This window comes from uncultured Albimonas sp. (assembly GCF_963977235.1).
Taxonomy (GTDB): domain Bacteria; phylum Pseudomonadota; class Alphaproteobacteria; order Rhodobacterales; family Rhodobacteraceae; genus Albimonas.
Genome location: NZ_CAXBOD010000001.1, coordinates 1 through 112,230 on the forward strand (window position 1 = coordinate 1; position 112,230 = coordinate 112,230).

General features: G+C 70.9%; 102 protein-coding genes and 1 pseudogene (1 of these 103 only partly in view). 62 read left to right on the plus strand and 41 right to left on the minus strand.

Going from position 1 to position 112,230, the window contains the following annotated elements:
* Positions 1-261: 261 nt before the first annotated feature.
* Positions 262-1,593: an ATP-binding protein gene (locus AAC134_RS00005; RefSeq protein WP_339946980.1), complete on the minus strand. Its 1,332-nt coding sequence runs from the start codon at positions 1,591-1,593 to the stop codon at positions 262-264.
* A gap of 61 nt (positions 1,594-1,654) precedes the next feature.
* On the opposite strand from AAC134_RS00005, the gene AAC134_RS00010 reads away from it, so the two are divergent.
* From AAC134_RS00010 to AAC134_RS00030, 5 genes are all read left to right on the plus strand, one after another.
* Positions 1,655-2,629 (plus strand): MBL fold metallo-hydrolase, encoded by a 975-nt coding sequence (locus tag AAC134_RS00010; protein WP_339946981.1) that lies wholly within the window; start codon positions 1,655-1,657, stop codon positions 2,627-2,629.
* A gap of 195 nt (positions 2,630-2,824) precedes the next feature.
* Entirely contained in the window at positions 2,825-4,369 is a 1,545-nt protein-coding gene (gpmI, locus tag AAC134_RS00015) for a 2,3-bisphosphoglycerate-independent phosphoglycerate mutase (protein WP_339946982.1), read from the plus strand.
* A complete protein-coding gene (locus AAC134_RS00020; RefSeq protein ID WP_339946983.1) occupies positions 4,369-5,526 on the plus strand; it encodes a hypothetical protein in 1,158 nt (385 codons plus the stop codon). Before gpmI ends, AAC134_RS00020 begins: the two co-directional genes overlap by 1 nt.
* A complete protein-coding gene (locus tag AAC134_RS00025; RefSeq protein ID WP_339946984.1) occupies positions 5,523-6,872 on the plus strand; it encodes a S41 family peptidase in 1,350 nt (449 codons plus the stop codon). Before AAC134_RS00020 ends, AAC134_RS00025 begins: the two co-directional genes overlap by 4 nt.
* A gap of 14 nt (positions 6,873-6,886) precedes the next feature.
* Complete coding sequence (locus AAC134_RS00030; RefSeq protein WP_339946985.1) at positions 6,887-7,396, plus strand: RNA pyrophosphohydrolase; 510 nt, start codon at positions 6,887-6,889, stop codon at positions 7,394-7,396.
* A 133-nt stretch (positions 7,397-7,529) separates the two neighbouring features.
* On the opposite strand, the gene AAC134_RS00035 is transcribed toward AAC134_RS00030, so the two are convergent.
* Positions 7,530-8,165 (minus strand): glutathione S-transferase family protein, encoded by a 636-nt coding sequence (locus AAC134_RS00035; protein WP_339946986.1) that lies wholly within the window; start codon positions 8,163-8,165, stop codon positions 7,530-7,532.
* Between the two features lie 258 nt (positions 8,166-8,423).
* Between AAC134_RS00035 and AAC134_RS00040 the strand changes: the two genes are divergently transcribed.
* Both AAC134_RS00040 and AAC134_RS00045 read left to right on the plus strand, forming a co-directional pair.
* A complete protein-coding gene (locus AAC134_RS00040; RefSeq protein WP_339946987.1) occupies positions 8,424-8,861 on the plus strand; it encodes a DUF805 domain-containing protein in 438 nt (145 codons plus the stop codon).
* A 113-nt stretch (positions 8,862-8,974) separates the two neighbouring features.
* Positions 8,975-9,148, plus strand: coding sequence for a hypothetical protein (locus tag AAC134_RS00045; RefSeq protein ID WP_339946988.1), 174 nt, complete (start codon positions 8,975-8,977; stop codon positions 9,146-9,148).
* Positions 9,149-9,243: 95 nt separating this feature from the next.
* Here AAC134_RS00045 and atpC read toward each other — a convergent pair whose 3' ends face one another.
* From atpC to AAC134_RS00085, 8 genes are all read right to left on the minus strand, one after another.
* Entirely contained in the window at positions 9,244-9,639 is a 396-nt protein-coding gene (atpC, locus tag AAC134_RS00050) for an ATP synthase F1 subunit epsilon (protein WP_339946989.1), read from the minus strand.
* 14 nt (positions 9,640-9,653) lie between these two features.
* Positions 9,654-11,069, minus strand: a complete 1,416-nt coding sequence (atpD, locus tag AAC134_RS00055; RefSeq protein WP_339946990.1) for a F0F1 ATP synthase subunit beta — start codon at positions 11,067-11,069, stop codon at positions 9,654-9,656.
* Between the two features lie 15 nt (positions 11,070-11,084).
* Positions 11,085-11,969: a F0F1 ATP synthase subunit gamma gene (locus tag AAC134_RS00060; protein ID WP_339946991.1), complete on the minus strand. Its 885-nt coding sequence runs from the start codon at positions 11,967-11,969 to the stop codon at positions 11,085-11,087.
* 33 nt (positions 11,970-12,002) lie between these two features.
* On the minus strand, positions 12,003-13,541 hold the full coding sequence (atpA, locus tag AAC134_RS00065; protein WP_339946992.1) for a F0F1 ATP synthase subunit alpha: 1,539 nt from the start codon (positions 13,539-13,541) through the stop codon (positions 12,003-12,005).
* A complete protein-coding gene (locus AAC134_RS00070) occupies positions 13,541-14,101 on the minus strand; it encodes a F0F1 ATP synthase subunit delta (protein ID WP_339946993.1) in 561 nt (186 codons plus the stop codon). The genes atpA and AAC134_RS00070 overlap by 1 nt, the downstream gene beginning before the upstream one ends.
* 366 nt (positions 14,102-14,467) lie before the next feature.
* On the minus strand, positions 14,468-15,493 hold the full coding sequence (locus tag AAC134_RS00075) for a quinone-dependent dihydroorotate dehydrogenase (RefSeq protein ID WP_339946994.1): 1,026 nt from the start codon (positions 15,491-15,493) through the stop codon (positions 14,468-14,470).
* A complete protein-coding gene (locus tag AAC134_RS00080) occupies positions 15,490-15,870 on the minus strand; it encodes a DUF952 domain-containing protein (protein WP_339946995.1) in 381 nt (126 codons plus the stop codon). The genes AAC134_RS00075 and AAC134_RS00080 overlap by 4 nt, the downstream gene beginning before the upstream one ends.
* Positions 15,871-16,135: 265 nt before the next feature.
* A complete protein-coding gene (locus AAC134_RS00085) occupies positions 16,136-17,515 on the minus strand; it encodes an aminotransferase (protein ID WP_339946996.1) in 1,380 nt (459 codons plus the stop codon).
* A 294-nt stretch (positions 17,516-17,809) separates the two neighbouring features.
* Here AAC134_RS00085 and AAC134_RS00090 point away from each other — a divergent pair, with 294 nt between their 5' ends.
* From AAC134_RS00090 to moaE, 13 genes are all read left to right on the plus strand, one after another.
* A complete protein-coding gene (locus tag AAC134_RS00090; protein ID WP_339946997.1) occupies positions 17,810-19,006 on the plus strand; it encodes an MFS transporter in 1,197 nt (398 codons plus the stop codon).
* 90 nt (positions 19,007-19,096) lie between these two features.
* A complete protein-coding gene (locus AAC134_RS00095; RefSeq protein ID WP_339946998.1) occupies positions 19,097-20,299 on the plus strand; it encodes an MFS transporter in 1,203 nt (400 codons plus the stop codon).
* 117 nt (positions 20,300-20,416) lie between these two features.
* Positions 20,417-21,649 carry a bifunctional phosphopantothenoylcysteine decarboxylase/phosphopantothenate--cysteine ligase CoaBC gene (coaBC, locus tag AAC134_RS00100; protein ID WP_339946999.1) on the plus strand — a complete coding sequence of 411 codons (1,233 nt, stop codon included), beginning with the start codon at positions 20,417-20,419 and terminating at the stop codon, positions 21,647-21,649.
* The gene (gene dut / locus AAC134_RS00105) at positions 21,649-22,143 is read left to right on the plus strand and encodes a dUTP diphosphatase (protein WP_339947000.1); all 495 of its coding nucleotides are present in this window, start codon (positions 21,649-21,651) and stop codon (positions 22,141-22,143) included. The genes coaBC and dut overlap by 1 nt, the downstream gene beginning before the upstream one ends.
* On the plus strand, positions 22,143-22,592 hold the full coding sequence (locus tag AAC134_RS00110; protein ID WP_339947001.1) for an Rrf2 family transcriptional regulator: 450 nt from the start codon (positions 22,143-22,145) through the stop codon (positions 22,590-22,592). The genes dut and AAC134_RS00110 overlap by 1 nt, the downstream gene beginning before the upstream one ends.
* Before the next feature lie 137 nt (positions 22,593-22,729).
* The gene (gene cysK / locus AAC134_RS00115) at positions 22,730-23,743 is read left to right on the plus strand and encodes a cysteine synthase A (RefSeq protein ID WP_339947002.1); all 1,014 of its coding nucleotides are present in this window, start codon (positions 22,730-22,732) and stop codon (positions 23,741-23,743) included.
* Positions 23,744-23,927: 184 nt separating this feature from the next.
* Positions 23,928-24,482 (plus strand): acyl-CoA thioesterase, encoded by a 555-nt coding sequence (locus AAC134_RS00120; protein ID WP_339947003.1) that lies wholly within the window; start codon positions 23,928-23,930, stop codon positions 24,480-24,482.
* A gap of 136 nt (positions 24,483-24,618) precedes the next feature.
* Positions 24,619-25,812: an acetyl-CoA C-acyltransferase family protein gene (locus AAC134_RS00125; RefSeq protein ID WP_339947004.1), complete on the plus strand. Its 1,194-nt coding sequence runs from the start codon at positions 24,619-24,621 to the stop codon at positions 25,810-25,812.
* Positions 25,813-25,976: 164 nt separating this feature from the next.
* On the plus strand, positions 25,977-26,291 hold the full coding sequence (locus AAC134_RS00130; protein WP_339947005.1) for a hypothetical protein: 315 nt from the start codon (positions 25,977-25,979) through the stop codon (positions 26,289-26,291).
* 25 nt (positions 26,292-26,316) lie between these two features.
* A complete protein-coding gene (locus tag AAC134_RS00135) occupies positions 26,317-26,901 on the plus strand; it encodes a hypothetical protein (RefSeq protein WP_339947006.1) in 585 nt (194 codons plus the stop codon).
* 313 nt (positions 26,902-27,214) lie between these two features.
* Positions 27,215-27,772, plus strand: coding sequence for a CDP-diacylglycerol--glycerol-3-phosphate 3-phosphatidyltransferase (gene pgsA / locus AAC134_RS00140; protein WP_339947007.1), 558 nt, complete (start codon positions 27,215-27,217; stop codon positions 27,770-27,772).
* Complete coding sequence (gene moaD, locus AAC134_RS00145) at positions 27,772-28,017, plus strand: molybdopterin converting factor subunit 1 (RefSeq protein WP_339947008.1); 246 nt, start codon at positions 27,772-27,774, stop codon at positions 28,015-28,017. The genes pgsA and moaD overlap by 1 nt, the downstream gene beginning before the upstream one ends.
* A gap of 1 nt (position 28,018) precedes the next feature.
* Complete coding sequence (gene moaE / locus AAC134_RS00150; protein ID WP_339947009.1) at positions 28,019-28,486, plus strand: molybdopterin synthase catalytic subunit MoaE; 468 nt, start codon at positions 28,019-28,021, stop codon at positions 28,484-28,486.
* 46 nt (positions 28,487-28,532) lie between these two features.
* On the opposite strand, the gene AAC134_RS00155 is transcribed toward moaE, so the two are convergent.
* From AAC134_RS00155 to AAC134_RS00190, 8 genes are all read right to left on the minus strand, one after another.
* Positions 28,533-29,504 (minus strand): nitronate monooxygenase, encoded by a 972-nt coding sequence (locus tag AAC134_RS00155; RefSeq protein WP_339947010.1) that lies wholly within the window; start codon positions 29,502-29,504, stop codon positions 28,533-28,535.
* Between the two features lie 31 nt (positions 29,505-29,535).
* Entirely contained in the window at positions 29,536-29,937 is a 402-nt protein-coding gene (locus AAC134_RS00160) for a hypothetical protein (RefSeq protein WP_339947011.1), read from the minus strand.
* Positions 29,938-30,021: 84 nt separating this feature from the next.
* Complete coding sequence (locus AAC134_RS00165; RefSeq protein ID WP_339947012.1) at positions 30,022-31,632, minus strand: carboxyl transferase domain-containing protein; 1,611 nt, start codon at positions 31,630-31,632, stop codon at positions 30,022-30,024.
* A complete protein-coding gene (locus AAC134_RS00170; RefSeq protein ID WP_339947013.1) occupies positions 31,633-32,175 on the minus strand; it encodes a lysozyme inhibitor LprI family protein in 543 nt (180 codons plus the stop codon).
* 140 nt (positions 32,176-32,315) lie between these two features.
* Entirely contained in the window at positions 32,316-32,846 is a 531-nt protein-coding gene (locus AAC134_RS00175) for a lysozyme inhibitor LprI family protein (protein WP_339947014.1), read from the minus strand.
* Between the two features lie 76 nt (positions 32,847-32,922).
* Positions 32,923-33,693, minus strand: coding sequence for a MauE/DoxX family redox-associated membrane protein (locus tag AAC134_RS00180; protein ID WP_339947015.1), 771 nt, complete (start codon positions 33,691-33,693; stop codon positions 32,923-32,925).
* Between the two features lie 234 nt (positions 33,694-33,927).
* Positions 33,928-35,091 carry an isovaleryl-CoA dehydrogenase gene (locus AAC134_RS00185; protein ID WP_339947016.1) on the minus strand — a complete coding sequence of 388 codons (1,164 nt, stop codon included), beginning with the start codon at positions 35,089-35,091 and terminating at the stop codon, positions 33,928-33,930.
* A gap of 279 nt (positions 35,092-35,370) precedes the next feature.
* Complete coding sequence (locus AAC134_RS00190) at positions 35,371-36,207, minus strand: flagellar motor protein MotB (RefSeq protein WP_339947017.1); 837 nt, start codon at positions 36,205-36,207, stop codon at positions 35,371-35,373.
* 331 nt (positions 36,208-36,538) lie between these two features.
* On the opposite strand from AAC134_RS00190, the gene AAC134_RS00195 reads away from it, so the two are divergent.
* The 21 genes and pseudogenes from AAC134_RS00195 to puuE form a co-directional block, all read left to right on the plus strand.
* Positions 36,539-37,507, plus strand: a complete 969-nt coding sequence (locus AAC134_RS00195) for a FliM/FliN family flagellar motor switch protein (RefSeq protein ID WP_339947018.1) — start codon at positions 36,539-36,541, stop codon at positions 37,505-37,507.
* Between the two features lie 88 nt (positions 37,508-37,595).
* Entirely contained in the window at positions 37,596-38,228 is a 633-nt protein-coding gene (locus AAC134_RS00200; protein ID WP_339947019.1) for an STAS domain-containing protein, read from the plus strand.
* Positions 38,225-38,584 (plus strand): response regulator, encoded by a 360-nt coding sequence (locus AAC134_RS00205; protein WP_092859631.1) that lies wholly within the window; start codon positions 38,225-38,227, stop codon positions 38,582-38,584. Before AAC134_RS00200 ends, AAC134_RS00205 begins: the two co-directional genes overlap by 4 nt.
* Before the next feature lie 25 nt (positions 38,585-38,609).
* Complete coding sequence (locus AAC134_RS00210) at positions 38,610-40,727, plus strand: chemotaxis protein CheA (RefSeq protein WP_339947020.1); 2,118 nt, start codon at positions 38,610-38,612, stop codon at positions 40,725-40,727.
* On the plus strand, positions 40,724-41,251 hold the full coding sequence (locus tag AAC134_RS00215; protein ID WP_339947021.1) for a chemotaxis protein CheW: 528 nt from the start codon (positions 40,724-40,726) through the stop codon (positions 41,249-41,251). Before AAC134_RS00210 ends, AAC134_RS00215 begins: the two co-directional genes overlap by 4 nt.
* A 145-nt stretch (positions 41,252-41,396) precedes the next feature.
* Positions 41,397-44,426 carry a methyl-accepting chemotaxis protein gene (locus AAC134_RS00220; protein WP_339947022.1) on the plus strand — a complete coding sequence of 1,010 codons (3,030 nt, stop codon included), beginning with the start codon at positions 41,397-41,399 and terminating at the stop codon, positions 44,424-44,426.
* A gap of 4 nt (positions 44,427-44,430) precedes the next feature.
* Positions 44,431-45,339 carry a protein-glutamate O-methyltransferase gene (locus AAC134_RS00225; protein ID WP_339947023.1) on the plus strand — a complete coding sequence of 303 codons (909 nt, stop codon included), beginning with the start codon at positions 44,431-44,433 and terminating at the stop codon, positions 45,337-45,339.
* Positions 45,336-45,932 (plus strand): chemotaxis protein CheD, encoded by a 597-nt coding sequence (locus AAC134_RS00230; protein WP_339947024.1) that lies wholly within the window; start codon positions 45,336-45,338, stop codon positions 45,930-45,932. Before AAC134_RS00225 ends, AAC134_RS00230 begins: the two co-directional genes overlap by 4 nt.
* Entirely contained in the window at positions 45,932-47,179 is a 1,248-nt protein-coding gene (gene cheB / locus AAC134_RS00235; protein ID WP_339947025.1) for a chemotaxis-specific protein-glutamate methyltransferase CheB, read from the plus strand. The genes AAC134_RS00230 and cheB overlap by 1 nt, the downstream gene beginning before the upstream one ends.
* Positions 47,180-47,190: 11 nt before the next feature.
* Entirely contained in the window at positions 47,191-47,571 is a 381-nt protein-coding gene (locus tag AAC134_RS00240; protein WP_339947026.1) for a response regulator, read from the plus strand.
* Between the two features lie 352 nt (positions 47,572-47,923).
* Complete coding sequence (locus AAC134_RS00245) at positions 47,924-49,225, plus strand: flagellar hook-basal body complex protein (protein ID WP_339947027.1); 1,302 nt, start codon at positions 47,924-47,926, stop codon at positions 49,223-49,225.
* Between the two features lie 65 nt (positions 49,226-49,290).
* Positions 49,291-50,751, plus strand: coding sequence for a flagellar hook-associated protein FlgK (gene flgK / locus AAC134_RS00250; protein WP_339947028.1), 1,461 nt, complete (start codon positions 49,291-49,293; stop codon positions 50,749-50,751).
* A gap of 82 nt (positions 50,752-50,833) precedes the next feature.
* Positions 50,834-51,838, plus strand: coding sequence for a hypothetical protein (locus AAC134_RS00255; protein WP_339947029.1), 1,005 nt, complete (start codon positions 50,834-50,836; stop codon positions 51,836-51,838).
* 247 nt (positions 51,839-52,085) lie between these two features.
* Positions 52,086-53,162: a flagellar basal body P-ring protein FlgI gene (locus AAC134_RS00260; RefSeq protein WP_339947030.1), complete on the plus strand. Its 1,077-nt coding sequence runs from the start codon at positions 52,086-52,088 to the stop codon at positions 53,160-53,162.
* 357 nt (positions 53,163-53,519) lie between these two features.
* Positions 53,520-54,527 carry a ligase-associated DNA damage response exonuclease gene (locus AAC134_RS00265; RefSeq protein WP_339947031.1) on the plus strand — a complete coding sequence of 336 codons (1,008 nt, stop codon included), beginning with the start codon at positions 53,520-53,522 and terminating at the stop codon, positions 54,525-54,527.
* Positions 54,528-56,108: a cisplatin damage response ATP-dependent DNA ligase gene (locus AAC134_RS00270; RefSeq protein ID WP_339947032.1), complete on the plus strand. Its 1,581-nt coding sequence runs from the start codon at positions 54,528-54,530 to the stop codon at positions 56,106-56,108. It begins immediately after the preceding gene.
* A gap of 243 nt (positions 56,109-56,351) precedes the next feature.
* Positions 56,352-57,134, plus strand: coding sequence for a PhnD/SsuA/transferrin family substrate-binding protein (locus tag AAC134_RS00275; RefSeq protein WP_339947033.1), 783 nt, complete (start codon positions 56,352-56,354; stop codon positions 57,132-57,134).
* Between the two features lie 110 nt (positions 57,135-57,244).
* Positions 57,245-58,228, plus strand: coding sequence for a glutathione S-transferase family protein (locus AAC134_RS00280; protein ID WP_339947034.1), 984 nt, complete (start codon positions 57,245-57,247; stop codon positions 58,226-58,228).
* Between the two features lie 136 nt (positions 58,229-58,364).
* Positions 58,365-59,069, plus strand: coding sequence for an SOS response-associated peptidase (locus tag AAC134_RS00285; RefSeq protein WP_339947035.1), 705 nt, complete (start codon positions 58,365-58,367; stop codon positions 59,067-59,069).
* 91 nt (positions 59,070-59,160) lie between these two features.
* Positions 59,161-61,158: an acetyl/propionyl/methylcrotonyl-CoA carboxylase subunit alpha gene (locus AAC134_RS00290; RefSeq protein WP_339947036.1), complete on the plus strand. Its 1,998-nt coding sequence runs from the start codon at positions 59,161-59,163 to the stop codon at positions 61,156-61,158.
* Between the two features lie 123 nt (positions 61,159-61,281).
* Positions 61,282-62,178: pseudogene (gene puuE / locus AAC134_RS00295) on the plus strand (allantoinase PuuE); the annotation flags it as partial.
* A 34-nt stretch (positions 62,179-62,212) separates the two neighbouring features.
* Here the strand turns inward: puuE and AAC134_RS00300 are convergent.
* Entirely contained in the window at positions 62,213-63,547 is a 1,335-nt protein-coding gene (locus tag AAC134_RS00300; RefSeq protein ID WP_339947037.1) for an amidase family protein, read from the minus strand.
* A gap of 118 nt (positions 63,548-63,665) precedes the next feature.
* Here AAC134_RS00300 and AAC134_RS00305 point away from each other — a divergent pair, with 118 nt between their 5' ends.
* Positions 63,666-64,895, plus strand: a complete 1,230-nt coding sequence (locus AAC134_RS00305; RefSeq protein ID WP_339947038.1) for a UbiH/UbiF/VisC/COQ6 family ubiquinone biosynthesis hydroxylase — start codon at positions 63,666-63,668, stop codon at positions 64,893-64,895.
* Here AAC134_RS00305 and AAC134_RS00310 read toward each other — a convergent pair.
* From AAC134_RS00310 to AAC134_RS00325, 4 genes are all read right to left on the minus strand, one after another.
* Entirely contained in the window at positions 64,831-65,400 is a 570-nt protein-coding gene (locus AAC134_RS00310) for a response regulator (protein WP_339947039.1), read from the minus strand. The two genes, AAC134_RS00305 and AAC134_RS00310, sit on opposite strands and share 65 nt — an antisense overlap.
* 222 nt (positions 65,401-65,622) lie before the next feature.
* A complete protein-coding gene (locus AAC134_RS00315; protein WP_339947040.1) occupies positions 65,623-66,990 on the minus strand; it encodes a glutamine synthetase family protein in 1,368 nt (455 codons plus the stop codon).
* Between the two features lie 112 nt (positions 66,991-67,102).
* Positions 67,103-67,444 carry a hypothetical protein gene (locus AAC134_RS00320; RefSeq protein WP_339947041.1) on the minus strand — a complete coding sequence of 114 codons (342 nt, stop codon included), beginning with the start codon at positions 67,442-67,444 and terminating at the stop codon, positions 67,103-67,105.
* Positions 67,441-69,543, minus strand: coding sequence for an OmpA family protein (locus AAC134_RS00325; RefSeq protein WP_339947042.1), 2,103 nt, complete (start codon positions 69,541-69,543; stop codon positions 67,441-67,443). Before AAC134_RS00325 ends, AAC134_RS00320 begins: the two co-directional genes overlap by 4 nt.
* 234 nt (positions 69,544-69,777) lie before the next feature.
* Between AAC134_RS00325 and thrC the strand changes: the two genes are divergently transcribed.
* Genes thrC through AAC134_RS00340 form a run of 3 tightly spaced genes read left to right on the plus strand, consistent with a single transcriptional unit; the run spans position 69,778 to position 73,062 of the window.
* A complete protein-coding gene (gene thrC / locus AAC134_RS00330; RefSeq protein ID WP_339947043.1) occupies positions 69,778-71,172 on the plus strand; it encodes a threonine synthase in 1,395 nt (464 codons plus the stop codon).
* On the plus strand, positions 71,169-72,446 hold the full coding sequence (locus AAC134_RS00335; protein WP_339947044.1) for a pitrilysin family protein: 1,278 nt from the start codon (positions 71,169-71,171) through the stop codon (positions 72,444-72,446). Before thrC ends, AAC134_RS00335 begins: the two co-directional genes overlap by 4 nt.
* Positions 72,418-73,062 carry a GNAT family protein gene (locus AAC134_RS00340; RefSeq protein ID WP_339947045.1) on the plus strand — a complete coding sequence of 215 codons (645 nt, stop codon included), beginning with the start codon at positions 72,418-72,420 and terminating at the stop codon, positions 73,060-73,062. The genes AAC134_RS00335 and AAC134_RS00340 overlap by 29 nt, the downstream gene beginning before the upstream one ends.
* Before the next feature lie 218 nt (positions 73,063-73,280).
* Here the strand turns inward: AAC134_RS00340 and AAC134_RS00345 are convergent, their stop codons facing one another.
* The 7 genes from AAC134_RS00345 to ccrA all read right to left on the minus strand — a co-directional run bounded on the left by AAC134_RS00345 (position 73,281) and on the right by ccrA (position 80,821).
* Complete coding sequence (locus AAC134_RS00345) at positions 73,281-74,231, minus strand: cation diffusion facilitator family transporter (RefSeq protein ID WP_339947046.1); 951 nt, start codon at positions 74,229-74,231, stop codon at positions 73,281-73,283.
* A gap of 94 nt (positions 74,232-74,325) precedes the next feature.
* Positions 74,326-74,985: an acyl-homoserine-lactone synthase gene (locus AAC134_RS00350; protein ID WP_339947047.1), complete on the minus strand. Its 660-nt coding sequence runs from the start codon at positions 74,983-74,985 to the stop codon at positions 74,326-74,328.
* 95 nt (positions 74,986-75,080) lie between these two features.
* Positions 75,081-75,794, minus strand: coding sequence for an autoinducer binding domain-containing protein (locus AAC134_RS00355; protein WP_339947048.1), 714 nt, complete (start codon positions 75,792-75,794; stop codon positions 75,081-75,083).
* 336 nt (positions 75,795-76,130) lie between these two features.
* Positions 76,131-76,373 (minus strand): hypothetical protein, encoded by a 243-nt coding sequence (locus tag AAC134_RS00360; RefSeq protein ID WP_339947049.1) that lies wholly within the window; start codon positions 76,371-76,373, stop codon positions 76,131-76,133.
* A gap of 884 nt (positions 76,374-77,257) precedes the next feature.
* Entirely contained in the window at positions 77,258-77,887 is a 630-nt protein-coding gene (locus AAC134_RS00365; RefSeq protein WP_339947050.1) for an acyl-homoserine-lactone synthase, read from the minus strand.
* Between the two features lie 93 nt (positions 77,888-77,980).
* Positions 77,981-78,712 (minus strand): LuxR family transcriptional regulator, encoded by a 732-nt coding sequence (locus tag AAC134_RS00370; protein ID WP_092859660.1) that lies wholly within the window; start codon positions 78,710-78,712, stop codon positions 77,981-77,983.
* A gap of 816 nt (positions 78,713-79,528) precedes the next feature.
* Positions 79,529-80,821, minus strand: a complete 1,293-nt coding sequence (ccrA, locus tag AAC134_RS00375; protein WP_339947051.1) for a crotonyl-CoA carboxylase/reductase — start codon at positions 80,819-80,821, stop codon at positions 79,529-79,531.
* Between the two features lie 315 nt (positions 80,822-81,136).
* On the opposite strand from ccrA, the gene AAC134_RS00380 reads away from it, so the two are divergent.
* Entirely contained in the window at positions 81,137-82,195 is a 1,059-nt protein-coding gene (locus tag AAC134_RS00380) for a glycosyltransferase (RefSeq protein WP_339947052.1), read from the plus strand.
* Positions 82,196-82,351: 156 nt separating this feature from the next.
* Positions 82,352-84,319, plus strand: coding sequence for a protein meaA (locus AAC134_RS00385; protein WP_339947053.1), 1,968 nt, complete (start codon positions 82,352-82,354; stop codon positions 84,317-84,319).
* Positions 84,320-84,866: 547 nt separating this feature from the next.
* On the opposite strand, the gene AAC134_RS00390 is transcribed toward AAC134_RS00385, so the two are convergent.
* From AAC134_RS00390 to AAC134_RS00410, 5 genes are all read right to left on the minus strand, one after another.
* A complete protein-coding gene (locus AAC134_RS00390; RefSeq protein WP_339947054.1) occupies positions 84,867-85,685 on the minus strand; it encodes an SHOCT domain-containing protein in 819 nt (272 codons plus the stop codon).
* 219 nt (positions 85,686-85,904) lie between these two features.
* Positions 85,905-87,734 (minus strand): dihydroxy-acid dehydratase, encoded by a 1,830-nt coding sequence (ilvD, locus tag AAC134_RS00395; protein ID WP_339947055.1) that lies wholly within the window; start codon positions 87,732-87,734, stop codon positions 85,905-85,907.
* A 145-nt stretch (positions 87,735-87,879) separates the two neighbouring features.
* Positions 87,880-89,205: an MATE family efflux transporter gene (locus AAC134_RS00400; RefSeq protein ID WP_339947056.1), complete on the minus strand. Its 1,326-nt coding sequence runs from the start codon at positions 89,203-89,205 to the stop codon at positions 87,880-87,882.
* Between the two features lies 1 nt (position 89,206).
* Positions 89,207-89,707: a PaaI family thioesterase gene (locus AAC134_RS00405; RefSeq protein ID WP_339947057.1), complete on the minus strand. Its 501-nt coding sequence runs from the start codon at positions 89,705-89,707 to the stop codon at positions 89,207-89,209.
* Positions 89,707-90,192 carry a PaaI family thioesterase gene (locus AAC134_RS00410; RefSeq protein ID WP_339947058.1) on the minus strand — a complete coding sequence of 162 codons (486 nt, stop codon included), beginning with the start codon at positions 90,190-90,192 and terminating at the stop codon, positions 89,707-89,709. The genes AAC134_RS00405 and AAC134_RS00410 overlap by 1 nt, the downstream gene beginning before the upstream one ends.
* 255 nt (positions 90,193-90,447) lie before the next feature.
* On the opposite strand from AAC134_RS00410, the gene AAC134_RS00415 reads away from it, so the two are divergent.
* The 9 genes from AAC134_RS00415 to AAC134_RS00455 all read left to right on the plus strand — a co-directional run bounded on the left by AAC134_RS00415 (position 90,448) and on the right by AAC134_RS00455 (position 100,036).
* Positions 90,448-90,849: a MerR family DNA-binding transcriptional regulator gene (locus tag AAC134_RS00415; protein ID WP_339947059.1), complete on the plus strand. Its 402-nt coding sequence runs from the start codon at positions 90,448-90,450 to the stop codon at positions 90,847-90,849.
* A gap of 215 nt (positions 90,850-91,064) precedes the next feature.
* On the plus strand, positions 91,065-91,268 hold the full coding sequence (locus tag AAC134_RS00420) for a DUF4287 domain-containing protein (protein WP_339947060.1): 204 nt from the start codon (positions 91,065-91,067) through the stop codon (positions 91,266-91,268).
* A gap of 244 nt (positions 91,269-91,512) precedes the next feature.
* Positions 91,513-93,291 (plus strand): acyl-CoA dehydrogenase C-terminal domain-containing protein, encoded by a 1,779-nt coding sequence (locus tag AAC134_RS00425; protein ID WP_339947061.1) that lies wholly within the window; start codon positions 91,513-91,515, stop codon positions 93,289-93,291.
* Positions 93,292-93,404: 113 nt separating this feature from the next.
* Entirely contained in the window at positions 93,405-94,559 is a 1,155-nt protein-coding gene (locus AAC134_RS00430; RefSeq protein WP_339947062.1) for an acyl-CoA dehydrogenase family protein, read from the plus strand.
* Between the two features lie 70 nt (positions 94,560-94,629).
* Complete coding sequence (locus AAC134_RS00435) at positions 94,630-95,256, plus strand: glutathione S-transferase family protein (RefSeq protein WP_339947063.1); 627 nt, start codon at positions 94,630-94,632, stop codon at positions 95,254-95,256.
* Between the two features lie 80 nt (positions 95,257-95,336).
* On the plus strand, positions 95,337-96,548 hold the full coding sequence (locus AAC134_RS00440; protein WP_339947064.1) for an acetyl-CoA C-acetyltransferase: 1,212 nt from the start codon (positions 95,337-95,339) through the stop codon (positions 96,546-96,548).
* A 4-nt stretch (positions 96,549-96,552) separates the two neighbouring features.
* Complete coding sequence (locus AAC134_RS00445; protein WP_339947065.1) at positions 96,553-97,029, plus strand: cupin domain-containing protein; 477 nt, start codon at positions 96,553-96,555, stop codon at positions 97,027-97,029.
* Between the two features lie 2 nt (positions 97,030-97,031).
* On the plus strand, positions 97,032-99,242 hold the full coding sequence (locus AAC134_RS00450; protein WP_339947066.1) for a 3-hydroxyacyl-CoA dehydrogenase NAD-binding domain-containing protein: 2,211 nt from the start codon (positions 97,032-97,034) through the stop codon (positions 99,240-99,242).
* Between the two features lie 182 nt (positions 99,243-99,424).
* Positions 99,425-100,036: an outer membrane lipoprotein carrier protein LolA gene (locus tag AAC134_RS00455; protein ID WP_339947067.1), complete on the plus strand. Its 612-nt coding sequence runs from the start codon at positions 99,425-99,427 to the stop codon at positions 100,034-100,036.
* Positions 100,037-100,079: 43 nt separating this feature from the next.
* On the opposite strand, the gene AAC134_RS00460 is transcribed toward AAC134_RS00455, so the two are convergent.
* Positions 100,080-100,856: an exodeoxyribonuclease III gene (locus AAC134_RS00460; protein ID WP_339947068.1), complete on the minus strand. Its 777-nt coding sequence runs from the start codon at positions 100,854-100,856 to the stop codon at positions 100,080-100,082.
* Between the two features lie 247 nt (positions 100,857-101,103).
* Positions 101,104-101,790 (minus strand): response regulator transcription factor, encoded by a 687-nt coding sequence (locus AAC134_RS00465; protein ID WP_339947069.1) that lies wholly within the window; start codon positions 101,788-101,790, stop codon positions 101,104-101,106.
* 193 nt (positions 101,791-101,983) lie between these two features.
* Here AAC134_RS00465 and ribA point away from each other — a divergent pair, with 193 nt between their 5' ends.
* Positions 101,984-103,081, plus strand: coding sequence for a GTP cyclohydrolase II (gene ribA, locus AAC134_RS00470; protein WP_339947070.1), 1,098 nt, complete (start codon positions 101,984-101,986; stop codon positions 103,079-103,081).
* Between the two features lie 53 nt (positions 103,082-103,134).
* Positions 103,135-103,617, plus strand: coding sequence for a L,D-transpeptidase family protein (locus AAC134_RS00475; protein WP_339947430.1), 483 nt, complete (start codon positions 103,135-103,137; stop codon positions 103,615-103,617).
* 8 nt (positions 103,618-103,625) lie between these two features.
* Here AAC134_RS00475 and AAC134_RS00480 read toward each other — a convergent pair whose 3' ends face one another.
* Positions 103,626-104,276, minus strand: coding sequence for a YggS family pyridoxal phosphate-dependent enzyme (locus tag AAC134_RS00480; RefSeq protein ID WP_339947071.1), 651 nt, complete (start codon positions 104,274-104,276; stop codon positions 103,626-103,628).
* Positions 104,277-104,382: 106 nt separating this feature from the next.
* Entirely contained in the window at positions 104,383-105,414 is a 1,032-nt protein-coding gene (locus AAC134_RS00485; protein WP_339947072.1) for a porin, read from the minus strand.
* Between the two features lie 451 nt (positions 105,415-105,865).
* Here AAC134_RS00485 and AAC134_RS00490 point away from each other — a divergent pair, with 451 nt between their 5' ends.
* The 4 genes from AAC134_RS00490 (at position 105,866) to AAC134_RS00505 (ending at position 110,612) form a co-directional block, all read left to right on the plus strand.
* Positions 105,866-106,387: a DUF3576 domain-containing protein gene (locus AAC134_RS00490; protein ID WP_339947073.1), complete on the plus strand. Its 522-nt coding sequence runs from the start codon at positions 105,866-105,868 to the stop codon at positions 106,385-106,387.
* Between the two features lie 137 nt (positions 106,388-106,524).
* The gene (leuS, locus tag AAC134_RS00495) at positions 106,525-109,101 is read left to right on the plus strand and encodes a leucine--tRNA ligase (protein ID WP_339947074.1); all 2,577 of its coding nucleotides are present in this window, start codon (positions 106,525-106,527) and stop codon (positions 109,099-109,101) included.
* On the plus strand, positions 109,088-109,594 hold the full coding sequence (gene lptE / locus AAC134_RS00500) for an LPS assembly lipoprotein LptE (protein ID WP_339947075.1): 507 nt from the start codon (positions 109,088-109,090) through the stop codon (positions 109,592-109,594). The genes leuS and lptE overlap by 14 nt, the downstream gene beginning before the upstream one ends.
* Positions 109,595-109,598: 4 nt before the next feature.
* Positions 109,599-110,612, plus strand: a complete 1,014-nt coding sequence (locus AAC134_RS00505) for a hypothetical protein (RefSeq protein ID WP_339947076.1) — start codon at positions 109,599-109,601, stop codon at positions 110,610-110,612.
* A 63-nt stretch (positions 110,613-110,675) separates the two neighbouring features.
* On the opposite strand, the gene AAC134_RS00510 is transcribed toward AAC134_RS00505, so the two are convergent.
* Both AAC134_RS00510 and AAC134_RS00515 read right to left on the minus strand, forming a co-directional pair.
* Positions 110,676-111,545: a ParB/RepB/Spo0J family partition protein gene (locus AAC134_RS00510; RefSeq protein ID WP_339947077.1), complete on the minus strand. Its 870-nt coding sequence runs from the start codon at positions 111,543-111,545 to the stop codon at positions 110,676-110,678.
* 29 nt (positions 111,546-111,574) lie between these two features.
* A protein-coding gene (locus tag AAC134_RS00515) for an AAA family ATPase (protein ID WP_339947078.1) crosses the window boundary here: on the minus strand, positions 111,575-112,230 show its 3' portion. It continues 157 nt past the right edge of the window; the window shows 656 of its 813 coding nt (coding positions 158-813); the start codon falls outside the window, past its right edge; it ends in the stop codon at positions 111,575-111,577.

The following is a 112,230-nucleotide window of genomic DNA, read 5'->3' on the forward strand; positions in this document are numbered from 1 at the left end:
GCCGTCCGTCGCTGATGCCGATCAGAGCGACTCGCCCGCCCCGGTCAGGGATCGCCGCAGGCGACCCCCGCAGGGGGCTTGTCCTTGACCGGGGCGGGCGAGTCGCTCAGGCATCAGAAGCGACGGACGGCTCCGGAGGACAGGCGCGGGGCCTGTTCTTGGGTGAGTCCCGAAGCGGCCTCCGCGTCTCCGGGCGCGCCTCTCGTCACCGGCCCAGGCCCGCCCGCAGGGCGCCTCCTCTCCGGTCCCTTCCAGCGCTTCCTACCGCGGGATCCGCAGCACCACCCGCAGCCCGCCCAGCGTCTCGGAGCGCTCCAGCGCCAGCGCCCCGCCATGCGCCCTTGCGATGTCCAGCGCGATGGCCAGCCCCAGCCCCACGCCGCCTCCGTCGTTCTGGTTGCGGCTTTCGTCGAGCCGCGCAAACGGCCGCAGCGCGGTCTCGCGCAGCGCCTCGGGAATGCCGGGCCCGTCGTCCTCCACCGTCCATTCCACGAACATCCGCCCCAGCCGCAGCCGCGCCTCGACCCGATCGCCGTGGCGGGCCGCGTTCGACAGCAGGTTGCCCAGCGCCCGGCCGATGGCGCCGGGGCGCAGGGTCACCGGCTCGGGCTGGCGCGAATCCTCTGTCAGACCCACGCCGACCTGCGCCCCGGCGCGGCGGGCGTCGGCGGCCGCGGTCTCCAGCAGCGCCAGTGGATCGGCCTCGACCGCCGTCTCCCCCGCCCCGCCGCGGGCGAAGTCGAGGAACGCCGACAGCATCCGCTCCATCTCGGCGATGTCCTTGGCGAGGTCGTCGCGGTCGGGCGTGGGGTCCAGCATCTCGACCGCCAGCCGCATCCGGGTCAGGGGCGTGCGCAGGTCGTGGCTGACGCCGTAGAGCATGTTGGTGCGCTGCTCCATCGCCCGCTCCACCCGCCGGCGCATGTCGAGGAAGGCGGCGCCGGCGCGGCGCACCTCCTCGGCGCCGCCGGGGCGGAAGGGGACCACGCGGCCGCGCCCGAAGCCCTCGGCGGCGTTGGCCAGATGCCGGATCGGCTTGACCTGGTTGCGCAGGAACAGCACCGCCACCACCGCCAGCAGCACCGCCGTGGCCACCATCCACACCAGCAGGATATGCGGGTTCGAGGCGATCGTCCGCTTGCGCGGAATCAGCGCGCGGAGCACCCCCTTGGCGGTCTGGATCTTCACCTCGACGTCGCGGTTGTAGCGCACGAGGTCGATGGACATCGGCCGGGCGATGTCGAGGCGCAGCCGCTCGGCGAGCGCGTTGCCCGAGACGTCGTAGAAGTTCTGCGCCGTCGCCTCGGGCACACTCACGCCGGGATCCAGCGCCAGCGTCATGCCCAGCGGCCGGGCGATGTTCTCCAGCCGAATCCGCGCCCCCTCGACGTCGGCCGCGGTCTCGACCGCGTTGACCGCATAGATCAGCTCCAGCGCCACCGAGCCCGCCATCTGCTGGGTCACGCCCGCATAGTGGTTCTGGATGAACAGGCCCGCCACCACCAGCTGCAACAGCACGATCGGCGCCAGCAGGATCACCAGCGCCCGACCGAACAGGCTGCGCGGCAGGTATTTCTTGTATGCCCTGACCATGCGCGACAAGTTGCGCGCCACGAGGTCCCGAAGCAATGGGCCCGAAGGAGGAGGATCCCCGATGGCCGCAGGCCCCACGCCCGCCGACCCGTTCGACCGCCGCTCCGACGCCGAGGCCGGCGCCCCCGGGCCTGTCGTGACGCTCGAGCCCGGCCTGCGCCGGGTCGCCTGCCCCAATCCCTCGCCCATGACCTTCACCGGCACCCGCACCTATATCGTGGGCCGGGGCGAGGTCGCGGTCGTCGACCCGGGCCCCGAGCATCCCGGCCACCTCGAGACCATCCTCTCGGCGCTGGAGCCGGGGGAGCGCGTCTCGCATATCGTTCTCACGCACACGCACATCGACCACTCCCCCGGCGTGCCTGCGCTGAAGGCGCGCACCGGGGCGCAGACCTGCGCCTTCGGAGCTCACGGCGCCGGGCGCAGCGCGCGGATGGAGACGCTGGCCGCCTCTGGCGCGCAGCTCGGCGGCGGCGAGGGCGGCGACCGCGGCTTTGTCCCCGACCGAACGCTCGCCGACGGCGAGCGGCTGGAGGGCGCCGGCTGGGCGCTGACCGCGATCCACACGCCGGGGCACATCTCCAACCACCTCGCCTTCGCCGTCGAAGCCGACGGCATGTCCCCCGGCGCGGTGCTGTCGGGCGATCACGTGATGGGGTGGGCGACCTCGATCGTCTCGCCCCCCGACGGCGACATGGCCGCCTACATGGCCAGCCTCCGCAAGCTCCAGGGCCGCGGCGACCGGGTGTTCCATCCCGGCCACGGCCACCCGATCGAGGACCCAGAGGCGATGCTCGCCCACCTGATCGCGCACCGCGAGTCGCGCGTGCAGCAGGTGATCGCGGCCCTGCCCTCGCCGGGGATGCCCGGCAAGGACGCGCTGGAGATGGCGCGCGGCATCTACACCGACGTCGACCCGGCCCTGCTGGGCGCGGCGGCGCGCAACGTCTTCTCGGTCCTGATCGGCCTGGTCGAGGAGGGCCGCGCCGAGCACGAGGGCGTCCTCTCCGACACCGCGAAGTTCCGCCACCGCTGAACCGCCCCCGCCCCGCGACGCGCCCCCGGCGCCCCGCCGACCGCCCTGCGGGAGCGCCGGTTCCCGGGTGAGTCAGGAGCGCCGCCGGAGGCTCCTGCCTCGCCCGCCGGCGGCCCCGGACCCCGCGTCGCGTTCCGTTCCGCCCCCCGCGCCCCTAGTTAGTGACGCAGGCCCCGCGACCCACAGGAGATCCCGATGAGCAATCCCCCCAAGCCCGTGGTTCTGGTGATCCTCGACGGCTGGGGCCTGCGGGCGGAGACCGAGGGCAACGCGGTCGCGCAGGCGCGCACCCCCACCTTCGACTCCCTGATGCAGGGCCGCCCCAACGCCACCCTCAAGGCCTGCGGCAACGCCGTGGGCCTGCCCGAAGGCCAGATGGGCAACTCCGAGGTCGGGCACACCAACATCGGCGCCGGGCGGATCGTGTGGATGGACCTGCCCCGGATCGACCGCGCCATCGAGGACGGCGAGTTCGCCCGGAACGAGGTCCTGCAAGGCTTCATCAACAAGCTGCAGGCCGCCGGCGGGACCGCGCATGTGGCGGGGCTGGTCTCGCCCGGCGGCGTGCATTCCCACCAGCGCCACATGGCCGTGGCCGCCAAGGTCCTCGCCGAGGCTGGCGTCCCGGTGCGCCTGCACGCCTTCCTCGACGGGCGCGACACGCCCCCCAAGGCGGCGCCCGGCTACCTGCAGACGCTCGAGGACGACATCGCGGGGACGCAGGGCGTCTCGATCGCCACCGTGATCGGCCGCTTCTTCGCCATGGACCGCGACAACCGCTGGGAGCGCGTCGCCGAGGCCTATGAGCTGATGGTCCGCGGCAAGGGCGCGAGAGCCGAGAGCGCCGTCGCCGCCGCCGAGGCCGGCCACGCCGCCGGCGAGACGGACGAGTTCGTCTCCCCCCACGCGATCGGCGGCTACGACGGGATGAAGGAGGGCGACGGCCTGCTGTTCGTCAACTTCCGCGCCGACCGCGCGCGCGAGATCCTCTCGGCGCTCGCCGCGCCCGAGTTCGACGGCTTCGACCGGGGCGAGGCGCCGCGGTTCTCGGCCGTCGCCGGGATGGTCGAATACTCCTCCGAGCACGCGAAGTTCATGCCCGCCCTGTTCCCGCCCGAGGAGATCGTGAACACGCTGGGCGAGTGGGTCGCCCGCCACGGCAAGACCCAGATGCGCCTCGCCGAGACCGAGAAATACCCCCACGTCACCTTCTTCCTCAACGGCGGCGAGGAGGTCCCCAACACGGCCGAGGACCGCCACATGGCGCCCTCGCCCTACGTGAAGACCTACGACGCCCAGCCCGAGATGGCCGAGCCGGAGGTCACTCACCGGCTGGTCGAAACCATCCGCCGCGGCAAGCACGACCTGATCGTGTGCAACTTCGCCAACCCCGACATGGTCGGCCACACCGGCGACCTGAACGCGGCCATCGCCGCGGTCGAGGCGGTGGACGCGGGCCTCGGCAAGGCGATCAAGGCGCTGGAGGCGGTGGGCGGCGCGATGATCGTCACGGCCGACCACGGCAACTGCGAGACGATGATCGACCCCGAGACCGGCGGCCCCCACACCGCCCACACCCTCAACCCCGTGCCGGTGATCGTGGTCGGCGGCCCCGAGGGCGTCCGCCTGCGCGAGGACGGGGTGCTGAGCGACCTCGCCCCCACCCTGCTGGAGCTGATGCGCCTCGATCAGCCCGAGGAGATGACCGGCCGCTCGCTCCTGATCCGCGCCAACGCCTGATGGCGCGCGCGCGGGCCCTGCCGATCCTCGCGGGCTGCGTGCTCGCGCTGGTCGCCGGAGCGCCGGCGTCGGCGCCGGCCCAGGAGACGCCCGCCCCCGCCGCGCTGGGCGCCCGCACCTCCCAGGCGCCGGCGACCGAGGCGCGCGAGGCGCTCGAGGAGGCCGACCGGGCGCTGGTCGAGGCGGCCGACGACTCGGCCCGCCGCGCCGCCGCCACCCGCGCGGGCGCCGCGGTCGAGGCGACCCTCTCGACGATGCGCGAGACGCTGCGCCAGGCCGCCCGGCTGATCGACACGCTCGAGGGGCGGGCCGCCGCAGCCCATGACGCCGGCCAGTCGGCCGTGGCCCGGCTGGCGGCGCTGGCCCGCGCGCCGCTCGCCGCACAGGCCGCCCAGCCGGCCGGACCGCTCGCGGCCGCCCGCGGCGCCTGGCTCGCCGCCGCCATGGGTCCCGCCCGCGCCGCCGACGCCGCCGAGCGTCGGTCCGAGGTGGCCCGGGCGCAGGCCCGGGACCTGGACCGTCGCGCGGCCTGGTCGCGCGCGCGCGGCGCCGCGCTGGATCTTCGCGGCGCGCGCGAGGGGGTGCTCGCCCCCGGCGGCGTCGGCGCCCTGCGCGCCAGCCTGCGCGAGATGCGCGCCGCGCTCGCCGATTTCGTCGCCGTGGGGCCGGTGACCGACCCGCTTGGCCTCGCGCCCCCGCGCCCCGAGACGCCCGGCGACTGGCCGCCGCCGGCGCCGGGACCGATCGTCACGCCATTCGGGACCCGCGATCCGCTCGGCCAGGCCCACACCGGCATCGAGATCGCGGTCCCCGAATGGGCCGCCCCGCGGACCCCGGCGATGGCCTCGGTGCGCTACGCGGGCCGCCTGGGCGGGCGAAAACAGGCCGTCGTCCTCGAGACGGCGCCCGGCCGTCTGCTGATTCTCGGCGGGCTCGAAAGCCTGCTGGTGGCGGAGGGGGAGATCGTCCCCGCCGGGGCGCCCATCGGTCACTTGCGCGTCATCGACCCCGCCGCGCCGGAAATTCTCGTCGCCGCGCCCTTCCCCCGGGAGGCGTTTTCCGCTGCAATGCTCTATGTGGAAACGAGGGAGGCCGGGATCCCCGTGGACCCCGCCCGCTGGTTCACGCTCCCGAAAGGAGAGTCAGAGACGCCATGAGAAAAATCGCCGTCGCCGCGTTGGGGGGCGCCGTCGCGGGCGCCCTGCTGACCGCGCCGCTCGTCGCGCCGCTCAGCGCGCAGGAGAACGACGCGCGCACCACCTACGAATACCTCGACCTGTTCGGCGACATCTTCGAGCGCGTCCGGACCGCCTATGTCGAGAAGGTGGATGAGAAGGCGCTGATCGAAAGCGCCATCAACGGGATGCTCACCTCGCTCGATCCGCACTCGAGCTACATGCCCCCCACCGCCTTCGACGACATGAAGGTGCAGACCCGCGGAGAGTTCGGCGGCCTGGGCATCGAGGTGACGATGGAGAACGGCTTCGTGAAGGTCGTCTCCCCCATCGACGACACGCCCGCCGCCGAGGCCGGCGTCGAGTCCAACGACTTCATCACCCATATCGACGGCGAGTCGGTGCTCGGCCTGACGCTGGCCGACGCGGTGGACAAGATGCGCGGGCCGGTCGGCTCGGACATCGTGATCACCATCGTCCGCGAAGGGGCCGAGGAGCCGCTCGAGGTCACCATCACCCGCGCCAACATCAAGATCGCCGCCGCCAAGGGCCGCGCCGAGGGCGATGTCGGCGTGCTGCGCGTGACCCAGTTCACCGAACAGACCTACGACAACCTCAAGGAGGCGATCGAGAAGGTCCAGGAGGACATGGGCGGCGCGGAGAACGTGAAGGGCTACGTGCTCGACCTGCGCAACAACCCCGGCGGCCTGCTCAACCAGGCGGTGGCGGTGTCCGACGCGTTCCTCGAGTCGGGCGAGATCGTCTCGACCCGCGGACGCGACGCCAAGGACATGGACCGCTACAACGCCGAGCCCGGCGACCTGACCGGCGGCAAGCCCATCGTGGTGCTGATCAACGGCGGCTCCGCCTCGGCCTCCGAGATCGTGGCCGGCGCGCTGCAGGATCATCACCGGGCCATCGTCGTGGGCGCCAAGTCCTTCGGCAAGGGCTCGGTCCAGACGATCATGCCGCTCTCGGGCAAGGGCGCGATCCGGCTGACCACGGCGCGCTACTACACGCCGTCCGGCCGCTCGATCCAGGCGCTGGGCATCGAGCCCGACATCCTGATCGAACAGGCCAAGCTGGCGGTCGAGGAGGGCGAGGTTCCGCCCCGGATGCGCTCCGAAGCCGACCTGCGCGGCAGCCTCGAGAACGCGCTCAGCGAGGACGAGCGCAAGCAGATCGAGGATGAGCGGGCCCGCCACGAGGCGACCGCCAAGCTCCGCCAGGAGGATCTGCAGCTGGCCTATGCGCTGGACGTGCTGACGGGTCTCTCGGTCTACGGCATGGGTGCGATGCAGGCGGCGCCTCCCGCGTCGAACGAGTGACGGAGGACGGCGGCGTGGCGAAGGAGCTGAAGAAAGAGCTCTCGGAGGCGGAGATCGCCGCGCTGCCGTACCGTCCCTGCGTGGGGCTGCTGATCCTGAACCGGGCCGGCGAGATCTTCGTCGGCCAGCGGCTGGATTTCCGCTCCGACGCCTGGCAGATGCCGCAGGGCGGCGTCGACGAGGGCGAGGCGCCGCTGGAGGCGGCGCTTCGCGAACTGTGGGAGGAGACCGGGATCACCCGCGACAAGGTCACCCTGCTGGCCGAGAGCCGCGAGTGGATCCCCTACGACCTGCCCGCCTCGCTGATCCCCAAGCTGTGGAAGGGCCGATACCGCGGCCAGACCCAGAAGTGGTTCGCCTTCCGCTTCCACGGCGGCGACGCGGACGTGAACATCGAGTCCGAGCACCCCGAATTCTCGCGCTGGGCGTGGTCCCCGCACGACGAGGTCCTCGCGCGGATCGTGCCTTTCAAGCGCGCCACCTACCGCAAGGTGCTGGCCGAGTTCGACCGCCTGTTCGCCTGATCCTGCGCAGGTCGCGCTGCGCGGCCGCGGCGTCCGGCGCCGCATGAGCAATCCCCGGCGCGCGGCGGTCTCCGAACGGGGCCCGGCGCCGGATTCCTCCGGCGAGGCGGAGGGCGCAAGCCAGGCGCGCGGCCTACCAGGGACGGGTGGCGCGGAAGGCGGGGCGGGCCTGCATCGTCTCGAGCCAGGCCTTCAGGCGGCGGCGTCCGGCCAGCAGCGCGCCGCCTTCGGGCGCCTCGGCGAAGGCGGCCACGATGGGCGCCAGGTGCAGGTCGGCCAGCGAGGGCGCGGCGCCCCCGAAGAACGGCCCCTCGCCGGTCAGCGCCTCGAGCGCGTCGAGCACAGGGCGGGCGCGGGCCAGGCCCTCGCGCGCCTCGGTCCGGTCGGGCTCCTCGCCATGGCGGGGGCGGAAGACGCGATTGGAATACAGCATCCGCACCATCGGCCAGTAGGCGTAGGCGTCCGCGATCGCCTGCACCTGACGCATCCGGCCGCGCGCCTGCGGGTCGGTGGGCTGGAGGGCGGGACCGGGGAAGGCCTCGTCCACATACTGCACGATCGCCACGGTTTCGTAGAGCGCGAAGGACCCGTGCACCAGCACCGGAACCTTGGCGAAGGGATGCCGGCGAGCGGCGCGCTCCGGCTCGGCGAAGGGGTCGACCTCGACCCAGTCCCAGTCGACGCCCTTTTCGGACAGGGCCAGCCGGGCGGCCCAGGCATAGATGCTGTGCTGGTAGCCGTGCAGCGTCACACGCGGGGGCGAAGTCATGCGGGGTCTCCTGGCGCCGAGGGCCGGACCCTGCCGCCCTCGCCGCCCGGACGCAACCGGGAGCGGCCTGCGACGCCGCGTCCGCCGGCCGCTCCGGCGGGGGGCGGCCAAGGCGGCTCGACGCGTCCCAAGACGCCCTCCCTGGGTTCAGCCCCGACGCTGGCGGCCGCGCGCCCGCTGGGTCATGATGCGCGCCGCGGGCCGCCTGGCCCGTGGGCCCCGCGCCCGCCTTACGCCCCTGCCGGAGCCGCCCGCGCCATGACCTTCGACCAGTCGCTGTCCGCCTGCTTCTCGAAATACGTGACCTTCTCGGGCCGGGCCGCACGCTCGGAGTTCTGGTATTTCGTGCTGTTCGTCTGGGCGATCAGCCTGCTGCTGGGGTTCGTCGAGGCGCGCCTGCTGCCCGGCATGACCAACCCCGAGGCCGGGGCCGGCCCGCTCAGCGGCCTGTGGGGCCTGGCGACGCTGCTGCCCCTGCTTTCGGTCACCGTCCGCCGCCTCCACGACGGCGCGCGCAGCGGCTGGTGGTGGTGGTTGTGGCTGGTCCCCCTGATCGGCGCGATCGTGCTGCTGGTCTGGTTCTGCCTGCGCGGGACCCAGGGCCCCAACCGCTTCGGCCCGGACCCTCTCGCCCCGCCCTCCGCTCCCCACGAGCGGCCGTGGGAGATCCCCGCCGTCTCGAAGCCGCACGGCTGAGGCCGACCCGAGGACCGGAACCGCCTTCGCCGGCCCTCCTTCGGCGTCGGCATCGGGCCCAACGCCCTCGAGGCGCATCGGGCGTTCGGGGCGAGACGGCGAGCCTGCGCCGCATGACCATGCAGACCTTCGACTGCGACGCGGTCGCCACCCTGCTCGCGCGTGGCGGCGCCGAGGCGGTTCAGACCCCGCGCCCCCCGGGCGCGGCGCGCTTCGGCTTTGACGGTCGCTGGAACGCACGTCCGGAGCGCGGCTTTCTCAGCGGCCGCCAGCCGCGCCCGGACTGAAACCGCAGACCGCGTCCGCCAATGCAGAAGCCCCGCACGATCGCTCGTGCGGGGCTTTTGTTGTCCGTCGGACGAAGCCGGCCGGTCGTCGGGGCTCAGAAGCCGAGCGACGAGGCCAGGAACTTCATGTCGTTCAGGCGCAGGGCGGCGAGGGTCTTGCCCTGGCCGGACGCGATCTCATGGGCCTTCTCGGCCTCGGCGATCTTGGCCGAGAACCATTCGGCCGAGACCTCCTCCTTCTTCACCGCCTCCTCGGCCAGCACCGCGGCGCCGGCCGGAGAGATCTCGGCGAAGCCGCCGGTGACGACATAGGCGGTTTCCGAGCCGCCGTCCCGCACCGTCACCACGCCGGGGCGCAGGGGGGTGAGGAAGGGCGCGTGCTCGGGCATCGCCGTCAGGTCGCCCTCGGCGCCCGGGATCTGGATCGCATCGGCCTCGCCCGAGGCAAGCTTGCGCTCCGGCGAGACGAGATCGTAGGCGAGCTTGGCCATCGGGCGCTCCTAAATCAGGCCGCGGCGGCCAGCTTCTCGGCCTTGGCAACCACTTCGTCGATGCCGCCGACCATGTAGAAGGCGGCCTCCGGCAGATGGTCGAACTCGCCCTCGCAGACCCGCTTGAAGGACGAGATCGTGTCCTCGATCGGAACCTGCACGCCCGGCGAGCCGGTGAACACCTCGGCCACGTCGAACGGCTGGGACAGGAAGCGCTGCAGCTTGCGCGCCCGCTGCACCGTCACCTTGTCCTCTTCCGACAGCTCGTCCATGCCCAGGATGGCGATGATGTCCTGGAGCGCCTTGTAGCGCTGCAGGGTCTCCTGGACCATGCGGGCCACCAGGTAGTGCTCCTCGCCGACCACGGCCGGGTCGAGGATGCGCGAGGTGGAGTCGAGCGGATCCACGGCCGGGTAGATGCCGAGCTCCGAGATGGCGCGCGACAGAACGGTGGTGGCGTCGAGGTGGGCGAAGGACGTGGCCGGCGCGGGGTCGGTAAGGTCGTCCGCGGGCACGTAAATCGCCTGAACCGAGGTGATCGAGCCGTTCTTGGTCGAGGTGATCCGCTCCTGCAGCTGGCCCATGTCGGTGGCCAGCGTCGGCTGGTAGCCCACCGCCGAGGGGATGCGGCCCAGAAGCGCCGACACCTCGGAGCCCGCCTGCGTGAAGCGGAAGATGTTGTCCACGAAGAACAGCACGTCGGCGCCGGACTGGTCGCGGAACTGCTCGGCGATGGTCAGGCCGGTCAGCGCGACGCGGGCGCGGGCGCCCGGCGGCTCGTTCATCTGGCCGTAGACCAGGGCCACCTTGGACTTGGTCAGGTCCTCGAGGTTGATGACGCCGGACTCGATGAACTCGTGATAGAGGTCGTTGCCCTCACGGGTCCGCTCGCCCACGCCGGCGAACACGGAATAGCCCGAGTGCACCTTGGCGATGTTGTTGATCAGCTCCTGGATGAGCACGGTCTTGCCCACGCCAGCGCCGCCGAACAGACCGATCTTGCCGCCCTTGGAGTAGGGGGCCAGCAGGTCGATGACCTTGATGCCGGTGACCAGGATCTCCGACTCCGTCGACTGCTCGGCGAAGGACGGGGCCTGCTGGTGGATGGCGCGGGTCTCGGTCGCGTCGACCGGGCCCTTCTCGTCGATCGGGTCGCCGATGACGTTCAGGATGCGGCCGAGCGTGCCGTCGCCCACGGGCACCGAGATCGGGCCGTCGGTGTCGGTCACGGCCTGGCCGCGGGTCAGACCCTCGGTGGAGTCCATGGCGATGGTGCGGACCGACGACTCGCCCAGGTGCTGGGCGACCTCGAGCACGAGACGCGTGCCGTTGTTGTCGGTCTCGAGCGCGTTGAGGATCGCGGGCAGATGGCCGTCGAAGGCGACGTCCACGACCGCGCCGATGACCTGGGTGACTTTTCCGGTAGGCATGGGGGTCTCCGTCCCTTACAGCGCTTCCGCGCCGGAGATGATCTCGATGAGCTCCTTGGTGATCGCAGCCTGGCGGGAGCGGTTATACTCCAGCGTCAGCTTGTCGATCAGGTCGCCGGCGTTGCGCGTGGCGTTGTCCATGGCCGACATCCGCGCGCCCTGCTCGGACGCGGCGTTCTCCAGCAGACCGGTGAAGATCTGCGTGGCGATCGCACGCGGCAGCAGGTCCGCGAGGATGACGTCCTCCTCGGGCTCATACTCGTAGGGAACCGCGGCGCCGTCCTCTGCGGGATCGGCCTCCTCGGTCTCGAATTTCGCCGGGATCAGCTGCTGCGCCGTCGGAATCTGGCTGATCACCGACTGGAACTCGTTGAAGAACAGCGTGGCCACGTCGAATTCCCCGGCCTCGAACATGGCCAGGACGTCGGTGGCGACCCCTTGCGCGGTGGCGTAGTCGACCCGTTTCAGGCCCGAGAGGTCCACGTGCTTGACGAACAGGTCGGCGTAGTCGCGACGCAGCTGGTCGCGGCCCTTGCGGCCGATGGTCAGGATCTTGACCGTCTTGCCCGCCGCCTGAAGCTCGCGGATACGCACGCGCGCCAGCCGCACGATGGAGCTGTTGAAGCCCCCGCACAGCCCGCGCTCGGCGGTGGCCACGATCAGCAGGTGGGTCTGCTCCGATCCGGTGCCCGACAGCAGCCTCGGCGCCGTGTCGGGGTTGGCCCCCGCCGACAGCTTGCCGAGAACCGCGTTCAGACGCTCCGCATAGGGGCGGCCGGCCTCGGCCGCCTCCTGGGCGCGGCGGAGCTTGGCCGCCGCGACCATCTGCATGGCCTTGGTGATCTTCCGGGTCGACTTGACCGAGTTGATCCGGTTCTTGAGGTCCTTGAGGCTGGGCATATCAGATCCCTATTCCTGCGGGGCCGGGGCCCCTCAGGAGAAGCCCTTGGAGAAGTCCTCGATGGCCGCCTTGATCTTGTCGGCCAGCTCCCCGTCGACCTTGCGGTCGTTGGTCTCGATGTCGTTGAGCAGGTCCTTGCAGGCCGACCGCAGGTGCGACAGCAGCCCGCGCTCGAACTTGGTGACCTGGTTGACGGGGATCTTGTCGAGGTAGCCCTGGGTGCCCGCGTAGATCACGATCACCTGCTCGGCGTTGGTCAGCGGCGAGTACTGGGCCTGCTTGAGCAGCTCGGTCAGACGCGCGCCGCGGTTCAGCAGCCGCTGGGTCGAGGCGTCGAGGTCAGAGCCGAACTGCGCGAAGGCCGCCATCTCGCGGTACTGCGCCAGCTCCAGCTTGATCGAGCCGGCGACCGACTTCATCGCCTTGGTCTGGGCGGAGGAGCCCACGCGCGACACCGACAGGCCGGTGTTCACGGCGGGGCGGATGCCCTGGAAGAACAGCTCGGTCTCGAGGAAGATCTGGCCGTCGGTGATCGAGATCACGTTGGTCGGGATGTAGGCCGACACGTCGCCGGCCTGCGTCTCGATGACGGGCAGGGCGGTCATCGAGCCGGAGCCGTGATCCTCGTTCATCTTCGCCGCACGCTCGAGCAGGCGGGAGTGGAGGTAGAACACGTCGCCCGGGTAGGCCTCGCGCCCCGGCGGACGGCGCAGAAGCAGCGACATCTGGCGGTAGGCGACGGCCTGCTTGGAGAGATCATCGTAGATGATCAGCGCGTGCATGCCGTTGTCGCGGAAGTACTCCGCGATCGAGCAGGCGGCGTAGGGGGCCAGGTACTGCATCGGCGCGGGATCGGAGGCGGTGGCCGCCACGATCACCGAGTAGTCCATGGCGCCCGTCTCTTCCAGCTTCTTCACGAGCTGGGCGACGGTCGAGCGCTTCTGGCCGACGGCGCAGTAGATGCAGTAGAGCTTCTTGGACTCGTCGTCGCCGGCGGCGTCGTTGTAGCTCTTCTGGTTGAGGATCGCGTCGAGCGCCACGGCGGTCTTGCCGGTCTGGCGGTCGCCGATGATCAGCTCGCGCTGGCCGCGGCCGATCGGGATCAGCGCGTCGATCGCCTTCAGGCCGGTGGCCATCGGCTCATGCACCGACTTGCGCGGGATGATGCCGGGGGCCTTCACGTCGGCGCGGCGACGCTCGACGCCCTCGAGGGCGCCCTTGCCGTCCAGCGGGTTGCCCAGCGCGTCCACGACGCGGCCCAGCAGCGCCTTGCCGGTGGGGACGTCGACGATCGAGCCGGTCCGCTTGACCGTGTCGCCTTCCTTGATGCCGCGGTCGTCGCCGAAGATCACGGCGCCCACCGAGTCGGCCTCGAGGTTCAGGGCCATGCCCATCATCCCGCCGGGGAACTCGATAAGCTCGCCCATCTGCACGGAGTCGAGGCCGTAGATGCGGGCGATGCCGTCGCCGACGGACAGCACGGTGCCGACCTCGGAGACTTCCGCTTCCTGACCGAAGTTCTTGATCTGCTCCTTGAGGATCGCAGAAATCTCGGCTGCCTGGATGCTCATCACCCGACCTCTCTCATGGCGTTCTGCAGGGCGGCGAGTTTCGAGCGGATCGAGGTGTCGATCAGCTTGGACCCGACCTTTACGACAAGACCGCCGATGAGGCTTTCATCGACGGTCTCGTCCAGATTCACGTCGCGGCCGAAGGCCGCCTTGAGCGCGTCGGCGAGAGCCGCGCGCTGTTCGTCGCTGAGCGGAGCCGCGACCTTGACGTCGGCGGTCAGCTCGCCCCGACGCTCGGCCATCCGCGCCACATAGGCGTCGCAGACGTCGCCGAGCGCGAACAGGCGGCGCTTCTGCGCCATCAGTCCGATCACGTTCCGGGTGATTTCCGACAGGCCCATCGCCTCGGCGACGGCGGCCATGGCGGCCGACAGCTCGTCCCGCTTGTAGATCGGGCTGCCGACGGCGGTGCGAAGTTCGGCGCTGTCGTTCAGCGCCTGGCGGACCGCCTTGAGATCCGACTCCACCTGGTCGAGGGCGCCCTGCTCCTCGGCGAGCTCCAGCAGAGCGGTCGCGTAGCGTCCCGCGATGCCGGTGGTGAGCGTTGCTGATACTGCCACGGGTCCCCTTCCGAATTCGGCTGGACATGCCAAAAGCCGGCGCGGGGCGGCTTCCTTGCGGACGCCGTCCGCCCCCTCTCTCGAACCGAGGGCTAGCTAGCACAGGGGGTTGAGGCGCGCAATATCGTGACAGGCGCCCGATGGGTGCGACGAAGTCATTGATATTTCGTGAACTCGCCGCCCCCAGGACGGGCCCGGCGCCCTGTGCAGCGTCGCCCTGCCGCGGGGGGGAGGGCGGCCATGCGCCGGATTCGCGCCCGATCGGGTGGAATCCCGGGCGCTCAGGTGGTTCTCGCGCCGCGAGCGGGCCCCGTGCGCGGCGCCAAAACCGCGCGCGGGGCCGCCGCGCAGGCCCGCGCGAATCCCTCAGCCGCGATCGAGGCCCCGCGCGATCTCTCCGGCCAGCGCGAGACCGCCGTAGACCAGGCCCGAATACAGCTGCACCAGGCTCGCTCCCGCCTGCAGCTTGGCCCGCGCCTGCGCGGCGGAGGCGACGCCCCCCACCCCGACCAGCGGCAGGGCGCCCCCGGTCAGGCGCGACAGGCTCGCCAGCACCTCGGTCGAGCGGTCGAACAGCGGCTGCCCGGAGAGGCCCCCCGCCTCGCCGGCCTGGGGGCTGCGCAATCCCGCGCGCGCGAGGGTGGTGTTGGTGGCGACGATGCCGTCGATCCCCTGCGCGAGGCAGACCTCGGCCACGTCCGACAGCTCGCCCTCGGTCAGATCGGGGGCGATCTTGACCAGCAGCGGCGCGCCGGGGGCCTTCGCCTCGCGCGCCTCCAGGCTGCGGGACAGCGCCGCCGACAGCGCCGCGCGGCCCTGCAGGTCGCGCAGCCGCTCGGTGTTGGGGGAGGAGACGTTGACCACGAAGAAGTCGACCAGCCCGGCAAAGCGGCCCAGCACGGAGACATAGTCGGCGACCTTGTCCTCGCTGTCCTTGTTGGCGCCCAGGTTCAGGCCCAGCGGCGCGGGCAGGGGCGCGGCGGCGCGCGTCGCCTCGAGCCGGGCCGCGACCGCCTCCATCCCGTCGGTGTTGAAGCCGAAGCGGTTGATCACGCCGCGGTCCTCGGTCAGGCGGAACAGGCGCGGGCGCGGGTTGCCCGGCTGCGGCTTCGGCGCCACGCCCCCGATCTCGAGGAACCCCGGCCCGGAGGCGAGCGTGGCGGCCACGGCCTCGGCGTTCTTGTCAAAGCCCGCGGCGACGCCGACGGGGTTGGGGAAGTCGAGGTTCCACACCCGCCGCGTCAGCCCGCCCGAGGTCGCCGGCCCCCCCGGCGACAGCCCCAGCGCGTGCCGCAGGTTCAGCGCCTGCAGCGCCCGGCGGTGAGCGTCCTCAGGATCGAGCGTGCGGAGCAGGGCCAGGCCGGCGCGCTCGGCCGAGACGGCGAGGCTCATGCTCCCGCCTCGCCCCAGGCGAAGCCTGTGGGAAACAGGTGACGCCCCTGCGCGCCGCGCGGCAACGGCCGGATCCAGGAAACGTCCGAAAACGCGATTTCGCGGTAGAGATGAGGGAACAGGGCGCCCCCGCGGCTTTCTTCCCAGTGAAGTGATTCTCCCAAAGCGGCGACTTCGAGACCCAAAAGCCACAGGTCGCCGTCCTGGGCGAAGTGCTTCGCCGCCGTGCCCGGCGCCTGCCCTGCGGACGAGAGGTGGACGAATCCGTCGCGAATGTCATGCTCGGACCCTTTGAATTCAAAGGCTTGCACGAGGATCGCGCACTCTTCGGGCCGCAGGATCTTGAATACATGAATTTCGCTCACGTCGCCGTTCATCCCATCATTGACATCGGGGCAGGGTTAAGGATTCCTTAACGGGTAGCCGACGCTCGGTGGCGTCGGGAGTAGCGTACCAGGTGGCTCAATGACTCGAGTAGCGTCTGAAGGGTAAGTGACCGGGGGTGGCCTAGTCTGCCGCCGAAGGCCACCCCCTTCCATCATGACCGATACACGTGAAATGACCCGGACGCCCGACGAATAGTCGGGCCTGACTGAAAACGGGCCGCGGCTTTCGCCGGGGCCCGTTTCGCATTTCAACAGATCAGACCAGCCCTTCGGACTTGGCGAAGGCGAGCGTGGCGTCGAGGCAGTCCTCCATCGGCGCGAACATCGCGTCGAGCTCCGCCTCGGTGATGATCATCGGCGGGCAGAAGCCCAGCGCGTCGCCCATGTTGCGCAGGATCACCCCCCGCTCGACCAGCTCGCCTGCGAGCTTCGCGCCCAGCTTGCCGGCGGGGTCGAAGGTCTTGCGGCCGGTCTTGTCGGGCGAGAGCTCCAGCGCGCCGATCAGGCCGACGCCGCGCGCCTCGCCGACCAGCGGGTGGTCCTTCAGGCGGTCGAGATGGCCGAGGAAGGTCTTCGAGACGGCGCGCACATGGTCGAGGATCCTGCGCTCCTGATAGATGCGGATCGCCGCCACGCCTGCGGCGCAGCCCACCGGGTGACCGCCGTAGGTGAAGCCGTGGCCGAGCGTGCCGATCTTGCCGGTGTGCTGCTCGATCACCTCGGCCTGCTCGCGGCAGAGCGCGACGGCCGACAGCGGCGCGTAGCCCCCGGTCAGCTGCTTGGCGAGCGACATCGAGGTCGGGTTGACGTTGTAGGTGTCGGCGCCGAACCACTCGCCCGTGCGGCAGAAGCCGTTGATGACCTCGTCGGAGATCATCAGCACGTCGTATTTCTCGAGCACCGGGCGGATCGCCTCGAAGTAGCCCGCCGGCGGGATGATGACGCCGCCCGCGCCCATCACCGGCTCGGCGATGAAGGCGGCGACCGTCTCGGGGCCCTCGCGCTCGATCAGCTCCTCGAGCTCATGGGCGAGGCGGGCGGAGAAGTCGTGCTCGGACTCGCCGTCCTGCGCCTCGCGCCAGTGGTGGGGGGTGCCGGTGGAGAGGAAGCGGTCGAGCGGCAGGTCCCAGTCGATGTGGTTGTAGGGCAGCCCGGTCATCGAGGCCGAGGCGATGGTCACCCCGTGATAGCCCTTGCGGCGGGAGATGATCTTCTTCTTCTCCGGCCGGCCCAGCGCGTTGTTGTAGTACCAGGCCAGCTTCACCTGGGTGTCGTTGGCCTCCGAGCCCGAGGACTGGAAGATCACCCGGGCCATGTTCGGGGCCAGCTCCTTGATCTTCTCGGCCAGCTCGATGGCGGGCTCGTGGGAGCGGCCGGCGAAGAGGTGGTAGTAGGGCAGCTTGTGCACCTGCTCGGCCACCGCGTCGGCCAGTTCCTTGTCGCCGAAGCCGAGGCCCGCGCACCACAGGCCGGACATGCCCTCGATGAACTCGCGGCCGTGCTCGTCGTAGACGTAGACGCCCTTGCCCGTCTCGATCACGTGGGGGCCCACCTGGCGATGCGCGGCGGCGTTGGTGTAGGGATGAAGCAGCGCCTCGACGTCGCGCGTCTGCATGTTGGTGAGCTGGACGTTCATCGGAAGGCCTCGTTGGCAAGGGATCAAAAGGGCTACGCCCGGCTTCGGGGCTGCGTCAATGGTCCGGATGATGCGGCGCCGCATGGCCCGGAAGGCGCCGGCGCGGCCCGGGCGAGGGCCGCCGCGCGGCCCCTGCGCGAAGGTCGTCCGCCAAGGCCTTGTCCGGACAGGGGTGCGAGCGGGTCGCACAGCGCCATGGACGTGGTTGCGGCGCCCCGATAAGGTCGCCGAACTTTCCCGGCGTCGGCTCTGCGTGCGACGCCTTTCCCTTGCCCCGATGGGAGGTTCGCGTCCATGCCCGGCATCCTCGCGCTGGGGCTCGGCTATGTGTTCAGCCAGTTCTACCGGGCCTGCCTGGCCGTTCTCGCGCCGTATCTGACGACCGATCTGGGGCTCGACGCCGCCGACCTGGGGCGCGCCTCGGGGGCCTGGTTCCTGGCATTTGCGCTGATGCAGCTGCCGGTGGGCGTGGGGCTGGACCGGCTGGGACCGCGGCGCACCGCGGGGCTGCTGTTCGGGATCTGCGCGGCCGGCGGCTCGGCGATCTTCGCGCTGGCCCAGGGGCCGGTGATGATCACGGTCGCGATGACCCTGATCGGGGCGGGCTGCGCGCCGGCGCTGATGGCGCTGTTCTACATCTATGCCCGCGGGTTCAGCATGGCGCGCTTCGCCTTCCTGACCTCCTGCACCGTGGGGGTCGGGACACTGGGCAACATCGCGGGGACCGAGCCCTTCGCCCTGCTGATCGAGGCCGTCGGCTGGCGCGCCGCGATGGGCGGGTTCGCGGCCGTCTCCGCCCTCTCGGCCATCGCCACGCTGCTGCTGGTCAAGGATCCCGCGCGGGTCGACCCCGAGGCCGGCGCCGCCCACGATCGCGGCTTCCTGGAATACGGCGAGCTCTTGCGCCTGCGGGTGTTCTGGCCGCTGATCCCCATGGCCATCGTCAACTACGCCCCCGCCGCCGGCATCCGCGGCCTGTGGGCGGGGCCCTACCTGTCCGAGGTCTTCGCCCTGCCCGCGCCCGAGGTCGGCCGCGCCGTCCTGTGGATGGCCGTGGCGATGTCGCTGGGGGCCTTCTGCTACGGGCCGCTCGACCGGGTGCTGGGCACGCGCAAGTGGATCGTGGCGCCGGGGAACCTGGCGGCCGCGGGCTGCTGCCTGGCGCTGGGGATCTGGGCGGACGCCTCGGCCTCGCTCGCCACGCTGCTGCTGGCCGCGATCGGCTTCGTCGGCTCGACCTACACCATCGTCATGGCCCATGCGCGCGCCCTGGCGCCGCTGCGGCTGGTGGGGCGGACGGTGACGCTGATGAATTTCTTCGTGATGGCGGGGGTGGGCCTTGCCCAGCCGATCACCGGCGAGGTGGTCGAGGCCGCCCGCGCCGCCGGCGCGCCCCCCGCAGACGCCTACGCCCAGGTCTTCATCCTCTACGCCGCCGCGATGGTCTTCGCGACTGTGGTCTACCTGTTCAGCCGCGACGCCAAACCCTGAGGACGCGGCCCCGCCCGCCGCTCCCAGGTCGCGACAGACGGCCGGGACGGAGGGGCGCAACGATCAAGAAATGGGTCTGGGAGGACCTCCATGGATATCGTCGCGCTGATGGTGATCTACATCCTCAGCCAGTTCTACCGCACCTTCCTCGCGGTCCTGGCGCCGGCGCTGACCGCCGATCTGGGCGTGACGGCGGCCGAGCTCTCGCATGCCGCGGGCTCGTGGTACCTGTTCTTCTCGCTGGCGCAGTTGCCGACCGGGGTGCTGCTCGACAGGTTCGGGCCGCGGCGGGTGGTGGCGGCGTTCCTGTGCGGGCCAGCCTTTGCGGGGGCGCTGGTGTTCTCGCAGGCCCATGACGCGTTCGAACTGACGCTGGGCGTCGCCCTGATCGGCATCGGCTGCGCGCCGATCCTGATGAGCGGCATGTTCCTGTTTGCCCGCCGCTACCCGCCGGCGCGCTTCGCCACCCTGTCGGGGCTGATGATCGGGGTGGGGGGCCTGGGCAACATCCTGGGCGCCGCGCCCTTCGCCTTCGCGGTCGAGGCGTTCGGCTGGCGCGAGATGATGCTGTTTCTCGCCGCCACGGGCCTGATGTGCGGCGCCGTCGCCTTCCTGGTCCTGCGCGATCCTCCGCCCCTGCCGGTCGAGCCCGGGGCGAAGGACGCCGGCTTTCGCGGGTTCCTCGAGCTTCTGCGCATGCCGCTGCTGCTGGCGATGCTGCCGCTGGCGCTGACCAACTACGCGGTGGCGGGGGGCATCCGGGGGCTGTGGGCGGGGCCCTACCTGGCCGATATCCACGGGTTCGACGCGGCCGCCATCGGCATGGCGACGCTGTGCATCGCGGTCGCGATGATGTCTGGGAACTTCGTCTATGCGCCGCTCGACCGGGTGTTCGGCTCGCGCAAGCCGCTGATCCTGTCGGCCAACGTCGCGGGCTTTCTCTGCGTCGCCTGGCTGGCCTTCGGCGCGCCGGGGGCCTGGACCGCGGTCGCGCTGATGACCGCCTGCGGGTTCTTCGGGGCCACCTACGCCGTGCTGATCGCGCACTGGCGCAGCTTCGTGCCGCTGCGGCTGACTGGGCGCGGCGTGACGCTGATCAACGTCACCGGGATGATGGGCACCGCGCTTGGCCAGTTCGCCACGGGTGCGCTGGCCGACGCGCCGCTCTCGGCCGGAGAGTTCGCGACGGGCTATGAGCGGGTGTTCCTGTGGTACGCCGCGACGCTGCTGATCGGCCTGACGATCTACGCCCTGTTTGCGCGCGACGCCCGCCCGGACCACGTGACGGCCTGAGGCCGCGCCTCGGCCCCGTTCGCCCGTGAAAATCCCGAATCCCCCGTCTTGCGGCGGGGATGCCGGGTAACTACGCTCCGCGCACGGGAAATGCCCCGAATGCCGGGTGGAGCCGACATGCTGGACGGAAAGCGCATCCTGCTGGTCATCGGCGGCGGCATCGCCGCCTACAAGACCCCCGAGCTGGTTCGACAGTTCCGCAAACGCGGCGCGAGCGTCACCTGCGTGATGACCCGCGCGGCCGAGGAGTTCGTGGCCCCCCTGGCGCTCGGCTCCGTCTCCGGCGCCAAGGTGTATCGCGAGCTGTTCGACCTGACCGACGAGGCGGAGATGGGGCACATCCAGCTCTCGCGCTCGGCCGACCTGGTGGTGGTGGCGCCGGCCACCGCGGACCTGATGGCGAAGATGGCGAACGGGCATGCCGACGACCTCGCCTCGACCCTGCTGATGGCCACCGACAAGCGGGTGCTGATCGCGCCCGCCATGAACGTGCGGATGTGGGAGCATCCCGCCACACAGCGAAACCTGAAGACGCTGGCGCGCGACGGCGTGCTGAGCGTCGGCCCGGACGAGGGCGACATGGCCTGCGGCGAATACGGCCCCGGCCGGATGTCCGAGCCGCCGGCCATCGCCGACGCCGCCGCCCTGGCCCTTGGCGGGGGACCGCTCGTCGGCCGCCGGATCCTCGTCACCTCCGGCCCGACGCATGAGCCCATCGACCCGGTGCGCTACATCGCCAACCGCTCCTCGGGCGCGCAGGGCACGGCGCTGGCCAACGCGCTGCGCGATCTCGGCGCCGCCGTCACCTTCGTCACCGGCCCCGCCGACGCCCCCCGCCCCACCGGCGTGCAGATCGTCGAGGTCGAGAGCGCGCGCGAGATGCTCGCCGCCGTCGAGGCCGCGCTGCCCCCGCACGGCCCTCCCGCCGACGCCGCCGTATTCGCCGCCGCGGTGGCCGACTGGCGGGTGGCCAGCGCCTCAACCTCCAAGATCAAGAAGCAGGCCGGCGCGCCGGGGCCCGCGCTGGAGTTCGCCGAGAACCCCGACATCCTCAGCACCGTCGCCCATTGGACCGAAGGCCGCCCGCGTCTGGTGGTCGGCTTCGCGGCCGAGACCGACGACGTGGTCGCGCACGCCTCCGCAAAGCGCCTTCGCAAGGGCTGCGACTGGATCGTGGCCAACGACGTGTCGCCGGCCACCGGCATCATGGGCGGGAGCGAGAACGCCGTGATCCTGATCACCGGCGACACGCCCGAGCCCTGGCCCCGCCTGAGCAAGATCGAGACCGCCCAGCGCCTCGCCCGCCGCATCGCCGAGCATTTCGAAGACGCCAGGGAAGGAGCCGCGTGATGGACCTCGAGATCGCGGTGACCCGCCTGCCTCACCACGACCCCGCCCTGCCCCTGCCCGCCTACGAGAGCGCGGGCGCCGCGGGCATGGACCTGCGCGCCTGCCTGCCCGACCGCGAGACCGTCAGCCTCGCCCCCGGCGCCCGCGCGCTGATCCCGACCGGCCTCGCCATCGCGCTGCCCGAGGGGTTCGAGGCGCAGGTCCGCCCCCGCTCCGGCCTCGCGCTGAAAAAGGGGCTGACGGTGGCCAACGCGCCGGGGACCGTGGACAGCGATTACCGCGGCGAGGTGGGGGTGATCCTGGTCAACCTCGGCGACGCGCCCGTCGAGATCGCCCACGGCGACCGCATCGCCCAGATGGTGATCGCGCCCGTGACCCGCGGCCGCTGGCGCGAGGTCGGGAGCCTGGACGAAACCGCCCGCGGCGCGGGGGGCTTCGGGTCCACGGGCACAGGCGCGGGCTCAGGCGCCGTCGGCGGAGGGACCCCGGGCTGATGCTGAAGCTGACCCGCAAGACCCTGCTGGCGATCGAGGCGGTGGTCGACATCGCCTACAACGCCCGACCCGACCCGGTGCAGGCCCGCGACGTGACCGAGCGCCAGGGCATCCCCCAGCGCTACCTCGAGCAGGTGATGCAGGCGCTGGTCCGCGCCGGCGTCCTGAAGGGCGTGCGCGGTCCCCGCGGCGGCTACACGCTGGCGCGGGAGCGTCGGCGCGTGACTGTGGGCGACGTGGTGCGCGTGGTCTCGACGCTCGACGCCGAGGAGGGCGAGGCCGGGCCCGCCAGCGCGCTCGGCGTCTCGGTCGTCTCGCCGCTCTGGGAGGAGATGCAGAGCGACCTGCTCGACCGGCTCGACCGGATCACCATGGAGGACCTGTGCCGCGAGGCCCAGCGTCAGGACGTGCCCCGCGCCGACGAGATGCGCCCCGACTTCACGATCTGACGTCACGATCCGCACGGATCGCGGCCTGCCGACTCGTCGCCCCCGCCGCTTGAGCGTATATAGATGGCAACCGCGCCGCGGCCGGACCTGTCCCTCCGGTCCGACAGGCGCCGACCCCAGCGAGGGAGGACCCCGCAATGACCGCCGACAGGCACGCCGCCGCCGCCGTTCCCGAACCCAGCCACGAGCCGAACCCGGGCCGCTTCACGCCGCCCCGCGGGCGGATCTACGACGACATCACCCAGACCATCGGCTCGACCCCGCTCGTGCGCCTCTCGCGCCTGGCGGTGGAGCGGGATCTGAAGGCCGAGATCCTCGCCAAGCTGGAATTCTTCAATCCGATCTCCTCGGTGAAGGACCGCATCGGCGTGGCGATGATCGACAGCCTCGAGCGGACCGGGCGCCTCGGCCACGACACCACGGTGATCGAGCCGACCTCGGGCAACACCGGAATCGCGCTCGCCTTCGCCTGCGCCGCGCGGGGCTACAAGCTGATCCTGTGCATGCCCGAGAGCATGTCGATCGAGCGGCGCAAGATGCTGGCCCTGCTGGGCGCGAAGCTGGAGCTGACCGACCCCGCCCGCGGCATGCGCGGCGCGATCGAGCGGGCCGAGGAGCTGGCCGAGGAGATCGGCGACGCCGTGATCCCCCAGCAGTTCGAGAACACCGCCAACCCCGCCATCCATGAGGCGACGACCGCCGAGGAGATCTGGACCGACACCGACGGCCACATCGACGTCTTCGTCTCGGGCGTGGGCACCGGCGGCACGCTGACCGGCGTCGGCCGGGTGCTGAAGCACCGCGCGCCCCACGTGAAGATCGTGGCGGTCGAGCCCGAGGATTCGCCGATCCTCTCGGGCGGCGAGGCCGGACCCCACAAGATCCAGGGCATCGGCGCCGGTTTCATCCCCGGCAACCTCGACCGCGCCCTGATCGACGAGGTCCTGACCATCGGCAACGAGACCGCCTTCGACATGGCCCGCAAGCTGGCGCGCCTGGAGGGCATCCCCGGCGGCATCTCCTCGGGCGCCGCGGTGGCCGCGGCCCTCGAGATCGCCGAGCGCGAGGACATGGCCGGCAAGCGCATCGTGGTGATCCTGCCCAGCTTCGCCGAGCGCTACCTCTCGACCCCGCTGTTCGAGGGGCTCTGAGGCCACCTCCGCGGGGCCGCTCCGCGCGGCCCCGCAGGGCGCATTTCAATGCGCCCCTCACAGCGTGCCGCCCGGCGAGACCGGGAGCAAGGCGCATGGAACTGCGCCCTGCGAGGCCCCCTTGCCGCGACCGCCTCTCCCGGCCTACCCTGACATACCCGCCAGTATGCAGCCGGAGCCGCCAATGTACCCCGTCGTCCGCGTGATGCGAGAGATGCGCCGCGCCGGCCGCCTGCCCGCGCTCGGGCCCGGCGAGACGCATGTGACGCGCACCCGCTGCTGGCCCCAGGATCTCGACCTGGCCTGGGAACTGAACAACGGCCGCTCGCTGACGCTGTTCGACATGTCCCGCATGGCGCTGCTGCGCCGCTGCGGGATCATGGCGCTGATGAAGCGCGAGGGCCTCGGCATCGCCGTCGCGGGCTCGACCGTCGTCTACCGCAAGCGCGTGCGCCTGATGGACCGGATCGAGCTGCACGCCGCCGTCGCGGGCCTCGATGAGCGCTTCCTCTACGTCGACCATGTGCTCTACGCCAACGGCGTCCCTGCCCATGGGCTGGTGGCGCGCATGGCGCTGGTCGACGCCTCGGGCATCCGCTCGCCCACGGCGCTGCTCGCCGACCGGCCTGAGCCCGGATGGCGCGCCCCCCTGCCGGACGCCATCGCCGCCTGGGCGGCCGCCGAGAAGCAGCGCCCCTGGCCCCCGGCCAACGCCGCGACCCAGCGCGACGCCGCCTGAAACACTTCCTGACCGGCCGGTCAGGACGCCATTGGACAAGACCCGCGACGGGCGTATGGTGCGCCGCCGCAGGGGCGGCCGCCGGAACAGCCCCCGGCCCGCCCGCGAGACAGAACAGACGGGAGAGACCCTAGCCATGCCCAGAGACGCGCTTCCCAAGGAAATCGTGATCCTCTCCGGCGCCCGGACCGCGATCGGCACCTTCGGCGGATCGCTGGCCGGCACGCCTCCGACGCAGACCGGCGCCCTGGTGGCGAAGACCGCGATGGAGCGCGCCGGGATCGAACCCGACCGGATCGGCCATGTCGCCTATGGGCACGTGATCAACACCGAGCCCAGGGACATGTACCTCAGCCGCGTCTCGGCGATCGAGGCGGGCATTCCGGACTCCGTCCCCGCGATGAACGTCAACCGTCTGTGCGGTTCGGGCGCGCAGGCCATCGTCTCGGCCGCGCAGGCCATTGCGCTGGGCGACGCGGACTATGCGCTCGCCGGCGGCGCCGAGGCGATGTCGCGCGGCCCCTACCTGCTGCCCGCCGCGCGCTTTGGCCAGAAGATGGGCGACATCAAGGGCATCGACATGATGGTCGGCGCGCTGAACGACCCGTTCGGCCACGGCCACATGGGCATCACCGCCGAGAACGTGGCGGCCGAGCACCAGATCTCGCGCGAGGAGATGGACGCCTTCGCGCTCGAATCCCAGGCCCGCGCCAAGGCCGCCATCGAGGCCGGTCACTTCAACGAGCAGATCGTGCCGGTCGAGGTGAAGAAGGGCCGCGACATGGTCGCCTTCGCCACCGACGAGCATCCGCGGATGACCTCGGCCGAGGCGCTGGCCGGCCTGCGCCCCGCCTTCCGCAAGGACGGCATGGTCACCGCCGGCAACGCCTCGGGGATCAACGACGGCGCGGCCGCCCTGGTGCTGGCCGACGGCGAGGCCGCGGCCAGCGCCGGCCTGAAGCCCCGCGCCCGGATCCTGGGCTACGCCCACGCCGGCGTGCGTCCCGAGGTGATGGGCATCGGCCCGGTCCCCGCGGTGCAGTCGCTGATGGAGCGCACCGGGCTGACCGCCGAGGACTTCGACGTGATCGAGTCGAATGAGGCCTTCGCCGCCCAGGCCTGCGCGGTGAACAAGGGCCTCGGCCTGGACCCGGCCAAGGTGAACCCCAACGGCGGCGCCATCGCGCTGGGTCACCCGGTCGGCGCCACCGGCGCGATCATCACCGTCAAGTGCCTCTACGAGCTCGAGCGTATCGGCGGCCGCTACGGGCTGGTGACGATGTGCATCGGCGGCGGCCAGGGCATCGCGCTGGCGATCGAGCGTCTCTGACGCCCGGGCTCTGACGCCTTGGGGAAAGCGCCGCGCCGTCATGCGGCCGACGCATCCGTGACCATTTGCGGGCGGCGGTGGATGTTCGCCGCCGCCCGCTTACATTTCATGGCGTGGAATCGAGCGCCGAAGAACCGGCGCGACCGAGTGAGGAGACCCGTGCCATGGCCACTGCCAGCACCGACGACAAGTATGCCGAGCTCTCGAAGCAGATCGACTCGCTGCGCGAGGATCTCTCCAAGATCACCGAGACCATGGGCGACGTCGCCCGGATGGAGGTCGACGACGCCCGCGGCCGCGTCAACGGCGTCGCGCGCGAGGCCAAGGCCCGCGGCCGCCGCGCCGCCCATCGCGCCCGCGTCGAGGCCGACCGCGACGTCGAGCTCGCCCAGAACTACGTGCGCGAGCGTCCGCTGACCGCCGTGGCCGGCGCCGCGGCCATCGGGCTGGTGTTCGGTTTCCTGACCGCGCGCCGCTGACCGCGCAAGGCGAGAGGGGGAGACCATGAGGGCTAGACGAGGACCCGGCCTTGCCGCCGGCGGCATGAACGGCATGATCCGCGGCCTGGGCGACCAGGTTGCGCTCGAGGCTGGCCGCGCGGCCAGCATCGGGGCCGCCTCGGTGGTGGCCACGGCCAGCCCGCCGCTGGCCTTCGCCTTCTTCGCGATGGGCGCCTGCACCTGCCTGACCATCGCCGGCCTGATCTGGCTGGCCGGGGTCTATGGCTGGGTGATCGCGCTGGCCGTCGCGGGCGGGGCCTACGCCTTCGTCGCCATCGTGATCTTCGCCTCCAATGGCTGGCGCCTGTCCACGCCGACGCTTCCCGCGGCCGCCGTGGCCCCGGCGATGGCCGCCGCAGAAGCCCAGGGCATGGCCGAGGGCGCCGCGGGGGTCCCCCCGGGGGCCGCTCCCGGCGCCGCCGGGATGGGCGCGGCGGCGGGGCTCGACCCGACCGCCGCCCGGTTCGAGCGGGACATGGAGATCGCGATGATGGCGGCCTCCGCCTTCCGCGACGCGGCCGACGTCGGCCGCGTGCTGCGCGGACCTGGACCCGGAGCCGGCCGACGAGGCCGCAGACGCAGGCTCTGACCGCGACGCCACGACAGGGGCGCCTCCGCCGACGGCGGGGGCGCCTTTCCGCTTCCGGGTCCGCCGCCGGGCCGCGCCTGTCTGCCCCAGAGGGGCAATCTGCGCCGGCGCCGCGCCCCTCCCGACCGTTCGGCGCCTTTTTGCGTGTCCTGACGGGGCGATCCGTCTCCGCCCTGGCGCCGGGTCTGGTCTGCCATCCCGGCCTCTGCGGCGCGGTTCGCCGCCCGCGCGGCCCTCTCGCGCGGCGGCCTGCGCCGCGTGCCCGATCTTCGCGCCGCTTGACTGCGCGCGCCGCCCGTCCGAAAGAGCGCACATGCCGCTGACAATCCCCAACCTGCTCACGCTCCTGCGCCTGTTCGCGGCGCCGGCCGTCGCGCTGGTCTTCGTCGTCGTGCCGCGCCCCGCGGCGGACGCGGTGGCGGTGACGCTGTTCCTCAGCGCCTCGCTGACCGACTTCCTCGACGGCTGGATCGCCCGCCGCTGGAACCAGCAGAGCGAGTTCGGCCGCATGCTGGACCCGATCGCCGACAAGGCCATGGTCACCATCGCGCTGGCGGTGCTGATGATGCTGACCGGGCTCGACCCCTGGCTGCTGGTCCCCGCTTCCGCGATCTTCCTGCGCGAGACCGCGGTCTCGGGCCTGCGCGAACATCTGGCGGGGCGGGTCTCGATTCCGGTGACCAAGCTCGCCAAATGGAAGACCACGGTGCAGATGGTCGCCATCGGGGCCCTGTTCCTCCAGCCCTGGGGGGAGTGGGCGCGCGTCAGCGGCCTCGCCCTGATCTGGGTCGCCGCGGCGCTGACCGTGATCACCGGCTGGGACTATTTCCGCCGGGGTCTCGCCAGCTCGGCGATGAAGGAGGGAAGCTGATGCGCGTCCTCTATTTCGCCTGGCTGCGCGAGCGGATCGGCGTCGGCCGGGAGGAGATCGAGACCTCCGCCCCCGACGTCGCCGCCCTGATCGAGGAGCTTCGCGCCCGCGACGAGGGCCATGCGCTGGCCTTCGCCGACCTCTCCGCCGTGCGCGTCGCCGTGGACCAGGAGGCGGCGGAGTTCGACGCCTCCCTCGCCAATGTCCGCGAGGTGGCCTTCTTCCCCCCCGTCACCGGGGGCTGAGATGGCGCCGCTGCTCCACGTCTCCGTGCAGGAGGCGGATTTCGACGTGACCGCCGAGTGCGCCCGCCTGACCGAGGGCCGCGCCGATGTCGGCGCGCTGGTCACCTTCACCGGCCTGGTGCGCGACCGCGGCGGCGAGACGCCCGTCTCGGCGATGGAGCTCGAGCATTATCCCGGCATGACCGAGCGGGCCCTGACCGCGATCGCCGAGCAGGCGCTGGCCCGCTGGCCCCTGCAGGGCGCGGTGGTGATCCACCGCTACGGCCCGCTGCTGCCCGCCGACCGCATCGTGCTGGTCGCCACCGCCTCCGCGCACCGGCAGGCGGCCTTCGAAGCCGCCGAGTTCCTGATGGACTGGCTGAAGACCAGGGCCCCCTTCTGGAAGAAGGAGACGACGCCCGAAGGCGCCCGCTGGGTCGACGCGCGCGAGGCCGACGACGCCGCCGCAGCCCGCTGGGGCCGCGGCTGAGGGCCGGGCCCTCCGCGCGACCCGCGCCCAGGTGTTTCGCCCCGCCTCAGACGCGCAGGGCCGCCGTGCGGGCCAGCGCAGCCTCGGTCTCCGCGATCAGCCGCTCTAGGATCTCTGCGGCGGGGGGCAGATCGTGGAGCAGGCCCGTCGCCTCGCCCACGATGGGGTTCGCGAGGCTGGCGTCGCCCGCCGCCGCCGCCTTGCCCCAGGCCTCCGCGATGGGCCCGGCCTCGGCCTTCAGACCGGCGAGGTCCCCGTGCCAGCGGTCGGTGAAGGCGTTGCCGATCACCCGGATGTCGAACCGCTCGGGCCAGTCGCGCCCGCGCACCACGTCCACCGTGCGGGTGCGCAGGGTGTCGTCGCCGGTCGCCGCCAGCGCCGCCTGCTTGAGGCCCGGCGCGGCGAGCGCCTCCTCCGAGGCCCAGAACCGCGTGCCGATCACCGCCCCGTCCGCGCCCAGCGACAGGGCCGCGGCCAGGCCCCGCCCGTCGGCGACGCCGCCGGCGGCGCAGAGCAGGACCTCGGGCGCGCGGACGGCCAGAAGGTCGGCGACCTCGGGGACCAGGGTCATGGTGGCGCGACGCTCGCCATGGCCGCCGGCCTCGGAGCCCTGGGCGACCAGCACCGCGGCGCCCACGTCCAGCGCCGCCTTCGCGTCGGCCAGCGTCTGCACCTGGCATATCAGCGGCACGCCGGCGGCGTGGATCGCCGGCGCAAAGGGGGCGGGGTCGCCAAAGGACAGGAACAGCGCCCGGGGCGCGCGGGAGAGGGCGATCTCCAGCGACTCGGGGTGGTTGGCGAGGCTCCAGGTGATGAACCCGCAGCCCACGCCCTCGTTGCCCGCCTCGGCGTATTCGCGGGCCGTCCACTCGGGGTCGGCATAGCCGCCGCCGATCATCCCCAGCCCTCCGGCGCGGGAGACGGCGGCGGCGAGGCGCCCCCCGGCGGCCAGCGCCATGGGCGCCGAGATCACCGGATGGCGCAGGCCCAGGGCCTCGGTCAGACGTGTGCGGAGCATCGCTCTCCCCGTTCCGCCGGGCTGCGCGGGGTCATTGCACGGTGACCCGGATCGGATCGCCGAACAGCGTGAAGGAATCCGTGCCCCGGCTGACCGCCTGGTAGATCACCGCGCGGGCCGGCGTCTCGCGGCCGCAGCTGTTGCTCCGGCGCACGCCCTCGGGCCCCTCGACGAAGACGCCGTGGCTGAGGGGGGGCAGCTCGATCTGCGACCAGGCGGGCGCGGGCTCGCCGCAGGCGCCGCGGGCGCCGTGGACCGTCGCCTGGTCGCCGACGGCGAGGGTGACTTCTGCCTGATAGGGGATCGTGGTCTGCGGCGCGGACATGGCTCCGGCCCCGCTGGGCGCCTGGCCGGACCCGCAGGCCAGCAGCGCCAACGGCAGCGCGACGAGGGCGAGACGCGCCGGAACCCGGCGGCGGAAGACGGCATTCATGGCAAGATCCTTCATGAATTCAACACGATAAATGAAGCTTGAAGGCCAGCGCCCGTAACGTCAAGCCGCCATCCGCCGCTGTGATCACATTCGGAAAACGCCAAACCGCGGCGCCTCGGGGATCGGGGCGTTCAGCGCCGCGGACAGCGACAGGGCCAGGGTGCGGCGGGTCTGGCGGGGGTCGACGATGCCGTCGTCCCAGAGCCGCGCCGAGGCGTAGAGAGGGTGGGACTGCATCTCGAACAGCTCGACCGTGGGGCGCTTGAACTCGGCCTCCTCCTCGGCCGACCAGCTCCCGCCCTTGCGCTCGATCCCCTCGCGACGAACGGTGGCGAGCACGCCCGCCGCCTGCTCCCCGCCCATCACGCCGATGCGCGAGGACGGCCAGCTCCACATGAAGCGGGGCGAATAGGCCCGGCCGCACATGCCGTAGTTGCCGGCGCCGAAGCTGCCGCCGACGATCATGGTGACCTTGGGAACCTGGGTGGTCGAGACGGCGGTGACCAGCTTGGCGCCATGGCGGGCGATGCCCTCGGCCTCGTATTTCTTGCCGACCATGAAGCCGGTGATGTTCTGCAGGAACACCAGCGGGATGCGGCGCTGGCTGCACAGCTCGACGAAATGCGCGCCCTTCGACGCGGAGTCCGAAAACAGGATGCCGTTGTTGGCGATGATGCCGACCGGGATCCCCTCGAGATGCGCGAAGCCGGTGACCAGAGAGGTCCCGAAGCGCGGCTTGAACTCGTCGAAACGCGAGCCGTCGACCACCCGCGCGATAAGCTCGCGCACGTCCCAGGGCTGTTTCCAGTCGGTGGGCACGACGTCGAGGATTTCCTCAGGGTCATACGCCGGGGGCTCGGGCGTGCGCAGCTCGACCGTCGGATGCTTGGGGCGGTTTAGGTTGCCCACGATGCGCCGGGCCAGCGCCAGGGCGTGGGCGTCGTTCTCGGCGAGGTGGTCGGCGACGCCCGACAGGCGGGTGTGCACGTCGCCTCCGCCCAGCTCCTCGGCGGTGACGACCTCGCCGGTGGCGGCCTTCACCAGCGGGGGGCCCGCGAGGAAGATCGTGCCCTGCTCGCGCACGATGATGGTTTCGTCCGACATGGCGGGGACATAGGCGCCGCCGGCGGTGCAGGAGCCCAGCACGGCCGCGATCTGGGGGATGCCCTTCGCCGACATCTGGGCCTGTTTGTAGAAGATCCGGCCGAAGTGCTCGCGATCGGGAAACACCTCGTCCTGCTGGGGGAGGTTCGCGCCGCCGGAGTCCACCAGATAGACGCAGGGCAGGTTGTTGCCCTCGGCGATCTCCTGCGCGCGCAGGTGCTTCTTGACCGTCATCGGGTAGTAGGTGCCGCCCTTCACGGTGGCGTCGTTGCACACCACCATGACCTCGCGTCCCTCGACCCGGCCGACTCCGGTGATGATCCCGGCGCAGGGCGAGGCGCCGTCGTACATCCCGTGGGCCGCGGTCATCCCGCATTCCAGGAACGGCGAGCCCGGATCCAGCAGCCCCGTCACCCGGTCGCGCGGCAGCATCTTGCCGCGGCTTTCGTGGCGCTGGCGGGCGACCTCTCCGCCGCCGGCCAGCGCCGCCTGCGCAGCGGCCTTCACATCCTCGATCGCCGCCTCATGGGAGGCCCGGTTCGCCTTCGCCTCTTCGGAGGCCGGGGAGAGGGCGGAGGCGAGAACCGTCATTCAGGAGTCCAATCCGATCTGGGCGCGCAGCTGGATGGCGCGGCGCGCGAGGGTGCGCATCTCGCAGTCGGCGCGCGAGACGTCGCGGTAGCTGGAGCGGCCCCACAGGGCGGCCGCATACCCGCACTCGGCCGTGGCGAAGCTCTCCCACGAGCGCTGGGCCTGGCGCAGGGCGTCGGCCGAGGCCGACTGGCGGTCGTCGCGCGCGTCCAGCGTCACGGCGGCGGCGAGCAGGTCGGGCCACCACTCGTCCATCGCGACCTGCCAGGCGTCGTATTCGCGGGTCAGGCAGGCGGTCTCGTGCTGCTCCTGCGCCGCGGCGTCCTCGCCCGAGGGGCCCGCGTCGGTGCAGGGCAGGGCGATCAGCCCCAGGCAGGCGGACTCTGCCTTGGCGGTGCCGGCCTTGAGCTGGGTCTCGACGCATTGGCGCAAGAAGCGGGCGTCGTCCAGTTCGTCCGCCGCGGCGGGCGCGGGCGCGGACAGGACCAGGGTCCCGAGCACGAGGGCGAAGAGGGACAGCAGGGGAAGCGGCGCGCGAGTCATGGCGGCTCCTTTGTGACGCGGCGCGGGCGGGGCGCCAAGGGGGACGCGGGAGAGGGTTCTGCACCGTGGAGGCGAGGGACGGGCGGGGATGGGGCGGGAAAAGGGCGCTGGACGGCCCCTGGCGGCCGGAGGCGCGCCGTCTACGGCCCCGGGCGCAGCCACTCGCGGAAGTCGAGAACCCGCATCGCGGTCGCGCTCAGCCGGCACGAGGCGCCTTCGATCTGCCGGATCGAGCCGGTCCCGGCCATCGCGTAGGCGTGCAGGCAGTCGGCGTCGCGAAAGGCGATCCAGGCGCGCTGGGCGGCGATCAGGGTCTCGGCCTGGGTCGGCAGCCCCATCTCCTGGGGCATGTCGGCGGCGTCGCCCTCGGCCGCCGCGGCCTTCACCTGCGGCCAGAGGCTGTTGAGGATCGCGTCCCAGGCCTCGGTCTCGGCGCCGAGGCAGCCGGACATGCCCATGGTCGATTCGCCCCCCGGCGCATCCATGCAGGCCGAGGAGGGGCCGCCGATGCAGGCCTCGTCGCCTGCGCGGTCCTCGGCGGCCTCGAGACAGGAGTCGAGGCTGGCGCGCATCGCGCCCGCGTCCGGCCCCGGGTCGGCGGATTGCGCCGAGGCCGGCGACCACAGCAGGGCCGCGAGAGCGGCGGCGGGAAACGCGGTCGCGCGGAGCATGGAACCTCCTGTCATCTGGCCTGCGACCATGCCCCGACTCGCGCAGGCCCGCAACGCAAACGGGACGCCGCGCGCCTCACAGACCCCAGAGCATGCGCAGCGGCATCCACAGGCCCATCGCGATCATCGCCAGGTTCTCGGTCAGGGAGACGAACCCCAGCGGCACGTTCGAGCCGCCGCCCACGCAGGCGCACTTCAGCTCCCGCCGGTCGATGTAGACCGCCTTGAACACCGAGACCGCCCCGATCAGGCCGATCGCCAGCGCCACCGGAGCCGAGAGCCAGGTGAGCGCGCCGGCGACCATCAACAGCCCCGCCCCGGTCTCGAGCCAGGGGTAGATGTAGCCGTAGCGGACCCAGCGTCGGGCCAGCAGGTCGTAGTTCAGGAACATGGTCGAGAAGCTCTCGACATCCTGCAGTTTCTGCAGTCCCAGCAAGGTCATGGCGAGGGCGGCGAAGATCTCGACCGTGCGCAGGGCGACGATCTCGCCCAGCATCCAGCCCACGCCGACGGCCAGCGCCGCGGAGACGGCGAAGATCATCAGGACGGGGCGGTAGGTGGTGGCGTCCGCGTCCGGCAGGGGATCGCCGAAATGGGCGCGCAGCTCGGAATAACCCCCGATCCGCTCGCCGCCGATGAAGGTCTGGGGGGTGGTCTTCACCCCGTGCTTGTCCATGAACGCGTCCACCTGGGCGCGGTCGGTCAGCAGGTGGTCCTCGATCTCGAAGCCCCGCCGCTCCAGCAGGGCCTTCGACTTCAGGCCGAAGGGGCAGAGGTGGCCGGGCATCGCCATGCGGTGCAGGACGGCGCGTTTCGCGCTCTCGGGTCGGGTCTCGTCGAAGGGCATGTCGGCTCCTCTCGCAATCTGCGCGAGGGGCGCGGCGGAGCGCAGGGGGCTTCCGGTCGGACCAGGGTCCCTGCGCCGCGGCGCGCCCCTTCCTGACCTCAAGATGGAGCGGGCCGCCCGGTGTTCGACCCCCCGCCCCCGACCTTCCAGCAGCTGGAGCGTCGAGACGCCGCACCCCGCCGCCCGAGCGGCGCAGGCGGCGGGGGGACGGGGTTTCGCAGGGCGCGCCGGCGCTTACGCGGTGGCCTTCAGCAGCTCCCGCCCACACAGCATCCGCCGGATCTCGGAGGTGCCCGCCCCGATCTCCATCAGCTTGGCGTCCCGGAAGATCCGCGCGACAGGGCTGTCGGAGAGATACCCGGCCCCGCCGAAGGCCTGCACCGCCTGCACCGCCTGCTGCATCGCCACCTCGGAACAATACAGCACGCAGGCGGCGGCATCCTGGCGGGTGACCTCGCCCCGGTCGCAGGCGCCGGCGACGGCGTAGAGATAGGCCCGCGCCGTGTTCATCGCCGTGTACATGTCCGCGAGCTTGGCCTGCATCAGCTGATTCTCGCCGATCGGCCGGCCGAACTGCTGACGCTCATGCAGGTAGGGGACCACCTCGTCGAGCATCGCGTGCATCAGCCCGGTGCCGATTCCCGACAGCACCACCCGCTCGTAATCCAGGCCCGACATCAACACGTTGACGCCGCGGCCCTCCTCCTGGAGGACGTTCTCGAAGGGCACTTCGACGTTCTCGAAGATCAGCTCGGCGGTGTTCGAACCGCGCATCCCGAGCTTGTCGAAATGCGGGCTGGTCGAGAAGCCGGTCATCTCTTTCTCGATCAGGAACGCGGTCATCCCGCGCGCGCCGGCGGCGGGATCGGTCTTGGCGTAGACCACCAGCACATTCGCGTCCGGGCCGTTGGTGATCCAGTACTTGGTCCCGTTCAACACGTAGCGATCGTTGCGCTTTTCGGCCCTGAGCTTCATCGAGACCACGTCCGAGCCCGCCGTCGCCTCCGACATCGCCAGCGCGCCGACATGCTCGCCCGAAACCAGCTTGGGCAGGTACTTCGCCTTCTGCGCGTCCGACCCGTTCAGCTTGATCTGGTTGACGCAGAGATTCGAATGCGCCCCGTAGCTGAGGCTGACCGAGGCCGAGGCGCGCGCCAGCTCCTCGACCGCCACGCAATGGGCGAGGTAGCCCATGCCCAGCCCGCCGTATTCTTCGGGCACGGTGATCCCGAGCAGGCCGAGGTCGCCCATCTGCTTCCACAGCTGCGGCGGGAAGGCGTTGGTCCTGTCGATTTCCCCCGCGAGGGGCTTCACCTGCTCCTGCGCCCAGCGGTGGGCGGTGTCGCGGATCGCTTCGATGTCCTCGCCGAGCGCGAAGTTCAGGGTGGCGTGGAACATGGCGCGTCCTCCCTTGGGCCGGGGTTCCTGTCCCCCCCGTCCTAGCCCACCGGCGCCCGGGCGCAAGCCGCGGCAGGCGCGGGGGGCCCGTGGCAGCGACCCGGACCCTGCGCCGTCCACCCCGTGTCAGGCGCCGAGAAGCGCGCCCGCGGGCGGGATGCCCCGAGGCCGGTCGCGATGGGGAGCAAAGACGCGCCGCCCCGAATCAAAAAGGCCCCGGAGCGGATCCGGGGCCTTTTCGGGGGGGTCGGGCGAGCCGGCCCGACACGGGGTCCGGCTTTACCGACCGGTGCGAAGCAGGGTGATCTGCACCCGGCGGTTGCGCGGATCGTCCAGCGTCGCGTTCGGCCTCGGCTCGGTGTCGGCCTTGCCGGTGACGCGGGCCATGCGCTCGGCCTCGATGCCGGCCTCGGACAGGGCCCGGCGGGAAACCTGGGCGCGGTCGGTCGACAGCTCCCAGTTGCCGTAGGCGGCGCCCGAGGCAAAGGGGCTGGCGTCGGTGTGGCCGGTGATCGCGATCCGGTTGGTGACCAGCCGGGCCACGCCGCCGACCATCTCGAGCAGCGCCTGCATCTGGGCGGTCGGCTCGGCCGAGCCGGCCCGGAACAGCGGCTGGCCGTCGACGTCGAACAGCTCGATCACCAGGCCCTCGTCGGTGACGCGGGTCTTGATGTGCTGCAGGAGGGCGTCGGCCGCCTCGCTCTCGCCGGTCATGCCGCGGAACAGGTTGTCGAGCTCGGTCAGCTCCTGGGCCGAGCCCTCGTCGCCCTCGCGGGCCAGGGTGCCGGTGTCGCCCTGGGACTGCTCGTTCTGCATCGGGGTCTGGTTGGCGGCCCCGGCGCCGTTCTGGGCCATGGTGTTCTCGGAGAACATCGAATCGCCCCCGAAGGCGCCGGTGCCCCCGCCCGAGATCTTGGCGATGGGCACGCGGGGGTCGAAATACTCCGCCAGGCCCTTGCGCTGGTCCTCGGTGGTGGCGTTGAGCAGCCACATCAGCAGGAAGAAGGCCATCATCGCGGTCACGAAGTCCGCATAGGCCACTTTCCATGCGCCGCCGTGATGCCCGTCGCCGGCAATCACCTTCTTGCGCTTCACGATCATCGCTGCATCGGCCATGGCCTAGCTCCCTTGCATCCGTTTCAGTCCACCCGGGGATCTGGATAGGCCCAGCGCCTTGCAGCGTGGTTTCGGAACTAGGTTGCTCAAAAGTAACAGGGTTTCCGCTTTGACAACGCCGTCTTCCGAGTTTGTTGGGCGCGCCGGAGAGGAGGTGAACGGCCCTCGCCCCCCTCGCGCGCGCGAGGGTCATTGCCCAGGCGCGAGGACCGTTCGGGCAGGCGCGAGTTCGGCAGAAATCCGCGCCGTTCATGGCTTTCTAACTTCTCGCGCCGAGTTTCCGCTTCGCCGGCCCTCCTGGTCGGAACTGGCACACGGAGATTCTGGCGAAATGGATGCCGCCGCAGACAGCGCGATCCGCCGCAAGGTGGCCGGCAATCGGGTCGGCCGCGCGCCGTTCCGCGGGATCGAGGAGATCGGGGAGAATTTCGCCAAGCTGCTGGACGAGCGTCTGCGCGGCCTGATGCGGACCCTGACCTCGGCCATCGTGATCGATTCCGAGGTGCGCAAGCTCTCCGCCGTGCTCGAGGATATTCCGGTCCCCGCGATGATCGCGGTGATCGACGTGAAGGGGTCGCAGAACTCGGCGCTGATGAACGTGGGGATGGACCTGATCTACCACGTGGTCGACCTGCGGATGGGCGGCGATCCGGCCGCGGCGCCGATGTCGGTCGCCCGCTCGGTCACCGCCATCGACTGCGCCCTGTGCGAGGAGTTCATCCGCCTGGCGCTCGAGGCGTTCGAGGCGGCGCTGCGGGTGCATCTGGGTCCGGGCATCCGGGCGGCGATGAAGCTCGACCACTTCGAGCAGCACGTCACCATGGTGCGCATCGCGCCCGAACATTCCGACGTGCTGGTGCTGCGGCTCAGCCTCGACATGGGCGAGGCCGCCCGCTCGGGCGAGTTCGACCTGGTGCTGCCGCTGGCGGTGCTCGATTCGTACCGCGCCGCCGCCCCCGGGAAGCAAAGCGACAACCGCGCGCGCTCCGACATCTGGTCGCGTCACATGGCCCGCGCCGCCTCCGACTCGCCGGTGCGGCTGCGCGCGGTGCTGCACCGCCAGAAGCTCCGCCTGTCGGAGCTGGAGAATCTCGAGCCGGGGATGGTGATCCCGATCCCGCGCGAATCGCGCGAGTCGGTGGAGCTGATCCTCGACGGCGACCCCGAGTCCGCGACCTTCGCGCAGGGCCGGCTGGGCGCGATCGACGGCGGCAAGGCGGTGAAGCTGACGCAGAACCCGGATTCCGGCCTGATCGAAGGACTGGAGCGGATGATGGCGATGGCGGAGGGGCGCTCGTGACCTCTCTCGCCCAGCGCCCCCCCTTTGCACCGCAGGCCGCGCGCCATGCCGGCCCGGACTCGTCGGATTTCGTGGGAAGGAACGACAGATGACGGCGACACGCACGTCCCGCGGCAAGACCGCGCCCGCCGACGCGTCGGAGGCCGAAATGGTCGACGTCGCCGATCTCGACGAGGCGCCCCCGCCCGTCCCCAGCCAAGAGGAGCCCCTCGCCGAGGCGGCCGCCGCCGACGATCTAGAGGGGGAGGAGCTCGACGCCGCGGATCCCGAAGCTGTGGATCCCGTGGGGGGAGACGCCGAAGACGCTTCGCCCGACGTCGCCGCCCCCGATCTGCAGGAGGCAGAGGACGAGCTCTCCGCGGCCGAAGCGGAGGCCGATGACGCCGATCCGGCGCCAGACGCCGCGGATCCCGGCGACCCGGCCGCCGAGACGCCCGCATCCGGCGAACCGTTCCGCCTGCATCGCCGTGCGCGCCACGACGAGACCCAGGAGCTTCTGACCTGGCTGCGCGCCGCGCCGGCCGGCTCGCCCCTGACGCTCGACGCGTCCGAGGTCGACAATCTCTCGACCCCCTACGTGCTCGCCATCGTCGCCGCCGCCCGCACTCGCGCGGACGCCGGCTCGCCGGCGGTCGTGACCAGCCCGTCCCCGGCGTTCGTGGACGCGTTTTCGGACCTCGGGCTCTTCGGAGACTTGATGAAGATGGAGATCCGCGCATGAGCCGCATTCTCGCCGTGGACGACACCCGCGCGCTTCTGAACATGCTCAAGGCCTGTCTTGAGCGTGGCGGTCACGAGGTGTTCACCGCCAAGGATGGCGTCGAGGCGCTCGACAAGCTGCGCGAGCATCGGCCCGACCTGGTGATCACCGATCTGAACATGCCGAAGATGAACGGTCTGGAGTTCATCGCGGCCGCGCGTCGGGAGCCGGAGGGACGCTCCCTCCCGATCCTGCTGCTCACCACTGAAACGGCGCAGGAGCTCAAGGACCGCGCTCGCGAAGTGAAGGCCACGGGCTGGCTCACCAAGCCCTTCGACCCCGACCAGATCCTGGGCCTTGTAGCCCGCCTGGCCTGACCCGGCCGGCGGAGGAGAACACCGAATGGACGATTCCGAGGACTATCTCGCGCTGTTCTTCACAGAATGCGGCGAGCTGCTGGGCGATCTGCAGGAGCAGCTCGACCGCCTGATGGACGGCGACCGGGACCCTGAACTGGTGAACGCGGCCTTCCGAGCGGTGCACTCGGTCAAGGGCGGCGCCGCCGCCTTCGGGTTCGACGCCCTGATCAGCTTCGCCCACGTGTTCGAGACGGTGATGGACGGCCTGCGCTCGGGTCGACTGGCGCTGAACTCGGAGGTGGTGAACCTGCTGATGCGCGCCGGCGACATCATGGAGGTGCTCATCGAGCAGGCCCGCGACGGCGCCTCGGTCGACGAGGGCGCGGTGATCCGCGTCCGCCAGGAACTCGAGGAGATGACCGGCCGCTCGGCCGCCGACGAGACAGAGGACGACGCGGCCTCCGCAGCCCCGCCGCCCGCCGCCGACCCGGCGCCCCTCGCGGACCAAACCGCCGAGCTCGAGCCGCGCGAGGTCACCATCTCGGTCCGCCCGCACGACGACTTCGTCAGCGCCGGTCACGATCCGCTGCGGATGATCCGCGGCGCGCGCGAGCTGGATCTGGTCGCGGCCGAACCGTTCGGCGACCTGCCCTCGCTGTCCGAGCTCACGCCCGAGGGCTGTCCGATCGGCTGGCGCCTGCGCTTCGAGACGGACCGTCCGGCGGCGGAGCTGCGCGACTACTTCATGGTCTACGAGCATATCGCCGAGCTCGAGTTCGACGACCCCTGGATCGCCAACCCCCCCACGGCCGCCCCGGCCGCGGGACAGGCCCCCGCCCCCGACGCGCCCTCGGTCTCGTCGCTCGAGGACGCGCCCATGGCCCCGGCCGCCGCGGCCGCCCCGCCCCCGGCCTCGGGCGGCGGCGGCGGAGGCGGCGGGGACGCCAAGGAGGGCGGCCGCCACGGCCCCTCCAAGACCCTGCGCGTGGAGCTCACCCGCATCGACCGGCTGGTGAACCTGGTCGGCGAGATCGTGATCACCCAGGCGGTCCTGGCCCAGAAACTCTCCGAGACGGACGCCCAGACGGCGCTCGAGGTCGGCCATTCGGTCGAAGCCATGTCCCGCCAGACGCGGGAGCTTCAGGAATCGGTGATGGCGATCCGCGCCCAGCCCGTGAAGTCTGTGTTCAGCCGCATGCCCCGCGTGGTCCGCGACCTGGCCGAGAAACTCCAGAAGGAGGCCCGACTGGTGCTCGCCGGCGAGCACACCGAGGTCGACACGACCGTCATCGAGGAGCTCGCCGAGCCGCTGACCCACATGCTGCGCAACTCGATGGACCACGGGCTGGAAGGCCCCGACGAACGCGAGGCGCTGGGCAAACCCCGCACCGGCACCATCCGGCTGGCGGCCGAGCACCGCGGCGAGCGGGTGATCATCATCGTCGAGGACGACGGCCGCGGCGTGAACCGCGAGCGGGTGATGGAGAAGGCCATCGAGAACGGGCTGATCGGCCCCGAGGACAACCTGCCCCCCGAGGAGATCGACCAGCTGATCTTCCACCCCGGCTTCTCGACAGCCAAGGAGATCAGCTCGGTTTCCGGCCGCGGGGTCGGCATGGACGTGGTCAAGAAGAAGATCCAGGCCCTGGGCGGTCGCATCCACATGCGCTCCGACCCCGGCCGGGGCACCCGCTTCCAGATCACCCTGCCGCTGACGCTGGCGGTTCTGGACGGGATGACCGTCTGCGTGGGCGACGAGCGCTTCATCCTGCCGCTCAGCTCGGTGGTCGAGGCGTTGCGGATCGAAGGCGAACGGGTCGAGATCCTTCCCGACCGCTCCCAGGTCCTGGCCCGCCGCGGCGAGTATCTGCGCCTGATCAGCCTTCGCGACACGCTGGGCATCGGCGACGCGTCCAAGCGCGAGGAGATGGCGATCGTCGTCGACACCGAGACGCGCGGCCTCGTCGCCCTTCTCGTCGACGAGCTGATCGGCCAGCGGCAGGTGGTGCTCAAGAGCCTCGAGGCGAACTTCCAGCGGGTCGAGGGCGTCTCAGGCGCCACGATCCTTGGCGACGGACGTGTGGCGTTGATCCTCGACGTGCCGTCGCTGGTGTCCATGGGCGGGCTCGCGCGGGCCCCGATGCAGGAGATGATCCATTGACCGACGTTTTGCAGAGCCAGCCCGCCGCTTCCGGTCTTGCCGGCCAGCTCGCCGCCCCTTCGCCGGAGGAGTCTCCGGCCGCCGGCGGGCGCCTGAAACAGTACGTGACCTTCCTGGTGGGCGACCGCGCCTACGGCGTCGACATCGTGCTGGTGCGCGAGATCAAGCAGTGGACCCCGACGACCGCCCTTCCCAATCAGCCGCACTACATGCGCGGCGTCCTGAACCTGCGCGGCACCATCGTGCCGGTCCACGATTTGCGCGCCCGTTTCGGCGGCCCGCTGACCGAGGCGACCGAGACCCATGTCGTGGTCATCGTCTGGATCGGCGACCAGACGGTGGGCGTGCTGGTCGACGCGGTCAGCGACATCATCAGCGTGGCCTCCGACGACATTCGCCCGGTTCCGCCCTCTGAGGCGGACCTCGACCAGTCCGCGATCAACGGCCTGGTGAACGCGGAATCGGGGATGGTCGCGCTTCTGGATCTGAAGTCGCTGTTCGGCGCGGTGCGCGGGATCGTCTGACCCGGCTCGGCTCGGCCCCCGCGCCGGGCTCGCGCTCATGCAACACCCGCCGGCGTGCGCGCCGGACGGACGGGAAACGTGCGCCGCACGAAGCGGCGAGAAGACAGGCCGTGAAACAGACGCGCCTCGGCGAACGGAGAGCCGAATGAGCACCAGCCAGAATACGCGGGCCCGCAGCGGCCTGTCGATCGGGATCAAGCTGACCCTCGCGGCCGGCGGGGCCGCGCTGATAACCGGGCTGGCCGTCGGAGCGGTGGGTCTGGTCCGATCCGACAGCGACCTGCGCGCCGAGGCGAGCCGCGGGGTGATGGACGGCGCCCAACTGGCCGCCGACCGCATCGAAGCCTACCTCGCCGAGGTCGAGAACGACCTTGCCTTCGTTCGCCAGTCGGAGCTCGGCACCGACGACTTCGAGGACTTCCTCAACCCCTGGGCCGCCGACAGCGCCGCGGCGGTCCGTCTCTACAGCGCAGAGTCCTCGCTGCCCTCGGGGCGACGGGCGGAGCTGGACGATGCCGGCGACGGTTCCGACTGGTCGGACGCCCACTCCCGCCACCACCGCACCTATCGCGGCTTCCAGAAGGAGCGCGGCTACCGAGACCTGTTCCTGATCTCGCCCGAGGGCGAGGTGGTCTACAGCGTCGCCAAGGAGAGCGACTTCGGCGAGAACCTGCTGACCGGCTCGCTGAGCGACTCGGGCCTGGCCGAGGCGTTCCGCCAGGCGCGCGCCCTGAAGCCCGGCGAGACGGCCTTCGTCGATTTTTCTTCCTACGCGCCCAGCGGCGGCGCCCCGGCGGCCTTCGCGGCGACCCCGGCGGTCTCGCCTGACGGCCGGATCCTGGGTGTCCTGGCCCTGCTGCTGCCGGAGACCGAGCTCGCCTACATCCTGTCCACGGTGCATCTTGGCGCCGATACGACGCTCTACGTGGCCGGTCGCGACGGCGTGCTGCGCTCGGACCTTCCCAAGACGGCGGGCAGCGACACCCTCGTGACCCGCGTCTCGCTGCCCGCCGGCGCCTTCGAAGGCGCGGTGGAAGCCGTCGGCGTGCTTGGTGACGAGGCGATCATCAGCCAGCGCCCGATCGAGGTCTCCGGCCTCAACTGGATTGCCGTTTCCGAGGAGCCGACCAGCATCATCGCCGCACAGCGGCTCGGGCAGATGCAGGTGTCGGCGTTGGCTTCGCTGCCGGCCCTGCTTGTCGCTCTGGGACTGGGCTGGCTGGTGGCGCGCAGCTTCGCCGCGCCGGTGCAGCGGATGACCAAGGCGGTCGGCGACCTGCTGGCCGGCCGCGCCGTCGACGTGCCGGGCTCGACGCGCGCCGACGAACTTGGCGACCTCGCCCGCGCCCTGTCGGAGATCCACCACGCCTCCGTCGCCTCGCGGCGGATCGCCACCGCCCTGTCGGCGTCCAGCGAGATGGTGATGATCCTCGACACCGAGCAGCGCGTGGTCTTCGCCAACGCGGCGATGGAGGAGGGGTTCCGCGAGATCCGCGGCGCCATGCCCGGAGCGGCCTCGGGGGCGAGCTCGATCGTGGGGCTGGAGGCGCGGATGCTCACCGAGGATGCCTCGGTGTTCCTCAAGACCGACCGCCGCGGCGCGCCGCTTCTGCAGTTCGGCGACAAGCTCTACGGCCTGGTGATCGTCGAGATGCGCGACGACGCCGGCGACCTGCTGGGGCGCGCCGTCACCTGGCGCGACCGCTCCTCGGCCGTGACGGTCGAGCGGCAGGTGAACGAAGTGCTCGAGGCGGTGGCCAAGGGCGATTTCACCAAGAAGCTGGACGAGGACTCCCAGGACCGCTTCGCGCGGCTCGTGGCCCGCTCGATCAACAAGATGGGCGACCTGTCGGGCGGCTTCTTCGCCGAACTCGAAGGCATGGTCGAGGCGCTGGCCTCTGGCCGCCTCGCCCACCGCATGACCGAGACGCATGACGGCCGCTTCGGCGAGGCCGCGACGAACCTGAATCAGGCCGTCGCCCGACTGGCGGAGACCATCGCCGACATCGCCAAATCCGCGGACGGGATGCGCGAGACCGCCGACACGATCTCGACCGACGCCTCCGACCTCAGCTCTCGAACCGAGTCGCAGGCCTCCTCGCTGGAGCAGACGGCGGCGACCATGGAGGAGATGGCCGCCAACGTGAGGACCACCGCCGACAACGCCGACTCGGCCGAGACGCTGGCCCGCGACGCGGCCTCGCGCGCCGAAGCCGGGCGCGGGGTCATGTCGAACGCGGTCTCGGCCATGGGTCGGATCGAGGACAGCTCGGCCAAGATCTCGGACATCATCTCGGTGATCGACTCGATCGCGTTCCAGACCAACCTGTTGGCGCTGAACGCGGCCGTGGAGGCGGCCCGGGCGGGCGAGGCGGGCAAGGGCTTCGCCGTCGTCGCGGCCGAGGTCCGGACCCTCGCCCAGCGCTCCAGCCAGGCGGCCAAGGACATCTCGACGCTGATCGAGGCCTCGTCCAGCCATGTCGGCGAGGGGGTGCGACTGGTGCAGTCCACCGGCGACGCGCTCGAGGAGATCGCTGAGGGCATCGCCCGCACCGCCGCCACGATCGAGGACATCTCCTCGGCCGTGCGGGAGCAGAGCGCCGGCGTGCAGGAGACCTCCCAGGCGGTCAGCCACATGGACGACGCCACCCAGCGCAACTCCGCCATGGCAGAACAGAGCGCCGCCGCGGCGCGGCGGCTTCAGAACGAGGCGCGCTGGCTGATCGAGCGGGTGGGCTTCTTCGAGACCGGCGTCAAGCAGTCGGCGCGCGCGGTCGGCGCAGCGGTCTCGGCCTCGGCCGAAGCGCCGGCCCGGGCCGCCAGCGGCGGCGGTTCGAACCGGCAGGCCACCGTCCCTGCGTCCCGCCCTGCCGCACGGCCGACCGGCGTGGCCACCCGGCCCCCGGCCGCGCCGCCCGCCGCTTCAAAGCCTGTCGCTGCAAAGCCTGTCGCTGCAAAGCCCGCATCTTCGAAGCCGGCGGTTCTGAAGCCTGCGGCCGCGAAGACTGCGAGCCCTGCAGCTCAGCGCCCCGCCGAGCGCGCGGCCGCCCCAGCGCGACCCGCGCCCGCCGCCGCCCGCCCCACCGCGCCGCGGCCTGAGACGAACCCGGCCGTGCGTCCGGCGCCGGCGCCCGCGTCGACAGCCGACGACGACCAGGACTGGTCGGAGTTCTGAGCAGATGAACCGAGCCCTCCAGCCTGGGTCAGCGGCCTCGCCGCGCTCCGACCCGCCGCCGGCCGCCGCCGCCGACCGAGGCGGCGAGTCGGCCGCCTACGGCGGCGAGTTCGTGATGTCGGACGCCGAGTTCACCCGCATCACCGCAAAGGTGTTCGAGATCGCGGGCATCGTGCTGAAGGATCACAAGCGGCAGATGGTCTACACGCGCCTGTCGCGCCGCCTTCGCGCAACCGGGTTGACCGCTTTCGGGGCCTACATGGACCTGATCGAGCGGCCCGAGGGCAAGGCCGAGATGGTGCAGTTCACCAACGCCGTGACCACCAACCTGACCTCGTTCTTCCGCGAGGGGCACCACTTCACCCATCTGCGCGAGCAGGTGCTCGAGCCGCTGGCCAAAGGCGGCAAAACCCGACTGCGCGTCTGGTCGGCCGGCTGCTCGACGGGGGAGGAGCCCTACTCGATCGCCATGACCGCGCGCGCTGCGGCCCGCTCGCTGGCCAGCGTCGACTTCCGGATCCTGGCGACCGATCTGGACACCAACGTGCTGGCCACCGGCAAGGCCGGCGTCTACCCCGAAGCTCGGGCCGCCGACATCCCGGCCGAGCTTCGCTCGGGCGCCCTGGCGCGCAACGGCGACCGGGTGGAGTTCTCCAGCCAGGTCAAGTCGATGATCGCCTTTCGCAAGCTCAACCTGCTGCACCCCTGGCCCTTCCGCGGCCCGTTCGACGCGATCTTCTGCCGAAACGTGCTGATCTATTTCGACGCCGAGACCAAGGCCGGACTCGTGCGCCGCTATGCGGAGGCCCTGACCGACGACGGCGTCCTCTACCTCGGCCATTCGGAATCCCTGCTGGGCGAGCATCCGCTGCTGCGCTCCGAGGGCCGAACCATCTACCGGAGGCGGAAATGAGCGCGTCGAGCGGGCGCGTCGCCGCCCCCTACTTCGATCCCAAGATCGGGGCGCAGGCGATCTCGGTCCTGCCCGGCCACCATGCGGTGACCGACCAGCCCGAGACCGCGGTCACGACGCTCCTCGGCTCGTGCGTCGCCGCCTGCATCCGTGACGTCGACAAGGGGATCGGCGGCCTGAACCACTTTCTTCTGCCCGGCGAGGATCGCACAGACGGCGCCCGCTCGGCTCGCTACGGGGTCCACGCGATGGAGGTTCTGATCAACGACATCCTCAAGCGCGGCGGCCGCAAGGACCGGATGGAGGCGAAGGTCTTCGGCGGCGCCAACGTCATCGACGTCAGTTCGAAGGACACGGTCGGCGTCCGCAACGCCCAGTTCGTCAAGGACTATCTGCGGATGGAGGGGATCCGGCTAGCCGCCTCCGACTGCGGAGGAGAGCGGGCGCGCCGGGTCTACTTCTTCCCGGCGAACGGTCGGGCATCGGTCCTGCGGCTCCCGGCCTCCGAGTCCCGCGTCATGCGCCGGACCGAGTCGCAGCTGGCCCAGCAGGCGACGAAAGCGCCCGCCGCCGGCGGCGTGGAGCTGTTCTGATGCCCGCCCCGGGCGCCGGAACCCCGCCGACCCGCGCCCCCGGCGCTCGAGTGCGCGCGGTCATCGTCGACGACAGCCGCCTGATGCGCGGCATCATCAAGGCTGCATTGGAAGCCGAGGGCGACGTCGAGACGGTCGGCCTCGCCGGCAACGTTGCCGAGGGCCGCCGCCTGATCAAGGAGACCGACCCGGACGTGGTGACCCTCGATGTCGAAATGCCAGGGATGAACGGCCTGGAATTTCTGGAGAAAATCATGACACTCCGTCCGACGCCAGTGGTCATGGTCTCCTCGCTGACCGCCGCGGGCGCCGATGCGACCCTGGCGGCGCTCTCGATCGGGGCGGTCGATGTGGTGCGTAAGCCCAATGGCCCCGACCCGATGGGCGCATTCGGCCAGGAGTTGCGCGAGAAGGTGCGCATGGCCGCGCGCGCCCAGGTTCGCCGCGCGGCGCCGCAGCGGCCACCTCCGTTACGGCAGGCGCAGCCCGCCGGCGCAGCGCGCAGGCCGGCCGTGCCGATGCAGCCGCCCAATCCGCCACCGCGCGCCGCTGCGCCGCCGGTGGAGACGTCCCCACCCCTTCCGGATGCCCCGCTGAATCAGGTCGCCGCGTCGTCGCCGCTGGAAACCGGCGCGGGAGGCGGCTGGAAACGGGCCCTGATCGCCATCGGATCCTCGACCGGCGGGGTGGGCGCGATCGCGGAGCTGCTCGAAGGCCTGCCTCCGGATCTGCCTCCGGTCGTGATCACGCAGCACATGCCCGAGGGCTACACCGCCCGTTTCGCCCGCCGCCTCTGCGACAAGTTCGGGCGAGACGTGGCCGAGGCCCGCGACGGCGAGGCCTTGCGTCCCGGCATGGTCCGCATCGCCCCCGGCGCCCGACACATGGAGATCCAGGCGACCGCCGGCCGCCTGACCACACGGCTCGGCAGCTCGGAGACGGTTTCGGGCCACTGCCCCTCGGTGGATGTGCTGTTCGGCTCGGTCTCCCGCGCCGCGGGGCCCGCCGCGGTAGGGGTGATCCTGACCGGCATGGGCCGCGACGGCGCCGCCGGGCTGCGCGCGATGCGCGGCGCCGGCGCCGCCACGCTGGGCCAGTCGGAGCGAACCTGCGTCGTCTACGGCATGCCACGCGCCGCCCGAGAACTTGGCGCGGTCGAGGAAGAGCACGACCTCGACCGACTCGCCGCCCGTATCACCGATTTTGCCCGTACCGCGCCGTCCCGGCGCGCCGCCCTCGGAAGCTGAGGAGAGCCCGAATGCCCGCAGCCAAGTCTCTGAAGGTGCTGGTCGTGGACGACCAGCAGACCATGCGCGGCCTCGCCCGCCAGTGTCTCAAGCGCCTCGGCGTCGTCGATGTGACGCTCGCCGCGGCCGGCGACCAGGCGCTGGAGGCCATGATGGCCAAGAAATTCGACGTCGTGATCTCGGACCTCAACATGCCCGGCCTTTCGGGCGTGGAGTTGGCTCGCAAGATCAAGGAGCACCCGGTCTTCAAGTCGATCCCGGTGTTCCTGGCCACGTCCGACGCCTATCGCGACCAGGCGGTGGAGGGCACGGTGGACCATTTCGTGGCCAAGCCGTTCTCGGTGGCCGACATGCGCGCCGCGATCGAGACCCATCTCGGCGCCTTGACCTGACGCCCGCGTCGCAAGGCGTCGCCTCGGGGCGCTTCGGAGTCCCGGGCGCCTCGTCACGCCTGCCCCCCTGGGCGTTCTGGCGACCAGGGGGCGGGCGGCGTGCAGGCGCGGCAGGCGTCCTCGCCCACGGCTCCGGAAGGATGGTCGTTAGAATGCCATGGATCCTGCCCTGCCGGATTCACTTCCCGGAAACCTGGCCTGCCCATTTTCGACCTCGGCGACCCGGCCCGGAGACCGCGCAGACCCGCGGCTCCCCGGCGGGAGGCTCCGGGCCCGCGCCCGGCCCGACCGTGGACCACGACCGCAGAATGTGGCGCCGGCCTTGCCGGACGTCCGCCCAGAAGGACAGACGATGACGATCTCCTCCTCGCTCAACGCCTCCGTCGCAGGCCTGAACGTGAACGCCTCGCGCCTGGCGGCGATCTCGGACAACATCGCGAACGCAGGCACTTACGGCTACAAGCGCGCGCAGACCGAGTTCTCCTCGCTGGTCGTGTCTTCGGGCACCGGCAAGTACTCCGCCGGCGGCGTCACCTCGACCACCACGCGCGCGATCTCGGCCGAAGGCTCGATCGTCTCGACCGAGAATTCGCTCGACCTCGCCGTGGTCGGACGCGGCATGCTGCCGGTGACGCCGGAAGACGACATCGACTCGGCCTCGCCCGAGCTGCGGCTGAAGCCGACCGATTCCTTTACGCCCAACCAGGACGGCAAACTGATTTCCTCGTCAGGCTTTGCGCTGCTGGGCTGGCCGCTGGATCAGAACGAGGAGCCGATCAGCCAGCTGCGCGACTCGACCACTGGGCTGGAGCCGGTATCGGTCGCCGCCTCGCGGTTCGTGGCCTCGCCGACCACCTTCATGGAGTTCGGGATCAACCTCTCGGCAGAGGACACGCGCGCCGGCGCCTCTGGCGATCCGCTGTCGGTGCCGATCGAATATTTCGACAACTTCGGCGCGTCCGAGACGCTGACCGCCACCTTCACCCCGACGGTGCCTGCCGCGGGCGCCTCGAACGAATGGACAATGGAGCTTATCGACAGCGCCACCGCGGCGGCTTCGAACCCGATCGCCTCGTTCACGCTGACCTTCAATGACACGCGGGGCCTCGGGGGCGCGCTCGAAACCATCGTGGTGAATTCCGGCGGCAGCTACGATGTCGCTTCGGGCCTCGCCACGATCAACGTCGATGGCGGCCCGATGGAGATCCAGATGGGCCCCTACGGCAGCAACTCCTCGCTGACGCAGTTGTCGGCGGAGTTCGCGCCCTCCTCGATCACCAAAAACGGCAACCGGGCCGGCATCCTGACTTCGATCGAGGTCGACGCCGACGGGTTCCTGGTGGGGCTCTACGACACCGGGCTCAGCCGCAAGCTGTTCCAGATCCCGGTGGTCGACGTGCCCAATCCGGACGGGCTGGCGGTGAAGGACGGGCAGAGCTTCACGGTCACGCCGCAGTCCGGCGCCTTCTACCTCTGGGATTCGGGCTCCGGACCCGCCGGCATCCTCACCGGCTACGCGCTGGAGGGGTCGACCACCGACATCGCCGCCGAGCTGACCAGCCTGATCGAGACGCAGCGCGCCTACTCGTCCAACGCCAAGGTCGTCCAGACCGTGGACGAGATGCTGCAGGAAACCACCAACATCAAGAGATAAGCCCCGGCCGGCCGCGCGCCATGCGCGCGGCCGGCTCCCCCGCCCTTTCGTGACCGGATTCGACCATGAGCATCGGCGTCGCCCTATCCAACGCCCTCAGCGGCCTCACCGCCTCGAGCAAGCGGGCGGAAGTGATCTCCGACAACGTGGCCAACGCCCTCACGCCAGGCTACGCGCGGCGGTCGCTGACGGTGTCGTCCGCATCGGCGGCGGGCGAGGGCCGCGGCGTGCGAATGCACGAGGTGGTGCGCGCCATCGACCCCCGCGCGACGTTCGAGCGGCGCGCAGCCCAATCCAACCTCGGGCGCGACCAGGCTATGGCCAGCCCGCTGTCGGTGCTGGCCGACGCGATCGGCTCGGCCGACCAGGCCGGCTCGCTCTCCTCCCGCGCCGTGGCGCTCGAGGATGCCATGGCCCGGCTGGCCGAAACGCCCGAGGCCCCCTCCCTACAGCAAGGCGCCGTCACCGCGGCGAATGACATGGCGCGGGCGCTGATCAGCGCCTCGCGCGATGTGCAATCGACCCGAATGGACGCCGAGACCGCGGTCACCCGCATGGTCGATCAGGCGAATGACGCGCTGGCCCGGATCGACGCGCTGAACGAGGACATCGCGCAAGCCACTGTCGCGGGCGACACAACCGCCGCGCTGGAGGAGGCCCGAGGCGAGGAAATCGATCGCCTCGCCGACCTTATCCCGGTGCGCACCGCCCGGCGGGAAAACGGCGTGCTGGCGATCTACACCCCTGGCGGCGCCGCGCTGCTGGAGGGCAGGCCGGCTTTGCTCGAGTTCGACGCCAAGAGCCTGATCACGGCCGACATGACGCTGGCCTCCGGCGGCCTCAACGCCTTGATCCTGGATGGAAACCCGATCGCTGCAGGAACGGGCGACGGACCGCTGGACGGCGGCGCCCTGGGGGCGCAATTCGCCATCCGCGACGTGGCCGCTCCCCAGGCGCAGACGCAGCTCGACGCCATCGCCCAGGACCTGATCCTCCGCTTCCAGGATCCGGCGGTCGACCCGACGCTCGCCGCCGGCGATCCGGGGCTGTTCACCGACGAAGGTGGCGCCTTCGATCCGCTCGACACCGTCGGCCTCGCCGCCCGGATCGAGATCAACATGGCCGTAGACCCAACGCAGGGCGGCGCGGCCTGGCGTATGCGCGACGGCATCAACGCGGTCGCCGAGGGGCCGGCCGGTCTCGACACCCTGCCCCGCGCCCACCTCGAATCGCTGCGCGAGGCAGTCGCCACCCCGGCGGGATCCGGCGTCAGCGGCCTGCGCAGTTTCGGAGACCTGGTCGACTCGATCGCCTCCCTGCGCGCCCGCGCCGCCGCCGACGCCGACGCGGCGGCTGCTTTCACCGACGGCCGCTACGCCGTGAAGGCCGAGGCCGAGGCCGCCTCCACCGGCGTCGATTCCGACCGCGAGATGTCCGACCTTCTGCTGGTCGAGCAGGCCTACGCCGCAAATGCCCGGGTGCTGGAGATCGTCGACAGTCTCCTTCGGCGCCTGCTCGAGATCTGACGATGCGAGAGATGACCTGCGCCGCCCGGCCGCCCGCGCTCGCGGGCCTCCGCCCGGCCCATTGCCCCTGGGGAGACAAGGCATGATCACCGGACCGTTGCCCGACCTGGCCGCAACGCTGCGCCTGCAGCGCGACGCCGGGCAGGTGCGTGTCGCGCTGGAACGTTCTGGACGCGAACTGAACACCGGCAGGAAGGCGGACCTGTTCGCCGCATCGGGCGGCGACCCGCGCCGCCTGCTTGCGATCGAAGGGTCCCAGGCCCGCGCTGCCCGCGAAACCGAGTCGATCACACTGGCGAAGGGACGCCTGAGCCTGACCCAGGCGGTGATGGGCGGGCTGCAGGACCTCGCCGACGGCCTCGGCCCGGAGCTTGCCGCTGCAGTGGCTCGCGACGACATGACGTCTGCTCGCCTCCATGCGGCGGGCGCCGAAGACGCGTTCCGCAACGCCGTTCAGAACCTCAATACCACCTACGCCGGGCGCACCCTGTTCTCAGGCGCCGCGGTCGACCGCCCGGCGCTGGACGACCCGGACGTGATCCTCGCGGATGTGGCCGCGGTGCTGGCCGGCGCCGCAGACGCCGCAGACGCAATCGCCCAGGTCGAAACCTACTTTGACGTCGGGGGCGGATTCGACGCACGATACCTCGGCGCAGCCGAAGATGCGCCGCGGGCCGGCATAGATTCTGGCGACTCCCTCGAGATCTCCCGCCGCGCCGACGATCCGGAGGTGCGCGAGCTTCTGCGCGGTCTTGCCCTGGCTGCGGCAACGGCTGATTCCGCCTACGCCGGCCCCGCAGGCGCCCAGGGCACACTGTTCGAGGCGGCCGCCGCAACCACAATGTCGGCGCGCGAGTCGCTGGTGCAGTCCCGCGCCATGCTTGGCCTTTCGGAACAGGCGCTCGAGGACGCTTCGGTGCGCATCTCGGCGCGACGCGACGCGCTGGATCTTGCATGGAACGCCGCCACGTCGAAGGATCCCTATGACGCGGCTGCCGAATTTCAGGCGATCGAACAACAGCTGGAACGGATCTTCCTGATCACCTCACGCCTCTCGCGCCTGAATCTGACCGACTTCCTGAGGTGAAGCCCCACGCACGGACGAACGGACACGCAGCATGATGATTCGAGCGACGACGCAGAAAGCGACGACGCAAGCGGCGGTGGCAAGCAGATGGCCTCAGTTCGAGGGATGGCGCGCCCTGATCGCGCTTGGCCTCCTGGTCTGCCTTGTCATCTTGCTTGCGGGGGCGCCCGCAAAGGCGGACGGCGGGCCCGGCTCGGACAACGAGTATGCGCGCCTAGGCGCCGGCGCCGGCGGCGGACCGTTGGCCATGGGCGTGATGGAGGCGGCGCCCGACGCTTTGCGCGTTCGCCTCAAGGACCTGGTCGAATTCGACGGCGTCCGCGGCAACGACCTGGTCGGCTACGGCCTGGTCGTTGGCCTCAACGGCACCGGCGACGGCCTGAGAAACGCCCCCTTCACAGAGGACGCGCTGACCAACTTGCTGGAGCGCCTCGGCGTCAACATCACCGGCGAGCAGTTTCGTCCCAACAACGTGGCCGCGGTGTTGGTGACCGGCGTGCTGCCGGCCTTCGCCCGGGCCGGCAGTCAGATCGACGTTACTGTCTCGGCCATCGGCGACGCCGACAGCCTGCAGGGCGGCACCCTGATCATGACCCCGCTGAACGCAGCGGACGGCGAGATCTACGCCGTCGCCCAGGGTTCGGTTCTCGCCGGAGGCGTCACCGTGCAAGGCCAGGCCGAGACGATCACCCAGGGCGTGCCGACCGCCGGCGTGATCCCCAACGGCGCCCGGGTCGAGCGGGAGATCGAGTTCTCCTTCGACTCCCTGCGCACCATCCGGCTGGCCCTGCGCGAGCCGGACTTTACCACGGCCGCCCGCATCGCCGGTCGCATCAACGAGGCCGCCGGGCGCCCCATCGCGCGGATGACGGATGCCGGGACGGTGCAACTGGATCTGCCCCGCGCCGGAATGCCGCCTGCCCAGCTGATGTCGGCGCTGGAGAACCTCGAGGTCGCGCCGGCCCGTCGCGCCCGCGTCGTGGTCGACCAGCGTTCGGGCACGATCGTGCTGGGCGATGACGTCCGCGTCAGCCGCGTGGCGATCAGCCAGGGCAACCTGACCCTGCGCATCCGCGAGACCCCGATCGTCTCTCAGCCCAACCCCTTCGCCCCGCGCGGCGCAGAGACCATCGTCGTGCCCCGCACGGACGCCGCCATCGACGAGGATCCCGGCACTCCGCTGGCCGTGGTGGGCAACGAGGTCACCCTCTCCCAGCTGGTCGAGGGACTCAATGCGCTGGGCGTGACCCCAAGAGACCTCATGGAGATCCTCAAGACAGTGAAGGCCGCTGGCGCCCTGCATGCGGAGTTCATCGTTCAATAGCCGCAGGCAACCTCCAGCAGCCCTCAGCGGCGCAAGAGCGCTAGTGCGAGCGGCCTAAGGCGCAGGCAGCCGGCCAAGTTGCGCATCGCGCTTCGCTGCGTCCGACCAATGCTGCGAGCAGATGGGCGTGGCCGGAAACAAGACCAAGGTCCCCGGTTGAACGACGTGCGACTTCGCCAGCCGCCATGCTCGACCGGTCCCTCCCTCCAGCGCCCCCCGGACACGCGCCACGCGAGCCGCCGGCCGACCCGGCGACCCGGGGTGGGTGGGCGGGAGGGTCGCCGGGTCGGCCGGCGGCGGACGCGCGCGCGACGGCCGCGACTTGCCGAACGCCCCTCGCCGCGCCAGTTTCCCGCCATGCGCGCCGCGACAGACCTGCTTGAACTTCGCCCGGAGGGGCTCTTCTGCCCTCCGGCCGGGGTCTACATCGACCCTCACCGCCCGGTCGCCCGCGCGGTCGTCACCCATGGCCATGGCGACCACTGCCGCCCCGGCTCCCGCGTCCTGCTGGCCACACCGCAGACTGTGGCCATCGCCGCCGCCCGCTACGGCCGCGACGCCTTCGCCCGCACCCAGGCCCTCGCGCCCGGCGAGACCCTGCGCCTCAACGACGCCACCATCCGCCTGGTCCCGGCCGGCCACGTCCTCGGGTCCGCCCAGGTTGTGATCGAGGCGCATGGCCGCCGGGCCGTCGTCTCGGGCGACTACAAGCGCGCGCCCGATCCCACCTGCGCCCCGTTCGAACCCGTGCCCTGCGACCTGTTCGTCACCGAGGCGACCTTCGGCCTGCCCGTCTTCCGCCACCCGCCCGTGACCGGAGAGATCGCGCGCCTGCTGGCCTCGGTCGCCGCCCATCCGCAACGCTGCCACGCCATCGGCGCCTATGCCCTTGGAAAGGCTCAGCGCCTGATCGCCGAACTGCGCGCCGCCGGCTGGGACCGACCGATCTACCTGCACGGCGCCCTCGTCGGCCTGTGCACTGTCTACGAACGCCACGGCGTCCCGCTCGGCCCGCTGGAGCAGGTCGCCTCCCAGGGCAAGGCCCTGATGGGCGAGATCGTGCTCGCTCCGCCCGGCGCCCTCAACGACCGCTGGGCGCGCCGCCTGCCAGACCCGGTGATCTGCGCGGCCTCGGGCTGGATGCGGGTCCGCCAGCGCGCCAAGCAGCGCGGCGTCGAGCTGCCGCTCGTCGTCTCGGACCACGCCGACTGGGACGAGCTGACCGCCACCCTCCTCGAGACCGGGGCCGAAACCGTCTGGGTCACCCATGGCGCCGAGGAGGCGCTGTGCCACTGGTGCGGCGAGCGGGGGATCGACGCCCGCCCCCTCGCCCTCGCCGGCCGCGGCGAGGAGGAGGCGATGTAGATGCAGCCCTTCGCCCACCTTTTGGAGGCGCTGGTCCACACCCCGCGCCGAACCGCCAAGCTTCAGCTGCTGAAGGATTATTTCCACGACACGCCGGACCCGGACCGCGGCTGGGCGCTGGCGGCGCTGGCCGGGGGGCTGGAACTTCCCAACCTCACCGCCTCGGTGATCCGGGGCGTGGCCGAGGCGCGGGTCGACCCGGTGCTGTTCCGCCTGTCCTACGATTTCGTCGGCGACCTGGCCGAGACCACAGCCCTGATCTGGCCCGAGCCCGCGACCCCGCCGGGCCCCGCCCCCGGCCTCGACGAGGTGGTCCGCACGCTCCAGTCGGCCACCCGCTCGGACCGGCCGGGCGTGCTTTCGACCCTGTTCGACCGGCTCGACGCCTCCGCCCGCTTTGCGCTGATCAAGCTCTGCACGGGGGGGATGCGCGTCGGCGTCTCCGCCCGCCTCGCGCGCACCGCGCTGGCCGAGGGCTTCGGCCGCCCGCTGGAGCGGATCGAGGAGCTGTGGTTCGTCCTCGAGGCCCCCTACGCGGACCTGTTCCGCTGGCTGGAAGGCGGGCCCGAGCCCGACGCGGACCTCTCGCTCGCCTTCCGCCCGATGATGCTGGCCAACCCGATCGAGGACGACCGTCTGGCCGCGCTGACCCCCGCGGACTACGCCGCCGAGACCAAATGGGACGGCATCCGCGTGCAGGCCGTGGCGACCGAGACCGGGCGGCGTCTGTATTCGCGCACCGGCGAGGACCTGGGCCCCGCCTTCCCCGACCTGCTGGACGCGATGACCTGGCGCGGCTGCGTGGACGGCGAGCTGCTGGTCGTCGTCGACGGCCAGGTCCGCCCCTTCGCCGACCTGCAGACCCGGCTGGGCCGCAAGAAGGTCACCGCGAAGATGCTGGCCGAGCTTCCGGCCCATATCCGCGCCTACGACCTGCTGCACGACGGGACGCGCGACCTGCGCCCGCTGCCCTACGACGCCCGCCGCGCCCGTCTGGCCGAATGGGCCGCCGCCCACGACGCCCGGCGCCTCGACCTTTCGCCCGAGATCCGCTTCTCCGACTGGCCCACTCTGGCCGCCCTTCGCGCCGCCCAGCGCGACGAGGGCGAGGAGGGGCTGATGCTCAAGCGTCGCGACGCGCCCTACACCGGCGGGCGCCCCGTCGGGCCCTGGTGGAAGTGGAAGCGCGACCCGCTGACCGCCGATTGCGTGCTGATGTATGCCCAGCGCGGGCATGGGCGGCGGTCCTCCTACTACTCCGACTACACCTTCGGCGCGTGGGAGGAGACCGAGGAGGGCCCCCGCCTCGCCCCCGTCGGCAAGGCCTATTCGGGGTTCACGGACGAGGAGCTGGTGGAGCTCGATCGCTGGGTCCGCGCCAACATGACCGAGCGCTTCGGCCCGGTTCGCGCGGTGAAGCCCGGCCTGGTGCTGGAGGTCGCCTTCGACGCGCTGCAGGCCTCGGCCCGCCACCGCTCGGGCCTGGCGATGCGCTTCCCGCGGATCAAGCGGATCCGCTGGGACAAGCCGATCGAGGAGGCCGACCGGCTGGAGACCCTGCGCGCGATGATCCCCGGATGAGCGCGGCAGGCGGGACCGACTCGACAGACCTGGTGGCGCCCGCCCGTCACGGCTTGTCGCGCCGGGCCTTATTCCGCTAGCGTTTCTCAGGTAGAATTCGAAACGACGACGGGGCCTTGCCGGGCCCCTTTCACGGAGCGGGACCAGCGTGACGCGATCCATCCTGCATCCGGGAACGGGGCGGCGAGCTCGCCCCGCGACCGGGGTCCTCAAGGTCCGCCAACGCCTGGCGCGGCGCCTGCCATGAGCGGACCCGCGGCGCTGCCGCTCTACGACTGGCCCGAGATCCGCGACGCGACCGACGGGTTGTGGGCGGCCATGTCCCAGCACCTGGCCAGGGCGGGAATCGAGCCGCCCGAGGCGCTCGATCGCGCCCGCCCCGCCGCCGAGCTGTGGTCGGATCCCTCGCTGCTGTTCGCCCAGGTCGACGCCCATGCCCACGTGGCCGGGGCCGCGGTCGCCACGCGGCTGATCTGCGCGCCGGTCTACGAGGCCGAAGGCTGCGGCGCCGGGCGCGTGGCGACGGTGTTTCTGGCGCCGCGGGACCAGGCGCGGCGGGGCGGAGCCGCCGGGCTCGCCGCGCTTTCCGGAGCGCCCTTCGCGGTCGCCGCCGACAGTCTGAGCGGGGAGCCGGCGCTGGTCGACGCGCTGGGCCGGGCGGCGGTGGGGGAGCTGGTGGTCTGTCCCGATCCGCGCGCGGCGCTGGTGGCGCTGGCCGAGGGCCGGGCGCAGGGCGCGGCCGTCGACGCGCTCAGCTGGGCGCTGGCCCGGGCGCATGAACCTGCGGCGGCCGAGCTGACCGCCATCGGCTGGTCCGATCCGGCGCCCGCGCCGCCCTTCGTGACCTCGGCCCTGACCGAGACCGGCGTCCGCGCCCGCCTGCGCGCCGCGCTGGTCGAGACGCTGGTCGACCCCGCGACCGAGGCGATGCGGCGCGAGCTGATGCTGGCCCGCATCGTGGCCTTCGGCGACCCCGACTACGACCCCGCCCGCCGCCTCGCCGCCCTGGCCCGCGCCCCGGGCTGAGGCCCCCGGCGTCGCCATCCGCGCCACGCAGCGTTTACGATATGGGGGTGGTCGCCCTCCCTCGCGCAGCCTAGCTTTGGATCAGGAAACGATCACGGGAGGCGAGGCGCATGGGACAGCTGGTCGAGGGCGAGTGGACGACGGGCAAGCTGACCGGCGACGACGGCGCCTTCAAGCGATCCGAGTCGAGCTTCCGCAACTGGGTCACCGCCGACGGCGCCCCCGGCCCCTCGGGAGAGGGCGGCTTCAAAGCCGAGAGCGGGCGCTATCACCTCTATGTCTCGCTGGCCTGCCCCTGGGCGCATCGCGCGCTGGTGGCGCGCGAGGCGAAGGGGCTGGCGGACCATATCGACGTCTCGGTGGTGCATCCCGACATGCTCGAGGATGGCTGGACCTTCGACGACAGCTTCCCCGGCGCCACCGGCGACCGGCTGATGGGCAAACGCTTCCTGCGCGAGATCTATGTGGCGGCCGAGCCGAAGGCGACCACGCGCGTCACCGTCCCGGTGCTGTGGGACAAGCAGCGTGAGACCATCGTCTCGAACGAGAGCGCCGAGATCATCCGCATGTTCGACCAGGCTTTTGACGGAGTCTCGGGCGAGGGCCCTCGCCTGTGGCCCGAGGACCTGCGCGAGGCGATCGAGCCGGTCAATGCGCGCATCTACGACACGCTGAACAACGGCGTCTACAAGTCCGGGTTCGCCACCACCCAGAAGGCCTATGAGGCGGCGGTGGTCCCCCTGTTCGAGACGCTGGACTGGCTGGAAGACCGGCTGTCGTCGTCGCGATACCTGATGGGCGAGCGGATCACCGAGGCGGACTGGCGCCTCTACACCACGCTGGCGCGCTTCGATGCGGTCTATTTCGGGCACTTCAAGTGCAACATCCGCCGGCTGTGCGACATGCCGGCGCTGTGGGGCTATGCGCGAGAGCTCTACCAGCGGCCGGAGGCGCGCTCGACCACCGATTTCGCCCATATCAAGCGCCACTACCACTACAGCCACGAGTCGATTAACCCCCACCGCATCGTGCCGCTGGGCCCCGAGCTGGACTGGGACGCCCCTCATGGGCGGGAGCGCCTGGCCGCCGCCTGAGGAAGCGCCGCGACGGGCCTGGCGCCGGCGCCGAGGGTCCGCTCGCGGCGCGTTTCGGAGGGCGCGCCGGTGGGCGCCGCCCCCTGGCGCGTCGGTCGCGCTTTTCGGGCGGGACGGGGCGCGCTATGTCCGGGCGATGTGCGGACGCTTCGCCCTGACCACGCCGCAGGACTCGGTCCTGACGACCTTCTCGGCCCAGCCCTCGCCCCGGCTGGCCGAGCGGCTTGGCAACCTCGGGCCGCGCTGGAACGTCTGCCCCACCACCGACATCCCCGTGGTGCTCAGCCACGAGGGCAAACGCCTGCTGGCGCCGCTGCGCTGGGGGTTTGTTCCGCGCTGGTACAAGAGCCCGACCGGCGGGCCGCTGCTGATCAACGCCCGCTCGGAGACGATCGCCGAGAAACCCGCCTTCCGCGAGGCCTGCCGGGAGCGGCGCTGCCTGATCCCCGCCGATGGGTTCTACGAGTGGACGAAACTTGGCGAGCGCCGTCAGCCCCACTGGATCCGCCCCGCCGCCGGCCCTCCCGAGGGTTCGCTCTTCGCCTTTGCGGGCGTCTGGCAGACCTGGAAGAACCCTGAGGACGGCCAGCGCCTCGCCGCCTGCGCCATCGTCACCGCCGGGGCGGGCCCGGACCTCGAGAGCCTCCACCACCGCGAGCCGGTGGTGATCGCCCCCGACGACGCCCCGCTGTGGCTGGGCGAGGCCGGCCGCGGCGCCGCCACCCTGATGAGGCCCGCGCCCGAGGGCTTCTGGGCCCACCACACCGTCCACCCCCGCGTGAACGGCGTGAAGGACGACGACCCCGAACTGATCGCGCCGTGGGAGCCGGAAGAGGCCTGAGACCCGCCGCGCCGCCCTTGCGCCGCGTCCCCCGCCCGGCGACAACGGATCCCGGCCGCGGGAGACGGCCTCGCCACCGGGAGGACGGGCCATGTTCGCAAAGATCCTGATCGCCAACCGCGGCGAGATCGCCGTCCGGGTGATCCGCACCGCCCGCCGCATGGGCGTTCGCACCGTGGCCGTGTTCTCGGACGCCGACGCGCAGGCGATGCACGTGGCCGAGGCGGACGAGGCCGTGCGCATCGGCCCCGCCCCCGTCGGCGAAAGCTACCTGCGCGGCGAGCGGATCCTGGCGGCCGCGAAAGCCACGGGCGCCCAGGCGATCCACCCCGGCTACGGCTTCCTGTCCGAGAACCCCGACTTCGCCGAGGCGGTGGCGGCCGCGGGGCTGGTCTTCATCGGCCCCTCGGCCGACTCGATCCGCGCCATGGGCCTGAAGGACGCCGCCAAGGCGCTGATGGAAAAGGCCGGCGTCCCGGTCGTCCCCGGCTATCACGGGGCCGAACAGGAGCCCGCCTTCCTCGCCGAGCGCGCCGCGGAGATCGGGTTTCCGGTCCTGATCAAGGCCCGCGCGGGGGGCGGCGGCAAGGGCATGCGCCGGGTCGAGCGGGCCGAGGACTTTGCCGAAGCGCTGCAGGGCGCGCAGCGCGAGGGCGCCTCGGCCTTCGGCGATGCGGCCGTGCTGATCGAGAAATACGTCACCCACCCCCGCCATATCGAGGTGCAGGTCTTCGGCGATTCCCACGGGAACGCGGTGCACCTGTTCGAGCGGGACTGCTCGCTCCAGCGCCGCCACCAGAAGGTGATCGAGGAGGCGCCCGCCCCCGGCATGACCGAGGAGACCCGGGCCGAGATCGGCGCCGCCGCGGTGCGCGCCGCCCGCGCCGTGGACTATCGCGGCGCCGGCACCGTCGAGTTCATCGCCGACGCCTCGGACGGGCTGCGCGCCGACCGGATCTGGTTCATGGAAATGAACACTCGTCTGCAGGTCGAGCACCCGGTGACCGAGGCGATCACCGGCCTCGACCTGGTGGAATGGCAGCTGCGCGTGGCCGCCGGCGACCCCCTGCCGCTTGCCCAGCAGGATCTGGCGATCCGCGGCGCGGCGATGGAGGCGCGGATCTATGCCGAGGACGCGCCCCGCGGCTTCCTCCCCCAGATCGGCCGCTTCGCCCGGCTGCGCCTGCCCGAGGCGACGGCGCGGATCGATTCCGGCGTGCGCGAGGGGGACGAGGTGACCCCCCACTACGACCCGATGATCGCCAAGGTGATCGCCCACGGCAAGGACCGGGCCGAGGCGCTGACCCGCCTGCGCACGGCGCTGGCGGCCACCGAGATCGCCGGCCTGACCACCAACGTGGCCTTCCTGCGCGCCCTGCTGGCCCACGAGGGTTTTGCCGATGGCGAGATGGACACCGGCCTGATCGACCGGGAGCTTGCCGCGCTGACCGCCCCCGCGCCCGTCGCCCCCGAGGCCGCGGCGCTGGCCGCCATCGCCTCGCTGGGCCTCGACGCGCCGGCCACGGATCCGGCCCCCTTCGCCGCCGCCGACGGCTGGCGGCTGTGGTCGCCCGAGCGCCGCGCGGTCGAGCTGACCGGGCCGGAGGGCGAGACCCGCGTCGATCTCGCCATCCTCGGCCCCGGCCGTTTCGCCTTCGCGACCGGGGCGGGCGACGTCCCCCTGCTCCTCGCCCCCGCCGGCGAGGGCCTACGCGTCCGCGTCGGCGAGGACGGGCCCGCGCGCCCCGTCTCGCTGACCCGCCACGACCGCAAGGTGACGGTGATCCTCGACGGCGAGGCCACGGCCTGGACCCCGCCCGACCCGATCGCGGCCGCGACCGAGGCGGGCGGCACGGGCGACGCGCTCGCCGCCCCGATGCCCGGGCTGGTGAAGGTCGTCTCCGCCGCGCCCGGCGACCGGGTCACCGAGGGCCAGACCCTGATCGTCATGGAAGCGATGAAGATGGAGCACCGCCTGACCGCGCCGCGCGACGGCGAGGTGGCCGAACTGCTCTGCGCCGAGGGGGCGCAGGTGGCCGAAGGCGCGATCCTGTTGCGGCTGGCGGACCCGGAGGCGGAGGCGGCCTGAGGGCGGCAGGCCGGGAACCTCGCGAGGCGGGGCTCGCTCGGCGGGCGGTGCGCCGCCGCGCCGCTTCCCAACGGCGCGCCGGGCGCGTCATGATCGGAGGCGAGCGACCTCCGGAGGACCCCGATGTACGATCCCGATTATCCCCGCGACCTGGTGGGCTATGGCGCCCGGACGCCCGATCCGCAGTGGCCGGGGGGCGCAAAGCTCGCGGTCAATTTCGTGATCAACTACGAGGAAGGCGGCGAGAACTGCCTGCTCCACGGCGACGCGCAGTCGGAGGCGTTTCTCTCGGAGGTCACCCAGGCGACCAACTGGCCCGGCCAGCGCCACTGGAACATGGAGACGATGTACGAATACGGCTCGCGCGCCGGGTTCTGGCGGCTGCATCGCCTGTTCACCGAGCGCGGGCTGCCGGTCACCGTCTACGGCGTCGCGATGGCGCTGGCGCGCAACCCCGGCGCGGTGGCGGCGATGAAGGAGGCCGGGTGGGAGATCGCCTCCCACGGGCTGCGCTGGATCGAGTACAAGGATTTCGCGCGCGCTGAGGAAAAGACCCATCTCGACGAGGCCATCCGCCTGCACACGGAGGTCACCGGAGAGCGCCCCTTCGGCTGGTATCTGGGCCGCTGCTCGATGAACACCGTCGACCTGGTGGCCGAGGAGGGGGGCTTCGCCTACTGCGCCGACACTTACGCCGATGACCTGCCCTACTGGCATCGCGCGGCCTCGGGCTGGCAGCTGATGGTTCCCTATACGCTGGACGCCAACGACGCGCGGTTCATCTCCTCGCAGGGGTGGGGCGCCCCCTCGGCCTTCCACGAGTATCTCGCGAACTCCGTCGAGATCCTGCTGGAGGAGGGCCGCGCCGGGGCGCCGAAGATGTTCACCGTCGGCATCCACTGCCGCCTGTTGGGCAAGCCGGGCCGCGCCGCGGCGTTGAAGCGGTTCCTCGACGAGGTGACCGCCAACCCCGAGATCTGGGTCGCGACCCGCCTCGACATCGCCCGCCACTGGGAGGCGCGGTTCCCGAAGCCGGAGTGAGGGGGCGGCGCGGTCAGCTCACCGCCGCCTCCGCCGCCGCGCCCAGGCGGCATAGCTCCCACTCGCCGAAGGGCTTGCCGAAGAACATCAGGCCGCAGCCCGGCTCGGGCAGCGGCACGGTCAGGGAGCTGACGCCCAGCAGGTTGCCGATGCGGGTGTTGCGCAGGGCCATCAGGTTGATCCGGCGGTAATATTCGTCGTCCGACAGCAGGCGCGAGACCGAGGGCGGCAGGATCGGCGCCGTCGGCATCGCGGCGGCGTCGAAGCCCCCCACGCGCGCCGCCCAGTCGAGGCGCACCTGCATCATCTTCGCCCGCGCCCGAAGATAGACGGCCGAAGAGACGTCGCGTCCCGGCTCGGTGCGCTGGCGGACCTGGTGGAACATGCGGTCGCCGACCGCCTCGATCCGCTCGCCCCACTCGGCCCAGGCCTCGGCGACGATCAGGGGGGCGGCGACGGTCAGGACCTCGGCGAACTCGGGCACGTCGGCCCAGGTGATCTCGGCGCCCGCGGCCTCCAGCCTGGCGATGCCGGCCTCGAAGGCGGCCACCGGCTCGGGGTCGGAGTTGTCGTACATGGTCGCGCGATCCACCAGGATCCGCCGGCCCTTCATCGAGACGCCCGAGAGGTCCGGCGCCGGCGTCCCCGCCATGATCGAGGTCAGCAGCGCCGCATCCTCGACCGAGCGGCACAGCGGCCCCACCGTATCGAACCCCGCCGCGAGCGCGCGCGAGCCCTCGACCGGGATCAGCCCCAGCGTGGTCTTCAGCCCGGTCAGGTTCTGCCAGCCCGAGGGGATGCGGACCGAACCGCCGGTGTCCGAGCCGATCCCCGCCGCCGCCAGCCCCTGCGTGACCGAGGCGGCGGCCCCGGACGAGGACCCGCCCGGCGCCCAGTCGGGATCGTGCGGGTTCGGCGAGGTCGCCGTCACCGGGTTCACGCCCAGGCCCGAGAAGGCGATCTCGGTCATGTGGGTCTTGCCCAGGCACACCAGACCGGCGGCCGTGCCGCGGGCGAGGCAGACCGCGTCGGCCGTGGCGGGCGGCTCGCCGTCCAGCATCGCGGTGCCGGCGCGGGTCGGGGCGCCGGCGAGGTCGTAGAGGTCCTTCCAGGAGATCGGCACGCCGTCCAGCAGGTGCCGCCGGGCGCCGCTGCTGGCGCGCATCGCGGCGGATTTCGCCTCGGCGCGGGCGCGGTCGGGCGTGGTCATCTGGTAGACGCGGTCGCGCATCGGATGGGCGTCGATGGCCGCGAGGAAGGTCTCGGCCAGGTCGACGGGGTCGATCTCGCCCGCGCCGATGCCGCGGCCCAGGTCCGCCGCCGTCATGCTCCGCCAGCGCTCGCTCATGCCCGATCCCTCCCGCTCGTCACGCGGGCCCCCCGCGCGTTCCGGCCGCACGGTAGCGGCCGCCCCGCGACGCGGCAATGCATGGACATCGCCTGCCCGGGGCGCAAATACAGAGGTCATGACCAAGGATGCCGACGCGCTGATCGTAGGCGGCGGGCTGAACGGGCCCGCCACGGCCCTGGCGCTCGCCCGCGCCGGGCTGCGCGTGGCGCTGATCGACGCGGCCGAGCCGGATGTCCGCATGGACCCCGGGTTCGACGGGCGCGCCTACAACCTCGGGCTCGCCTCGCGCCGCTTTCTGCAGGTGGCCGGCGTGTGGGACGAGATCGCCCCCCACGCCCAGCCGGTGCGCGAGGTGAAACTCGAGGACGCCCGCCCCGGGGAGCGCGCCGCCGCCGCGCTGGCCCATTTCGACCACGACGAGATCGACGAGGGCCCCGCCGCCCAGATCGTCGAGGATCGCATCCTGCGCCCCGCCCTGTTGCGCGCCTGCCAGGCCGAGCCGCTGATCGACCTGCACGCCCCCGCCACGGTCACCGCCGTCCGGCGCGAGGAGGCCGGCGCGCAGGCGGACCTCTCCACCGGGCAGACCCTTCGCGCGCCTGTGCTGATCGCCTGCGACGGACGCGAGAGCGCGCTCGCCCGCGCCGCGGGGATCCGGCGCACGGGCTGGGGCTACGACCAGACCGGCCTGGTGTGCGCGGTAGAGCATGAGCTTGACCACCAGGGCGTCGCCCGCCAGCGGTTCCTGCCCGGCGGGCCGTTCGCGGTGCTGCCGCTGCCGGGCGGGCGCCGGTCCTCCCTGGTGTGGACCGAACGCACGGCCGTGGCGCATCGCATCCACGCGCTGCCCGACGCCGACTACCGCGCCGAGGTCGAGACGCGCATGGGCGGCGCGCTGGGCGCGGTGACGCTGACCGGCAAGCGCTGGATGTATCCGCTGAAACTGTCGGTGGCGCAGAGCTGGATCGCGCCGCGCCTGGCCCTGGTCGGGGATGCGGCGCATGCCGTGCATCCGATCGCGGGGCAGGGTCTGAATCTCGGGCTTCGCGACGCCGCAGCGCTGGCCGAAGTGCTGGCCGAGGCGAAGCGGCGGGGCGAGGATATCGGTGTGACCACCGTGCTCGAGCGCTACCAGCGCTGGCGGCGCTTTGACGGGGTCTCGTTGGCGCTGGGCATGGATGCGGTCAACCGCCTGTTCTCAAACGACGATCCGGGACTTCGGCTGATCCGCGACGCCGGAGTTCGGCTGGCGACCGCCCTGCGTCCCGCGCGGCGCGCGTTCATGCGCGAAGCCGCGGGGGTCTCGGGCGATCTTCCGAAGATGCTCCGGGGCGAGGCGATCTGAACGGCTCGACCGTGCCGCGGGTCGGCGCCGCCTTGCGCAGGGCCGCGATCATCGCAGCGCGGGCTGCCCGACGCCCGCCGGCGAAGCCGACGCCGCCTATGGTCAGTCCCTGTGGACCTGGGCCCGCCACTTCCCTGGCGCGGATCATGCTGACCACGCTGCGAACCATGGCGCCGACCTCGTCGCCGTCCTCGATCCGCTTGGCCACCACCGCCCGGACGTTGGCATGGCCGCGGAAGATCTCCAGCGCGTCGGTGGTCTCGGAGCCGGTGAACACCAGCACCGGCGCCCGCGGACACAGGCGCAGCGCCTCGGCCGCCACTTCAAGTCCGCTGCCGTCCGGCAGCGCAAGGTCGATGACTAGCGCATCAGGAGTCGCCGCCTGCAAGGAGGCGATCGCGGCGGCGATCGAGGGCAGACAGATCCCCTCGACGTCGTGATCCTCGATCTCCAGGCGAACCAGTTCCGCGAGGGACGTGTCGTCCTCAACGATCAGACAACGCATGCAATGCTCCTGCGTCTCTATTCCCGTCCCCGAGGCCCCCCGCGGCAACGTTTCGTGCAGGGACTCTTTACCGCAGATGAACCGTCCGGTTGAAGATTCGTAAAGTTAAAATTCTCTGGGTTGAGCGCGCCGTCGGGCCCTCGGGCGGCGCCGGGACCCGCGGGTCCCGGCGCCTGTGCAAATCTCTGTTCGCGCAGGCAAACCGTCCCGGAAGGCGCGCCGTCACATCACCTCGAGGTAGCGCGCCAGCTCCATCGGGGTGACCTCGCTTTCGACGATCTCCAGCTCCCGCTCGGCATTGCGGATCAGCAGGTCGACCATCATCGGCCCCAGCGCCTCCTCGAGGAAGGCCGAGGAGCGGGCGGCCTCCATCGCCTCGTGCAGGTCGGTGGGCAGGCGGCGGCGGTTGTCGGCGGCGTAGGCGTCGCCCTCGGTGGGGCGGGTCGGCTCGATCTGCTGCTCGATCCCCTTCAGCCCGGCGGCGAGCTGCACCGCCATCAGCAGGTAGGGGTTGCAGTCGGCCGCGGCCTCCCGGCTCTCGATGCGCACCACGGGGTCGTCCGAGGCGTCGGCCCCGTCGATGACCCGCAGCGCCACGGTGCGGTTGTCCACCCCCCAGGAGGCCGAGGTCGGCGCGTAGGAATACAGCTTCCGCCGCCGGTAGGCGTTGGGATGGGTCGAGCCCACCAGGCTCGATTCCCGCATCGCCGCCTGCAGCCCGCCGAGGAACCAGCGCCCCTCGTCCGACAGCCCGCCGTCCAGCGCAAAGGCGTTGCGCCCGTCGCGCCACAGCGAGTGGTGCACGTGAAAACCGTTGCCGGAGCGGTCGTGGAAGGGCTTGGCCATGAAGCTCGCCACCAGGCCCATCGGGCGGACCATCTGCTTGATCATGCCGCGCAGCAGGAGGGTGTGGTCGGCGGCCTCGAGCGTGGGGGCGTGGCGCAGGTTCACCTCGACCTGGCCGGCCGAGAACTCCGGGTTCGACTGCTCCACCGGCACGCCCATGGCCGCGAGATTGCGGCGCACCGGGCCCAGCACCGGCTCGAGCTCGGCGGCGCGGGCGAGGCCGTAGCACTCGGGCCGCTGCTCGCGCGGGCGGCCGGTGGCGGGGTCGAGGAGGTAGAACTCCAGCTCGCCCGCGGCGCGGGGCTCGAGGCCCATCGCGCGCGCCTTCTCCACCGCCTGCAGCAGCGGCTGGCGGGGGTCGAGGGGGATCGGCGCGCCGTCCTTCTCCTGCGCGCGGCCGAGGCACATCCACACGCCCTCTTCCCAGGGGATCGGGCGCAGCGGGCCGCGGGGCAGGATGTTGAGGTCGGGATAGCCGCTGTCGGCGGCGGAATACTCGTTGGGCACCAGCAGGCTGCCCACGTCCATGGCGAAGAAGGTGTTGTCGAGGCTGATGCCCCGCCGGCGGACCGAGCGCCAGTGCTCGGCCGTCACCCGCTTGCCGCGCAGGATGCCGTTCAGGTCGCCCACGCCCAGCACGACGGTGTGGCAGCCCTCGGGCAGCGCCTCGGCCGGCATTTCGTCGCTGGGATCGGGCTCGCCGATCACGCCATAGCCCGCGCGCACCCCGCCCGCCTCGCTCATGCTGCCCCCTGCGGAATTGTTGTCATTGCACTGGAATAGCCCGGCGATGTCTGGGGGGGCAAGCGCAGGGGGCGCGGGGGCGCCGCGTTACAGCACGCGGATGGGGGGGCGCTCAGCTCTCGTCCTTCAGGATCGCGACCTCCTCGCGCAGGGCGCCGAGGGTCTCCATCGCCGCGGCCAGCTCCGCCTCGCGTTCGTGGAGGGCGCGGCTCAGCTCGGTCTTGACCTCCTCCAGGCGGTCGGAAAGCTCGGCCTGGCGGGCCTGCGCCTCGGCGGCCAGGGCGTCGCGGCGCTCCTCGGCGTCGGCGAGGCGGCGCGCGAGGTCCTGCAGGCGGACGTCCTCGGCGCCCGAGCGGCGCACCAGCCGCGCCCAGAGGGCGTGGAGCGCCCAGCCCAGCGCCGCCGACAGCGCCATCGCGCCGCCCAGCGCCAGGGCCAGCTCCAGCCGGGTCATTCCTCGAAATCCTCCGGCGGGTCGGCCAGCGCGGCGTCCTGGAAGGCGATGCGCCGGTTCAGGGCGCGGCCCGCCTCCGTGCCGTTGTCGGCGACGGGGCGGCTTTCGCCGTAGCCGCGCGCCAGCATCCGGCCCGAGGGCACGCCGCGGGCGAACAGCCCCTCCAGCACCGCCTCGGCCCGGGCGCGGGAGAGGGCGGCGTTGGTCGACTCGCGTCCCTGGCTGTCGGTGTGGCCGCCGATCTCGACCGCGATCCCCTCGCAGCGGGTGAGGATCGCCGCCAGACGGTCCAGCGTCGGCAGGCTTTCCCGCGCCACCCGCGCGGCGCCGGGATCGAACAGGATCGGCGCGGCCTCGACTTCGGACTGAAGCGCCTCGAGGCAGGCCGAGGGGGGCAGCGGCAGGCGCGCGGCCACGGCCGGCAGGTCCACCGTCACCTCGACGCTGGCGGGCACCCCGATCTCGGCGAAGCGGGCGGCGACGCGCGCGGCCTCCCGCGCCGCCATCGGCCGCTGCGAGGCGCCGCGGATCCGGGCGCTTTCGCCGTCGAAGGCGAGCGTGCCGCTGTCGAGCGTGCGCATCACGTCGATCCCGGCCAGCGCCACGCGCCGCCAGGCGGGCGGCGGCGCGGCCTCGGTCAGATCCATCGCGTCCTGCACCCCCATCACCCCGAACCGCGCCCGGGCGAAAGCGGCCACCGCATCGCGCGAGGCGGCGTCGGGCGCCGCCCCCATCAGCGAGACCGACTCCGGCCCCAACCGCATGGCGAACCAGCGCGGGGGCGCGGGCTCGCCCTGCTCGGTCTGTTCGGGACCGGGACGCCAGGCGGCGGGAGGCGGCGGCGCGAGGCGCAGCACGAAATCCTCGGGCATCCGCTCGGCGAGCGCCCGGGCGGTCCTGCCGAACTGGTAGGACAGGGTCTGCGGAGCGGCCACCAGCCGGGCCTCGCCGTCGATCATCTCGAAGCGGCCCGAGCCGAGCTCGCCCAGCGCCTCGATCCCGGCCACCGCCGCGGCGCCCCAGCGATCCGAGGGCGCGCCGACGCCGATCCGGCAGACCGCATCCTCGCGCGGGGCTTCGCCGGGCAGGGAGTCGACCGCGGCCAGCACCGCCGTCCGCTCGGCCGCGTCGCGCAGGTCGCAGCCCAGCAGGGTCGGCCCGTCGGGCCCCAGCGCGATCACGAACCGGAACGGGCTGAAGGCCGGCGGCGGGCGCGAAATGTCGATCAGCAGCGTGGCGCCGGGAGGCGCGGCGTCGCGCAGCGCCTGCTCGACGGCGGCGGCGCTCTCGCTCTCGACCGCGCCGCCGGCGGCGGTCCGCGGGGCGCCGCTCAGCGACAGCACGCCCGGCGCGATCTCGGCGCGGGCCGAGGCGAGCCGGGCCAGCGCCTGCGTCGCCGCGCGGGCCAGCGCCAGGTCCTCGGGCGCGGGGGGGCGCGTGTCGGGCATCGACACGTCCTGCAGCTCGGGCGCCTCGGGGAGGGCCGCCAGCGCCTCGCGGATCGCGTCGAGCAGGTCGGGATGCACGGCGCCGGCGAGGGTGATCGTCTGCCCGTCGCGGGCCAGCGTCAGCGGCACGGCGGGATCGGGCGGGGGCGAGATCGCGGGCCGGGGGGGCGAGGGCTCCCCGCTCGCCGCCAGCAGCACGGGGGCGGGGGCGGCCGCGTGATCCGCGCCGGGGGAGCGCTCGGCCGGGGCGGCATGATCCTCGATCCGGGCGGTGGGCGCGGCCTGCGCCACGGCGGCGAGCGCCAGCTGGCGCGCGGCCTCCTGGGGGAACCGCCCCTCCAGCCGCAGCACCAGACCGTCGGCCGCGGCCCAGGCCCAGTCGGCCCCCGCGGCCTCGAGCGCGGCGTTCGCCCGCGCCCCGGCCAGCGCCTGCGCCTGGCCCGCCGCCACCCAGGCGCCGGGCCCCAGCAACGCCGCCAGCCCCGCGAGCCCCAGCGCGAACACGGCCCAGCCGGACCGCGCCTCGGCGGTCGCGGCCGCATCGCGCTCAGCGATCGCGGCCTGCGCTCGATCCTGCCCGACAGCCAGGCCGGAGTCCGGCCCCTGCGCCTGCGGGTTCGCGTCGTCCTGCTCTTGCTGGCGGTCGGCCATCAGCTTCGCCGTCTCCGTTCGCCCCCCCGGGTGTCGCGCCGTGCGTCTTTCCTAGGACCGTGGGCGCGCGCGGGGCAAGGGCGACGCTGCGCCCGCGCCCCTGCCCCCCGCGCGCGACAGGCGGTTTCGCGCCCGGTCCCCCCGCGGTTTCCCTTCGCCACGTTGTTTCCCGGCCCTCCATGCGCTAGGGCGGTGCGCCGATTCCGGCAGGGCGCGCAACGAGGGACCCCACCCGTGAGATACGTCAGCACCCGCGGCCAGGCCCCGATCCTGGGCTTCGACGACGCCATGCTGGCGGGCCTCGCCCGCGACGGCGGCCTCTACGTGCCCGAGACCGTGCCGCAGATCCCCGCCCACGAGATCGCGGGCCTCGCCGGCATCGGCTACGAGCGCACGGCCTTCGCGGTGATGCAGCCCTTCGTCGGCGACACGATCTCCGACGCCGAGCTCTACGGCGCCATCGAGCGCGCCTACGCCTGCTTCGCCCACGCCGCCCGCGCGCCGCTGGTGCAGATCGGCGAGAACGACTGGATCCTGGAACTCCACCACGGCCCGACGCTGGCGTTCAAGGACTTCGCCATGCAGCTCATCGGCCAGCTGTTCGAGCTGGTGCTGGGCAAGCGCGGCCGGCGGGTGACCATCGTGGGCGCGACCTCCGGCGACACCGGCTCGGCCGCCATCGAGGCGTTCCGGGGGCTGGACGCGGTCGACGTCTTCATCCTCTACCCCCACGGCCGGGTCTCCGAGATCCAGCGCCGGCAGATGACCACGCCGACCGAGGCCAACGTCCACGCCATCGCGGTCGAGGGCGACTTCGACGACTGCCAGGCGCTGGTCAAGGCGATGTTCAACGACCACGCTTTCCGCGACGAGATGAGCCTCGCGGCCGTCAACTCGATCAACTGGGCGCGCGTGCTGGCGCAGGTGGTCTACTACTTCACCGCCGCCGTCTCGCTGGGCGCGCCGCATCGGCCGGTCAGCTTCTCGGTCCCCACCGGCAACTTCGGCGACATCTTCGCGGGCCATATCGCCAAGCGCATGGGCCTGCCGATCGACCGGCTGGTGATCGCCACCAACCGCAACGACATCCTGCACCGCACGGTGACGACGGGGATGCACGTCAAGGAAGGCGTGGCGCCCACGATCTCACCCAGCATGGACATCCAGATCTCTTCGAATTTCGAGAGATTGCTGTTCGAACTGCTGGACCGGGACGGGCAGGCCGTGATCAACCTCATGGAATCGCTGCGCCAGCAGGGCGGCTTCACGCTGCCCGACCAGGCTCTGGCGCGGCTCCGCGAGGAGTTCGACAGCGGCATGGCGACCGAAGACGAGACCCGCGCCACCATCGCCGCGATCCGCGAGGTGACCGGCCAGGTGATCGACCCGCACACCGCCGTGGGCGTGAAGGCCGCCGCCGACGTGCGCGGCGCCGCCGCCACGCCGATGGTGGTGCTGGGCACCGCCCACGCGGCCAAGTTCCCCGACGCCGTCAGCCAGGCCTGCGGCGTCCGCCCGGTTCTGCCCGCGCGGCTCGCCCATATCGAACTCGCGCGCGAGCGCACCACCGTCGTTCCCAACGACCTTGCCGCACTGCAGGCGCTGTTGCGCCGGGAGGCCCGCCGATGAGCCGAGACGGCTCGACCCTTCGCATCGACACGCTGCCCAACGGCCTGCGCATCGCCACCGAGCGGATGGAGGGCCTCGCCTCCGCCGCGCTGGGCGTCTGGATCGGGGTCGGCGGGCGCCATGAATCCCCGCAGGAAACCGGCGTCGCCCATTTCCTCGAGCACATGGCCTTCAAGGGCACCGCCACCCGCTCGGCGCTCGACATCGCCATCGCCATCGAGGACGTGGGCGGCTACCTCAACGCCTACACCTCGCGCGAGGCGACCGCCTATTACGCCCGCGTGCTGGGCGAGGACGTGCCGCTGGCCATGGACCTGCTGGCCGATATCCTCACGAAACCCCGCTTCTCGGCCGAGGACATCGAGCTGGAGCGCGGCGTGATCCTGCAGGAGATCGGCCAGGCGCTGGACACGCCCGACGACATCATCTTCGACTGGCTGCAGGAAACCGCCTACCCCAGCCAGGCCTTCGGCCGCCCGATCCTCGGCGAGACCCACCACGTCAAGGGCATCGGCGAGGCCGAGCTGCGCAGCTTCGTCGAACGCTGCTATGCGCCCGAGCGCATGGTCATCGCCGCCGCCGGCGACATCGACCATGACGCGCTGGTCAAGCAGGTGGAGGGCCTCTTCGGCCACCTCAAACGCCGCGACCTTGCGCCGGCAGAGCCCGCGAAGTTCATCGGCGGCGAGAAGCGCTTCGTGAAGGACCTCGAGCAGGCGCATTTCACCCTGGGGCTGGAGGCGCCGGGCTGGAACGCCGACGACCTCTACTCCGGCCAAGTGCTGTCGGTGCTGCTCGGCGGCGGCATGTCCTCGCGCCTGTTCCAGGAGGCGCGGGAAAAGCGGGGCCTCTGCTACACGATCTTCGCCCAGGCCTCGGCCCATGAGGACACCGGGTTGATGACCATCTACGCCGGCACCGGCGCCGGCGAGATCAAGGGCCTGGCCGAGCTTGTCGCCGACGAGATGCACCGCGCCGCCTCCGAGACCACCGAGGAAGAGACCGCCCGCGCCCGCGCCCAGCTCAAGGCCGGGCTGCTGATGGGTCTCGAAAGCCCGTTCGGGCGGTGCGAGCGGCTTGCCCGCTCCCTGCTGATCTGGGACCGGGTCTGGCCGCAGGAGGAGACGGTCGCGCGCATCGAATCCGTCGACGCCGCCGCCGCGCGCGATGCGGCGGCGCGGATGGCGGGCTCGGGCAAGCTGGCGCTGGCGCTCTACGGTCCGGTCGAGACGACCCCGGACCCCGATGCGCTGCTCGCGCGTCTCACGGGGTGACGGGGCGGTGCTTCTGCGGCGGCGACCGGCGCTTCGGCTGATCACGCCGCGCCTTGTGCTGCGGCCGCCGGAGATGTCCGACCAGGTCCCCTGGGCGCGCCTGCGCCGCGAGAGCGCGCCCTTCCTGAAGGAATGGGAGCCGATCTGGGCGCGCGATCACCTGACCCGCAGCGCCTTCCGCAACCGCGTGGTCTGGGCCCGCCGGATGATCGAGGACGGCCGCGGCGCGCCGCTGTTCATCTTCGCCGGCGGCGCCGACGACCTCCCTGGCGGCACGCTGGTGGGGGCCATCACCCTCGACAACATCCGCCGAGGCCCGGCCCAGGCCGGCACCGTCGGCTACTGGATCGGCGCCCCCTTCGCCCAGCGCGGCTACATGACCGAGGCGCTGGCCGCGACTCGTGACCACGCGTTCTCGAGTCTCGACCTCAGCCGGATCGAGGCGGCCTGCCTGCCCGAGAACGCCCCCTCCCGCTCGCTGCTCGAGCGCTGCGGCTTCAAGTATGAGGGGGTGGCGCAGAGCTACCTTCAGATCAACGGCCGCTGGCGCAGCCATGTCCTCTACGCCGCCCTGCGCTCGGACCGCCGCGGCCGCGCGGAACCGGCCCGCGGCTGACCCACGCCCGCATCAAGCCTTTGATATGGTGTTATCATCCACCCCCGCCGCGAGGGCGCCCCGGGCTTGACCCGGGGCCTCCAGCGCTCCGCCCGCCCCATGTGATCACAGCCATCAAAGAGGCTGAGCTCCGTGTCGGTCGCGGCCCGAAGTTCGTGTGATCACAAACTGGGGATCGCCCCTGACGCAACGCCTCGGCGCGCTGGCGCTGTCTGTGATCACACCCTCGCCGAGGGCGCGCCGCCTTCGCGCGCCTCGCAGGCGTCGTCGACATGCTCGATCTCCAGCGTCGCATGGGCGATCCCGTGCCGTTCGCTCAGCGCCGCGCGCGCGGCCTGGCGCAGGGCCGCAAGCTCGCCCGGCGTCGTCGCGGCGCTGACCAGGTGCGCCTCCAGCGACAGACGCCGCTCGTCCAGCCGCCACAGGTGCAGGTGATGCACCTCGGCCACCGCCTCCAGCCCGGCCAGCGTGTCCCGCGCCTCCTCGGACGAGGGGCTGTCGGGGGCCGCGTTCATCAGGATTCGCACCGTCTCGCCCATCTCGAGCAGCGCATGCCGGATCACCCAGACCGAGATCAGCAGGGTCAGCAGCGGATCCACCAGCCGCCAGTCCCAGACGATCAGCACGATCCCGCCCACGATCACCGCCACCGAGGCGCCGGCGTCGGCGAGGTTGTGCAGGAATGCCGCCCGCATGTTCAGGCTGTCCTTCGACTGCGCATAGACCAGCGCGGCCGTCGCCACGTCGATCACCAGCGCCACGCCCGCCACGATCACCACCGTCCAGCCCTCGACCGGCTGGGGATCGAACAGACGGGCGATCGCCTCCCAGCCAAGATAGAGGCCCACGACGATCAGCGTGGTGAAGTTGATCAGGGCGGCCACCACCTCGGCCCGCGCGTATCCGAAGGTCATCGTGTCGTCGGCCGGGCGCCGCGCGATCCGGCGGGCCGCCCAGGCGATGATCAGCGACATCGCGTCCGAGAGGTTGTGCAGCGCGTCCGCGATCAGCATCAGGCTGCCCGAGAGCATCCCGGCGATGATCTGCACAACCGTCAGGCCGATGTTGACCGCCGCCGCCCAGCCGATGCGGCCGTCGCCGGCGTGGAGATGAGCATGGCCGTGGGAATGGCCCGGACCGTGCGCGTGACGGGTGTGATCGTGAGGCATGGCGCAGCCTGCCACGACTCGTTGGCCCGCGTCCCGGCGGCAGGTGGTCCCGCCCGCCGCCAGGACGGCGCCGGCGCCGGGACGCGCCGCAGCCTCAGGCCGCGGTCGCGTGGTCGGACATCGGGAGCATCGGCGCGCCGCCCGGCAGCGGGGCGGGAACCGGCGCCAGATCGAGCCCCCTGGGGGCCTTGGCCAGGATCGCCGCGCGGGCCTCCTGCGTGACCTCCCACAGGCCCAGGCACAGCTTGCGCCGGCCCTCGCCCTGCTCGGCCAGGATCTCCGGCGGCCAGCCGGTAGCGCGGTAGATGCGCCGCATCGGGCTGTCGAACACCGCCACGAAGTTGGTCAGGCCGAAGCGCAACGCCACCTCGCAGCCCGCCAGCATCAGGGCCGTCGAAATGCGCGAGGCCGCCGCGGCGCCGCCGGTCAGGCGGGGCGAGACGCAGAAGCGGGTGCTCTCCCACACCAGGGGCGAGACGATCTCGCCGCCGAGCAGGTGCGAGAAATGCTCGTTGACCATGGTCGGCCCGGTGGTCGGCATCAGCCGGCCCGAGCCGCCGTGGGTGCCGTCGGGCAGTTCGTAGATGCAGTAGAGCGCCCGGTCGACGTCGTACTGGTCGCGCTCCCGCCCGGCGGCGTCCACGCTGACCGCCCAGTCGAGGCGGGAGCGGAACTGGCCCGCACGGTCGCGGAACATGGTGTCGGACAGGCGGGGGAAGGACGCGAGGTCCTTTCCGTAAACAAAACGGATCATGACGGCGCTCCTTGTCGGTATGCGCCAAGTATTTGCGTTAAATTTGCTAGTAAGTGGTTAAAACAATAAGGCAGCGCGCGCTGCTCAAGTATTCATCAAATCTTAACCGCCCCACTCTTGACGGCAAGCGCCACCGCATGCACCGCATTCAGCCCGCCCAGCTTGTGACGGGCGCTATCGAGGTAGACCCGCAGCGTGCTCTCGGAGATCTTCAGCCGGTGCGCCACCTGCGCGCGGGAGCGTCCCTCGGCCATCAGCGCCAGCGCGTCCCGCTCCCGCGGGGACAGGGCGGGGGGCGGCTGACGCTCGACCGCGCCGGTGATCTCCAGCGCCTGACGGTGGACGTGGTGGGCGATCAGCAACAGGTCCTGGGCGCTCTCGGCGAGTAGCAGGTTCCAGCGCCGCTCGGCGCATTGCTTCGAGACGGAGAACATGGCGAACTGGCCGTTGGGACCGTGGATCGGGATCGTGTAGCCGTGATTGCCGACCCGGAACTCGGTCGCCTCCGAGAGCAGGCGACGCACCGGGCGGCCGGACCAGTCCAGCGTCTGCCAGTCGATCGGGGCGAAGCCGCCGATCGCCGCGTTCACGACGGGGTCGTGATCGCGGTAGCGGACCTCCTCGTAGCGCTGGTGCCAGGCCTCGGGGTAGGTCATCGCCCCGAACTCCTCGCCGCCGCGCGGTCCGCCGAGATTCAGCGCGTAGTATATGCAGTTATCCAGATCGTAGGCGCGCCGCACCTGCCGCAGAAGCCGCGACATGTCGGGCTGCGTGTTCAGGGCAAGGATGCCCTCTACGATCTCGTTCAACCTGTCCGTCATGGGTTGGATGCCGCCCTCGCCTGGCCGGCTTCCGACAACGCGCCCCCGCGAGGCGCCTGGCGCAGGTTTCTGGCCTGCCGCGCCCCCCTCCTGCGGATCCGGAAGCGCGGCCAACCCCGCCGCCCTGTGCTCCTTGCGTCAGGGTAGCGCGGCGCGCACGGATCACAACCTAAAATTGCAATTGTCCACGCGGAACGGCCTCGCGCCCGGCCCCGGAGCGCGAGGTCGGCCGCCGGCGATCCCCGCGCCGGCGACCAGTATTAACGCCGCGGCGCAAGTAATGCGCGCGGCGCCCTGCGGCGGGCCTGCCCGCCCGCCGGAGGCTCAGACGGGGCTAAAAATTTTCTCGCCGCGCCCTTCCGTCATGGGTCCGAACAGGGGAATCGGGCCGTTCGACGCCTCGTGAAGCCGATTCGATTCGCCTTCGAGCGCCGAATCAGCCGCACGGAGCTCGGTCGCCGCGACCAGGATCGCGTCGTCCAGCTGCTCTGCGAGGCGCATGTGGTAGTTCCGAATCGCGTACTGCCTCAGATCCGCCAGCACATCGATGATCCAGTCCTGAGCCATGGTCCGTCCCCTTTTTTTCGGTCCCCGTTCAACGCCGCCCCTCCGGCTCCTTCAGAGCCATAGGAGCGGCGACGAGACCAAGGTGCCGTGATCGGGGACGCTGCGGCAGTCGCCAATTCCTCCTCCCCAGATATGGCGAGGGCGAGGGGCGCAGGTTGATGATTCCGTTGGGAAAATTTTCCGGGGGTTGAGCGAAGTTCGCGCCTGCCCGGGATTCGCTGCCGGCCGCCCCTGGCCGGTCACGGCGGCGGAGCCCCTCCGTGCAGGGAGAGGCCCCGCCCCGTGGTCGCCGCGCAGGCCGTCGTGCAGGACGGCTTGCGCGGGGACCGGCCTCCGCGTCCCTCCGCCGTGCAGGGCAAAGGGCGCGACGGCGATGTCCGAGGCCGAAACGTGCAGAACGGCGATCGGACGGGCGCCCGATCCGCCGGGGACATGGCGGGCGTCGGGCGGCTCCGATCCCTGGAGAGACCGGAGACGTGGGATCGCGGCGGCGGGATCGGCGCGCGTCGCGCCGGCCGGACCCCGCCCGAGGTCCGCGATCAATTCCTTGAAAGAATTGATATTTCATTGCCGGGAGGGCGCCGCCGAAGGAGTCGGCGGCCAGTCCCGGAGGCTCCCGGCCCGGCGCGAAGGTCACGCCGGAGCCGGAGGGTCTGAGCGCCGCGCAGATCGCGGCGCCGGTGTCGGAACCTTCGCGGTCTGGGGGGCCGCGATGGACGAAGCTCGGTCGACGCGCGCGTCTTCCGGGCGATCGACGGTTCTGTCCTCGGGCTCCCGTCGCGGCCTGGTCCCGGTGGGGCGGGTCGGCGCGGCTCGGTTCCCGCCCCGGTCCGCGGGCGCATGCCGTCGCGGACCGGGGGGACTGTCTTCCGTCGGGGTCGGGGTCAGGCGCCGATGGCGAACTCCACGACCTGGGCGGCCTCGGCGATCTGGTCGTGCTCCTCGACCTTGCGGGCCATGGCGTTGCGGACCTCCTCGGTGCACGGCCACAGACCGGCGCAGATCGCGCGGCGGTCCTCGCCCGACTTGCCCATCACGTCAGGCGTGAAGTCCAGGCCCTTGTAGACGCGCAGCATCGGCTCGTCGAAGACGCCGACGTAGAACTCGAGGCCGAAGCGCAGGCCCACGTCGATGCCCGCCAGCAGGAGCGAGCTGGTCACGTTCATCGCCTCGCGGCGGGATTTGACGCTGGGCGAGATGCACAGGCGGGTGATCTCCCAGATCGTGGGCGACTGGATCACGACGCCGTCGGTCAGGTGCGAGAAATGCTCGCCGATCATGGTGCGGCCGGTGGTGGGCATCAGTCGGCCCGACCCGGCGTGGGTCCCGTCGGGGCGCTCATAGATGATGTAGAGCGGCGCCAGAGCATCGTACTGGTCACGCTCCCAACCGTTTTCGTCAACGGTGACATCCCACTTCATACGGTCCCGAAATTGGGCCGAACGGTCGCGGAACATCTGGTCGACCAGCTGCGGATGCTTGTGAAGTTCGTGAGCGTAGACATAACGGATCATGAGTGGGGCACTCCTCGGGAAGACAGTGCCCAATGGATTGTCACCGACTACATGAATAGACGGTGAACAGATCTGACGATCTGCAAGAAACAATCAGATGTTGATGATGCCTGTTCTTACTGCAATTGCGACAGCATGGGGCATGTTCAGACCGCCAAGCTTGTTCCTGGCACTGTCTAAATAAACCCTAAGGGTGTTTTCAGATATCTTTAGGTTCTCCGCAATCTGATTACGGCTCATGCCGGACGAGATCATCGCCAGGGCGTCCCTTTCCCTGGGCGACAACGCGGCGAATTCCTGCTCGTTACGAACGTCAAAGATTTCAAGCACCTTCTGATGCATGAAATTCGCGACAAGCAGCCAGTCGCTCGCGGTCTCGGCGATGTAGCGTTCCCAGACGCGATCGGTGCACGTTTTGTTAATGGTCAGGACGGCGAACTGCCCGTTGGGTCCCCTCACGGGGACCGTGTAGCCCTGGTTTCCAACGCCGGCGTCAACTGCTTCGAGGATCAGCTTCCGACGTTTCTTGGGGCTCCAGTCGAGCCGCTTCCAGTCAAGCGGCGTGAAGCTCTGCACAGCTCCGACGACCGTGGGGTCCGCTTCCTTGTAGTTCTCCTCCAGGTATCTCTGAGACCAGTCCGCGCGATAGGTGATCTCGGCGAACTGATAATCCCCGAACGTGGCGCCTCCCCCGAACGAGACGACCACATACACGACGTGGTCGACGTCATAGACGTCTCGGACAAGATCGGCGAAAAGCCGGATGTCCTCAACTTTCCGGAACTCCGGAAGGCCCTCGATGATGGATTTTATTCGGTCAGTCATCCGCGGAGTCGGCCATTTCGGGCGTCAGGGCGCCGGTTGGGACGTTCGCCCGACCATAGCCGCGCCGTTCGCCGGACGCCATGGCATCCGTGCGGTGCGAGTCGACTCGCTCGCCGCCGGGCGATTCGCCCTCGGCAGGAAAGAGATGTCGGCCGGGACGCGTCCAATGGTTGCCGGAACCACGATACGCTTTCGCAGGGTCAGGAGCCCCCTGCGAGTGTCCGGCAAGAGAGACGCCACGCAGGACGCTTCCCGGCCGCAGTAAACTGATCCGGCTGCGCGCGCCGGCAGGCGACGGTCCCGTCATGGGGTTGACGGTCGCCGCCGGGGCTCGATGGAGCGGAACCTGGGCGCTGGGGATCGCCCGTGGTCCCTTCGCCGGCTGGGGAAGCCCGGCGTCCATCCTGACGGGGTGGGGTGCCCCCGTCTGCCCCTTGCCGGTCGCGGTAAGCTGTCCGGACCTGGCACACGTTTCTTGTTCGGTTCGAACCCTCTCATGGTTGCGCCATGTCACCCTTTCTAGGCGATCCGGGCGAAACCGAAATTCCCCCAAAATGGTGGGGGGCTGTTTTGCAAGTCATTGATTTTTAATGATGTGAACGGTATATGAAGTTAACGATCACGCCGAATCGCGTGAATCGCCCCTTGAATCACCCTCCGAACCCGCCGGGCGAGTCGCCCCGGACCGCCGCCGGCGCCCCCTTGCCACTCGCCCTCCGGCTGCGCCCGGGTCCCGAAACGCGACGCGCCCGGCGGAGGGGATCCGCCGGGCGCGCGCCGTCTGCAGGCCGCCCTGAGGGCGGGGCCGTTTCAGCCTCAGCTGCGCGAGGCTTCCAGCGCATCCTCGAAGGTGCGCAGGCCGGTGGTCCTGGCGCTGACCAGCACCGACATGTTGCCGGGCTTGTGCTCGTTGCGGAGCATCTTCATGTGCGCCTCGGGGATCTGGTCCCAGGGGAACACCTCGGACATGCACGGATCCAGCCGCCGCTCGACCATCAGCTTGTTCGCCGAGGAGGCCTGCTTGAGGTTGGCGAAGTGCGAGCCCTGGACGCGCTTCTGGTGCATCCAGAGATACCGGGCGTCCATGGTCAGGTTGTAACCGGTGGTGCCCGCGCAGATCACGACCATGCCGCCGCGCTTCACCACGAAGACCGAGGCCGGGAAGGTCGACTCGCCGGGGTGCTCGAACACCATGTCGACGTTGTTGCCCTTGCCGGTGATCTCCCAGATCGCGGCGCCGAACTTGCGCACCTCCTTGAACCACTCCTTGTATTCGGGAGAGTTCACGATCGGCATCTGGCCCCAGCAGTTGAAGTCCTTGCGGTTCAGCACGCCCTTGGCGCCGAGATCCATCACGAACTGCCGCTTGCTCTCATCCGAGATCACGCCGATGGCGTTGGCGCCGGCGGTGTTGATCAGCTGGATCGCGTAGGAGCCAAGGCCCCCAGAGGCGCCCCAGACCAGCACGTTGTCGCCGGGCTTAAGGATGTGGGGCCGGTGGCCGAACAGCATCCGGTAGGCGGTGGCCAGCGTCAGGGTGTAGCAGGCCGACTCCTCCCAGGTCAGGTGCTGGGGGCGCGGCATGAGCTGCTGGCTCTGCACCCGGGCGAACTGGGCGAAGGAGCCGTCGGGCGTCTCGTAGCCCCAGATGCGCTGGGTGGGCGAGAACATCGGGTCGCCGCCGTTGCACTCCTCGTCGTCGCCGTCATCCTGGTTGCAATGCACCACGACCTGGTCGCCGACCTTCCAGCGCTTCACCTTGTCGCCGACCGCCCAGACGATGCCCGAGGCGTCCGAGCCGGCGACGTGGAAGTCGGCCTTGTGCACGTCGAAGGGCGAGATCGGGGTGCCCAGCGCCGCCCAGACGCCGTTGTAGTTCACGCCCGCCGCCATCACGAAGATCAGCACTTCGTTGGAATCGAGCTTCGGCGTCTCCACCACCTCGCACTGCATGGCCGAGTCCGGCTCGCCATGACGCTCGCGCCGGATCGCCCAGGCGTACATATTGGCGGGCACGTGCCCGAGCGGCGGGATCTCCCCCACCTCGTAGAGGTCCTTAACCGGAGCCTCGTAGTTGGTGATCGTCTCGGGGGCGTCGAGCGGGGCCATGTGCGGTCTCCTTGGCGCTTGGCGAGCGGGGCGCGAAAAACAGTCGCGCAAGATTATTGCGGATTTCGGCCGCGGCGATGCATGACATTGCTCGCGCGTCTGCGCAACCCCCGCAATGCGGCGCAGGTGTGCGCCGCATCATTTTCGCCGAATCCGGACCTCTGGCGAGCGAATTCGCCTGACCGGCCGGCCGGTTCCGGCCCCAGGCGGTGCGCCGCTGGGTCGCTGGCCGACAGGATGCGCCGCGGGCCCGCGGGCGCCAGTATGCGGCGCCGCCGGGGCGCGGCGGATCGACCAACGCCGGGGGGATGCGCGATGCCGCGCCACGTCTACACGCTGCTGGTGGGATCGGAGCGCCGGGAGAGGATCTCGGAGCCCGGCTCGCTGGCCTTCCTCGACGACGGCGACACCGTGTTCCACACGATCACGCTCAAAGCCGGCGGCGGCTTCGGCCGCCTGCGCCAGGTGATCGGCCTGCTGCCGCGGCTGCGCCGCGCGGCGCTGGTGGTGACCACCGAGTACATCGTCGCCTGGTCCGTGGGTCTGATGTTCTGGCTGACGCGCGCCCCGGCGCGGCACGTGGTGGTCGGGCTGAACATCTCCGGCCGACCGATCCAGCCTCGGCGGCGCTGGATGCGCCGGCTGGCCAACCTCGCCTTCCGCCGGGTGGACCTGGCCATCGTCGCCTCCCGACCCGAAGCGCGGATCTTCCACGCGCTGCACGACATCCCGATGCGTCGCTTCGCCTTCGCGCTGTGGTCCTTCGACCTGCCCTCGGCCGAGGGCTCGGCCTTCGCGCGTCCCGCGCGCCCCTATTTCTGCCTGATCGGCCGCAACAACCGCGACCACGCGACCTTCTGCAAGGCGCTCGAGGGGCTGGAGGCCGACGGCGTCATCGTCGCCAGCGCGCCGCCCGCCTTCGATCCGCCGCCCAACGTGCGGGTGCTGACCAACATCTCCTTTGCGGACTGCATCGACTGCATCCGGGGCTCGGTCGCCAACGTGATCCTGGTCAACGACGCCAACCGGGGCGCCGGGCACATCACCATCGTCACCGCCATGCACTGCGGCCGCCCGCAGATCATCTCGGACGTCGACACCGCCTCGGACTATTTCATCGAGGGCGAGCATGTGCTGACCGTGCCGCTGGCCGATCCCGCGGCCTGCCGCGCCGCCATGGCCGGCCTGCTGGCGGACCCGGCCCGCGCCGACCGCATGGGCGCCGCCTCGGAGGCCTACGCCCTGCGCTGGCTGACCCACGACAGGCGCCTGCAGCGCCTCGAGGAGATCCAGCGGGCCTGGTGGACCGACGGCCGCTTCGACCCCATCGACCCCGACTGGGCCGCCGAGCGCGACGCCCCGCGCCAGCTCTAGCGCCCGTCCCCCGAACCGGGGGCGCGCGAACCCGCCCAAAATCTGCGCGACACTTTATTCTCAGGAAATCAACCCTTGCGCAATTTCATGTCGCATGACATTTCCGCGGCAGCGCAGCAAAATGCTCCGAATCCCTCGCCCGACCGGAGGCTCGACATGACCGCCAAGGACCGCCCCTGGATCTTCCGCACCTACGCGGGCCACTCCACGGCCGCCGCTTCCAACGCGCTCTACCGTTCGAACCTGGAGAAGGGTCAGACGGGGCTCTCGGTGGCCTTCGACCTGCCCACCCAGACCGGCTACGACAGCGACCATGCGCTCGCCCGCGGCGAGGTCGGCAAGGTCGGCGTGCCCGTCTCCCACATCGGCGACATGCGCGCCCTGTTCGACGCCATCCCGCTCGAGCAGATGAACACCTCGATGACGATCAACGCCACCGCGGCCTGGCTGCTGGCCCTCTACATCGCGGTGGCCGAGGAGCAGGGCGCCGACCCCGCCAAGCTGACCGGCACGGTGCAGAACGACATCATCAAGGAATACCTCTCGCGCGGGACCTACGTGTTCCCGCCCGCGCCCAGCCTGCGCCTGATCGGCGACATCGCCGCCTACACCTACCGCGAGGTTCCCAAGTGGAACCCGATGAACGTGTGCAGCTACCACCTGCAGGAGGCCGGCGCGACGCCGGCCCAGGAGCTGGCCTATGCGCTGGCCACCGGCATCGCCGTGCTCGACACCGTGAAGGCGCAGGGCGCCGTGCCGGACGAGGATTTCCCCCAGGTCGTCGGCCGCATCAGCTTCTTCGTCAACGCCGGCATCAAGTTCGTGGCCGAGATCTGCAAGATGCGCGCCTTCACCGATCTCTGGGACGAGATCTGCGCCGACCGCTATGGCGTGAAGGAGGAGAAGTTCCGCCGCTTCCGCTATGGCGTGCAGGTCAACAGCCTCGGCCTGACCGAGCAGCAGCCCGAAAACAACGTCTACCGCATCCTGCTCGAGATGCTGGCGGTGACGCTCTCGAAGAAGGCGCGCGCCCGCGCCGTGCAGCTTCCCGCCTGGAACGAGGCGCTGGGGCTCCCCCGCCCCTGGGACCAGCAGTGGTCCCTGCGCATGCAGCAGATCCTGGCCTATGAGACCGACCTGCTGGAATACGACGACCTCTTCGAGGGCAACCCCGCCGTGCAGGCCAAGGTCGACGAGCTCAAGGACCTCGCCCGCGCCGAGCTCGCCAAGATCGACGACATGGGCGGCGCCGTGCAGGCCATCGACTACATGAAGGCGCAGCTGGTCGAGGCCAACTCCGCCCGCCTGCGCGCCATCGAGTCGGGCGAAACCGCGGTGATCGGCGTCAACAAGTTCACCTCGACCGAGCCCTCGCCCCTGACCGCCAACGAGGGCGGCATCCTGGTCGTCGACAAGGGCGTCGAGGCCGGCCAGATCGAGGCGCTGCAGACCTGGCGCGAGGCCCGCGACCCCGCCGCGGTCGAGGCCGCGCTGGCCGAGCTGAAGGCCGCCGCCTCCGAGGGCCGCAACATCATGCCCCCCTCGATCGCCGCCGCGAAGGCCGGCGTCACCACCGGCGAGTGGGGCGCGGCCATGCGCGAGGTGTTCGGCGAGTACCGCGCCCCCACGGGCGTGGCCAAGGCCGCCGCCGACAACGTCCAGGGTCTCGATCAGGTGCGCGAGGCGGTCGAGGCCGTCTCCGCCCGCATGGGCCGCCGGATCAAGTTCCTGGTGGGCAAGCCGGGTCTCGACGGCCACTCCAACGGCGCCGAGCAGATCGCCGTGCGCGCCCGCGACTGCGGGATGGAGGTGGTCTACGAGGGCATCCGCCTGACCCCCGCCCAGATCGTCAACGCCGCGCTCGAGGAATCCGCCCACGTCGTCGGCCTCTCGATCCTCTCGGGCTCGCATCTCCCGCTGGTGATGGAGGTGGTCGACCGGATGAAGGCCGCGGGTCTCGACGACGTCCCCCTGGTGGTCGGCGGCATCATCCCCGAGGCCGACGCCGCCGAGCTCCGCGCCTACGGCGTCGCCCGCGTCTACACCCCCAAGGACTTCGAGCTGAACAAGATCATGACCGACATCGTCGATCTGGTCTCCGCCGAAAGCCTCGAGGCCGCGTAGGGCGCATTTCAATGCGCCTTTCCGTCGGCGCACAAAACCAGGTGACATGGCCCATGGGCCGGATATCCGCCGGCCCATGCCCCCGGGGGATCCGCCCCCGCGGTCACTCGGGGTCTGGCAACACCTCGAAATGCTCTTCGGCGCCATCCGTCATCGTTGGCGTTCGCTACTTTTTGTAAATGGAAAGCTTTCCGTTTCCGAGCCAAACCGCTGGGTACCAAGCGCCCTCGCGAAGCTTCACACGCACCAACGGCAGGTCCTCGATTTCGCCGTCGAACCTGCCGGGCGCCAGGTATCGCTCGAAGGGGGCGCTCAGGCCGACGCCGATACAGGTTACAAGCGTGACGTAACGCTCCGTGTCTGCCTGCAACAATGCTCGTGTCGGATGTAGTCCGGATCACCCAGGCGCAACCACAGACTGGCCACCGCACCGACGATCAAGAGCGCCAAAAGGCCGAGCGAAATCAGGACTGCCCGTGCCAGCCCCCACACGACGTCCCGAAGTTCAGCTATCGCCAGGTTGCCCGCATCGGCCCCGAGCTCGCCCTCAAAGGCGCGCCAGAAGCTCCGCCTTCTTGGCCGCGAACTCGTCCTCCGACAGCGCGCCCGCATCGCGCAGACTGGCCAGACGCCCGATGGTCTCGAGGATCTCGTCGGCCGACACGCGGGCCGGCGCGGACTCCGCGAAGCCCTGCGCGGGGGACGGCTCGGGCGGCTGGAACGGCTGGGGCTGGGGCTGGGGCTGCGGCGCCCAGGCCTGCGGCTCCGGCGTCGCCTGCCGCGCGGGTCCGGTGCCGTCGGCATAGGGGAAGGACGACAGCGGGAACTGCCCGAACTGGCTCGACACCGAGACCCCCAGGAAGGGATCCCCCGGCCCCGACTGCTGCTGGCTGAACCCGCCGATATTGTGCTCGCCGGTGTCGAGAAGCGCCACGGGCCGGCCGTCGCCGAAGTCGAAGGCGAGCCGCCGCGCCTGCGGGAAATAGGCGTAGCGCGCCTGGTTCTGACCGCCGCTCGAAGCCGGCTGACCCAGCCACTCCGGCCACCAGGCCCCGCCCATTCCGCCGCCCATGCCCATCGACTGCGGCCGCTCGAAGAACGGGACGCCGGCCATGGCGCTCGCCAGCTCGCCGCACAGGTTCGAGACGGTGGCCTGCAGACCATGGTTGAACATGTCGCCCACCATGGTCATCCCGCCGGCCATCCACTGGCCCGAGCCGCCCAGCTCCGGCACATTGAACTGCGCCATGCTACCGCCGCCGTTGGCGACCGCCCGGGCCATGTGCTCGACGGCGGCCTCAGACAGGCCGTAGCGGCGCGACAGATCGCTGATGGCGGCTCTGCCGGCGGCGGTCAGGTTCGACATCGGAACGTCCTCATGGCGTGGCGTCGCGGCAATGCGACAAACGCCCTGCTCGGGGATGCGCCGCAGCGAGTCAAGCCGACGGCGCCGAACGCCCGTCGGAGTCTCCCCCGCAGGCGTCCTCCCGCAACATCCAGACCCTCCCCACGCCGCCGGGAGGCGGGCGGCCGGGCGGGCGACGGCGGGGCGCAGCCCCGGCGAGTCCCGTCCTGGCCGCCGCGTTCAAAGCTTGCGCACCGCCCCCTGCGCCGCCGAGGTGGTCAGCGCCGCATAGGCCTTCAGCGCGGTCGAGACCTTGCGCTTGCGCGGCCTGGCGGGCGCCCAGCCGGTCGCCTCCTTCGCCGCGCGCCGCTCGGCCAGCGCCGCGTCGTCCACCGCCAGCCGGATCGAGCGGTTGGGGATGTCGATCTCGATCAGATCCCCTTCCTCGACCAGCCCGATGGCCCCGCCCTCGGCCGCCTCCGGCGAGACATGCCCGATCGACAGCCCCGAGGACCCGCCCGAGAACCGCCCGTCCGTCACCAGCGCGCAGGCCTTCCCGAGCCCCTTCGATTTCAGGTAGCTGGTGGGATACAGCATCTCCTGCATCCCCGGCCCGCCCCGCGGCCCCTCGTAGCGGATCAGCACCACGTCGCCGGGATGCACCTTGCCCGTCAGGATCGCCGAGACTGAGTCGTCCTGGCTCTCGAAGATCCGCGCGGGGCCGGAGAATTTCAGAATGCTCTCGTCCACGCCCGCCGTCTTCACGATGCAGCCGTCCTCGGCGAGGTTGCCGTAGAGCACCGCCAGCCCCCCGTCCTTCGAGAAGGCGTGATCGGCGCTGCGGATCACCCCGCCCTTGCGATCCAGATCCACGTCGTCCCAGCGCCGCTCCTGGCTGAACGCAGTCTGTGTCGGCACCCCGCCCGGCGCCGCCCGATAGAAATCGTGCACCGCCTCGGACTTGGTCCGCCCCACGTCCCAGCGCTCCAGCGCCTCGGCCATCGAGGCCGAGTGCACGGTCGGCGAAGAGGCGTCGATCAGCCCCGCCTTCTCCAGCTCTCCCAGGATCGACATGATGCCGCCGGCGCGGTGCACGTCCTCCATGTGGACGTCGCTCTTGGCCGGCGCGACCTTGCACAGCACCGGCACCCGGCGCGACAGCCGGTCGATATCGGCCATGGTGAAGTCCACCTCGCCTTCGTGCGCGGCGGCCAGCAGGTGCAGCACCGTGTTGGTCGACCCGCCCATGGCGATGTCCAGCGTCATGGCATTCTCGAACGCCGCGAAATTTGCGATCGAGCGCGGCAGCACGCTGGCGTCGTCGCCCTCGTAGCAGCGCTTGGCCAGGTCCACGATCAGGTGCCCCGCCTCGACGAACAGCCGCCGCCGGTCGGCGTGGGTGGCCAGCGTCGAGCCGTTGCCCGGCAGCGACAGCCCCAGCGCCTCGGTCAGGCAGTTCATCGAGTTCGCGGTGAACATGCCCGAGCACGACCCGCAGGTCGGGCAGGCCGAACGCTCGATCGTGGCCACGTCTTCCTCGGAGTAGGACTCGTCGGCCGCCGCGACCATGGCGTCGACCAGGTCCAGCGCCTGGGTCTTGCCGTTCAGCACGACCTTGCCGGCCTCCATCGGCCCGCCCGAGACGAAGACCACCGGGATGTTCAGCCGCAGCGCGGCCATCAGCATGCCGGGGGTGATCTTGTCGCAATTCGAGATGCAGACCATGGCGTCCGCGCAATGCGCGTTGACCATGTATTCCACGCTGTCGGCGATCAGCTCGCGCGAGGGCAGGGAATAGAGCATCCCGTCGTGGCCCATGGCGATGCCGTCGTCCACGGCGATGGTGTTGAATTCCTTGGCGACCCCGCCTGCCGCCTCGACCTCGCGCGCGACCAGCTGGCCGAGATCCTTGAGATGCACGTGCCCCGGCACGAACTGGGTGAAGGAGTTCACGATGGCGATGATCGGCTTGCCGAAATCGTCGTCCTTCATCCCCGTGGCGCGCCAGAGGCCGCGCGCCCCGGCCATGTTGCGTCCATGGGTCGTCGTGCGGGAGCGGTAGACGGGCATTCGATCATCCTCGTTGCAGACCGCGACGTCCTAGCGCGCCGCGACCCCGAGGCCAAGCCCGGGAGTCGCACAAGCGTCCCCCCAGCCCCTTTTCTCGCAACTTTGTTTCGCCGACGCCCGCCCGGGAGGCGCATTGAAATGCGCCCTACGCCGCCGCGCGCTCCAGCGAGGGATATCGCAGGAACAGGGTGACGCCGCGGGCCACGAAGAACACCATCAGCGCCGCCCACAGCCCATGCGTGCCCATCAGCGCCGTCAGCACCCACCAGGCCGCGAGATACATCGCCAGCGACCAGGCCATGGCGTTGCGCATGTCGCGCGATCGGGTGGCGCCGATGAAGATCCCGTCCAGCATGAAGGCCGGCAGGCCCACCACAGGGGCCAGGGCGCACCAGGGCAGGAACTCGCGCGCGGCCTCGCGGACCTCCGGCGAGGTGGTCATCAGGTCGATCACCGCCCCGCCCGCCAGCCAGAACGAGGCCGCCAGCGCCACGACGCAGCCCAGCCCCCAGGCCGAGCTCATCACCGCCGCCCGCCGCAGCTCTCCCGCCCGGCGGGCGCCGAAAGCTCCGCCGACCAGCGCCTCGGCGGCGAAGGCGAAACCGTCCAGCGCGAAGGCCGAGATCTCGAGGAACTGCATCAGCACCTGATTGGCCGCCAGCGCCACGTCGCCATGGTCGGCCGAGCGAAACATGAAGAAGGCGAAGCCGAACTGCAGCATCAGCGAACGCAGCAGGATGTCGCCGTTCACCTGCGCCATCCGCTTCAGGCGGACGGGATCGAAGACCCGCGCGACATCCTTCCATTGATCGCCGGCGAAAGCCTCGCGGCACATCCACAGGCCCAGGCTCGCGCCGGTGATCTCCGCGATAAGGGTGGCGATGGCGACGCCCTCGACTCCCCATCCCAGTCCGAGCACGAACCACAGGTCCAGCACCATGTTGACCGCGTTCATCACCAGCTGCAGGACCATCACCCCGCGGGTGCGCTCCATCGCGATCAGCCAGCCGTTCAGCGCGAAGGTGGCGATGGCGAAAGGCGCCCCCCAGACCCGGATCGCGAGATACTCGCGCGCCATCGTCTCGACCTCGGCCGAGGCCGGCGACATCTGGAACGCGAGCCAGAAGACCGGGACCTGGAAGACGATGAAGAACGCCCCGGCGGTCCCCGCGATCATCAGCGCCCGCATCAGCAGGGCCCCGGTCTCGGCCACATCGCCCGCGCCGCGGGCCTGGGCCACCAGCCCGGTGGTCCCCATCCGCAGGAAGCCGAAGATCCAGTAGACGAAGGCGAGGATGATCGCCCCCATCCCTACCGCCCCGATCGGCTGGGGCAGGCCCAGCTGTCCGACCACGCCGGTGTCCACCGCGCCCAGAATCGGCACGGTGGCGTTCGAGACCATGATCGGGATCGCGATGCGCAGCACCCGCCGGTGGGTCAGCGGCGCGGCCGCCTCGGCCGCCGCCGCCATCTCAGCCCTCCGGCATCAGGAAGTGGCCGACCGCCGAGACGAAGGGCTTCGAGCGCTCCTCCTGCCAGGCCTCGACCGAGACCGAGGCGTAGCGCCGCCCGGCCCGCCGGATCGTGGCCCGGGCGTAGCTGTCGCGCGCCCCGCCTGCGCGCATGTAGTCGAGGCTGAAGTCGATGGTCTTGGGCAGGGTCGGATACTCGCCCCGCTCGATGGCCGCGGCGGGCTCTCCGCCGGCCTCCATCATCTCCCATACGCGGGTCCAGCCCAGCGTCACCTGCGCGGTGATCTCGAGGAAGGCCCCGGTGGCGCCGCCGTGCAGCGCGCCCAGGACCGGGTTGCCGATCAATTTTTCCTGGAAGGCCAGCTTGCCGGTCAGCTCGTCGCCCAGCCGCTCGAAGCCGACGCCCAGCTCGTTGACGAAGGGGACCGCGTGGCTCAGCCCCGCCAGCGCCGCGTCGCGCCGGGCCTCGACCACATGCGCCGGTTCGCGCCTGCCCGCCATCACGCGCCCTCCTTCTTGGGCTGATCCTTGGGCCGGGGCCGCTCGATGGTGAAGCTGCCCGTGGCGGTGGCCACCGGCTCGGGCCGGGCGCCGTCATGGGCCTCGACCCGCACGAAGGCCACATGGCGGGTGGCGCGGTGACACTCGGCGGTGGCGATCACGTCGCGCCCCGGCTCGGCGCCGCGCATGTAGTCGATGCGCAGGCTGATGGTGGCCGTGGCGATCGCGCCGGTGGGATGGGACATCACCGCCGCCCCGCCGCAGGCGTCCAGCAGGGCGGTCAGCACGCCGCCATGCAGGACGCCCGTGGAGGGGTCTCCCACCCAGCGGGAATCATAAGGCAGCCTCAGCTGCGCGCGGGCCGGCTCGATATGCTCCAGCGTGATGCCCAGTTCGGCGTTCCAGCGCACCTGCGCCATGAAATGCCGCCCCAACTCCAGCTTTTGGGCCTCGGACATGCCTGAAACGTCGGGTCTTTCGGTCATCCGATCGGTCATCCGGGTCCGGGCCTCCCCCAAGGTGCGGCGGTTGCGCGCGTCGCGGTTGCATCGCAACAAGGCGTAACGATCTAGCCCGAGCCGACGCAGCGGTAAATGGCGCCGCTGCGGCGCCCGGACGCGGCGTCCGTAGGCCATCTTGCAAAAGAATGGCAACCTTATTACGTCAGCGTCAACTCGAGCCATCCCGGGCTTTGCCGGCGTCCCTGTGCCGAGGCGCGTCGTGTCGAGTGGAGAGAAAACGTGAGCGAAGAAACCTACACCACGATATCCGAAATGTGCGCCGAGTTCGGCGTCACCCCCCGCACGCTGCGCTTCTATGAGTACAAGGAGCTGCTTCAGCCCAAGCGCGAGGGCCAGAAGCGCCTGTTCACCAAGCGCGACAAGGGCCGTCTCAAGCTGATCCTCCAGGGCAAGCGCTTCGGCTTCTCGCTGGACGAGATCCGTGAGCTGCTGGACCTGTATTACATCGGCGACCAGCGCGTGACCCAGGTGGCCCGCACCTACGAGCGCGCCGAGATCCGTCTCGCCGCGATGAAGGAGCAGCGCGCCGAGCTCGACTCCGCCATCTCCGACCTCGAGGCCGAGATGGACAAGTCGCGCCACTACCTGGCCGAGCACGGCGCCCGCGAGGCCGCCGAGTAAGCCGTTCCGCATCGGCGGACGATATCAGGCCCGGGGGCGCGTCCCCCGGGTCTTTTTTTGTCCTCGGCCTGGCGCAGCGCCTCGCCGAAGCGGCGGTCGCCCTCGACGCCCCTGCGAGCGGAAACGGTGGCGGCCTGGGCTGCGGCCGGCCATACTCGGGGGGGCGGCTGGGAGATCTTCGACGGCCGCCGGTTCGCGGACAGGAGACAAGCATCATGACCGAGAAGGTCAAAGGCCCCGCATCCTATTTCCCCTCGATCGAAGCGAAATACGGCCGCCCGATCGCGGAGTGGAAGGACCTGATCCGCTCCCGCCCCGACCTGAAGCATATGGAGCTGGTCGCCTGGCTGAAGCAGGATCATGGGCTGGGCCACGGACACGCCAACGCCCTGGTCGCCGATACGCTGAAAGGCAAGTGATCGCAGAGGCCTGACGACGGGCAAGCGAGCGCCCCCCCGGATCCGTTGCCGGCGGCCTCGCGCGCCGAGCCCTCGTCCCCGAGCTCCGCTTCCGGACCCCGCGCCGCACCCGCTGACGCCACGATCCCCCTTTACGCGCACGTCAACTTCCCCCATATCCCTCGCGAAGGGGCCCCTCTCGGCCCTATATGGTTTTCGGACGATGGCGCAGACGCGCCGCGCTCGCCCTTGGGAGGACGATCGAATGCCCACCTACACGCCGCCGCTCCGCGACATGGCCTTCGTGCTGCATGAGACGCTGAAGGTGCAGGACCAGCCCGTCGAAGGCTACTCCGAGCTCGACGCCGACTTCACCGCCGCCATCCTCGAGGAGGCGGGCAAGATCGCCCGCGACGTGCTCGCGCCCGTCAACCTCTCGGGCGACCGGCAGGGCTGCACGCTCGAGAACGGCGTCGTCCGCGCGCCCGATGGCTTCAAGGAGGCCTTCGATACGCTGCGCGAGGGCGGCTGGACGGGGCTCGACTGCGATCCCGAGTACGGCGGCCAGGGCATGCCCTATGTGCTCGCCACCGCGGTCGGCGAGATGCACTGCGCCGCGAACATGGCGCTGATGATGTATCCGGGCCTGACCCACGGCGCCTATTCGGCGATCCACGCCCACGGCTCGGACGAGCAGAAGCAGACCTATCTGCCGAAGATGGTGACCGGCGAGTGGACCGGCACCATGAACCTGACCGAGCCCCACTGCGGCACCGACCTCGGCCTGCTGCGCACCAAGGCCGAGCCGCAGGACGACGGGTCCTACAAGATCTCCGGCCAGAAGATCTTCATCTCGGCCGGCGAGCACGACATGGCCGACAACATCGTCCACCTGGTGCTGGCCAAGATCCCCGGGGGCCCCGAGGGCGTGAAGGGCATCAGCCTGTTCATCGTGCCCAAGTTCATGGTCAACGAGGACGGGACCTTGGGCGAGCGCAACGGGGTGGCCTGCGGCAACCTCGAAGAGAAGATGGGCATCCACGGCAACGCCACCTGCGTGATGAACTACGACGAGGCGACCGGCTTCCTGGTGGGCGAGGCGCACAAGGGCCTGCGCGCCATGTTCACGATGATGAACGAGGCCCGCATCGGCGTCGGCCTGCAGGGCCTCAGCCAGGCCGTCGTCGCCTACCAGAACGCGGTGGAATACGCCCAGGACCGCATCCAGGGCCGCGCCGTCACCGGCCCTGCCGCGCCCGAGAAGGCCGCCGACCCTATCATCGTGCACCCCGACGTGCGCCGGATGCTGATGGACCAGAAAGCCTTCGTCGAGGGCGGCCGGATGTTCGTCCTGTGGGCCGCCAACCTGATCGACCGCTCGCACCGCGCGGGGGATGCGGAGGCCGAGGGGCTGGTCTCGCTGATGACCCCCGTCGTGAAGGGTTTCCTGACCGACAAGGGCTACGCCTGCGCCACCCAGGCCCAGCAGGTCTACGGCGGGCATGGCTACATCGAGGAATGGGGCATGTCGCAGTTCGTGCGCGACGCCCGCATCGCCATGATCTACGAGGGCGCGAACGGCATCCAGGCGCTGGACCTGGTGGGCCGCAAGCTGGCCGCGAACGGCGGCAAGCCCGCCATGGCCTTCTTCGAGATGGTGAAGAGCTTCTGCAAGGCCGAGGAAGGCAACGAGGAGCTGAAGAAGGACTTCCTCGACCCGCTCAAGGCGGCGTCGAAGGATCTTCAGGCGGCGGCGATGTTCTTCATGCAGAACGGCATGAAGAACCCCAACGCGGCGCTGGCGGGGTCGACCGACTTCATGCACCTGTTCGGCCACGTCTGCCTCGGCTTCGCCTGGGCGCAGATGGCCAAGGCCTCGCATGAGGCGCTGGCGGCGGGCGCCTCGGACGAGGACTTCTACCGCAACAAGATCCGCACCGGGCGCTACTACATGTCCCGCCTGCTGCCGGAGACCGGCCTGCACCTCGCCCGCATCCAGTCCGGCCCCGAGCCGGTGATGGACCTCGCCGCCGAGGCGTTCTGATCTCCCGCCGAGGGGCGCTTGACGTCAAGCGCCCCTCGGCCAAGCATCCCCGCGCCCCGACCCGGCCGACCGGCCGGTCGGCAACGACGATGCGGGACCAAAGGGAGACCCGAATGACCGCCCCCATGCTGAAATCCGCCTGGATGACCGAAGAGCACGAGATGCTCGAGGACATGACCGAGCGCTACGCGGCCGACCGCTGGACCCCCAACCTCGCCCGCTGGCGCGAGCAGGGGATGATCGACCGCGAGGCCTGGAACGAGGCGGGCGAGGCCGGGCTGCTGCTCGCCTCGATCCCCGAGGAATACGGCGGCGCCGGCGGCGACTTCGGGCACGAGGCGGTGATCCACATGGTCGCCGCCAAGCGGAATTTCTCGAGCTGGGGCATCGGCGTCCACTCGGCCATCGTCGCCCACTACCTGCTGACCTACGGCTCCGAGGAGCAGAAGGCCAAGTGGCTGCCGAAGATGGCCTCGGGCGAGATGGTGGCCGCCATCGGGATGACCGAGCCGGGCACCGGCTCCGACCTCCAGCGCATCCGCACCCGGGCCGACAAGGACGGGAACGGGTATAAAATCAACGGCTCCAAGACCTTCATCACCAACGGCCAGCACGCCGACCTGATCCTGCTGGCCTGCAAGACCGATCCCAGCCAGGGCGCCAAGGGCGTCAGCCTGATCGTGGTGGAGACGCAAGGCGCCGAGGGCTTCCGCCGGGGCCGCAACCTCGACAAGGCCGGGATGCACGCCGCCGACACCTCGGAGCTGTTCTTCGACGACGTCTCGGTGCCGCCCGAGAACCTGCTGGGCGGGCAGGAGGGCCGCGGCTTCTACCAGATGATGGAGCAGCTGCCCCAGGAGCGCCTGTCGATCGGCGCCACCGCCATCGGCGCCATCGAGGGCGCCGTGGAGCTCGCCATCGCCTACGCCAAGGAGCGCGAGGCCTTCGGCCGGCCGATCATCAAGAACCAGGCGCTCGCCCACAAGCTGGCCGAGTGCAAGACCGAGGCCGTGGTCGCCCGCGCCTTCTTCGACAGCTGCACGGTGGCGCATCTGAACGGCGCCCTGACCGTCGAGGCGGCGGCGATGCAGAAATACTGGCTGACCGATCTGCAGGGGAAGGTGATCGACGCCTGCCAGCAGGTCTTCGGCGGCTACGGCTACATGATGGAATATCCCATCGCCGAGATGTGGCAGGACGCCCGCGTCCAGCGGATCTACGGCGGCACCAACGAAATCATGAAGGAGCTGATCTCGCGGTCCCTCTAAGGTTCCGCGCACGACCGCTTCGCGACCCCTGGGCCAACCGGGGGCGCCTTTCCACAGGAAGGAATTCCAAATGCCCGCCTACAAGCTCACCTGCTTCGGCCAGTCCGGCAACGCCTTCAAGCCCGCGCTCTACCTCGCCCTCTCGGGGACGGAGTGGGAGCCGGTGTTCATCAACTTCTTCAAGGGCGAGCAGAAGTCCGACGAATACCTCGCCAAGAACGACCAGGCGCAGGTGCCGATCCTGGAGCATGGAGACGTGACCATCGCCCAGTCGGCGGTGATCCTCGACTACCTCGCCAAGCAGATCGGCCAGTTCGACGGCAAGGACGAGGCCGAGCGGCGCGAGATCTGGAAATGGGTGATGTGGGACAACTACTCCTTCACCTCGATGTTCGCGCCCTATCGGTTCTTCGCGAACTTCGTGCCGGAAGAGAAACGCGACCCCGGCGCCATGGCCTTCATGGACATGCGCATGAAGAACGCCCTCAAGACCTTCGAGTCCCACATGCAGGGGCGCGAGTGGGTGGCGCTGGATCGCCCGACGCTCGCCGACATCTCCATCGCCGGCTACTGCTATTACGGCGAGGAGGTCCCCTTCGACTTCGCCGACTACCCGGCGGTCGCCGCCTGGAAGGACCGGCTCGCGGCCCTTCCCGGCTTCGTTCCCCCTTACGAGCTGATGCCCACCAAGGGCTGAGCTCCCGGCCGCGCGCCCCCCGGCGCGCGGCCCGCTCCACCCCCCCTCAAGCGGACGACAGGCCGCGAAAGGACCCCACGATGACCGAAGCCTATATCTACGACGCCGTGCGCACGCCGCGAGGCAAGGGCCGCAAGGACGGCGCCCTGCACGAGGTCACCTCGGTGCGCCTCTCCGCCGAGACGCTCAACGAGCTGAAGCGGCGCAACGACCTCGACACCACGCTGGTCGAGGACGTGATCTGGGGCAACGTCACCCAGGTGATGGAGCAGGGGGCCTGCCTCGCCCGCTCCGCGGTCCTTTACGCCGGCTGGGACGAGCGGACGCCGGGCCTCGCCATCAACCGCTTCTGCGCCTCGGGCATGGAGGCGGTGAACCTCGCCGCCAACCAGGTGAAGGGCGGCGCGGGCGACCTCTACGTGGCCGGCGGCGTCGAGATGATGTCCCGCGTGCCGATGGGCTCGGATGGGGCGGCCATCGCGGCGGATCCGACGCTGGCCATGCAGTCCTATTTCGTGCCCCAGGGCATCGGCGCGGACATCATCGCCACGAAATACGGCTTCTCGCGCGACGACGTCGACGCCTACGCGGTCGAGTCCCAGAAGCGCGCCGCCCAGGCGATGGCCGAGGGGCGCTTCGACAAGTCCGTGATGACGGTGCGCGACCAGAACGGCCTGCCGATCCTCTCGAAGGACGAATACCCCCGCCCCGGCACCGACATGCAGTCGCTGGGGGCCCTGCGCGCGGCTTTCGAGGCGATGGGCACGATGATGCCCGGCTTCGACAACGTCGCGAAGCTGAAATACCCCGAGCTGGAGCGCATCGAGCACGTCCACCACGCCGGCAACTCCTCGGGCATCGTCGACGGCGCCACGGCCGTCCTGATCGGCTCGAAGGAGGCCGGCGAGAAGCTGGGGCTGAAGCCGCGCGCGAAGATCCGCACGGGGGTGAAGGTCGGCTCCGATCCCACGATCATGCTCACCGGGCCGGTGCCGGCGACCGAGAAGGCGCTGGCGGCAGCGGGGATGTCGATCTCCGACATCGACCTCTTCGAGGTGAACGAGGCCTTCGCCTCGGTGGTGCTGCGCTTCATGCAGGCCTTCGACGTCGACCACTCCAAGGTCAACGTCAACGGCGGCGCCATCGCGCTGGGCCACCCGCTGGGGGCCACCGGGGCGATGATCATCGGAACCGCGCTGGACGAGCTGGAACGCACCGGCCAGGGCACGGCGCTCGCCACCCTCTGCGTCGCGTCGGGCATGGGCGCCGCCACGATCATCGAGCGGGTCTGAGCCCATGCCGAAGGTCGACCTCTCCGCCATCCCCGAGCGCATCGGCTCGGACTACCCCCCGCCGCATGACGTCGAGGTGGGAACCCGTCGGCAGCGCGCCGTGGGCGTGGCGGGCGGGCTGACCCAGTTCGGCGTACAGCACGTGACCCTGCCGCCCGGCGCCCTCTCCAGCCTCCGCCACTGGCACGAGGAGCAGGACGAGTTCGCCGTGGTGCTCAGCGGCCACCCCACCCTGATCGAGGACGAGGGCGAGACCGAGCACGCCCCCGGCGACTGCCTCTGCTGGCCCAGGGGCCGGGAGAACGGGCACCACCTGATCAACCGCACCGACGCCCCGGCCGTGTTCCTCGCGGTCGGCACGCGCACCCCGACCGAGGTCTGCTGGTACTCCGACCACGACCTGGTGGTGCGCGACGTCGCGGACGTCGGCGACTTCACCCGCAAGGACGGCCGCCCGCTGGGCGCGCCCGAGGGAGACTGACCATGACCGAGATCTTCCACTACTCCGTCGACGCCGACGGCGTCGCCACCATCGCCTGGGACCTGCCGGGCCGCTCGATGAACGTGATGACGCTCGAGGGCCTCGAGCAGCTCGACGCCTGCATCGACAGGGCGCTCGGCGACGAGGCGGTGAAGGGGATCATCCTGACCTCCGCGAAGGCCGACTTCGCGGGGGGCATGGACCTCAACATCCTCGCCGGGATGAAGGCGAGCGCGGGGGACAACCCCGCCAAGGGGCTGTTCGAGGGCGTGATGCAGATGCACGGGCTCCTGCGCAAGCTGGAGCGGGCGGGCATGGACCCCAAGACCAACAAGGGCGGCAAGCCTGTGGCCTGGGCCTGCCCGGGCACGGCGGCCGGCATCGGGCTGGAGCTGGGCCTCGCCTGCCACCGCCGCTTCGTCGCGGACAACCCCAAGGCGAAGATCGGCCTGCCCGAGATCATGGTCGGCATCTTCCCCGGCGCCGGCGGGGCCACCCGGGTCAGCCGCATGCTGGGCACCATGGGTTCGGCCCCCTTCCTGCTGGAAGGCAAGATGATGGCCCCCGCCAAGGTGAAGGCGGCCGGCCTGGTCGACGAGGTCGTGCCGGCCGACGATCTGCTCTCCGCCGCCAAGGCTTGGGTGCTGTCCGCCAAGGACGCCGACATCGTGAAGCCGTGGGACGCCAAGGGCTGGAAGATGCCCGGCGGCGCGCCCTATTCCCCGCAGGGGTTCGAGACCTTCGTGGGCGCCTCAGCGATGATCAACGGCAAGACGCAGGGGGCCTATCCCGCCCCCAAGGCGCTGCTCGCCGCGATCTACGAGGGCGCGATGGTCGACTTCGACACCGCCCTGCGCATCGAGGCGCGGTGGTTCACCAACATCCTGATGAACCCGTCCTCCGGGGCCATGATCCGCTCGCTCTTCCTCAACAAGGAGGCGCTGGAGAAGGGCGCGGTGCGCCCGCAGGACGTGCCGGATGCGCGGGTGAAGAAACTGGGCGTGCTCGGCGGCGGCGGCTTCATGGGGGCCGGCATCGGCTATGTCTCGGCCATGGCGGGGATCGAGGTCGTGCTGATCGACCGCGACGACGCCTCGGCCGCCAAGGGGGTCGAGTTCATCACCGGCCTGCTGGATGACTCCCTCAAGAAGAAGCGCATCACCGAGGACAAGAAGGCCGCCATCCTGGGCCAGGTCACCGCGACGGGCGACTACGCCGCGCTGAAGGGCTGCGACCTGGTGATCGAGGCGGTGTTCGAGGATCCGGGTGTCAAGAAGACCGTGACCGAGGCCGCGCAGGCGCATCTGGGCGAGGGGGCGATCTTCGCCTCCAACACCTCGACCCTGCCGATCACCGGGCTGGCCGAGAACTACAAGGATCCCGAGACCTTCATCGGCATCCACTTCTTCTCGCCCGTGCACAAGATGATGCTGGTCGAGATCATCAAGGGCAAGAAGACCGGCGACGCGGCGGTGGCCAAGGCGCTCGATTTCGTGCGCCAGATCCGCAAGACCCCGATCGTGGTCAACGACGCCCGCTTCTTCTATGCCAACCGCTGCATCATCCCCTATTTCAACGAGGGCGCGCGGATGGTGACCGAGGGCGTGAACCCCGCCCTGATCGAGAACGCGGCCAAGCAGCTCGGCATGCCGCTGGGCCCGCTGCAGCTGGTCGACGAGACCGCGCTGGACCTCGGCCAGAAGATCGCCAAGGCGACCAAGGCTGCGATGGGCGACGCCTATCCCGACAGCCCCTCGGACGACCTGATCGACTGGATGGTCGAGCAGGGCCGCGTCGGCCGCAAGGCCAAGGCCGGCTTCTACAGCTACGACGAGAAGGGCAAGCGGCAGGGCCTGTGGGAGGGTCTGGCGGGCAAATATCCGCTCGCCGACGACCAGCCCGACGTGACCGAGGTCCAGCACCGCCTGGCTTTCGCCCAGGTGCTCGAGGCCGTCCGCGCGCTGGAAGAGGGCGTGCTGATGGACATCCGCGAGGGCGACGTGGGCGCGATCCTCGGCTGGGGCTTCATGCCTTGGTCCGGCGGCCCGCTGAGCTGGCTCGACATCCTCGGCGCCGGCAAGGCGGTCGAGATCTGCGACGCGCTGAGCGCGAAGCACGGCGAGCGGTTCTCGACCCCCGACCTGCTGCGCGACATGGCCGCGAAGGGCGAAAGCTTCTACGGCCGCTTCGCCCCCGACGCGAAGGCGGCCTGAGGCGCCGGTCGGGCCGGCCTCCGCGGCCGGCCCGGCCCTCTCGCCCGGTTCACATGCCGGCGCCGCGATTGTTCCCTGCGGGGCCGCGGAATCGCCCAGTTCGCCGCCTACCTCGTCGTTGCGTGGCGACGTGTGCGAAAGCGGCGTTTGGCGGCGCGCCCGAAACGGTTTATCAGGACGACATGACCCGACGCCCGATCGCAGCCCTCGCCGCCCTCGCGCTCTCCGCCGCCGCCCTGTTCGCGCCTGACGCACAGGCGCAGAGCGGCCGGGACCTTGCGCGAATTTCCACGTATCTCAACGCCTTGAAGACGGCTGAAGGCACCTTCGTGCAGATCGCGCCCAACGGCGAGACCTCCGACGGGCGGTTCTTCATCTCGCGCCCCGGCAAGATCCGGTTCGAGTATACGCCCCCCAACCCGGCGCTGGTGATGTCCGACGGGACCTGGGTGGTGGTCTTCGACATGCGCGACTGCTCCAAGCAGACGGCGCCCCTGTCCTCGACGCCGCTGAACATGCTGCTGCAGGAGAACGTGGACCTGCGCGCCAACGGCGCCGTCACCTCGGTCGACGATCGCCCCGGCCAGATGCGCGTCGTGGCGCAGAACCCCGACGATCCGGGCTCCGGCTCGATCACGCTGATCTTCAACGATAATCCGTTGGAGCTGCGGCAGTGGATCATCACCGACGCCGAAGGTTCGCAGACCACCGTCGCCCTCTCCGAGGTGCGCCGGGGCATGGATATCCCGATCCACAAGTTCCTGCCCGCGCGGGTCGAGTGCGACCCCCGCTGAGCCGGCCGGACGCGCCCCGGGCCTGACCCGGGGCCGCGCCCCCTCAGCCCAGGGTCGCGAACACCGGCGCGTGGTCCGAGGGCTGCTGCCAGCCGCGCGCCTCGCGCAGCACCCGCGCGCCGTGGATCTTCAGGTCCGGCGTGGTCCACACATGGTCCAGGCGCCGGCCCTTGTCGGCCGCGTCCCAGTCCTTGGCCCGATAGCTCCACCAGCTGTAGAGCAGCCCCTCGGGGATCGCCTCGCGCACCGCGTCGACCCAGCCTCCGGCGGCCTGGGCGGCGTTGAGCTTCTCGGTCTCTATGGGGGTGTGGCTGACGATCTTCAGCAGCTGCTTGTGGTTCCATACATCGTCCTCGCGCGGGGCGATGTTGAGGTCGCCGACCAGCACCGCCGGCCCCGCATGCGCGCGGAAGCAGGCGGCCATTTCATCCACGAAATCAAGTTTGTGCTGGAACTTGGGGTTCTTCTCCACATCCGGCTCGTCGCCGCCCGCGGGGACGTAGAGATTGTGGATCTGGGTCCCGTCCGGCAGCCTGGCGGTCACGTGGCGGGAGTCGCCCTTCAGGCAGAAATCCCGGTGCTCGACCGGCTCGAGCGGCAGGCGCGAGAGGATCGCGACGCCGTTGTAGCCCTTGTCCCCGCGCACCGCGAGATGCTCCCACCCCAGCTCGGCGAAGGTCTCGCGCGGGAACTTGTCGGCCGGGCACTTGGTCTCCTGCAGGCAGAGGACGTCGGGGGCCTCTTCCTCCAGCAGGCGACGCACGATGGGGGCGCGCAGGCGGACCGAGTTGATGTTCCAGGTGCAGATCGTGAAAGGCATGGGCAGCTCCGGGCGCGAACGGGAGCCGCACCATGAAGCCCGTGCGCGCGCGTCGCAACCCGAACCCTGCGGCTCGGCTCAAGTCACTGGAATGCTTCGGAAATGCGAGCGCCCGGCGGGAGGGGTTCCGCCGGGCGCCACCTTGATCCAAGGCCTCCGCCGCGAGGGGTGACGGCGATCGCGTGAGCGATGCGGCCTCCAAGGTTCTCGATTAAGTGGGGACCGTTTTGCGCGGTTCAAGACGCCCTCAGATCACCAGCCGGTAGCCTCCCGATTCCGTGACCAGCAGGCGGGCCTCGGAGGGGTTGGGTTCGATCTTCTGGCGAAGTCGATAGATATGAGTCTCCAGGGTGTGCGTCGTCACGCCGGCGTTGTAGCCCCAGACCTCGTGCAGCAGAGTATCCCGCGCCACCACCACGTCATTCGCGCGATAAAGGTACTTCAGGATGTTGGTTTCTTTTTCGGTGAGCCGGATCTTCTTCTCCGCCTCATCGATCAGCATCTTCATCGCAGGTTTGAAGGTGTAGGGACCGACGGCGAAGACTGCGTCTTCCGACTGCTCATGCTGGCGCAGCTGGGCGCGGATGCGGGCCAGCAGCACCGGGAACTTGAAGGGCTTGGGGATGTAGTCGTTGGCGCCGGCGTCCAGGCCCAGGATCGTGTCCGCGTCCGTGGCGTGACCGGTCAGCATGATGATCGGGCACTTCACGCCCTGCTTGCGCATCAGCCGGCAGACCTCGCGGCCGTCCATGTCCGGCAGGCCCACGTCCAGAATCACCAGGTCGTGGGGGTTGGCGCGGGCCTTCTCGATGCCGTCGCCGCCGGTCTCGGCCTCGAACACGTCGTAGTCCTCGGTCAGCACCAGTTGATCGGCCAGCGCGTCGCGCAGGTCGGGATCGTCGTCCACCAGCAGGATCCGCTTCAGCGTCGCCATCTGCCCCTGTCCTCCACTGCGCCCGTCCAGTCCGGGCCTGTCACGGAGATGCGAGCGGTGGACGACCGAGGGAACCAGCTCGCAATGTTTCTCACGCAGTCGTCAGCCCTTGCGCCCCTTTGTTTCAATTCCCCGCCCGGCGCCCTATCTGTCGGGCGGGGCCCCGCCGGCCCGCTGACCTCGGAGCCGCCCCATGGGTCTGAAACTGAGCATCTGGGAGAACGCCGCCCGCATCCGGGCGGAGCTGCGCATCGGCGCGGCCGTGGTCCTGGTGCGCGGCAGGGCCGGGGTGCTCGCCGGCGCGGCCGAGTCGCTGACCGCCGAGCGGCTCGAGGATTTCCGGGGCGCCGGCCCCACCGACATGGTGATCACCTCGCGCCGGGCGCAGACGCTGAAGGCGCGCGCCTATGACGGCGACGTGGCGCGGATCATCCTGACGCCGGATTTCGATCTCGGCCGGGTGCGGGCCACCGCCGATCCTGCGCGCGATCTGGAAGCGCCGATGAAGGGCCCTTACCAGACCCGTCGCGACGGCGACGCGGGGCTGCACCGCGCCGCCGTCCGGCTGACCAAGCAGGCGCAGCTTCTGCCCGCGGCCCTGGTCGCCTCGCTGCCGTCGCGCGCTGCGGCCGAGGCGCTGGCGCGGGAGAACGGGCTGTCGATTCTCGACACCGACGCGCTGCTGGCGGCCGAGGCCGAAGCGATCGGCATGCGTCCCGTCTCGGCCGCACGGGTGCCGCTGGAGGCCTCGGCCGCCTCGCGCGTGCACGTGTTCCGGCCCGACGACGGATCGGAGGAGCATTACGCGATCGAGATCGGCACGCCCAAGCGCTCCGAACCCGTGCTGGCGCGGCTGCATTCGGCCTGCTTCACGGGCGACGTGCTCGGCTCGCTGAAGTGCGATTGCGGGCCCCAGCTTCGCGCGGCGATGGAGGCGATGGCGGCCGAGGGTTCGGGGGTGCTGCTCTACCTCAACCAGGAGGGGCGGGGCATCGGGCTGGCCAACAAGATGCGGGCCTATTCGCTGCAGGATCAGGGCTTCGACACGGTCGAGGCCAACCACCGCCTGGGATTCGAGGATGACGAGCGGGACTTTCGCATCGGCGCCACGATCCTGCGGCGGCTGGGCTTCCGCGCGGTGCGGCTGCTGACCAACAATCCCCGCAAGATCGGGATGATGTCGAACTCAGGCCTTCAGGTCGCCGAGCGGGTGCCGCTGAAGGTCGGCGAGAATCCGCTGAACGCCGCCTACCTCGCCACCAAGGCCTCGAAGAGCGGCCATCTGCTGTGAGCGCAGGGGTGGCCGCGGCGCCTCATCGCGCGGTTCCCCGGCCGGGCGATCTGGTGGTCACCGCGTGGGAGGCGCGGTTCCTCGGGCGGCGATTCCCCTGCGCGGTGGGCTTCGGGGGAATCGGGGCCAAGCGCGGTGAGGGCGACGGGATCACCCCGCAAGGCGTTCACATGATTGAATCGGTGTTCTGGCGGGCGGACCGACGCCGCCCCCCCGCGGGCGGCCTGCCGGGCCGGCCGGTCGGCCCGCGGGACGGCTGGTCGGACGACCCAGCGGACCCGTTGTACAATCGCCGCGTTTCGTGGCCCTCATGCCACAGTGCGGAGCGGTTGAGGCGGGCCGACCGGCTCTATGACCTGATCGCCGTCACCGACTTCAACCGGAGGCCGCCAGCGCCTGGGGCGGGCAGCGCGATCTTCCTGCATGTGTGGAAGCGGCCGCGGAAATGGACGGCGGGCTGCGTGGCGTTCCGGGAGCGGGACCTCGCGTGGATCCTCTCGCGCTGGACCCCGCGCAGCCGGCTGATCGTGCGCTGAGGCGCCCCTCAGCCGTAGTCGCGTTCGCCGAAGATGGCCGAGCCGACCCGCACATGTGTGGCGCCGAACTCCACCGCCGTCTCGAAATCCGAGCTCATGCCCATCGACAGGCCCGCGAGCCCGTTGCGCTCGGCCAGCTTGGCGAGGAGGGCGAAGTGCATGGCGGGCGATTCCTCGACAGGGGGAATGCACATCAGTCCGTCGACCGAAAGCTCCATGGCTCGGCAGTCGGCGAGGAAGGCGTCCGTGTCGGCGGGATGGATGCCGGCCTTCTGCGGCTCCTCGCCGGTGTTCACCTGCACGAAGAGGCGCGGGCAGCGGCCAAGGGCCTGGGCGGCGTCGGCGATCTTGCGGGCGAGCTTGGGGCGGTCGAGCGACTGGATCACGTCGAACAGCTCGAAGGCCTTGTTGACCTTGTTGGTCTGAAGCGGCCCGATCAGGTGGAGCTCAAGACCCGGCAGGTCGCGGCGCGGGCCCCAGCGGGTCTCGGCCTCCTGCACCCGATTCTCGCCGAAGATTCTCTGGCCGGCGTCGATCACGGCCTGCACGCGGTCCTCGGGCTGCACCTTGCTGACAGCCACCAGGGTGACGGAGCCGGGCGCGCGTCCCGCCCTGGTCTCGGTCTCCGCGAGCTGGCGTTTCACGCTGTCCAGGCTCATGCCGTCCTCCATCCTCGTGCGGGAGATGGGTAGGCCGGGAGGGCGCAAAAGAAAAGAGCGGGCCAGGGCCCGCTCTTTCCGGATTTCAGATGGCTGACGCCGTCGATCAGAAGGAGACCGACATGTAGGCGCCGGCGATCAGGTTGTCGTCCACGGGGCCGGCGTCGAACTCGGTGTACTCCACGGCCAGGGTGCCGGTCACGCCGGGGGCGATCGCGTAGGTCACCCAGCCCGAGAAGGTGTCGGAGTCGTTGGCGCCGCCAGCCTTGGTGTCGAAGATGCCGGCCCAGCCGCCCGCGAAGGTCCAGGGGCCGGTCTCGTAGGAGGCGCCGACCGCGACGTCGTAGCCGCCGGTGGCGAAGCCGCCGATGCCCGCGTTGTCCTCGTAGAAGGCCGCCAGGGTGAAGCCGGCGTAGCCGATGTAGCCACCGGTGTTCCAGGTGTCCGGATCGGCATTGGTCGGCACCAGGGTGTCGGTGTCCGAGGTCTGGTAGCCGCCCGAGATGCCGAGCGAGACGCCGTCGAACTCACCCATCCACTGCGCGCCAACGGCCAGGACATCGTCGATGCCCGAAGCGTTGTTGCGCTTGAACGCCGGGTTCGGGCCGTGGCCGGGCAGGCCATCGGTGTTGCCCTCGGGCTGGAAGGAGATCGCGGCGGTGAAGCCGGAGATCGCCGGGGTGATGTAGTAGATGCCCAGGTCGTCGCCGTTGGAGTCGGTCCCGTTGGCGGCGCCGGTGTAGTTGAAGGCGTCGTAGTAGCCGACCTTGGCGTAGGGCGCGTAGATGATGCCCAGCTCCATGTACTCCGCCGCGGTGTCGTCCGCACCGATGCGGAAGTCACCGAAGGAGCCGGAGACCGAGGTCCAGTACTCGTCGATCTGGTCGGCGTTGGAGAAACCCTCGAGCTCGACCTCGCCCTTGAAGGTGAGGCCGTTGTCGGAGGACCCGGACCAACGGAAGTGGATCTCCGAGTCATGCTCGACGCCGAAGTCGCCGGAGGTGCCGGCCAGCTCGCCGTAGTACATGCCGGCGTTGACATAGCCGCGCACGGTGGCGGTGGGGGCCTCGGCGGCGAGCAGAGGGGTGACGACGAGGCCGGTAGCCAGCGCGGTCGTCGCGAAGATCGTCTTGTTCATGGTGTCCCTCGCAGTTGAGCTCTTAGTGGAACGGGTCTTTGTCCGGCCCACCGGCGCGAACCCGATGAACCCTGATCGCGTTTCACCTCAACCAGCCTTCCCGGTCAATCGACTTGGCCGGGCGGTCATCCCCAACCGGTAGGGTTGTAGCAATTGGGCCACAAGCCGGAGGGTCGCCGGCCCGCCAATGGCTTGCAGGGCGGCCTTGAAGGCGATGCGCAGGCGCGGGGCTCTCCCCGCGGGCGTTCCTGCATTCAGGCCGCGGGCGTTCGCGCCTCCGCCCGTGGGACGTTCCTGCATTCGGGCCGCGGGCGTTCCTGCATTGGCTTTGCATCGCCTTCCTCCTGCGTTTACAGATTGGCGCCGAACAGGACGGGCCCGCGCGGGCGCCGTTTGCGGAGATCCCCATCGCCGTCCGACGGCGGATGACTCAGGTCCAAGGTCGACACGCATGAAATTCAGCGCCCGAATCCTCTCGGTGGTCGTCGCGGCGGCGCTGCTGGCCGGCTGCGAAAACGCCAAGCCGCCAGCGGAGCCGGTCGACCCGGTCGATTCCCAGAACTTCCGGACCAAGCCTGACGGCTCCATCATGGACATCTTCTCGGGCGGCTCGGGCAACGATGCGCTCGAGGGCGGGGCGATTCCGGTGAACGCCTACCTGTGGCGCGCCTCGCTCGACACGCTGGAGTTCCTGCCGCTGACCTCCACCGACCCGTTCTCGGGCGTGATCGTCACCGACTGGTCGACCAACGCGGCCACCCCTGACGAGCGCTTCAAGGTCACCGTCTACATCGACAGCCCGAAGCTGGAGGCCGGCGCGCTGCGCGTGGCCGTCTACCGCGAGCTGCAGGCCCAGGGCGGGGCGTGGACCTCGGCCGAGGTCTCGGACGCCACTCCGCGCCGGATCGAGGACGCCATCCTCACCCGCGCCCGCCAGCTGCGCGTGGCCGCCCTGCAGGCCGAAGAGGGCTGAGCCGCAACGCGGGGGCGGAGCCCCGCCCGGCGGCGCGCATTGAAAACCCCGGTCCGGCGCCCTAGACGGATCGCGACCGTTGCGCGCCGGGGCCTTGCGTCCCGCGGCGCGCGAAGACTTCTTCGCCGGGGACCAGAATGACCACGCGTTACGATCACAGCGCGGCCGAAGCGAAATGGCGCAAGGCCTGGGCCGAGGCCGACCTGTTCCGCGCGAAGGTCGATCCCGACAAGCCGAAGTACTACGTGCTGGAGATGTTCCCCTATCCCTCGGGGAAGATCCACATGGGCCATGTGCGCAACTACGTCATGGGCGACGTGGTGGCGCGGTATAAAATGGCCAAGGGATTCAACGTCCTGCACCCGATGGGCTGGGACGCCTTCGGCATGCCGGCCGAGAACGCCGCCATGGAGCGCGGCATTCATCCCGGCGAGTGGACCTACGCCAACATCGCCACCATGAAGGAGCAGCTGGCCCCCATGGGCCTGTCGCTCGACTGGACCCGCGAGTTCGCGACCTGCGATCCCGAGTATTACGCCCAGCAGCAGGCCCTGTTCCTCGACTTTCTCGAGGCCGGCCTGGTCTATCGCCGCAAGTCGGTGGTGAACTGGGATCCGGTCGACATGACCGTGCTGGCCAACGAGCAGGTGGAGAACGGCCGCGGCTGGCGCTCGGGCGCCCCGGTCGAGCGGCGCGAGCTGGTGCAGTGGTTCTTCAGGATCACCGCCTTCTCGGACGACCTCCTGGCCGCCATCGACGGACTGGACCAGTGGCCCGAGAAGGTGCGCACCATGCAGCGCAACTGGATCGGCCTGTCCAAGGGCCTCGCCTTCGACTTCGCGGTGAACGGCGCGCCGGAGGGGTTCGAGACGCTGCCCGTCTACACCACCCGTCCCGACACGATGATGGGTCCGACCTTCGCCGCGCTCGCCGCCGACCACCCGCTGACCGCGAAACTGGCCGAGTCGAATCCCGCCCTGGTCGAGTTCATCGCCGAATGCCGCCGCGGCGGCACCTCGGAGGAGGCGCTGCAGACCGCGCCGAAGCTGGGCTTCGACACCGGGCTGACCGTCTCGCACCCGGCCGACCCCTCGCTGAAGCTGCCGCTCTGGGTCGCGAACTTCGTGCTGATGGACTACGGGACCGGCGCCGTCATCGGCTGCCCCGCCCATGACCAGCGCGACCTCGACTTCGCCCGCAAATACGACCTGCCGGTGATCGACGTGTTCAAGCCGCTGGACTCGGACGAGGGCGTGGGGACCGAGGCGTTCACCCCCCCCAAGACCACCCGCGTTCGCTACGTGCAGTGGCATGGCGAGCCGGGCGAGGAGCTGACCTGCCAGGAGGCCATGGACCGGACCCTCGCGCTCTACGAGGCGAACGGCTGGGGCAAGGCCCAGACGCAGTATCGCCTGCGCGACTGGGGCGTCAGCCGCCAGCGCTACTGGGGCTGCCCGATCCCGGTGGTTCATTGCGATAAATGTGGCACCGTCCCGGAAAAGAAGGAGAATCTGCCGGTTCGCCTTCCCGACGACGTGGATATCTCCAAACCCGGCAACCCGCTCGTGCGTCACCCCACCTGGCGGGACGTGCCGTGCCCCGTCTGCGGAGAGCCCGCGAAGCGCGAGACGGACACGATGGACACGTTCGTCGATTCCTCGTGGTACTTCGCCCGCTTCACCGCGCCGCGCGCCGAGACGCCGACGGACCTCGAAGCCGCCCGCTACTGGATGAACGTCGACCAGTATATCGGCGGGGTCGAGCACGCGATCCTGCACCTGCTCTATTCCCGCTTCTTCGCCCGGGCGATGGCCAAGACCGGCCACCTGCCCGAGAGCGCGATCGAGCCGTTCACCGCGCTCTTCACCCAGGGCATGGTCTGTCACGAGACCTACCAGGGCCCCGACGGCAAGTGGCTGTCCCCGGACGAGATCCGCCCTGTCGAGGGCGGCATGGTCACCCTCGACGGCCGCCCGGTGACGGTCGGCCCCTCGATCAAGATGTCCAAGTCCAAGAAGAACGTCGTCGCCCCCGACGACGTCTTCGAGAAATACGGCGCCGACACCGCCCGCTGGTTCATCATGTCCGACAGCCCGCCCGAGCGGGACGTCGAGTGGACCGCCGCCGGCGCCGAGGCCGCAAACCGCTTCCTGCACCGCGTCTGGCGCCTTCGCTCTGAGGCCGCGCTGGCGGCCCCCGGGACGGCCGAGCCCGCCCAGTGGACCCCGGAGGCCATGGCGCTGCGCCAGGCCGCCCACCGGGCCGTACAGGGCGTCTCCGACGATATCGAGGGCTTTGCCTTCAACAAGTCGATCGCGCGGCTGTATGAACTGGTCGGCGCGCTCGCCCGCGCCGGCGAGGCGCCCGACATGCCGCTGGCGCTGCGCGAGGCCTACGGGATCCTCGCCCGCCTGATGTCGCCCTTCGTCCCCCACTTCGCCGAGGAGCTGTGGTCCTCGCTGGGCGAGACCACGCTGCTGACCGGCGCGCCCTGGCCCGTGGCCGATCCCGCGCTGCTGGTGGACGACACGGTGCTGATGCCCGTGCAGGTCAACGGCAAGCGCCGGGCCGAGATTCGCGTCGCCACGGACGCCAGCAAGGAGTCGATCGAGGCGATGGCGCTGGCCGAGGAGTCGGTTCAGAAACATCTCGGCGAGAATGGCCCCCGCAAGGTCATCGTCGTGCCCGGGCGGATCGTGAATGTGGTCGCCTGATCGCCGCGCCCTGCTGCGCGCCGGCCTGACGGGCGGCGCCGCGCTCGCCCTCTCGGCCTGCGGCTTCCGCCCGGCGCTGAAGGCGGGAACAGAGCAGCGCGCCCTGCGCAACGCCGTGAGCCTATCGGTCCCCGAGGGCCGCCTCGGCTTCGCCCTGCGCGAGACGCTGGAAAGCCGCCTCGGCCGCCCCGGCGCGGCGCCCGCCTACCTTCTGACCGCAGACCTCGTGATGGTCGACTCGGGCCTCGCCATCACCCAGGACAGCTCGATCACCCGCTACGTGATCACCGGGACCTCACGCTGGGCGCTGACCGGCCCCGAGGGCTTCCGCCCCATCGAGGGCGTGTCCGAGGGCATGACGGCCTATTCCGCCACCGCCTCGCTGTTCGCCACGCGCCAGGCGCGCCGCGATTCCGAGGCGCGCGTGGCCAAGGAGCTGGGCGAGCGGATCTGGACCCGCCTCGTCGCCGAGCTCGAGGCGCGCGAGGGCTGACACGATGAAGGTCCCCGCCGCCCGCGTCCGCGCCTATGCCGACCGGCCGGATTCGCGGGCCACGGGCCTGCTGATCTTCGGCGACGACGCGCTCGAGGTCGACCAGCTGCGCCTGCGCCTGTCCCAGGCCGTGCTGAAGGCCGCGGGCGAGGGCGCCGAGATCACCCGCATGACCGCCGACGAGGCCCGCCGCTACCCCGCCTCGCTGACCGACGCTCTGCGCGCGGGCGGGCTGTTCGGCGGCCAGCCGGTGGTGCTGGTCGAGGGCGCCGCAGACGGCTCTGCCGAAGCGATGCGCATCGCCTGCGAGGGGCTGCAGTCCGACACCGGCCGGCTGATCGTCACCGCGGGCCGGCTCAACGCCCGGTCCAAGCTGCGCAAACTGTTCGAGGATGCGCCGAATCTCGCCGCGCTCGCCGTCTACCCGCGGGCGCTGGACGCCGAGGGCATCGCGGCGCTGCTGACGGACGTCGGCAACCCGCCCCTTTCGCCCGCCGCGATGGACGCGCTTGTGGCCTTCGCCGCGATCGCCGAGGCGGCGGAGGTGCGGGGCGTGATCTCGACCCTCGCGCTCTATGCGATCAAGGCGCCTGTCCCGCTGGAGGCCGCAGAGGTCCAGGCCCTGCTGCCGGCGGCCGTCGAGGGGGACGCGGACGCCGTGGCCGACGCCACCGTCGCCCGCCGTCCGGTCGAGGCGCTGGCCGCCTACGCCCGCGTCGCCGGCAAGGGCGGCGGGCCGGGCGGTGTCGCCATGGCGCTCGGCCGCGCCTTCCGCCAGTTGCACGCGCTCGCCGCCGCTCCCGACGGACCCGAGGCGGCGCTGGCGCGGATGCGTCCGCCGATCTTCGGCCCTCGGCGCGATGCGCTTGCCCGCGCCTCCCGGCAATGGAAGGGCGTGGCGCTGGAACGCGCGCTGGAGCACATCCTCGACTCTGAACTGTCGCTTCGCGCGACCAACGAGATCCCTGAACGCGCCCTGGTGGAGCGCCTTGTGGTGCGCCTCAGCACCCTGCGCTGAACGTCGAAAACGAAACCGCCCCGGGCGAGACCCGAGGCGGCTTGGTTTCCCTGGGGATCGGCTTCAGTTCGTGATCGCCTGGCAGATCTTGTCCAGCTGATCGAGGTCTGCGTAGGAAATCCGGATCTCCCCGCCCTTCTCGCCCTTGTGGTCGATCCGCACCTTCATCCCGAGGTTTGCCGAAAGATCCGCCTCGAGCGCCACCGTGTCCGCATCCTTGCGAGGCGTCGCGGGCCCCTTTAGCGCGGGCGGAGCGGACTTGGCGTTGCGCACGAGCGCCTCCGTCTCGCGCACCGACAGACCGCGGCGGATCACCTGCTCGGCCAGCGCGGCGGCATCGTCGGCCACCACCAGCGCCCGCGCGTGACCGGCGCTGAGCCGCCCCTCCTCCAGGTGCTTGAGCACCGAGACGGGCAACGTCAGCAGCCGCAGCGCGTTGGCGATATGGCTGCGCGACTTGCCCACGATGACGCCGAGGCGCTCCTGCGTATGGTTGAACTCGTCGATCAGACGGGAGTAGCCGCGCGCCTCCTCGACCGGGGTCAGGTCCGAGCGCTGGATGTTCTCGACGATGGCGAATTCCAGCACCGTCGCGTCGTCCAGCTCACGAACCACCGCCGGAAGCTCATGCAGCTGGGCGCGCTGCGCGGCACGCCAGCGACGCTCGCCCGCCACGATCTCGAAGCCCTCGCCGGAGGGGTGCGGACGCAGGATCAGGGGCTGGATCACCCCATGCTCGCGGATCGACGCGGCAAGCTCCTCGATCTCCTCCTCGCCGAAGCGGCGACGAGGCTGGTCGGGGTTCGGACGGATCAGATCGATCGCAATGGCCTCGGCCGCGGCCCTGGCGCCGGCTTCGCTCTGCGCCTCCTCGAGGTCGCCCATCAGCGCGGACAGGCCGCGCCCCAAACCTCTGCCCTGCTGTCGCTTCATGATTTTTCCTTTACCGTCAACAGGTTCTCTCAAGCCGCGGCCCGCGCGCCACGCTCAAGCAGCTCCCGCGCGAGGGCCCTGTAGGCGAGGCTCCCGGTCGAATTCGAGTCATAGACGATCGCGGGCACCGCATAGCTCGGCGCCTCGCTGAGCCGCACGTTGCGCGGGATCACCGTGCGATACACCACGTCGCCTAGATTCGCCCTCACGTCCCGCGCCACCAGATCCGAGAGGTTGTTGCGCCGGTCGTACATGGTCAGGATCACGCCCTCGATCGCCAGGCTGGGGTTCAGGCTGCGGCGGATTTCCTTGATGGTCGTCAGAAGCTGGCTCAGCCCCTCCATCGCGAAGAACTCGCACTGCAGCGGGACCAGAACCGCATCCGCCGCAGCCATCGCGTTGACCGTCAGCAGGTTCAGCGAAGGGGGGCAGTCGATGACGATATAGTCCCAATTGGCCAGCAGCTTCGGATCGCGCAGCGACCGCTGCAGCCGCCGCGCCCGCGCCGGATCGTTGACCAGCTCGACATCCGCCGAGGCCAGATCCCCCGTCGCAGGAATAACGCCTAGATTGGCCTGCGCAGTCGCCTGGACAAGGCCGCTCGCCTCCGCCTGGCCGACCAGAAGATCGTAGGAGTTGCGCGCGCGACGGGCGCTCTCGATCCCCAGCCCCGTCGAGGCGTTGC

Bases quoted from the DNA above. Each gene is read 5' to 3' on its own strand.
- AAC134_RS00045 (WP_339946988.1), top strand. From the start codon at position 8,975: ATGACCATGCAGACCTTCGACTGCGACGCGGTCGCCACCCTGCTCGCG.
- AAC134_RS00420 (WP_339947060.1), top strand. From the start codon at position 91,065: ATGACCGAGAAGGTCAAAGGCCCCGCATCCTATTTCCCCTCGATCGAA.
- AAC134_RS00320 (WP_339947041.1), bottom strand. From the start codon at position 67,444: ATGACCCGGCTGGAGCTGGCCCTGGCGCTGGGCGGCGCGATGGCGCTG.
- dut (WP_339947000.1), top strand. From the start codon at position 21,649: ATGGACCTCGAGATCGCGGTGACCCGCCTGCCTCACCACGACCCCGCC.
- AAC134_RS00440 (WP_339947064.1), top strand. From the start codon at position 95,337: ATGACCGAAGCCTATATCTACGACGCCGTGCGCACGCCGCGAGGCAAG.
- coaBC (WP_339946999.1), top strand. From the start codon at position 20,417: ATGCTGGACGGAAAGCGCATCCTGCTGGTCATCGGCGGCGGCATCGCC.
- AAC134_RS00240 (WP_339947026.1), top strand. From the start codon at position 47,191: ATGCCCGCAGCCAAGTCTCTGAAGGTGCTGGTCGTGGACGACCAGCAG.
- AAC134_RS00510 (WP_339947077.1), bottom strand. From the start codon at position 111,545: ATGAAGCGACAGCAGGGCAGAGGTTTGGGGCGCGGCCTGTCCGCGCTG.
- atpA (WP_339946992.1), bottom strand. From the start codon at position 13,541: ATGAGCATCCAGGCAGCCGAGATTTCTGCGATCCTCAAGGAGCAGATC.
- AAC134_RS00450 (WP_339947066.1), top strand. From the start codon at position 97,032: ATGACCGAGATCTTCCACTACTCCGTCGACGCCGACGGCGTCGCCACC.
- AAC134_RS00400 (WP_339947056.1), bottom strand. From the start codon at position 89,205: ATGGCGGCGGCGGCCGAGGCGGCCGCGCCGCTGACCCACCGGCGGGTG.
- AAC134_RS00460 (WP_339947068.1), bottom strand. From the start codon at position 100,856: ATGCCTTTCACGATCTGCACCTGGAACATCAACTCGGTCCGCCTGCGC.
- AAC134_RS00300 (WP_339947037.1), bottom strand. From the start codon at position 63,547: ATGAGCGAGCGCTGGCGGAGCATGACGGCGGCGGACCTGGGCCGCGGC.
- AAC134_RS00195 (WP_339947018.1), top strand. From the start codon at position 36,539: ATGGATGCCGCCGCAGACAGCGCGATCCGCCGCAAGGTGGCCGGCAAT.
- AAC134_RS00170 (WP_339947013.1), bottom strand. From the start codon at position 32,175: ATGACTCGCGCGCCGCTTCCCCTGCTGTCCCTCTTCGCCCTCGTGCTC.
- AAC134_RS00425 (WP_339947061.1), top strand. From the start codon at position 91,513: ATGCCCACCTACACGCCGCCGCTCCGCGACATGGCCTTCGTGCTGCAT.
- AAC134_RS00075 (WP_339946994.1), bottom strand. From the start codon at position 15,493: ATGAGCCTCGCCGTCTCGGCCGAGCGCGCCGGCCTGGCCCTGCTCCGC.
- AAC134_RS00380 (WP_339947052.1), top strand. From the start codon at position 81,137: ATGCCGCGCCACGTCTACACGCTGCTGGTGGGATCGGAGCGCCGGGAG.
- AAC134_RS00280 (WP_339947034.1), top strand. From the start codon at position 57,245: ATGGGACAGCTGGTCGAGGGCGAGTGGACGACGGGCAAGCTGACCGGC.
- AAC134_RS00435 (WP_339947063.1), top strand. From the start codon at position 94,630: ATGCCCGCCTACAAGCTCACCTGCTTCGGCCAGTCCGGCAACGCCTTC.
- AAC134_RS00200 (WP_339947019.1), top strand. From the start codon at position 37,596: ATGACGGCGACACGCACGTCCCGCGGCAAGACCGCGCCCGCCGACGCG.
- AAC134_RS00020 (WP_339946983.1), top strand. From the start codon at position 4,369: ATGGCGCGCGCGCGGGCCCTGCCGATCCTCGCGGGCTGCGTGCTCGCG.
- AAC134_RS00360 (WP_339947049.1), bottom strand. From the start codon at position 76,373: ATGGCTCAGGACTGGATCATCGATGTGCTGGCGGATCTGAGGCAGTAC.
- AAC134_RS00270 (WP_339947032.1), top strand. From the start codon at position 54,528: ATGCAGCCCTTCGCCCACCTTTTGGAGGCGCTGGTCCACACCCCGCGC.
- ribA (WP_339947070.1), top strand. From the start codon at position 101,984: ATGGGTCTGAAACTGAGCATCTGGGAGAACGCCGCCCGCATCCGGGCG.
- moaE (WP_339947009.1), top strand. From the start codon at position 28,019: ATGGCGCCGCTGCTCCACGTCTCCGTGCAGGAGGCGGATTTCGACGTG.
- AAC134_RS00205 (WP_092859631.1), top strand. From the start codon at position 38,225: ATGAGCCGCATTCTCGCCGTGGACGACACCCGCGCGCTTCTGAACATG.
- AAC134_RS00485 (WP_339947072.1), bottom strand. From the start codon at position 105,414: ATGAACAAGACGATCTTCGCGACGACCGCGCTGGCTACCGGCCTCGTC.
- cheB (WP_339947025.1), top strand. From the start codon at position 45,932: ATGCCCGCCCCGGGCGCCGGAACCCCGCCGACCCGCGCCCCCGGCGCT.
- AAC134_RS00410 (WP_339947058.1), bottom strand. From the start codon at position 90,192: ATGACCGAAAGACCCGACGTTTCAGGCATGTCCGAGGCCCAAAAGCTG.
- AAC134_RS00225 (WP_339947023.1), top strand. From the start codon at position 44,431: ATGAACCGAGCCCTCCAGCCTGGGTCAGCGGCCTCGCCGCGCTCCGAC.
- gpmI (WP_339946982.1), top strand. From the start codon at position 2,825: ATGAGCAATCCCCCCAAGCCCGTGGTTCTGGTGATCCTCGACGGCTGG.
- AAC134_RS00245 (WP_339947027.1), top strand. From the start codon at position 47,924: ATGACGATCTCCTCCTCGCTCAACGCCTCCGTCGCAGGCCTGAACGTG.
- AAC134_RS00025 (WP_339946984.1), top strand. From the start codon at position 5,523: ATGAGAAAAATCGCCGTCGCCGCGTTGGGGGGCGCCGTCGCGGGCGCC.
- AAC134_RS00290 (WP_339947036.1), top strand. From the start codon at position 59,161: ATGTTCGCAAAGATCCTGATCGCCAACCGCGGCGAGATCGCCGTCCGG.
- moaD (WP_339947008.1), top strand. From the start codon at position 27,772: ATGCGCGTCCTCTATTTCGCCTGGCTGCGCGAGCGGATCGGCGTCGGC.
- AAC134_RS00445 (WP_339947065.1), top strand. From the start codon at position 96,553: ATGCCGAAGGTCGACCTCTCCGCCATCCCCGAGCGCATCGGCTCGGAC.
- AAC134_RS00340 (WP_339947045.1), top strand. From the start codon at position 72,418: ATGCGCTGCTCGCGCGTCTCACGGGGTGACGGGGCGGTGCTTCTGCGG.
- AAC134_RS00130 (WP_339947005.1), top strand. From the start codon at position 25,977: ATGGCCACTGCCAGCACCGACGACAAGTATGCCGAGCTCTCGAAGCAG.
- AAC134_RS00175 (WP_339947014.1), bottom strand. From the start codon at position 32,846: ATGCTCCGCGCGACCGCGTTTCCCGCCGCCGCTCTCGCGGCCCTGCTG.
- AAC134_RS00325 (WP_339947042.1), bottom strand. From the start codon at position 69,543: ATGGCCGACCGCCAGCAAGAGCAGGACGACGCGAACCCGCAGGCGCAG.
- AAC134_RS00455 (WP_339947067.1), top strand. From the start codon at position 99,425: ATGACCCGACGCCCGATCGCAGCCCTCGCCGCCCTCGCGCTCTCCGCC.
- AAC134_RS00005 (WP_339946980.1), bottom strand. From the start codon at position 1,593: ATGGTCAGGGCATACAAGAAATACCTGCCGCGCAGCCTGTTCGGTCGG.
- AAC134_RS00255 (WP_339947029.1), top strand. From the start codon at position 50,834: ATGATCACCGGACCGTTGCCCGACCTGGCCGCAACGCTGCGCCTGCAG.
- AAC134_RS00135 (WP_339947006.1), top strand. From the start codon at position 26,317: ATGAGGGCTAGACGAGGACCCGGCCTTGCCGCCGGCGGCATGAACGGC.
- AAC134_RS00430 (WP_339947062.1), top strand. From the start codon at position 93,405: ATGACCGCCCCCATGCTGAAATCCGCCTGGATGACCGAAGAGCACGAG.
- AAC134_RS00505 (WP_339947076.1), top strand. From the start codon at position 109,599: ATGAAGGTCCCCGCCGCCCGCGTCCGCGCCTATGCCGACCGGCCGGAT.
- atpC (WP_339946989.1), bottom strand. From the start codon at position 9,639: ATGGCCAAGCTCGCCTACGATCTCGTCTCGCCGGAGCGCAAGCTTGCC.
- AAC134_RS00095 (WP_339946998.1), top strand. From the start codon at position 19,097: ATGGATATCGTCGCGCTGATGGTGATCTACATCCTCAGCCAGTTCTAC.
- AAC134_RS00480 (WP_339947071.1), bottom strand. From the start codon at position 104,276: ATGAGCCTGGACAGCGTGAAACGCCAGCTCGCGGAGACCGAGACCAGG.
- AAC134_RS00490 (WP_339947073.1), top strand. From the start codon at position 105,866: ATGAAATTCAGCGCCCGAATCCTCTCGGTGGTCGTCGCGGCGGCGCTG.
- AAC134_RS00090 (WP_339946997.1), top strand. From the start codon at position 17,810: ATGCCCGGCATCCTCGCGCTGGGGCTCGGCTATGTGTTCAGCCAGTTC.
- AAC134_RS00305 (WP_339947038.1), top strand. From the start codon at position 63,666: ATGACCAAGGATGCCGACGCGCTGATCGTAGGCGGCGGGCTGAACGGG.
- AAC134_RS00230 (WP_339947024.1), top strand. From the start codon at position 45,336: ATGAGCGCGTCGAGCGGGCGCGTCGCCGCCCCCTACTTCGATCCCAAG.
- AAC134_RS00220 (WP_339947022.1), top strand. From the start codon at position 41,397: ATGAGCACCAGCCAGAATACGCGGGCCCGCAGCGGCCTGTCGATCGGG.
- AAC134_RS00350 (WP_339947047.1), bottom strand. From the start codon at position 74,985: ATGATCCGTTTTGTTTACGGAAAGGACCTCGCGTCCTTCCCCCGCCTG.
- AAC134_RS00465 (WP_339947069.1), bottom strand. From the start codon at position 101,790: ATGGCGACGCTGAAGCGGATCCTGCTGGTGGACGACGATCCCGACCTG.
- AAC134_RS00385 (WP_339947053.1), top strand. From the start codon at position 82,352: ATGACCGCCAAGGACCGCCCCTGGATCTTCCGCACCTACGCGGGCCAC.
- AAC134_RS00390 (WP_339947054.1), bottom strand. From the start codon at position 85,685: ATGTCGAACCTGACCGCCGCCGGCAGAGCCGCCATCAGCGATCTGTCG.
- ccrA (WP_339947051.1), bottom strand. From the start codon at position 80,821: ATGGCCCCGCTCGACGCCCCCGAGACGATCACCAACTACGAGGCTCCG.
- atpD (WP_339946990.1), bottom strand. From the start codon at position 11,069: ATGCCTACCGGAAAAGTCACCCAGGTCATCGGCGCGGTCGTGGACGTC.
- AAC134_RS00260 (WP_339947030.1), top strand. From the start codon at position 52,086: ATGGGCGTGATGGAGGCGGCGCCCGACGCTTTGCGCGTTCGCCTCAAG.
- leuS (WP_339947074.1), top strand. From the start codon at position 106,525: ATGACCACGCGTTACGATCACAGCGCGGCCGAAGCGAAATGGCGCAAG.
- AAC134_RS00120 (WP_339947003.1), top strand. From the start codon at position 23,928: ATGTACCCCGTCGTCCGCGTGATGCGAGAGATGCGCCGCGCCGGCCGC.
- AAC134_RS00110 (WP_339947001.1), top strand. From the start codon at position 22,143: ATGCTGAAGCTGACCCGCAAGACCCTGCTGGCGATCGAGGCGGTGGTC.
- AAC134_RS00125 (WP_339947004.1), top strand. From the start codon at position 24,619: ATGCCCAGAGACGCGCTTCCCAAGGAAATCGTGATCCTCTCCGGCGCC.
- AAC134_RS00080 (WP_339946995.1), bottom strand. From the start codon at position 15,870: ATGAACGGCGACGTGAGCGAAATTCATGTATTCAAGATCCTGCGGCCC.
- AAC134_RS00185 (WP_339947016.1), bottom strand. From the start codon at position 35,091: ATGTTCCACGCCACCCTGAACTTCGCGCTCGGCGAGGACATCGAAGCG.
- AAC134_RS00285 (WP_339947035.1), top strand. From the start codon at position 58,365: ATGTGCGGACGCTTCGCCCTGACCACGCCGCAGGACTCGGTCCTGACG.
- AAC134_RS00180 (WP_339947015.1), bottom strand. From the start codon at position 33,693: ATGCCCTTCGACGAGACCCGACCCGAGAGCGCGAAACGCGCCGTCCTG.
- pgsA (WP_339947007.1), top strand. From the start codon at position 27,215: ATGCCGCTGACAATCCCCAACCTGCTCACGCTCCTGCGCCTGTTCGCG.
- AAC134_RS00335 (WP_339947044.1), top strand. From the start codon at position 71,169: ATGAGCCGAGACGGCTCGACCCTTCGCATCGACACGCTGCCCAACGGC.
- lptE (WP_339947075.1), top strand. From the start codon at position 109,088: ATGTGGTCGCCTGATCGCCGCGCCCTGCTGCGCGCCGGCCTGACGGGC.
- AAC134_RS00155 (WP_339947010.1), bottom strand. From the start codon at position 29,504: ATGCTCCGCACACGTCTGACCGAGGCCCTGGGCCTGCGCCATCCGGTG.
- AAC134_RS00010 (WP_339946981.1), top strand. From the start codon at position 1,655: ATGGCCGCAGGCCCCACGCCCGCCGACCCGTTCGACCGCCGCTCCGAC.
- AAC134_RS00085 (WP_339946996.1), bottom strand. From the start codon at position 17,515: ATGAACGTCCAGCTCACCAACATGCAGACGCGCGACGTCGAGGCGCTG.
- AAC134_RS00310 (WP_339947039.1), bottom strand. From the start codon at position 65,400: ATGCGTTGTCTGATCGTTGAGGACGACACGTCCCTCGCGGAACTGGTT.
- ilvD (WP_339947055.1), bottom strand. From the start codon at position 87,734: ATGCCCGTCTACCGCTCCCGCACGACGACCCATGGACGCAACATGGCC.
- AAC134_RS00265 (WP_339947031.1), top strand. From the start codon at position 53,520: ATGCGCGCCGCGACAGACCTGCTTGAACTTCGCCCGGAGGGGCTCTTC.
- AAC134_RS00405 (WP_339947057.1), bottom strand. From the start codon at position 89,707: ATGGCGGGCAGGCGCGAACCGGCGCATGTGGTCGAGGCCCGGCGCGAC.
- flgK (WP_339947028.1), top strand. From the start codon at position 49,291: ATGAGCATCGGCGTCGCCCTATCCAACGCCCTCAGCGGCCTCACCGCC.
- AAC134_RS00060 (WP_339946991.1), bottom strand. From the start codon at position 11,969: ATGCCCAGCCTCAAGGACCTCAAGAACCGGATCAACTCGGTCAAGTCG.
- AAC134_RS00210 (WP_339947020.1), top strand. From the start codon at position 38,610: ATGGACGATTCCGAGGACTATCTCGCGCTGTTCTTCACAGAATGCGGC.
- AAC134_RS00040 (WP_339946987.1), top strand. From the start codon at position 8,424: ATGACCTTCGACCAGTCGCTGTCCGCCTGCTTCTCGAAATACGTGACC.
- AAC134_RS00275 (WP_339947033.1), top strand. From the start codon at position 56,352: ATGAGCGGACCCGCGGCGCTGCCGCTCTACGACTGGCCCGAGATCCGC.
- AAC134_RS00035 (WP_339946986.1), bottom strand. From the start codon at position 8,165: ATGACTTCGCCCCCGCGTGTGACGCTGCACGGCTACCAGCACAGCATC.
- AAC134_RS00165 (WP_339947012.1), bottom strand. From the start codon at position 31,632: ATGACGGTTCTCGCCTCCGCCCTCTCCCCGGCCTCCGAAGAGGCGAAG.
- cysK (WP_339947002.1), top strand. From the start codon at position 22,730: ATGACCGCCGACAGGCACGCCGCCGCCGCCGTTCCCGAACCCAGCCAC.
- AAC134_RS00315 (WP_339947040.1), bottom strand. From the start codon at position 66,990: ATGAGCGAGGCGGGCGGGGTGCGCGCGGGCTATGGCGTGATCGGCGAG.
- AAC134_RS00365 (WP_339947050.1), bottom strand. From the start codon at position 77,887: ATGATCCGTTATGTCTACGCTCACGAACTTCACAAGCATCCGCAGCTG.
- AAC134_RS00370 (WP_092859660.1), bottom strand. From the start codon at position 78,712: ATGACTGACCGAATAAAATCCATCATCGAGGGCCTTCCGGAGTTCCGG.
- AAC134_RS00190 (WP_339947017.1), bottom strand. From the start codon at position 36,207: ATGGCCGATGCAGCGATGATCGTGAAGCGCAAGAAGGTGATTGCCGGC.
- AAC134_RS00345 (WP_339947046.1), bottom strand. From the start codon at position 74,231: ATGCCTCACGATCACACCCGTCACGCGCACGGTCCGGGCCATTCCCAC.
- AAC134_RS00160 (WP_339947011.1), bottom strand. From the start codon at position 29,937: ATGAATGCCGTCTTCCGCCGCCGGGTTCCGGCGCGTCTCGCCCTCGTC.